Below are 111,463 nucleotides of genomic sequence, written 5' to 3' on the forward strand. Positions count from 1 at the left end.
CAACAAGGCGAGCACGGCGGTACGGGCGACCCACCGGCCCTCGGGGATCGTCGTCGTGGTCGACACCGAGCGGCAGTCGAGCCTCAACCGCCGCATCGCCATGCGGCTGTTGCGACAGCGCATCGAGCACGGCGACGAGACGACGGGGCGCGCCGCGACCAGCGCCCGCCGGCGCATCCACGACGAGCTCGTTCGCGGCGACCCCACCCGTACCGAACGTCCGGAAACTCCGAAGCAGGACCCGGTTTCACGGGAGCAGACGCGCCGGCGACCGCGGTAGTCCACCTGGCCATGCCCTGCGGCGGAAGGAGAGTCGCACCCGACAGCATGAGAATCGCCAGGGCGAAAGCACGCATTGGCCAGCCTGGCTGCATGTCGAGTGCGGTGACCGCTCAGGACCTTCAGGCGTGGACGGCGGGCCCGGGCGAGAGGTTCGCGCGGGTGGCGGGCCGCTCGGGGCGGGTCGGGCCGCGGCGACGGGTGCCGGCCTGCCTGTTCGGCCTCCTGGCGCCGGTCGAACGCGAGAACCGCCGGCAACCGGCCGGCAGGTGGACGTCGCCCATGCTCACGACGTCACCGACCGTTTCGATGGCCGTCCGGCGTGGCCGTGACAGCCGGCGTCCGGTGTGAGCGAGTGAACACCACCACGTTCGCCCCGGGGCCGGTCAGACGCCGCCAGCCAAGGCGTTCGTAGAGCCTGATCGCGTCATGCGCCTTCGGCGCCGTCAGCAGCCAGCAGCCGGTCGCGCCCTCGCAGAGCAGGTCGAGGATGCGGGCCGCCAGGCGTTGTCCACGGGCGTGGGGGCTCACCGCGAGCTCATCGACCTCCAGCGCCCCGACCAGACGCGTTTCCACCTGGTCGCCGAGCTGGACGCGCACCCGGTCGTAGGCGCGGCCCGCGGGAAAGGGGCTTTGCGTCGGCCATGCCGTACCGAATCCCGCGGGTTCGCCGTCCCGGCCGGCGAGCACCGCCGCGAAGCCCGGGCGGCGTGCGTCCGTGGCCAGGCGCCTGGCGAAGTCGGCCGTGCCGTGTCCGTCCTCATACCAGGGTGGGCCGTTGAACGAGACGCGGTAGATCTCGATCAGTTCGGCGGCGCGGACGAGCGTCTCTTCGCCGGTGAGCCGCTCCAGCCTCACGCGGTCACCTGCACTTTGCCGATGCCCAACGTGGTCGTGCCCGGCAGCATCCCCGACTCGAACACCGCCCCCAGCAGAGGCCGGTTCAGGTCGGCCAGCCGCTCGGCCCCCGCCTCGCCGAGTGCCCGCCACGGCCCCGCCGCCAGTTCGTCCGTGAGGCGCTCGACCTGGTGGCGCAGCGCTCGCCCCGCCGGGGTCGCCAGGCCGTCGGCGTCGACGAGGCCCCGGCCGGCCAGTCGTTCACGCGCGGCGGCCCACTCCTCGGAACTCCACCCGCGTCCCGCGAAGTGGTCGACCGGCGCGGCTCCCACGGAGGCGAAGGAGACCAGCGCCTCGCACGCGTCCAGCCCGGCGGCCTGCAATGCCGTCAGATGTCCGTCACCGCGGTGTTCGCGCAGGACCGTGTACGCCTGCCAGAGGGCCAAATGCGGCTCTCGCGGCCAGGGCAGTTCGAGATTGGCCGCGGCCAGCGGCCGGTGGGCGACCTGGATGCTCTCCGCTGCCCTGACCGCGAGCTCCGCCGCCTCCGTCACGTCGACGTGGTCGCCGAGGAGGGCGCGAAGTGTCCGGTCCATCGCTCGCGACCGCGCTTCGAGCACCTGCCCGGGGATCGCCACGACCCAGATCGCCGGCACATACTCGGCGATCATCATGGGGCTGAAGCTGTAGCAGGCGGCGGCGACCACCCTCGGTCCCGCGGCGCCGAGCGGCGCCATGCGCCAGGCGAAGTAGCTCGGCCAGCGCGATCCGATGTCATGGCCGAGCCTCGCCGCCTCTTCGAGAGCCTCGGGGCTGAAATAGAGCGTCGCGTGCACCGGCTCGATCTGGTGCCACATCTGCCGTGCGAGTCGTTCGAACATGGCCAAACCCTCACTGTCTACATAAGGTATGACAGTGACGATAGATTCATGGCGCATCACTGGTCAATCCGAAATAGACAGTTATGTTGGAAGCAGGGTCGAGCTGGCGGTCCTGCTGGTGAACTGCCTCACCGCCACATCGGCGCATGGCCGTGACGTCACGCCGCCGCGATCCGGTGACGAACGGCTCGCCGCGATCACCACCCGGCTGGTCGCCGCCGGTCGCCCGCCCTCCATGCTCACCGCCGCGGACGCCGACCGGCTGGCCGGGATCGCCGCCGACCTGCGCCCGGCTTTCGGTGCCGGTGAGCGCGTCCTCGAGGCCGCCGCGCGGCTCAACAACCTGCTGGTACGGCACGGCGCCGTGCCGAACCTGCACGGCGACTCGGACCGGCCCCTCGTTCTCGCCTTCCACCGGGCCGATGCGAGCCTCGTGGACGCGTGGGCCGCGGACACGGGAACCGCGCTGGCCATGGTCATCGGTGTCGGCCAGGCGGCCCGGCTCGGCGCCTGCCAGGCCGGCGGATGCCGTCTGGTCTTCTTCGACACCACACGTAATGCCTCGCGCCGCTTCTGCGATCTGTCATGCCAGAACCGCGCCAAGGCCAGCGCCTATCGGGCCAGGCGGCGAGCGTGAGACCCACGGGTGAGCCGTTCCGCGCCGGGGCCCGGGACGATCACCTCTGAACCGTTTTCACCCTGACGTGGCTGCTCGAGACGGCCATGGGGCGCCAGTCGCGCGTCCGGTCCCCGGGGTGGCGGAGGCAGCCCCTGACGGGGACGGCTCACTCCGGGTGTCTCCCGCGGGAGAAGACAGGCGCCGCGCCCGCGGCTACGGTCTCGCCGGAGCCTCAGACCGCGTAGACGGGTGCGAGGTCGACGAATATGCGGTAGTCCGAGATCAGACCGTCGTCGCGGGTGCGCCAGATCGACACGGCCACGACGCCGGCGTCCTTGCCGTCGAGCCGCCGGTAGGTCACCTCGGTCTCGGCGATGATGTCGGCGTCCACCTGCCAGTTCCTGACGATCCGGTGCTGCAGGCCGCCGATGGTGGAGAAGAACGCCCGCAACCCGGCGGCGATGGCCTCACGTCCCGCCATCGGCTCGGCGTTGCCGAACACCAGTGTGGCGTCCTCGGCCAGCAACCGCACGAACTCGTCGGGGTCGAACGAGTCGACCACCTGGAAAACGCGTCGCACCACGTCGTCGTTCATGCCGATCCTTCCCCGCGCAACCGGGATCACTGGTCGGGACGATACGGGGCGAAGGACGACGCGCAACTATCGCGAAGGTGGGTATCTCATCGCCGAAGGCTCGAAGGTCTCCGAACCGTGACGTCGCGGCAGGACCCGGTGCGGTGGCCATGCCGATGCACCGGGCCGGCCTCAGAGCTCCTTCGGCCGGTCCGCGTCCTGTCCGGAGAGTCCGGGGGACTCGGGGGACGCGGGGGACGCGGGCCGCCCGGAGGACTTCGGGCGCTCGGGAGACGTGGCCCGGTCTGGAGACGTGGCCCGGTCCCGAGGCTCGGGAGCCGCGGGACGGCGGACGTAGACCGGGGTTCCCGTCGGGGTCATGTCGTAGAGCGCCTTGGCGTTGTGGAGCGGCACCCGGATGCAGCCGTGGGACGCGGGATGCCGCGGGACCCGCTCCGAGCCGTGGAAGCCGATTCCCTCGTTGAAATAGATGGTGTAGAACTGGTCGCCCAGCGGCCCGCTGGTCCATCCGGGCGTCCGGAACCAGGCGCGGAAGTCCCCGGTGGGCGTGACGGCGACCCCGCAGTGGCCCTTCTTGCAGTAGTGCTCGCCGTTACCGGTCGAGATGTGGGAGACCAGCGCGGGCTTGCCGCCCTGCCACGCGGTGAGCAGCTGGCGGCGCAGGTCGATCTCCACCCTCGTGGGCTCCCCGTACGACACCAGCGGTTTGAGGCGCGCCGGGCGGGAGAGCGCCCGCCAGGTCCGCGGGTCGATCTCGTCGGTGGGAGGCAGCCCGTTCGCCTTCTGGAAGGCCCACACGGCCGCGCGCAGCGCGGGACGGTACTCGTCGCCGGCCTCTCCCGGCCCGAATCCCAGCCGGTCGAGGCGCCGGTGGACCTGCTGGACCTGGGTCCCCCTGTCGCCGGGGCGAAGGAGGGGAAACCGTGACAGCGGGGTGTGCTCGGCACGAGGCACGGGAGGGCGCTCATGGGGAATGGGCGCGCCGGAATGCCGTGACGACATGACACCGGTGTTCGCGACACCGAATGGCAGGCACGCGGTGAGAACGAGGGTCGAGTTCGCGATCAGGAGGCACGTGATGGTTCTCCGCATTTTTTAAACGCCTATCCACTCTCGGGCGAGATCCGTTAGAAGGAATACGAGTACGTGCGATCCTCTATCGCCGCACGCACCAGACCGACGGCCTCCTGGGCGCATCCCCAGGAGAAGCTGAATCCGGCTCCGCCGTGCGCGAAGTTGTAGACGACCTGTTCTTCGTCGTCCCACTCAAGACAGACGTTCTCGTTCCGGAACGGCCGCAGCCCCGCCCGTACCGGCTCGTCGGGGTCCAGCCTGGCGTGTCGCAGCGCGGGCATGAAGGCCAGGCACCGCTCGTACATCTCCCGTACGGGCCCGTGGTTCTCCAGATTGATCCCGGTGTCCCACTCGTCCTTTTCCGCCAGTCCCCCGAGGACGAGGAGTCTCGGATTGCGCGGCACGATGAAGACGATGTCCTGCTCGTCCTTGTTCTCCTCGTCGTGGGAGACGCAGTGGGCCTCGCGGATCCGGCGCCCGCGAAGCCCGTCGTTGCGGACCCGCACCAGCGCGCCGCGCAGCGGATACATGCCGATGCCGCGGAGCCCGGCGGTGCCGAGGCCGGCGCAGCAGACGATCACCTCGGCGCCGAAGCGGTCGAGGAGCTCGGCCCTGCGCTCGGCCAGCAGCCCCTCGACCCGGTACCGCTCGACCCGCACACCGTGGATCTTGACCTGCCGCATCAGCCACGCCATGTACTGATCGGTGTCGATCATGGGCGCCATGTGCGAGTACGCGTCGACCACGCCGTAGTCGGGACTGACGCCGTTGCGTTCGGCGAGCGACCGGTCGCGGACGAAGCCTCGCACCTTCCCCGCGAGTTCCTGCATCTTGTGGAGATCGTGCGGACTCTCCTCGACGGGGTGTTTGAAATAGAAGTTGGACCTTCGCATGGCCACCCCGGGAACCTTGGCCCGGGCCAGCTTCTCGAACATCTCGTACGAGGTGACGCACCAGTTCTTGGAGCGAGCGAGGGAGATCTGGTCGTGGTGGTAACCGCACACCGCCGGTGGCCACTCCCACAGCGCGCCCGCGACGACCGAGACGATGTCGGGCGCGAATCTCTCCGCGACGACGGTGACGCGAAACCCTTCCCTGGCCAGGCACAGCGCAGTGGTCAACCCGCTTACCCCGGCCCCGATGACAAGTATCTTCTCTGAATTCGCGCGCACCTGGGAACGCCTTCTTTCCGGATCCATCCAGCTCGATCACTTTCCGGCGCGACCGACCGCGGGAGGCCGTCACGACGAACACCGAAACCCCTCCACAGTAAATGGGGACGCCGGTGAATCCCGGAATGGCGGCGAACACGAAACGGGAGAGGACCGGCCGCGGGCCGATGGGAAACCATTACCGACCGGGGAAACAATCTGGATTGAACGGGGAAAAGCCGCACTCTACCTGAATCCTCCGATGACAAACCTTTGGCCACGTGCCAGATTTTCATCACCGATCCACCGATCGACCCGGGCGAATATTGACACCTCCTTAGTCGAGCCCGGGTCGCCAGGGCGGGCCGGCCGGGGTCATGGCGGGCTGAATTGCCTACTTTGCTCTGCGGACTCGCCTATATGCCCTCGGTGGGATTGTTGAGGGCAGGTGGACGTCCGAGTCTCACTTGTTGTAGAACGTGGTGACTGAACGCCGGATGGTGCCGGCACATACCGATGCGCAGGTGTCCTCCGGTACGCGGCGACGCGCGGACGCCTCGCGATCGGCCGGGAGGAAAAAGGTATGACAGCGGGCCCGCGTGCCGACAGGATGGGACGCCATGACCGACACACGCGTTGACCCCGCCTTCATCGCCGACGAGAGCACCATGCTGCACTCCTGGCTGGACTGGCACCGGGAGACCCTGGCCGTGAAATGCGCCGGGCTCTCGGACGAGCAGCTTCGCCTGCGTTCCGCCGAGCCGTCCACGCTCTCCCTGCTGGGTCTGGTCCGCCACATGGCCGAGGTGGAGCGCAACTGGTTCCGCAACATCCTCAACGGCGAGGGCGCCGCCCCGTTCTACTATTCCGACGACGATCCCGACGGCGACTTCGACACCCTGGAGACGAGCACGGCGGAGCAGGCGTTCGCCCGCTGGCGGGGCGAGATCGCGCACGCGCGCGAACTGTCCGCCGGGCTTCCCATGGACACCGTGGGAAAGACGCGACGCCGCGACCATGACGTCTCACTGCGCTGGATCCTCGTCCACATGATCGAGGAGTACGCCCGGCACAACGGCCACGCCGACATCATCCGCCAGCGGATCGACGGGGTCACCGGGGAGTAGCGCCGACCTGCGGGACGCACGCCCCCACCCGCGTGAACAGGCACGAAGAGCAGGCGAATCCCGTGCAGGACGGGCCGATCGCGGCAACGGCCGGATCAGCCCGGGGCGGAGGTCTCCACGAGCGTCTCGGCGATCATCCGGTCGAGGTCGGCCAGGTTCGCCGGGCGGGCGACGGCGGCCTCGGCGAAACGGTCGAGAAGCCGGGCGAAGACCTCGCGGTCCGGCTCGTCCCAGTCGGCCATCAGGCCGTCAAGGTAGGTACGCCGGTGGCGGATCACCACCTCCAGCACGCGACGGCCCCGCTCGCTCAGTACGAGCCGGGCCCGCCTGGCGTCCACGGCCGACTCCTCGCGCTCCACGAACCCCGCGCCGACCGCGTCGTTGACCAGCCTGCTGGCCGTGGAGGGATCGACACCCAGTTGCTCGGCGACGGCGCCCACGGTCACCTCAGGCACGTCCAGGCTCAGCTTGTGCACGGCGTGCACGACCATCACGTTCGACATGTGCACCGCTCGCTGCGGCTCCCCGGCCTTGCGCGCTCGCAGTGGCCGCGACCAGATCCGGCGCAACCGGAACAGGGCCACGTCGATCACCGCTCCAGGCGTTCCCTCGTTCACGGCGTCACCCTAACCCCTGCGGGCGGATGTGCCGTGTCTCCCCACCTCCGACCCCCGGCACGCCACGCGGGCCGTGCCACGTCGGAGGTCGCCACCCGTGGACCCCGTGGCGGGCAGATCGGCGCGTACGGCACGACGGTCCGTACGGGACATCGGGGCGGGGAACGGTCAGCCGGACAGGCGGACCGGGTTGACCAGGTCGGCGTACATCAGCAGGCCCGCCATGATGATCATCAGGAAGGCGATCGCGTAGGTGAGCGGAAGCGCCTTGGCGATGTCGACGTGGCCGGGCGTGGGGCGGCGGGCGACGCGGGCGAAACCGCGCTTGAGCCCCTCCCACAGACCTCCCGCGATGTGGCCGCCGTCCAGGGGAAGCAGCGGGATCAGGTTGAACAGGCCGATCGCCAGGTTGAAGCCCGCCAGCAGGTTGATGAAAACGACGATCTTGTTTTCCAGCGGGATCGCGGCGGCGGCGATCTCACCGCCGATGCGGCTGACGCCGATGACACCGATCGGGCCGTTCCTGTCGCGCTCGTCCCCGGAGAAGGCGGCGTGCCAGACGCCCACCATCTTCTCGGGGAACCTGAGCAGCGAGGCGGCGGTGGCCGAGGTGAGGTCCCCCATGTGCGCGGCCACGGCGCCGAAGCTCTGCTGCTCGATGACGATCTTCGGGCTCACCCCGAGGTATCCGACACCCTTCTCGATCTTGCCGGGCTCGTCCAGCGACTCGCGGTCCTGGGCGATGAGGCTGGCGTTGACGGTCAGATCCTGACCGGCCCGCCTGACGCCGATCGCGATCGGGCCCGCGCCGTGGTCGCGGATGGCCCGCGTCGCGGCGTCCCAGCTCGTGGCGGGTTTGCCCGCCACGGACACGATGACGTCTCCCGGCCTCAGCCCCGCCGCGCTGGCCGGGCTGGGCTTGTCGGCCGCGGTGCACTCGGGGTTCTTCTCGTACTCGGCGGCGGTCTTCACGCACTGCGGGATCGAGGCGATCTCGGTCTTCTGCGTGGGGATGCCGAAGCCCATGAGCACGACGCCGAACAGGACGAACGCCAGCACGAAGTTCATCGCCGGACCGCCGGACATGATGATGACCTTCTGCCACCAGGGCTTGCGGTAGAACACCCGGTTCTCGTCGCCCGGCCGTACCTCCTCCAGGGCGACGTCGCGGGCGTTCTCGATCAGGCCCTGCCAGGGGCCGGTGGAGACCGAGCGCACCTTGCCGGGGGCGTCGGTGGGCCGGGGCGGCAGCATGCCGATCATGCGGATGTAGCCGCCGAGCGGAAGCCACTTGATGCCGTACTCGGTGTCGCCCTTGCGGCGCGACCACATCGTCGGGCCGAACCCGACCATGTACTGGGTGACCTTGACACCGAACAGCTTGGCCGGCACCAGGTGGCCGATCTCGTGCAGCCCGATCGACACCATCAGTCCCACGAGAAAGACGATGACCCCGACCACGGAGAGCCAGCTCACAGGTTCATACCCCCATCGCGGTTTCACCGACAATGCCCCATAAGAGGTTAGCCCAAGTATCCGGCCCCCACGCCGCCGCGAAAAGCGGCGTTCCCGGCCGCTCTCCCGGCCGGGTCTTTCGGGACTCTTTGCCGATTGGACACACTCCGTTGACATTCAGCGATCACACGAACACTCTTTGATGAAGGTGAGGCGGGAGAGAGGAGCGTTTTGATCGGGATCCTGGTTGCCGAACATCTTCCCCTGGTCCGGCGCGGGCTGGTGGCGACGCTGCAGAATGAGAACGACATGAAGGTGGTGGCCGACGTGGCCGCCGGGGAGGACGTGCTTCCCGCCGTGCTGCGGCACGCGCCGGAGACGGCGGTCATCGATCTCGACCTGCCGGACGTCGACGGTCTCACCACCGCGCTCCGGCTGCACGAGGAGGCTCCCGGCTGCCGGGTCCTCCTGCTGTCGCGCGACCCCAGCCCCGGCCAGGTCCGCCGGGCCTTCGCCGCCCACGCGCTCGGGTTCATGAGCCTGGAGGTCGGCCCCGAGCAGCTGGCCCACGGCGTCCGCCAGGTGGCGGCCGGCCGGCGGGCGGTCGACTCCGAGCTCGCGGTGGCGGCCCTGAGGTCGGCGGAGAACCCTCTGACCCGCAGGGAGCTCGACGTGCTCCGGCTGGTCGCGCAGGGGGCCAGGTCCGGCGAGATCGCCGACCAGCTGTTCCTCTCCGTGGGAACGGTCCGCAACCACCTGTCGCGGATCATGTGCAAGACCCAGGCACGCAACCGTCTCGACGCCGTACGCATCGCCGGCGACTCCGGGTGGCTCTGAGCCCTCCTCCCGAATCCCCGGAAGCCGCATCCCGGAGCCGTTCTCGGAAGCCGTTCAGGGGCGCCAGATGAGGATGAGGGCGCAGTCGTCGTTGTGGCCCGACGACATGGAGGCCACCAGGTTGCGGGCACCGTCACGGAACCCCGAGGGCACCAGGCGCTCGGCCTCTCCCAGCAGGCGGTCGAGACCGGCGTCGATGTCGCGCCCCGGCTGCTCGATCAGGCCGTCGGTGTAGAGCATGAGGGCGTCGCCCTTGCGCAGCATCCCCCGGTCGGCCTCGCAGTGCAGGTCGGGCACGACACCGAGGACGACCCCCTTGGCCGCGGAGACCCGCCACGTCCCGGTGCCCGACTCGAACTTGACCACCGGGGGGTGACCGGCCGAGGTGATGACGTACTCGCCCGTCACGAGGTCGAGCCGGAGATGGACCGCCGTGACGAAGCCCTCGGCCTCGCGCTGGCGGTGCAGGTAGGTGTTGCAGGCGGGCAGGAAGTCGGTGACCGAGCCGAGCAGCCCGCCGAAGGTGCCCGACAGCAGCAGCGCCCGGGTGCCCGCGTCGACGCCCTTGCCCGACACGTCGACCAGGGCGAGCTCCAGCGTGTCGTCCTCGCGCATGGAGACCAGGAAGTCGCCGCCGAAGGAGGAGCCTCCTGCCTGCTTGAGAACCACCTTGGAGCCCCACCCCTTGGGCAGCGGGGGCAGGTCGCTCTGGCTCTTGAGACGGTCGCGCAACTCCAGCAACATCACGTCGCCACGCAGACCCTGCACACCGAGCTTGCCCCGGGTGCGGGCCATCAGCGCGGCCAGCACCGCGGTGAAGCCGAAGGTGACCAGCAGGCCGGGACCGATGTGTCCCACCCCGCGCACCACGGCCACGTAGACCAGGGAGACCGCGACCGCGAACAGCAGCTTGACGAGACTGTTCAGCCTCAGCTGGAGCCCCGCCACGAGGGTGACCGGGATCATGAGCGCCGGGGAGAACCACTCCATGGACACCCTGGCGGCCAGCCCGCCGATCAGCAGGGTCAACAGGGTCAGGGTGATGAGCAGGTTCCGGTCGCGCGCCAGGGGGCCGCGCCGCAGGAAGCGCACGACGGGAACGAGAAGAGGGACGCGGACCAGGAACGCGCGGAGCGCCGGAGGGAGCAGCGGCACCGGACGGGAACTCATGATGCGCTCGACTGTATCTGGCCGCCCTCCCTTTGGGCAGCCCACTTGACCAACGCCTTGATCATTAAGCAGGGATATTAGATGGCCGGAACCGTTTGTCCCCTACTACCGTTCGGAAGATGACTCTCAGCCTACGTCCGATCAGCGAAGCCGAATGGTCCGCTTGGAACACCGTGGACGAGGAGGCGTTCGGCGCCGCCACCCCGGAGCACCGGCAGGAGATCTTCAAGCGCAACATCGAGTTCGACCGCTCGCTCGGCGTGTTCGACGGCGACCTGCTCGTGGGCACCACCGCGGTGTACAGCTTCAGCATGACCGTGCCCGGCGGGCCGATCCCGGTCGGCGGCGTCACCGCGGTCGGCGTGCTGCCCTCGCACCGCCGCCGGGGCATCCTCTCCTCGCTGATGACCCGCCAGCTGTCCGACCTCCACGAGCGGGGCGAGGCCGTCGCCGCGCTCTACGCGGCCGAGGCCGCGATCTACGGTCGCTACGGCTACGGCAGGGCCTCGGACTGCGTGGTCTTCCGGATCCCCACGGCGAACGCGGCCTTCACCCGGCAGGCCCCGGCCGATCCCGCCCTGCGGCTGCGCGTCGTCAGGCCCGCGGAGGCCAGGTCCACGTTCGAGAAGATCTACGAGTCGGCGTTCGAGCAGCGTCCGGGACTGTACGCCCGCACGCCCGCCCGCTGGGACACGGTGCTGACCGACCAGGAGTCCGACCAGGGCGGCGCCGGTCCGCTGCGCGCCGTGGTCGCCGAGGACGACGGCGGCCCGCGCGGTTACGCGCTCTTCCGGATCAAGGGCTCCTTCGACGACCACGACCTTCCCGCCGGCGAGCTGCGGCTCAAGGAGCTGTTCGGTCTCGACCCCGCCGCCTACGCGCTGCTCTGGCGGCACGTCCTGGACCGCGACCTGGTCTCGCACGTCCTCGCCCAGAGCAGGCCCTCGGACGACCCGCTGATCCATCTGCTCGCCGAGCCGCGCCAGCTCCACGCGCTCTGGCTGGACGACCTGTGGGTCCGCGTGGTGGACGTCGAGCGGGCCCTTCCCGCCCGCCGCTACAGCGCGCCGGTGGACGTGGTGATGGAGGTCGAGGACACCGTGTGCCCGTGGAACGCGCGCCGCTGGCGGCTGACGGCCGACACCTCCGGCGCCCGCTGCGCGCCCTCCGACGACCCCGCCGACCTGACCCTGCCCGTCTCCGTGCTGGGCGCCGCCTACCTGGGAGGGCGACCGCTGGCGGCGCTGCTGGCGGCGGGGGTGGTACGCGAGTCGCGCGCGGGGGCCCTGCGGGAGCTGTCCACCGCCATGTCGTGGGGTCCCGCCCCCTGGGGCGGGCTGGTCTTCTGACGACTCTTCCGGCCCTCGGACGTTCTGACGCCTCTTCCGGCGACGGCGACGGCGACGGTCGCCACGGCCACTCCGGGCGGCCGGAGCCGTTCAGGCCGGGACCGTTCAGGCCGGAGCCGGTCCGGAGCCGTTCGGGCCGGGGCGGGCCGGAGCGGGTTATGGTGGCCGGCATGGCACTGCAGAGCTTGCAGATCAACGCGATCACCGCGATGCGGGCGCGAGACGTCTCACGCCCGTCACGGGAGCAGCAGGAGGCCGCGGACCGCCGCCCCCTGCGCGACGAGACGCCCCGCAAGGAGCCGGCGCGCCACGGGGCACGCAGGGAGCCGCCGCGCGGGGAGGTTCCGCCCCGCGAGCGCCACCGCTGAGGAAGGTTTACGGCTGAGGGCCCCCGAGGGTCGCCGAGGGCCCCTGAGGGCTACGGCAGCGGCGGGAGCTGGCCGATGGTCTCGTACGAGGTGAGCTGCGCGATCCTGCGGTTGTGCCGCTCGGCCCCGGAGTAGGAGGTGCCGAGGAAGATCTCGACGAACCGGATCGCCTCCTCCGGCTCGTGCATCCGCGAGCCGACGCTGACGACGTTGGCGTTGTTGTGCTCGCGGGCGAGCCTGGCGGTCTCCTCGCTCCAGGCCAGGGCGGCGCGGACGCCGCGCACCTTGTTGGCCGCGATCTGCTCGCCGTTGCCCGAGCCGCCGATGACGACGCCCAGGCTGCCCGGGTCCTTCACGACGCCCTCGGCCGCGCGCAGCACGAACGGCGGGTAGTCGTCCTCCGCGTCGTAGACGAAGGGACCGCAGTCCTCGACCTCGTGGCCGTGCTCCTTCAGCCAGGAGACGACGTGGTTCTTGAGCTCATAGCCGGCATGGTCGGCACCGATGTAGACGCGCACCCGCACAGTTTCGCAGGTGTACGCGGGCGGCTCCACCCGGCCCCCGGATAGAGTAATAGCCATAACGCTTATGGAACCCTTACAGAGAGAGCCCCCGCATGCGTGACATCCGAGTGGTCGGTGACCCTGTCCTGCGCACGCCCGCCGAGCCGATCATCGACTTCGACCGCGACCTGCGGCGCATGATCGACGAGATGTTCGCCGTGATGTACGCCGCGCAGGGCGTCGGCCTGGCCGGTCCGCAGATCGGCGTGTCGAAGCGGATCTTCGTCTACGACTGCAGCAACCGCAAGGGCCACGTGATCAACCCGGAGCTGACCGTGGACGACGACACCGAGGTCCACGACGAGGAGGGCTGCCTGTCCGTCCCCGACCGCGGGACCGGCACCCCGATCTACGCCAGGACGCCCCGGGCCGCGGGGGTCACCGTGAGCGGCCTGGACCGGCTGGGACGGCCGATCCGGATCAGGGCCCGCGGCATGCTGGCGCGCTGCTTCCAGCACGAGACCGACCACCTCGACGGCAGGCTCTACGTGGACAGGCTGGCCAGGGACGCCGCCAGGAAGGTCCTGCTCCAGGCCCCCTGATCCCGGTGACCGCCGAAGCGGCCCCCGCGGTGGTCGTCAGAGCTGGACGGCTTTGATCTCCAGATACTCCTCGAGCCCGAACTCGCCCAGCTCGCGGCCGAGGCCCGACTGCTTGTAGCCGCCGAAGGGCGCCCGCGGGTTGAACTGGCCGCCGTTGACCGCCACCTGGCCGGTGCGCAGCCGCCGGGCGACCGCGACCGCGCGCTGCTCGCTGCCCGCCCACACCGCGCCCGCCAGGCCGTACGGCGTGCCGTTGGCGATGGCGACCGCCTCGTCCTCACCCCGGAGGTAGGGGATGATCGTGAGGACCGGGCCGAAGATCTCCTCCTGCTCGATCACCATCCCCGGTTCCACCCCGGCGAACACCGTGGGCTCGACGTAGAAGCCGCGCGACAGGGGCCGGTCGGTGCCTCCGGCGACCAGCCGGGCGCCTTCCTCCTGACCCCGGTTGATGTAGCGGACGACCCGGTCGCGCTGGGCCGCGGACACGAGGGGGCCGAGCCTGGTCCCCTCGTCGAAGGGGTCGCCGACGGTGTATCTCCCCGTGGCCTCGACGGCGAGGCGGACGGCCTCGTCGTACCGGTCGCGATGGACGATCATGCGGGTCCATGCCGAACAGGTCTGGCCGGAGTTGATGAAGGCGTTGGCCACCGTCGCCTTGACGGCCGTCTCCAGGTCGGCGTCCGGCAGGACCAGGCTGGCGGACTTGCCGCCGAGTTCCAGGGCCACCCGCTTGATCGTCTCGGCCGCGAGCGCGGCCACCCGGCGCCCGGCCCGGGTGGAGCCGGTGAACGACACCATGTCCACCTCGGGATGGGTGGCCAGGGCCTCGCCCACCACCGGGCCGTAGCCGCTGACCATGTTGAAGACCCCGGCGGGCAGCCCGACCTCGTCGAAGATCCCGGCGAGCGCGAAGGCCGCCAGCGGCGCCACCTCGCTGGGCTTCAGCACGACCGTGCAGCCCGCGGCGAGCGCGGCGCCCACCTTGCAGACGACCTGGTGGAGCGGGTAGTTCCAGGGGGTGATGGCGGCGACCACCCCGACCGGCTCCCTGAAGACGCGGGAGTTGCCGACCTGCCCGCCCTCGAAGTCGTAGGTCCCGGCCAGCTGGGCGTACAAGGCCAGCACCCCGGCCGGCATCAGCGTCTGCACCCTCATCGCCAGGCCGTACGGGGCGCCCATGTCCGTGGCGATGATCCTGGCTATCTGGTCGGAGCGCTCTCGTATCAGGTCCGCGGCCGCGGCGAGGATCGCGCCTCGCTCGGCGGGGGCCGTCGCCGACCAGGAGGGGAAGGCCCCGCGTGCGGCGGCCACGGCGGCCTCGACGTCGGCGGGCGCCCCCGCGGGAACCCTGTCGATCAGCTCCTCGGTCGCGGGATTGATCACGTCGATGCTCTCGGCCGACGCGGACGACTGCCAGGCTCCGTTCAGATAAAGGTGACGCATGTCCCTCATCCTGGCGTGCGTGCCGTTGTTATGCGAGGGCGAACCGGGCGCGGCTCCCGTACAACGATCATCGTTGTACGGGAGCACAGCGGGGTCGTACGGGGCTCGGCGACCGGCCGGGCCGCCGGCCGCGGGCGCGCGGGCGGCGGGAGGAGCGGATCAGTCGAAGATCGGCTGCCGGGTCCTGGAGCGCTTGAGCTCGAAGAAACCGTCGGTGCCCGCCACCAGGCGCACGCCGTCCCAGAGTTTGCCCGCCTCCTCGCCCTTGGGGGCCGGTGAGATGACCGGGCCGAAGAAGGCGACACCGTCGACGGAGATCACGGGGGTGCCGACCTCCTGGCCGACCCGGTCGATGCCGTCGTTGTGCGAGGCGCGCACCACCTCGTCGAACTCCGTGGAGTCCATCGCGTCGGCGAACGCGCGGTCCAGCTCCGCGGCCTCCAGGGCCTCCTCGACGGTCTCGCGGAGCGTGTCGAGCTCCTGGAGCCTGCCCTGGTTGTGGAAACGGGTGCCGAGCTCGGTGTAAAGGCGGCCGACCGTCTCGGAGTCGTACTTCTCCTGCACGGCGGCGACCACCCGGACCGGCCCGATGGCCCTGGCGATCATCTCGCGGTAGCTGTCGGGGACCTCCTTGTCCTCGTTCAGCACGTTGAGGCTCATGATGTGCCAGCGCGGCTCGATCGAGCGCACCTTCTCCACCTCCAGCAACCAGCGGGAGGTCATCCAGGCGAACGGACAGAAGGGGTCGAACCAGAGATCCACGGGAGTGCGCTCAGTCATTTTCTTCGGCTTCCTGCTCGTGAGGGTGCTTCGGTAGCGACAACCCGGACGGTGGAGTCCCCTATTCCGCAGGCTTATTAATACCTTGACATGCCTCTTTATTCTCGAATCCGGGTATCAGTCCGCAGGCTGATGCGAAGCGACGGTCCGCGCCCTTACGTGGCAGGATTCAGTCACCCCTTAGCAATGGAGCGGGGGAAGTTGTGAAGAGGGAGCGGTAGTGGCAGGCAATCTGACCCGTGACGAGGCGCGCGAGCGCGCACGGCTGCTCAGCGTGCAGTCCTATGCGGTGGAGCTCGACCTGACCGAGGGTGAGGAGCGCTTCGAGAGCGTCACCACGGTTCGCTTCACCAGCACCCGGCCGGGTGCGGAGACGTTCGTCGATCTGGCCGGCGCCAAGGTGCGCAAGGCCGTCCTCAACGGCGTCGAGCTGGACGTGAGCGGCTACGACCCGGAGGCCGGGCGGCTGCCGCTGCCGGGCCTGGCCGAGACCAACGAGCTGCAGGTGGACGCCGACTGCTCCTACAGCCGAACCGGCGAGGGCCTGCACCGCTTCGTCGATCCGGTCGACAAGAGCGTCTACCTGCACAGCCAGTTCGAGACGGCCGACGCGCACCGGATGTACGCGTGTTTCGACCAGCCCGACCTCAAGGCCTCCTTCGAGCTGACGGTGCTCGCGCCGTCCCACTGGGAGGTCATCTCCAACGCGGCGCCCGACGCGGCCGAGGAGCTGCCGGAGCACCGCGGCAAGCACGGCGCGCTCCAGGCGGCCAAGCGCTGGCACTTCCCGCCCTCCCCGGTGATGTCGACCTACATCACCGCGCTGTGCGCCGGGCCGTACCACAAGGTGACCTCCGAGCACGACGGCATCCCGCTGGGCCTGTACTGCCGGGCCTCGCTCGCCGAGCACCTCGACGCGGACAACCTCTTCGAGGTGACCAGGCAGGGCTTCGACTTCTTCCACAAGGTCTTCGGCGTCCGCTACCCGTTCGGGAAGTACGACCAGCTCTTCGTGCCCGAGTTCAACGCCGGGGCGATGGAGAACGCGGGCTGCGTGACCTTCCTGGAGGACTACGTCTTCCGCTCGCGCGTCACGGACGCGGTGATCGAGCGCCGCGCCGAGACGATCCTGCACGAGATGGCGCACATGTGGTTCGGCGACCTGGTCACCATGCGCTGGTGGGACGACCTGTGGCTGAACGAGTCGTTCGCCACCTACGCCTCGGTGCTCTGCCAGGCCGAGGCCACCCGCTGGGGCCAGGGCGCGTGGACGACCTTCGCCAACGTCGAGAAGGCCTGGGCCTACCGCCAGGACCAGCTGCCCTCGACCCACCCGATCGCCGCCGACATCGTCGACATGCACGCGGTCGAGGTCAACTTCGACGGGATCACGTACGCCAAGGGCGCCTCGGTCCTCAAGCAGCTCGTCGCCTACGTGGGGCTGGACAACTTCCTGGCCGGGGTCCGCGACTACTTCAACGAGCACGCCTGGGGCAACACCACGCTCGCGGACCTGCTCGGCGCGCTGGAGCGCACCTCGGGACGCGACCTGTCGTCCTGGTCGAAGGAGTGGCTGGAGACCTCCTGGGTCAACACGCTGCGCCCGTCGTTCACCGTCGACTCCGAGGGCCGTTTCCTGGAGTTCGACGTGCTCCAGGAGGCCCCGGCCGACTACCCGACGCTGCGCTCGCACCGCGTCGCCATCGGCCTGTACTCCCTGCGGGACGGCGAGCTGGTCCGCGTCAAGCGGGTCGAGCTGGACGTCGTCGGCGCGCGCACCGCGGTTTCCGAGCTCGTCGGCGAGGTCCAGCCGGACCTGGTCCTGATCAACGACGACGACCTGACGTACGCCAAGGTCAGGCTCGACGAGCGGTCGTTGCGGACCGTGACGGAGGGCGGCATCGGCAGGTTCACCGAGTCCCTGCCCCGCGCGCTGTGCTGGTCGGCCGCCTGGGACATGACCCGCGACGCCGAGATGTCCACCCGCGACTACCTCACCCTGGTCGTCTCCAACATCGAGTCGGTCACCGACATCACGGTCGCCCAGACCGTGCTCCGCCAGGCCCGGCTGGCCGTCCAGCAGTACGCCGACCCCGCCTGGCGCGCCCAGGGCCTGGCCCGGCTGGCCTCCGCGCTGCGCGGCCTGGTCACCGCGGCCGCGCCCGGCTCCGACCACCAGCTGGCCTACCTGAACGCGCTGGCGGCCGTGGCCGCCTCCACCGAGGACCTGGCGTTCCTGAAGGGGCTGCTGGACGGCGAGACGGTGCTCGAAGGCCTCACCGTCGACACCGACCTGCGCTGGACGCTGACCGGCGCCCTGGTCTCCGGCGGCCTGCTCGGCGAGGAGGACATCGCCCAGGAGCTGCTGCGCGACGCCACCGCGACCGGCGAGCGCTCCGCCGCGCTCTGCCGCGCCGGGATCCCCACGGCCCAGGGCAAGGCGAACGCCTGGGCCGCGATCACCGAGGGCAGGCTGAGCGGCGCGCTGCTCCGCTCGACGATCGCCGGTTTCATGGACCCGCGCCACCCGGACCTGCTGGAGCCGTACGGGGCGAAGTACTTCGAGGAGATCGGCAGGATCTGGTCGTCCTGGAGCTCCGACAGTGCCCAGAACTTCGCGAACGGCTGCTACCCGGCGCTGAACATCTCCTCCGAGACGGTCGCCAGGACCCAGGACCTCATCTCGTCCACCCAGCCGCCGCACGCCCTCAAGCGCCTGCTGCTCGAAGGTGCCGACAGCATCGGCCGTGCCCTGCGCGCCCAGGCCAAGGACGCCTCGGCGGCCTGAGGCCTGCGCACCCCCGCGAGGCCGGTCCCGGTCGCGAAGAAGCCGGACCGGCCTCGCGGGGGCCCGGGGCGAAGCCTTGGCCGATTCCCGGAAAATACTGGTAGAAATAGTCACCAAGCGGGGAGGCGCCCCGCGTGTCGTTTTGCCTGGGCAACATTTCTGTCGTTCGTGGGTCGTGAGAGGGTAATCACGTGGAATCGGCGCGTGACCTGCTCGTCTCCCTGGCCCGCAGATACGCCTTCGGTGACGTCGGGGCCCTCGCCTCGGGCGTCGTGAAGGACGCCGGCAACATCGAGGCGGCGTGCGAGTTCGGCCAGCGGCTGCTCTCGCTCGACGCGGAGGACTTCGCCGCCGAGGCGCGGGCCGTGCCGAGCGATCTACGGCGGCGGGCGCGGGCCTGCACGATGCCGCAGACGCCCCGCGAGCAGCCGCGAGGCGCGCTGGAGTCGCTGCGGCCCGCGTACGGGCTGCTGCTGGAGGTCATCGCGGTCAGGTGGCACCGCCGCGAGCTGAGTCCCATGGTCGCCGCCCTGCACATCGCCAGCGAGTACCTCCCGCTGCTCGCCTTCGAGCCGGTGCTCGGCAGCGCCGGAGACCCGGCGCGCTGGCCGGAGGGCCTCACCGCGCCGGGCAGCAGGTTCGGGGTGATCGGCGACCGCGACTGCGACCACACGAGGGCCGAGCAGTCGGCCGTGAACCGGACCCTGCGGGTGGCCGGGGAGCCGGCCGAGGGGTGGCGCGCCTACTTCGACCGCCAGCACAGCCAGGTGGCCGGGGCGCTGGCCACCTGCGTCGCCGACTGCCGCAACCCCTGCACCGCGATGGACTGGGTGGACCCGGAGCACCGCGACGACCTCATGCTGCGTTCCCGGGTGGCCCTGGCCTTCGCCGACACCCCGCTGGTGCGATTGCGCCACGCGGCCCCGGTGGGCCACGGGTTCGGCGTGCCCTCCCCCGAGGAGGTCACCGAGGCGTGGGAGCGCAGCCGGACCGCGCTGGCCAAGAACGGCGTGGGCGGCGAGGCGTCCGAGGACGACGGCTTCCCGCTGCCGGGGTTGCCCGCCCTGTTCTCCGCCGTGGCGGGCGTCCCGGTGGCACCCTCGACGCTGCTGACGGACATCAGCACGTACCTGGTGAAGCTTCTCCAGTCCTGATCGGCCGGACCCGGCCCCGAGGCTCAGAGGCTCAGAGCGAGCTGTCGATGAGCAGCGACAGCGCGCAGCAGGTGACGGAGAACGTCATGAGCAGGACGCTCCGGCGGATGTAACGCTGTTTGGCGTCCCCGACGGCGTTGAGCCTCCTGATCTCCAGGACGGCGAGGTCGACCCTGGCCTCGCCGTCGCGGCCGCCCGGAGGCGGTCCCACCCGGTACCCCAGGCGGGGGTCCGGTGCCGGCGGCGGGTCGTCGGCGAATCCCCCGGGGTAGAAGCGGCGCCGCTCCAGGGCCCTGCCCGCGAGCCCGGCGGTACGGCGGTAGAGGGCTCCGGCGAGCACGAGCATTCCCATCAGCCAGAAGAACATGCTCGTCCACCAGAGCCACTCGATCCTGCTGGACAGTTCGCCGGGCCTCCAGTGGCCGTTCAGCAGCCCGACGGCGACGGCACCGGCGGCGGCCCCCGTCGTGAACAGCAGGATGGCCGCCGTCTCGTCCTCCCTGCGGACCTTCCGGCGGGCGTCCGCGAGGGTCGCCTGGACGTAGTCGAGGATCCTGTCCGGTTCCCGTTCCGCCGCGGACCTCCTGCGAGAGCGACCCGGCAGCGCGTCCCACATGATCCTCAGCACGAGCCGATTATCCGGGAAAATCATCCTTGCTCCGCCCGAACGGACCGCCCTGAAGATCATCTACTTGGCGGGGCCGCGGGGTCACCTGCGCCGCGACGCCTGGTCCGCGAGCAGCAGGACCCCGGTGACCAGCCCGCCCACCAGATCGCCCAGGCCGAGCACCGCGGCCATCGACGTCGCGGCCACCCGGCACTCGGCGTCGGGCAGCCACTCCCTGGCCAGCGAACCCGTGACGATCTCCAGTGCCCTCCCCCGCTGGTCCACGAAGACGAGCACGGCTCGGTCCGCGTCTGCGCCCAGCGCGGCGTGCAGCCGTTCGGAGAAGTGGCGGCGCGGCCCGATCGCCGGCCCGAGGTAGGCGGCGAAACGCAGCCCGGTACTCCGCTCCGCGGTGCGCAGGGCCCCGCGGACGTCGTCCCCCTGTGTCGGGGTCAGGGTGAGCATCTCCGTCACCTCGCCTTCGCCAGTCCGGTGATTCACCGATCGGCCGGTTCACCAGGTCGCCGACGCCCCGCCGGTGTGCCGTCCGGGCTCGGAGGTCTCCGCGAGCGCGACCCAGTCGGCCTCCGGCTCCGGGGACCCGGCGGGTCGCCGCCCGGTCAGCACGAGGACGGAGCCGGCGATCCCCCGCTCGCTGCCGAGCGGACCACCCAGCCAGACCGCACCCGCCGAGGTGCTCCTCGCGGCCTTGTCACGCAGCCTGCCGGGCATCGTCACGAGCAGGGCGATGAGCAGGAACAGGCCGCCGGAGACTCCGACGAGAAAGCCGAAGACCTCGATCGCGCTGTCCACACCTCAAAAGTAACCCGGCGCCGACCCCCCCGTCGAGGGCCGCCGGACGGCGGGTCCGCGCTCGCCCCGCGAACCCCCGCGGGCGGCCTCGATCTGCGACGACACGGAGATCGGCGTGCCGTCGGGTGAGGTCTCCCCGCGCCGCGCGGCCGCCGCCGCCCGCTCGGGAGGGTTAAGATCATGAACGTGGTTCACGCCCCGCGCGGCAGGCGGTCATCCGGAGCGAAAAGTTCCTAAGGTACCCGGTTCATAGCAGTGCCAAGCGGATGACGGCGGTCACAAAAGTATGAGATACGCAATACTAGGCACCCCCGAGGACGTCAGCTACCGTGAGTTACGTGGATTCCGGTCAGGTACCAGAAGACGGTAACACTACGTCACCGATTTGGGTCAGCGACCGACAGGCCGAGGACCGGCCGACGTCTCGACCCGCCGCGCCAGCGTCTACGTACGCACCTGTCGAGCGCGCCTCGCTGCGCAGCCTGCTCGACCACCCGAAGTACCGCCACCTGCGCCGACGTGTGATCATCTCGATCGGCGTGGGCGTGCTCGCGGGCGTCCTGCTGGCCAGCTGGCCGCTGGGCCTCAGCGCCGCCGTGGTGGCCGCGATCGTCGACACGGTGCTTCGCGCCCGCTCCAACTCGTCGGTGCCCGCCTGGCGGCGCGCCTCGGTCGCGGAGCGGCGCACGGAGATGCAGCTGAAACGGCTGGAGCGCGGGGGCTACCGCACCCTGCACGCCCGCGCGATCCCCGGCAGCGAGGCCCAGATCGACCATCTGGTCGTGGGCCCCACCGGCGTCTACGCGGTCGACTCCGAGAAGTGGGACAAGCGCCTGCCGGTCCGCGTCCAGTCGCACCGCAAGCTGTTCCACGGCCCGTTCAGCCAGAAGCCCCGCCTCGACGAGGCCCGCTGGGAGGCCTCCCAGGCCGGAGAGCTGATCGGCGCCGAGCTGGGCCGCGAGGTCACGATCGTGCCGTCCCTGGCGATCTACGGCCCGGCCATCCCCTGGAAGGTCCTCAACGTCCGCGAGGTCGACGTGTTCGACGGCAGTCGTGTCCGTAAATGGATCACCAAGCGGGAACGCTCACTCACCGACGCCGAGATCGACAGGATCTTCGAGGCCGCCAAGCAGGTTCTGCCCGCGCGCTATCCGGAGAACTGATCCAGGCCGTCCCGCGAGCCCGTTCTCGACCATCGACCGCGCCTCCCCCGTCGGGACCGACGGGAGTCCGCCCCGCCACGGCGCCCCGGCCAGGCGACTCCCGTCTCCCCTCCCTCCGCCGCCCCCGCGGGCTTCCCGTGCCCGCGGGCACGCCGGAGCCCGTCCCCTCCCGCGCGGGCGATCGAAGGCCTTACCGCGTGGGCGTCGCGGTGTGCGGCGGGTGACCGAGGCCCCTTCGGCGCGGGCGTCGCTCGTCCCGGGTTCGCCGGGCGCGGAGACCTTCGGTAGTGTCGGGGAACACCCTGGGCCTGTCGGGCCCACCGGCCGCCGCCCCGATGCCCACCCCGCACCCCGTCGGCGTTCCGGAACCGTCCCGGACACCAGCGCGGCGCCTCGCCGCCCCCGGCCCCGCCCGCCCCGTCTCGTACGTCGATCATGCTCGTGCGGTGTCGGCGGAACCCGTGGTCACCGGCCGGACGTCTCGCGGCGTGGACAGGCGTCTCATGCACCGGGCGATAGCCGTACCATTTGTAGACACGGTTTCGATGATGGGAGAAGCCTCATGCCCGCCCTCAGGTCTCGTACGGTCACTCACGGCAGGAACATGGCCGGGGCCCGGGCCCTGCTCCGGGCGACGGGCGTAGCAGGCGAGGACTTCGGGAAACCGATCATCGCCGTGGCCAACAGCTTCACCCAGTTCGTCCCCGGGCACGTCCACCTCCGCGAGGTCGGCGACGTCGTCGCGGGCGCGATCCGCGAGGCGGGCGCGATCCCGCGCGAGTTCAACACGATCGCGGTCGACGACGGCATCGCGATGGGCCACGGCGGCATGCTCTACTCGCTGCCCAGCCGGGAGCTGATCGCGGACGCGGTCGAGTACATGGTCAACGCGCACTGCGCCGACGCCCTGATCTGCATCTCCAACTGCGACAAGATCACCCCGGGCATGCTGCTCGCCGCCTTCAGGCTCAACATCCCCACGGTCTTCGTCTCCGGCGGGCCGATGGAGGCGGGCAAGACCCCCAACGGCAAGCTCGACCTGATCGACCCGATGATCGCCGCCGCCAACGACGCCGTCTCCGACGCCGAACTGCTGGAGATGGAGGAGAACGCCTGCCCGACCTGCGGTTCGTGCAGCGGGATGTTCACCGCCAACTCGATGAACTGCCTCGCCGAGGCCATCGGCCTCGCACTGCCGGGCAACGGCACGATCCTGGCCACCCACAAGGCGCGCAGGAAGCTGTTCGAGGACGCCGGCCGCCAGCTGGTGGAGATCACCCGCCGCCACTACGAGCAGGACGACGAGACGGTCCTGCCGCGCGCCATCGCGACCAAGGACGCGTTCGAGAACGCCATGGCGCTGGACGTGGCGATGGGCGGCTCGACCAACACGATCCTGCACATCCTGGCCGCGGCCCGCGAGGCCCGGGTCGACTTCGGGCTGAAGGAGATCAACGAGATCTCGCTGCGGGTGCCCTGCCTGTGCAAGGTCGCCCCCGCCACGGCGAAGTACCACGTCGAGGACGTGCACCGCGCGGGCGGCATCCCGGCGATCCTCGGCGAGCTCGACCGGGCGGGCCTGCTCCACCGCGACGCGTACACCGTCAACGGCGGCACCCTGGGCGACTACCTCGACGGCTGGGACCCCCGGTCGCCGCAGGTGCTGCCCGAGGCGCTGGAGCTGTGGCACGCGGCCCCCGGCAACGTCCGCACCGTCAAGCCCTTCTCCCAGGGCGCCCGGTGGGAGGAGCTGGACCTCGACCGCGCCGAGGGCTGCGTCCGCGACTCCGAGCACGCCTACACCCGCGACGGCGGCCTGGCCGTCCTGTACGGCAACATCGCCACCGAGGGCTGCATCGTCAAGACCGCCGGGGTCGACGAGTCGATCTGGAGGTTCGAGGGCCCGGCCGTGGTCTTCGAGTCGCAGGACGACGCGGTCGAGGGCATCCTGAACAACAGGGTCAAGGCCGGCGACGTCGTGGTGATCCGCTACGAGGGGCCGAAGGGCGGGCCCGGCATGCAGGAGATGCTCTACCCCACCTCGTTCCTCAAGGGCAAGGGGCTGGGCAAGGACTGCGCGCTGGTCACCGACGGCCGCTTCTCCGGCGGCACGAGCGGGCTGTCCATCGGCCACGCCTCCCCCGAGGCGGCCGAGGGCGGCATCATCGCCCTCGTCGAGGACGGCGACCTCGTCGCGATCGACATCCCCGGCCGTTCGATCGAGCTGAAGGTCGCCGAGGAGGAGCTGGCCGCCCGCCGCGAGAGGCTGCTGGCCGACCTGGGCGGCTACCGGCCGCGCGACCGCCAGCGCCAGGTGAGCGCCGCGCTCCAGGCGTACGCCGCGCTCACCACCTCCGCCTCGACCGGCGCCTCGCGCGACCTGTCACAGCTGTCCCGCTGACCTGGGCTTCCTGTCGGGTAGAGATGCCTTACCCGACAGGAAGTTCGAAAAAATGTCGGTGCTCGGACGTATTATCAGGGTATGGCTGATGTCATGAAGCTCACCGCCCCGCTGACGACCGCCGAGATCGCCGCCCTCGCCCTGTCGATGGCGCATCTGGGGTCGGGTCCGCAGGCCAACGCCGCCCGCAGCGGCCTGCGCCACGCCTTCGAGCAGATGGAGCTCGACGACGACATCGTCGCCACCACCCTGGCGACCCTCACCGAGCCGATGTCCGCCCCGACCGCCGACCGAGCCCGCACGATCGCCACCGCCATCACCTCAGGCCTCGTCATCCGCCTCCACTACCAGGACGTCTCCGGGCGGGTCACCGTCCGCGACGTCGACCCGGTGACCTGCATGGTCCACCGCGAATACTGGTATCTCGTCGGGATGTGCCGCCTGCGCGGCGCGATCCGGGCGTTCAGGTTCGACCGGATCATCGCCACCGAGCCCACCTTCATGCCGGCCCGCCCGCACCGGGCCGAGGCGTTCCTGCCCTTCCAGGGCAAGCGCGCCGCCTGACCGGTCGCACGAGGCCGGTCACGGAGCAGGCCCGGAGCGGCCGTGTTCATCCGATCTGTCACCCGGCGGTGCGAGCCGACCCGGGTGGCGGATCCCGGCGGGGAGCCCCTGCCGCGACGGTTCCGGGCCGGGGCTCCGCCGACGGCGGTGCCTAGCCGCAGCAGCCGCCCCCGCAACACCCGCCGCCACCGCCGGAGGGCCGGGGCGCGGCGGCGGAGCCCGCGGAGCCGCCGGTCACGGCGACCGTGGAGAGCAGTTTGACGGTGTCGTCGTGGCCGTCGGGGCAGAGCGCGGGCTCACCGGAGCGGGCCATCGGGCGGGAGATCTCGAAGGTGGACCCGCAGGCGCGGCAGCGGAAGTCGTATCGGGGCATGACCCCAAGGTTACCCAGGTTGCCCGGATCGCTCACGCGAAGGTGATGGAGGCGTAGTCGCTGACCGGCCGGTAGCCGATCGCCTGGTAGATCGAGTTGGACGTGGGATTGGACAGGTCGGTGAAGAGCAGCACCTCGGTGGCGCCCTCGGCACTCACCTTGGCGCTCACCGCGTGCGAGATCGCGGTGCCGTAGCCCTTCCCGCGAAACTCCGGGGGCGTGTAGACCGGGCCGACCCGGGACATCCCGCCGAGAGGCACGGAGGCCCCGGCGAACGCGACGGGTCGCCCGCCCGCCTCCCACACGATGAGCTCCCGCCTGGCGATCCGGCTGGCCACCAGCGCGGTCAGGTCGAGGTAGGCGATGCCTTCCGCCTCGGCCTGGAACTCCTCGCCCCACCGGACCAGGAGATCGAGATCGGCGGGGCCGGCGACGCGGGAGGCCCCGTCCGGGAGGGGTTCCGGGGAGACGAGCGCGTCGAGCCGGTAGAGGCGTTCGGCGCGGCGCCCCGCCTCGGGCCGCCACCAGGAGGCGGCGAACGCCTCGGCCAGCGGGAGCGGCCCGCTCACACCGGAGATCGCCCTCTCCGCCTCGATCAGGTGGGTGGCCAGCTCGGGCACGACGTCCGCGGGGATCTCCGGGAGCAGGAGGAAGTGGGGGGGCGTCTGGATCGCCGTCGCCACGACCTCGCCGTCGCGCTCCAGCCGCCCCAGCAGCGGGTCGTCGCCCCACAGGCCGTTGCGTACGGCACGCAGGACCGTGAGGGGGACGGTGTTGCGAACCGGGTCCCGCAGCAGCCACGGCTCCGCCACGCCCGTGTACGCCTCGACATCGGAGGTGAAGATCCATGTCATGAGGTGATTGTGCCGATCGTGGATCTTCCGCGCCAGCGGATACGGCCTGGCGCGCGGGCATGGCAGGCGTCCGCGGCCGCCGCGGCCGCCTTCGGGAAGGCGGCCGCGGCGGGCCCCGTCATCGGATCCCGGCCCTCAGGCCGCGCTCTCCGCGAGGTAGGGCGCCCACTGGGGGTCGCCGACGATGTGCGCGCCGATCAACCGCCAGTGGACGCCGCGTGGCACCACCGGGGCGACGTTGAGCGTCCACCCCAGTTCCTCCAGCATGCGGTCGGCCTTGCGGTGGTTGCACGTCGTGCACGACGCGACGCAGTTCTCCCACGTGTGGGGGCCGCCTCGCGAGCGCGGGATGACATGGTCGATGGTCTCGGCCCGCTGGCCGCAGTAGGCGCACCGGTAGTCGTCCCGGCGCATCAGCGCGGTTCGGGTCAGCGGGATCCGCGACCGGTAGGGGATCCGGACATATCTCCGAAGCCTGATCACCGAGGGGACGTCGAGCGTGCGGCTCGCCGAGCGGAACACGGCGCCCCGCCCGTCACGGTGCACGACGTCCGCCTTCTCCCTGAGCACGAGCACGACGGCCCGGTGCAGGGAGAGCGTGGTCAGGGGTTCGTAGGTGGCGTTCAAGAGCAGGACCTGGCGCATCAGCGAGCCTCTCCCGCCGCACGACACGTCAATCGGGGGGGCACGCCGATGCGTGCCCCGGCTGGCGGCCCCTCCTGGGGCCCGGGCGCTTCCGTCACGAGGACCTCCGCCGGACGGCCCAGCGGATGCTCACCACGGCACCGTCCTTCACCAAGTTTGGCTGCTGCAACGTAGTTCTCGCCACCCATAAATGACTGGAGAGACACCTGATACGTTTTATGCCCGCATTACCAGTTCTTAACTCCTCCCGCCGCAGATCAGATACGCCCCCCGCGCAATGAGCCCGTCCCGTGGTCCTGACGTCGTAGGGTTCCAGCCATGACGCGACAGCCATACCCTCCAGCCAGCCGTCTCGAGCTCGTCGAGGAGCTCCACGGTGTGCCTGTTCCCGACCCCTACCGATGGCTTGAGGACCCGGACGACCCGGCGACGAAGGACTGGCTGGTGGGGCAGGAGAGACTGCTGGAGACCGGGCTGGACGCCCTTCCCGGACGTGAGGGCTTCAAGGCCCGGATCGCGGAGCTGCTCGGCTCGGGGTCGATCGGCGCGCCGACGTGGCGTGGGGAGCGGCGGTTCTTCATGCGGCGCACCCCCGGGCAGGAGCACGCCGTGCTCTACACCGTGGACCCCGGCGGCGCCGAGCGGGCGCTGCTCGACCCGATGGCGCTGGACCCGACCGGGTTGACCACCCTCGACTCCTGGCAGCCCGACAAGGAGGGCCGCCTGCTCGCCTACCAGGTCTCGGTGGGCGGTGACGAGGAGTCGAGCCTCTACCTGATGGACGTCGCGTACGGCGACCGGATCGAGGGGCCGATCGACCGCTGCCGCTACTCCCCCGTGGCGTGGCTGCCCGGCGGCGAGGCTTTTTACTACGTGCGCAGGCTGCCCGCCACCGAGGTGCCCGAGGGTGAGGAGCAGTACCACCGCCGGGTCTACCTGCACAGGGTCGGCACCTCCACCGAGGAGGACGTCCTGATCTTCGGCGAGGGCCTGGAGAAGACCAACTACTACGGTGTGGCGGTCTCCCTCGACGGCCGCTGGCTGCAGATCTCCGCCTCCAGGGGTACGGCGCCGCGCAACGACCTGTGGGTGGCGGACCTCCAGGCGTCCTCCCACTCCTCGCCCGAACTGGTCGTCGTCCAGGAGGGCGTCGACGCCCAGAGCGCCCTGCACTTCGGCCGTGACGGCCGCCTGTACGTCTTCACCGACCGGGAGGCCCCGCGTGCCCGCGTCTGCGTGACCGACCCGTCCGACCCGCGGTTCGAGAACTGGCGCGACCTGATCCCGCAGGACCACGAGGCCGTGCTGACGGACTTCGCGATCCTCGACGGCCTCGACCGGCCGGTCATGCTCGTCGGCTGGACCCGCCACGCGATCAGTGAGATCTCGGTGCACGACCTGGTCACCGGCGAGCGCGTCGGCGAGGTGCCGACCCCGGGGCTGGGCACCATCGGCGGCATCAGCGAGCGTCCCGAGGGCGGCCACGAGGCCTGGTTCGGCTACACCGACAACACCACGCCGCCGAGCATCCAGCGCTACGACGCCCGCACCGGCGAGACGACGCTCTGGGCCGCCTCCCCCGGCGCCGTCGAGGTGCCCGCCGTCGACACCGAGCAGGTGACCTACCGCTCGGCCGACGGCAGCGAGGTCCACATGCTGGTGATCTCCCTTCCCGGCGCCGAGGGCCCGCGCCCCACCGTCCTGTACGGCTACGGCGGCTTCGGCATCTCGATGACCCCCGGTTACTCCGCGTCCATCCTGAGCTGGGTCGAGGCGGGCGGCACGTACGCCATCGCCCAGCTGCGCGGCGGCGGCGAGCAGGGCGAGGAGTGGCACCGGGCAGGGATGCTCTCCCACAAGCAGAACGTCTTCGACGACCTGCACGCGGCGGCCGAGCACCTCATCGCCACCGGCGTGACCACGTCCTCGCAGCTGGCCATCTCGGGCGGCTCCAACGGCGGCCTGCTGGTCGGCGCGGCCCTGACCCAGCGCCCCGAACTGTACGCCGCGGTGGTCTGCTCGGCGCCGCTGCTCGACATGATCCGCTACGAGCTGTTCGGCCTGGGCGCGACGTGGAACGTCGAGTACGGCTCCGCCGAGAAGCCCGACGAGTTCGCCTGGCTGCACTCCTACTCTCCCTACCACCACGTGCGGGAGGGCGTGTCCTATCCGGCGACGCTGTTCACCGTCTTCCAGTCCGACACCCGGGTCCACCCGCTGCACGCCTGGAAGATGTGCGCCGCCCTGCAGCACGCCCAGGCCTCGGATCGGCCGATCCTGCTCCGCAACGAGGCGGAGGCCGGTCACGGGGCCCGCGCGGTGAGCAAGACCGTCGAGCTCGCCGCCGACCAGCTCACCTTCCTCGCCTACCACACCGGGCTGACCTCCTGAAGGCGCGGCAGGGCACGGGTCGAAGGGCGCGGGTCACGGAGGCACGGGCGCATCCGGGACTCCGCGCGCGCCCCCGGCGGCCGCGACCGCCGGGGGCCGCAGCGGCCGGATTGTCGGGGGCGGCGGCTATGGTCGGGGCGTGAACGACGCGGCGGTGGCCGAGGGCCTGACCTTCACGGAGAGTGACCCCGGGGCCTTTTTGCGGCCCTACGTCACGCACCTGTCGGCCTACACCGAGCGTCACGCCGATCCCACGGTCCAGCGGCGGCCGCCGTTCGCCGGGGTCGTCATGATCTTCGGGTTCGGTACGCCGCTCGCGCTGAGCGGCCCGGAGGGGTCGCGGCTGCTGGCCTCCTTCGCCGGCGGCCTGCACGACACCTATGTCGACACCACCACGGCCGGGATCGCCGAGGGGGTGCAGGTCAACCTCACACCGCTCGGGGCCAGGCGGCTGCTCGGGGTGCCGCTGCGGGAGCTGGCCAACCGGGTGGTCTCCCTGGAGGAGGTGCTCGGCGGCTGGGCCACGGCCACGCTCGAGCGGCTGGCGGAGGCCCCCGGCAGGGCCGCCAGGATCGCCCTGCTGGACGGGGCGCTCAGCGGGCGCATCGGCGAGGCGCCGCCGCCCGACCCCCGCGTCGGCTGGGCGTGGCAGCGCCTGGTCGCCACCCGCGGCACGGTGTCCGTGGCCTCGATAGCCGCCGAGCTGGGGTGGAGCAGCCGGCACCTGGTCTCCCGCTTCCACGACCAGATCGGGCTGGCGCCGAAGGCCGCGGCCAGGGTGCTGCGCTTCGAGCACGCCACCGGCCGCCTGAGGTCCGGCATGTCCCTGGCCGACACCGCCGCCGTCTGCGGCTACTACGACCAGGCCCACATGAACCGCGATTTCAGGATCATGGCGGGCGCCACTCCCCGCGAGCTGGTGCCGTCCCCGCGCGCCATCGGGTGATAAGGTCAGATTTTTCCAAGCCTCGCCGCTCCCGCCGGTGACATCGTGGTGATCACCGCAGGGGAGGAGAGAGCATGCGAACGGTGTATCCGCTGGTCCGTTACCGCGACCCGGGCAAGGCCGTCGGCTGGCTGGTCCAGGCGTTCGGGTTCGAGGTCCACGAGCTCGTCACGACCGCCGACGGGGGCGTCGGCCACGGCGAGCTGATCGTCGGCACTGGAATGATCATGACCGGTACGGGCGAGCCGGGCGGGCCCGGGATCTACGTCGTCGTGGACGACCCCGACGCCCACCACGCCAGGGCCGTCGCGGCCGGGGCGGAGATCACCAGGGAGCCGGCCGACCAGGACTACGGCTCGCACGATTACGCCTGCAGGGATCCGGAGGGCAACGACTGGTACTTCGGAACGTACCGGCCCTGACGGTTTCGAGCGGCGTGCGCGGGTCCGGACCCGCGCACGCCGCTCATGCGAGGAACACGAGCTGCGCGGCGAGGAGGATGTCGAAGACGCCGCACCACTCCGCGTACGAGCGCGACACGACCGCCTTCCTCCTGAGATGGACGAAGTCCCAGAGGCCGTGCAGGAACCAGCCGGCCGCCACCAGATAGCGGCCCAGGTCGGGCTCCGTCACCAGCGCGGCCAGCGCCAGCGCCCCGAACCCGATCATCCCCAGGGCCTGCGCCCGGAAAGCGCCCGAGCGGCGCAGGTCACCGGCGACGCCGCCCCACACCATGACGGCCAGCGCCAGGGCGGCGAACACGACCGGTACGGCGACCACGTCCAGTGCCCGCAGGACCATGTAGAGGACGACGAGGGCGAGGAGCAGCGGCCACGACGCCTCCGGCCGCCGGATCTTGGCCACCAGGAGATAGAGCAGGGCCAGCAGCGGGAGGATCTCGGCGAGCGAGGTGACCTCCCCCGCCGAGGAGCCCGTGGCCAGCCTCGCCGCCGACAGCCCGACGGCGAGGGCGATCGGCCAGTGCCGCAGCACGGCCTTCCAGCGGGAACGGCTCGTCGTGACGCCAGGCCTCGTCGTGACGTCAGACACGGGAGGGACCTCCGTACTCGTCGCGGCGGCGGAGCATCACCAGGAGCATGAGCGGGAGCATCACGACGTGCTCCAGCAGGAGAAGCGCGTCGCCCGAGATCACGCCCGTCCACAGCAGCGGGAGCAGCGCGAGGGCGGGGACGATCATGGATCCGGCCATCTCCAGCGTCGCGGCCCAGCCGTGGCCCCGGTAGCGCATCCAGACGATCATCCCGGCGGACATGTCGACGGCCATCTCCAGGGCGACCACCTCCGGTCGCGCCGGGAACTCCAGGCCCGCGAGCGCCAGGCCGGCGCGCACGGCGGCGCCGAACACCGCCATGCCGGCGACCATCGCCGCGAGCATCTCCAGATAGTGGCGGAAAAAGGGCCACCAGCCGTGGGTAAGGGCGGCTCTCGCTGTCATGTCGCTCCTCCGGGGTACGGGGTTGGGGTATGCGACACCAGACTGCGGGAGGGCAGGAGCCGCCAGTAGTGCCGAAATGGCAGGTCCCCGCGTGGCCATGTCACGAAATCTCGTGACATTTGTCATTAGGGTGCTCCATACCCCCGATGGCGCGGGGGACAATGACCGCGTGCGTGACAGGCCGAGCGAGCGCGGGACGGGACTGAGCGGTTTCCGCCGCTACACGTGGTGGAGCCTCACCGGGAGCATCACGGTCTCCCTGGTGCTCTTCGTCAGGACCTGGGCCATGGACGAGGGCGTGGCCCCCTGGGTCAGGGGCGTCACCGGCCTGGCCCTGACCGTGCTGGTCGTGACCGTCGTCGTGCTGTTCGGCCGCCGGCTGCCGCGCTTACCCGGCGAGGCGCGGGACCGGGCCGGCGCCTCGGGTCCGCACGAGGGGGCCGGCGGGCCGTTGGCAGGCTGGTTGGTGGCGGGGGGCCTGGCGGCGGCCGTGCTGGGCGCGGTCCCGCTCGCCCTGCGCGACGACGGGCTGTGGGCGGTGGCCCCGGCGGTGATGGTGTCGATCACCGCGATGTTCCTGCGGCCGGCGCACCGGCGTACCCTCATCGCCGGCGCGGTGGTCGTCGCGGCGGCGCTCGGCGGGTCCGTGGCCCTCGCCTCGGGGAACGGCGAGTGGCTCCTCGCGGGGGCCTTCCCGGCCGGCATGGTCGCCTCCGTCGCCTGGATGGCGCTGGGCACGCTGTGGGCCTGGGACGTCGCCGACCGGCTGGACCGGGCACGGCTCCTGGCCGCCGAGGTGGCGGTCAAGGACGAGCGGCTGCGGTTCGCCGCGGACCTGCACGACATCCAGGGGCACCACCTGCAGGTGATCGCGCTGAAGAGCGAGCTGGCCGAGAGGCTCGCCGAGGCCGCCCCCGTCCGGGCCGCCGCGGAGATGCGGGAGGTGCGGCGGCTGGCGGCCGACGCGCTCCGCGACACGCGTGCCGTGGTGCAGGGATACCGGCGCACGACTTTGGAGGACGAGATCGCCAACGCCGCGAAGGTGCTGGCCGCCGCCGGCATCGACACGGGCGTGGACCACGGCCGGGCCACCGGGGCGGACACGCTGCCGGAGCCCGCCCGCCACGTCCTCGGCCTGGTGATGCGCGAGGCCACCACCAACGTGCTGCGCCACAGCCGGGCCCGCCGGGCGCACATCGCCTACGACGTCGAGGACGGTCGTGCCCGGCTCCGGGTCGGCAACGACGGCGTCGAGGACGGTCATGCCCGGCTGGAGGGCGAGTGCCCGGCGGGTGAAGGCGCCCGGCCGGAGGGCGACGACGAGGGCGTGACGGGTGACGGTGCCCGGCAGGGGGCCGATGGCGAGGGCGTGACGGGTGGCGGCGCCCGGCAGAGGACCGGTGGCGACGCCGAGCGACCCGGGGCGGGGACGGGCGTCGGCACCGGTCTGCGCTCCCTGGCCGAGCGGCTGGAGCGGGTCGGCGGCACGCTGGGCTGGCGATGTGACGGTGACCGGTTCGAGGTGGTGGCCTCGCTGCCCGCCGACGCGCGCGCGTACCCGGCCGAGGCGGGCGCGCGGTGATCCGGCTGCTGATCGCCGACGACGAGGACCTCATCAGGGGAGCCCTGGCGGCACTGCTCGCGCTGGAGGATGACCTGGACGTCGTCGCCGAGGCGGCCACCACCACGGACGCGGTGCGCCTGACGCGCGAGCGGCGGCCGGACATCGCCGTACTCGACCTGGAGATGCCGCCGGCCGACGGGCTGCGCGCCGCGCAGGCGATCCGCGCCGAGCTGCCCACCCGGATCGTCCTCGTCACCCGGCACGCCCGGCCCGGCGTGCTGCGCCGCGCCCTGGCCGCGGGGGTGAGCGGGTTCGTGCCCAAGACCACGCCCGCCACCCGGCTGGCAGCGATCATCCGCGACGTCGCCGCGGGGCGGCGCTACGTGGACCCGGACATCGCCGCCTCCGCCCTGTCGGAGGACGACTGCCCGCTGTCCGAACGGGAGCTGGAGGTGCTGCGGGCCTCGCGGACGGGCGCCTCGATCAACGAGATCGCGGCGCAGGTCCACCTCGCCCCCGGCACGGTGCGGAACTACCTTTCCGCGGCCATGGCCAAGCTCGGCGCCGGCTCCCGCCACGCCGCCGCGCACCGCGCCTGGGAGGAGGGCTGGATCTGACCGGTATCGGGCAGATCGTGACGGCCGGCCACGACCCACGCGATTCGCATCCCCCGGCCACCGCGCCCCCGCCGTGACGACACTTCCCTAGACGAGGCCGAGGGTGTCGCGGGCCGCGGCCACGGCGGCCTGGCCGAAGCTGACGCCGCCGTCGTTCGGGGGGACGGCGCGGTGGGTCAGGACCCGGAAGCCGCGGAGCCCGAGGGCCGCGACGAGGCCCTCCAGCAGCAACCGGTTCTGGAAGACCCCGCCCGACAGGGCGACCGTGCCGAGGCCGGTGTCGTCGCGGAGCCGTGCGCACACCCGGGCGGTGGCGGCGGCGAGCCCGTTGTGGAAGCGGGCCGAGACGAGCGCCGGAACCGCCCCGGCGCGCGTGTCCTCGACGACCGCCCGCACGAGGTCCGCGGCCTGGATCGTCACGAGTGTCCCCTCGTCGACGGCCCTGGCAGGATAGGCGCCCTTCTCCGCGGGGTCGGCGCACTGTTCCAGGGCGATCGCGGCCTGTCCCTCGTATGTGGCGGTGTCGCGGAGTCCGAGGATCGCCGCCACCGCGTCGAACAGGCGCCCGGCGCTGGAGGTGAGGGGGGAGTTCGTCCCGGCCCTGGCCACCGCGACCACCTCGTCCCAGCGCGAGCCGTGACGGGCCCTGACCGGCAGGTTCCCGGGAAGCGTGTCACCGTACGCCGCGTACAGGTGCGCGGCCGCCATCCGCCAGGGCTGCCTGATCGCCGCGGTGCCGCCGGGCATCGGCACCCGGGCCAGGCACCCTGCGCGGGTGAAGCCCGCCAGGTCCGCCACCAGGAACTCACCGCCCCAGATGGTGGCGTCGGTGCCGTAGCCGAGGCCGTCGAAGGCCACCCCGATGACCGGGCCGGTCTCCCGGTTGTCGGCCAGGCAGGAGGCGATGTGCGCGTGGTGGTGCTGGACCCCGGTCAGGTCCACCGATCCCGGCACCTCCAGGCCGAGGGCGTACTTGGTGGACAGGTATTCGGGGTGGAGGTCGTGGGCGACCAGCCCCGGGGTGATGCCGAGCAGGCGCCGGAGGTGCTCGATCCCCTCGGTGAAGGAGCGCAGCGTCTCGTAGTTCTCCAGGTCGCCGATGTGGTGGGAGAGGAAGGCGTGCCCCTGTCTCGCGAGGCAGAACGTGCTCTTCAGCTCGGCGCCGCAGGCGAGCACGGCCCGCCGGGCGGGCGGTGAGAGCCGCAGGGGCTCCGGGGCGTACCCCCGGGATCTGCGCAGCGGCACCGTCCTCCCCCGCGTGACGAGGAGCACGGAGTCGTCGGCGCGGACGTGGATCGGCCGGTCGTGGGTCAGGAAGGCGTCCGCGATCCCGGCGAGCCGGGAGAGCGCGTCGCCGTCGCGGTAGGCGATGGGCTCGTCGGAGAGGTTCCCGCTGGTGAGCACGTACGGACGGGCGAGTTCGGCGGCGAGCAGGTGGTGGACCGGCGTGTACGGCAGCATGAGGCCGAGGCGGCGGTCGCCCGGCGCGACGGCTCCGGCCACCGCGGCTCCGGGACGGCGGGGCAGTAGCACGATCGGGCGCCGGGAGCCGGTGAGCAGCCGCTCCCCCTCGGCGTCCAGCTCGCACAGCGCCCGCGCGGCACGCAGGTCGGGGACCATGACCGCGAACGGCCTGTCCTCGCGGTGCTTACTGGAGCGGAGGGCCCGGGTGGCCTCCTCGTCGGTGGCGTCGACCGCCAGGTGATACCCGCCGAGCCCCTTGACGGCCAGCACGCCGCCCGCTCGCAGCACCTCCACCGCGGCCGCGATCGGATCGGCACCGCCGCCCGGGCCGGCACCGGGACGACCGGCGTCCGGACCGTGAGCAGGCGAACCCTCGCCGCGAAGGCCGCCGTCGAGAAGGCGAAGGACCGGGCCGCAGGCCGGGCAGCAGATCGGCTGGGCGTGGAACCTGCGGTCCGACGGGTCGAGGTACTCCCTCTCGCACTCCCCGCACATGGCGAACCCGGCCATCGTGGTGGCGGGCCGGTCGTAGGGGACGTCCCGGATGATGGTGAACCTCGGCCCGCAGTTGGTGCAGTTGACGAAGGGGTGGCGGTGACGCCGGTCGGCGGGGTCGAACAGTTCGGCCAGGCAGTCGTCACACGTCGCGACATCGGGTGAGACAAGGGTGAAGCGCCGGGTCCCCCCTCGGCTGGCCACGATACGGAACCCCCGGTCCCCGCACGCCGGTATCGCGGTGGCCGTCACGCGGTGGATCGCCGCCAGCGACGGGGCCTGGTCCCGCAGGTCCTCCCGGAAGCGCGCGACGTCGCCGGGCTTCCCCTCGGCCTCGATGAACACGCCCCGGTCGTCGTTGCCCACCCACCCGGACAGCCCCAGGCGCCGCGCCAAAAAGTGGACGTGGGGGCGGAATCCCACCCCCTGCACGATTCCCTCGACCCGGATCCTGACCCGGATCCGTGCCCGTGCGCGTCCCGTGCCCATCCCGCCATCCTTCCCGCGACAGGCGGGAACACCTCGGGGGCTCGCATGATCTGGACGGGAAGGTTACGTCAATGATCAGAGCTTTGCCGTTGGTTGTCGAGCCGAGGGTGTCGGGCCTGAAAGGGCCAATCGTAATGTGGCGACTACCGTGAAAAATACGGAGCGTCGACATGCCTGGCACACCGAGTAAGCAAACACCATCTCTTTCGCCATCGGCCGTCATACCGGTCACGGAGGCGGCCGTCATCGCGGCCTTCGCACGGCGGGACCACGCCGGGCACGCCCTGGCGGGTGACGTGGAACGCATCGCGTGTGCCGCCCGGGCCATGGCCGCCGGATTCCGCCTCGGCGGCAAGCTGATCGTGTTCGGCGGCACGGGCACGGACGCCGCGCACATCGCGGTCGAGTTCATGCACCCGGTCGTCGTGGGCAAGAGGGCGCTCCCGGCGGTGGCGCTGAGCAACGGCGCCCCGGGAGTCGGCCGGGTGGGCAGAAGGAACGGGGACGGCGCCGGGAGCGATGAGGGCCTCCAAAAAGGCGGGGACTTCCAAAAAGGCGGGGACTTCCAAAAAGGCGGGGACTTCCGGAACGGCGGGGGTGGCGCCGAGGTCTTCGCCCACCAGGTGCGCCACTGGGCGGACGCCGCCGACACGGCCCTGGGGATCTCCCGTGACGGCCGGTGCCCGAGCGTCCTGCGAGGGCTGGAGACCGCCGGGGAACTGGGCCTGCTGACCATCGCCCTGACCGGCGGCGAAGGATGCGGGGACGGGGACGGCATCGCGAATGGTACGGCGAGCGGCGGCCTCCCGGCCGACCGCACCATGACCGGCCGTACCTTGACCGGCCGCCTCCCGGCCGACCACGTCCTGGTCGCCGCGTCCGACGACCCCGCCGTGGTCAAGGAGGTTCACGTCACCGCCTACCACCTGCTGTGGGAGCTGGTCCACGTCTTCCTCGACCGGCTCGGCCCGCCCGCGCGAGGGGCGGACCGGTGAACGGGCCCGAGGACTGCACCGCCGGTGTCTGCGTCACCTGCTCCGACCAGGCGCTGCCGATGAGCGTGGTCAGGCTGCTGGAGGGAGAGCTGGCGATCGTCGACGCGGGCGGGGTCCTCGAAGAGGTGAGCGTGGCGCTGGTCGACCCGGTGGTGGGCGACACCGTCCTCGTCCACGCCGGGGAGGCGATCGCCGTGATCGCGCGCGGGAGCACCGGCGAAGGCGACGGCGACAGCGGGAAGGACGACGATGAGCAGGCCTGACGGAACACCCGCGGAGGTCATGCGCGGCCTCTACCCCTTCCTGTACGACCACGACCACGACCACGACCACGACGGGCGCACCGACCAGACCACTGGCCGGACCACCGGCAGGACCGGCCTCGGGACAGCGGAGATGGAAGCGGAGGCCGTGCGATCGGCTGCGGAGAAGACCGGCGAGATCGTACGGCTGCGCGAGCGGATGGGTGCCGAGTCGGCGGCGGAACTGGCGGCGTGCGCCGAGGAGATGGCCGCGCGGTTCGCCGCGGGCGGGCGGCTGTTCAGCTTCGGCAACGGCGGGAGCAGCACCGACGCCCAGGAGGTCGCCACCGCCTTCCTGCAGCCCTGCGACGGCCCGGCCCTGCCCGCCCTCTGCCTGACCGGCGACGTCGCCGTGGTCACCGCGCTCTCCAACGACGTCGGCTTCGAGGTGGTCTTCGCCAGGCAACTCGCGGCGCTGGGCCGTCCGGGGGACATCGCCGTCGGCCTGTCCACGAGCGGCGGGTCGGCCAACGTCGTCCGGGCGTTCGAGGAGGCGGCCGGCCGGGGCATGCTCACCGTCGGGCTGGCCGGGGGCGGGGGCGGCAGGCTGGCCGAGCTGGCCGAGCGGGGCGTCCTGCACTACCTGTTCGTCGTCCCCTCCTCCTCGGTGCACCGGATCCAGGAGGCGCAGACCACCCTCTACCACGTCCTTCGGGAACTCACCTGGCACGCGCTCGGACCGGCGCCGACACCGCGGGCGCACAGCCCCGGGTGAGGGAGAGCCCGCCCACCCGCGCAGGTCCTCCCCCTTCACGTTCCGCAGACATCCACCAGGAGTGGGAGGCCTCATGACAGCGCCGACGGACGCAGCGAGCAGCAGACCTCAGGAGCGGGAGGAACCCGTCGTCCACATACTGTGGATCAACGCCGGACTGAGCTGCGACGGCGACTCCGTCGCGCTCACCGCGGCGACCCAGCCGAGCATCGAGGACATCGCGCTCGGAGCGCTTCCCGGGCTTCCCAAGGTGGCCGTGCACTGGCCGCTGATCGACTTCGAGTCCGGGCCGATGCAGGGCGCGGACGTCTTCATCGAGTGGTTCTTCAAGGCCAAGCGTGGCGAGCTGGACCCGTTCGTGCTGGTCGTCGAGGGCTCGATCCCGAACGAGGCACTCAAGCAGGAGGGCTACTGGTCCGGGTTCGGCAACAACCCCGAGACCGGCCAGCCCATGACGACCAGCGAGTGGCTGGACCTGCTCGCGCCCAAGGCGACCGCGATCGTGTGCGCGGGCACCTGCTCGGCGTACGGCGGCATCCACGCCATGGCGGGGAACCCGACCGGGGCCATGGGCGTGGCCGACTATCTGGGCTGGGACTGGAAGTCCAAGGCGGGGCTGCCGATCGTCAACGTGCCGGGCTGCCCGGTGCAGCCGGACAACCTCTCCGAGACGCTCCTCTACCTGCTCTACCAGGTCGCCGGGCAGGCACCGATGATCCCGCTGGACGAGGAGCTGCGCCCGACGTGGCTGTTCACCCAGACCGTGCACGAGGGATGCGACCGGGCGGGCTACTACGAGCAGGGCCAGTTCGCCACCGAGTACGGCTCGCCGAAGTGCCTGGTCAAGATCGGTTGCTGGGGGCCGGTCGTCCGGTGCAACGTCCCCAAGCGCGGCTGGATGAACGGGATCGGCGGCTGCCCGAACGTCGGGGGCATCTGCATCGCCTGCACGATGCCGGGCTTCCCCGACAAGTTCATGCCGTTCATGGACGAGCCACCCGGCGCCCACGTCTCCTCGGCGGTGAGCGGCGCGTACGGGACCGTCGTCCGCGCGCTGCGCGGCATCACCCTGCGGACCGTCGACAAGGAACCGAAGTGGCGCCACAAGGGGCGCGAGCTGCTGACCGGCTACAAGGCGCCCTGGAGCTGACATGACGACATCGGAGCAGAACCCCGACCTCGTGGAGATGGCCTGGGACCCCATCACCAGGATCGTCGGGAGTCTCGGCATCTACTGCAAGATCGATTTCAAGAACCGGCGGGTCGCCGAGTGTCACAGCACCTCGTCGATCTTCCGCGGCTACAGCATCTTCATGAAGGGCAAGGACCCGCGCGACGCCCACTTCATCACCAGCCGCATCTGCGGGATCTGCGGCGACAACCACGCGACCTGCTCGGTCTACGCGCAGAACATGGCGTACGGGGTGCGGCCCCCGGCCCTGGGCGAGTGGATCCTCAACCTCGGCGAGGCCGCCGAGTACATGTTCGACCACAACCTCTACCAGGAGAACCTGGTGGGGGTCGACTACTGCGAGAAGATGGTCCGCGAGACCAATCCCGGGGTGCTGGCGATGGCCGAGCGCACCGAGGCGCCGCACGCGGGCGACCACGGTTACCGGACCATCGCCGACATCATGCGCTCGCTGAACCCGCTGGAGGGCGAGTTCTACCGCGAGGCGCTGGCGGTGAGCCGTCTCACCCGCGAGATGTTCTGCCTCATGGAGGGCAGGCACGTCCACCCCTCGACGCTCTACCCGGGCGGGGTGGGCACGGTCGCGACGGTACAGCTGTTCACCGACTACCTGACCCGGCTGATGCGCTACGTGGAGTTCATGAAGCGGGTCGTGCCCATGCACGACGACCTGTTCGACTTCTTCTACCAGGCGCTGCCCGGCTACGAGGAGGTCGGCCGCAGGCGGGTGCTCCTCGGCTGCTGGGGCAGCTTCCAGAACCCCGAGCACTGCGACTTCACCTACCGGAACATGAGCCACTGGGGTCGCGAGATGTACGTCACGCCGGGGGTGATCGTCGACGGCAGGTTGATCACCAACGACCTGGTCGACATCAACCTCGGCATCCGGATCCTGCTGGGCAGCTCCTACTACGACGACTGGAAGGACCAGGAGCCGTTCGTCACCCACGACCCGCTGGGCAACCCGGTCGACATCCGGCATCCGTGGAACCAGCACACCATCCCGCATCCGCAGAAACGTGACTTCAGCGACAAGTACAGCTGGGTCATGTCGCCCCGCTGGTTCGACGGGGAGGACGCGCTCGCGCTCGACACCGGCGGCGGGCCCATCGCCAGGCTCTGGTCGACGGCGCTGTCCGGCAAGGTCGACATCGGCTACGTCAGATCGACCGGCCACAGCGTGCAGATCAACCTGCCGAAGACGGCGCTGAGGCCGGAGAAGACGTTCGAGTGGAAGATCCCCGAGTTCAGGGGGCAGCCGCTGTCCAACGCCCTGGAGCGCAACCGGGCCCGCACCTACTTCCAGGCCTACGCGGCGGCGTGCGCGCTCTACTTCGTCGAGCAGGGCCTGGCCGAGGTGCGGGCGGGCCGCACCCGGACCTGGGAGCCGTTCACGGTTCCCGACGAGGCGATCAGCTGCGGCTTCACCGAGGCCGTGCGGGGCGTGCTCTCCCACCACATGGTGATCAGGAACGGGAAGATCGCCAACTACCACCCGTACCCGCCGACGCCCTGGAACGCCAGCGTCCGCGACGTGCACGGCACGCCGGGACCGTACGAGGACGCGGTGCAGAACACGCCGATCTTCGAGGAGAACCCGCCCGCGGACTTCAAGGGCATCGACATCATGCGCACCGTGCGGAGCTTCGACCCGTGCCTGCCGTGCGGGGTGCACATGTACCTCGGCGGCGGCGAGGAACTTCGCCGGGTGCACACCCCCCACGCCTTCGACGCCACGTGAGCCGACCGTTTCCCGGCACCGGAAGGGGGGCCCGGGCAGATGCCGCAAGCCCATGACGTCCGGGCGACGGGCGATCGCGTCGAGGCGCTGATCGCCGACCTCGGCGCGCTGAGCGACGCCGTGACGCGCGCCAAGGCCGAGGATCTCGTACGGGCCCTCGTCGAGCTGTACGGCGCCGGCCTGGAACGCGTCGTCGAGATCGTCACCGAGGCCGGGGCCGCCGAGGTGCTGGGCCGCATGGTCGGCGACCCGCTCGTGGCCGGGCTGCTGGTCCTGCACGACCTGCACCCGCTGAGCACGGCCGAACGCGTCCGCGACGCGCTGGACACCGTACGCCCCTACCTGGGGTCGCACGAGGGCGGCGTGGAGTTGCTCGGCGTGGACGAGGACGGGATCGTGCGGCTCCGCCTGGAGGGGACCTGCCACGGCTGCCCGTCCTCGCGGCTCACCGTGACCGACGCCATCGAACGGGCCATCGCCCGGGCGGCGCCCGAGGTGTCGCGGGTGGAGGTCGAGGGGGTGAGCGGCGACCGGCCGGGAGTGCTGCAGATCCAGCGCCGCCCGCCCGGCCCGTGCCCGGTGCCCGAGCGGGCGCTGACCTCCGAACCGGGACCGGTACCGGTGTCGGTACCGGTGTCGGAGCCGGCGCCGTGACGGCCACCGGGCTGCGCAGGTTCCGCGAGCCGCCTCGGACGGGCCGGTCCGGCGGGCCGCCGGTGACGCTCTGCGAGCTGTGCGCGGCACCCGCCGGCGAGGACCACGGCCACGTCGTGAACGTCGAGAAGCGGGGGCTGCTGTGCGCCTGCCGGGCCTGCCACCTGCTGTTCACCCGCGACACGACCGGCCGGGCGCGCTACCGGGCCGTCCCGCGACGCTACCTGCACGCCCCGCGATTCCTGCTGGGCGCGGCCGACTGGGACGAGATGCAGATCCCGGTCCGCACGGCCTTCTTCTTCCGCAACTCCGCGACGGATCAGACCGTGGCGTTCTACCCGAGCCCGGCCGGGGCCACCGAGTCGCTGCTGCCGCCGGGGACGTGGGAGCGCGTCCTGGCGGCCAACCCGGCGATGGCCGACGTCCGGCCCGACGTGGAGGCGCTCCTGGTGGACCGCCGCCCCGACGGCGGCTTCGCCTGCCACCTGGTGCCGATCGACGCCTGCTACGAGCTGGTCGGCCTGGTGCGGACGCGCTGGAAGGGCTTCGGCGGCGGCCAGGAGGCGCGGGAGGCCATCGAGGGTTTCTTCGCCGGCCTGCGCGAGCGCAGCCGCACCGTACCGCCCGCCTCCGGTGGTGGCGGTGGTGATGACGGTGGATGAGCTCGCGTTCGACTGCGTGGACGTGCGTGCGGAGGCGTACGCGGCCTTCCCGACCCTGGTCTTCCGGCTGCGCGTCACCGACCCCTCCCCCGGCGGGGTGCACACCATCGCGCTGCGCTGCCAGATCCGGGTCGAGCCCCATCTGCGGCGCTACGGCGACACCGAGGCGGAGCTGCTCGGCGACCTGTTCGGGGACCCGGCCCGATGGGGCGACACGCTGAGACCCCTGCGGTTCGCCGATGTCTCCGTCATGGTCCCGGCGTTCACCGGAAGCACCGAGATCGACGTACCGGTGCCGTGCGGTTACGACCTGGAGGTGGCGGCGGGCCGGTATTTCGCCGCCCTGGACGACGGCGAGATCCCGATGGTCATGCTCTTCAGCGGCACGGTGTTCGCCAGGGCGCGGGACGGCTTCTCGGTGAGCCAGGTGCCGTGGCACCGCGAGGCCCGCTGCCGGTTGCCGGTGGCGGTGTGGCGGGAGCTGATGGACCGCTACTTCCCGGACTCGGGGTGGCTGCGGCTGCGCCGCGACACGCTGCGGGAACTCAGCAGGTTCAAGTCCGGGCGCGCCCTGGCGACCTGGGACGAGACCCTGGAACTACTGCTCAAGGAGACGCGGCGATGAGCGTTCCGATGGACATCGCGCGCCGGGTGGCGGACGCGGTGCTGTACGAGGGCTACCTTCTCTACCCCTACCGCGCCTCGGCGACCAAGAACCAGGTGCGCTGGCAGTTCGGGGTGCTCGTCCCGCCGGGGTTCACCGCGACCGCCGAGCATCCGGCCAGCGTGACCGAATGCCTCCTCGAAGGGGCCGCGTACGCCGTGGCGCACCTGAACCTGCGTTTCCTGCACGTCAGGACGCGCGGCGTCGAGCGTGCCGAGGACGACGGCTACTGGCCGGTCCAGCAGCTGCGGAACGGCCACCGGACCTACCTCACCTTCGACGAGGCGACCGAGCGGGAGGCGGAGGTGACACTCCCCATCGCCGGCCTGCTCGACGCCCCCGAGCGGGTGATCGAGGTACGCGTTCCCGGAGACCGTGTGGTCGAGCCGATCGTGGCGCCGTCCGGGGAGGTGATAGGGCGTCTCGTCTCCGAGCACCTGCCGCTGCGCGCCGCGCTCAGGGTCTCCGCCGAGCTGGTGCCCGGACCGTACGACCTGGTCAAGCTGCGCGCCCGGGTGGAGAACACCGACGACTGGCAACCGCTGGGCGCGCCGCGCGAGCAGGCGCTGCGGCACTCGCTGGTCTCGGCGCACCTGCTCATCGCGGTGACCGCGGGCGCCTTCGTCTCGCTGCTCGACCCGCCGGAATGGGCGCGGCCCGCTGTGGAGACCTGCCGCAACGAGCACACCTGGCCGGTACTCGTGGGCGAGCCAGGCCACCGGGACGTCGTGCTCTCCTCGCCGATCATCCTCTACGACCACCCGGACATCGCGCCGGAGAGCCCCGGCCCCCTGTTCGACTCCACGGAGATCGACGAGATGCTCCACCTGCGCACGCTCACCCTCACCGACGAGGAGACCCTGGAGGCGCGGGAGACCGACCCCCGGGTGACCGAGCTCATCGACATGGTCGGCAGCATGCCGCCCGAACTACTGGAACGGCTCCACGGCGCGATCCGCTCGGTGGAGGCGGCCACTGACCGCACCGACCGCACCGACCGGCAATCCCCCGCGCCCCCGGAGACCGGGAACTCCCCGAGCCACCAGGACGCACCCGTGCCCTGGTGGGATCCGGCGGATGACGCGGCGGTCTCCCCGGAGACCGACAGCGTGACGGTCGCCGGGGTGACCGTCTCCAGGGGCAGCAGGGTCAGGCTGGTGCCCGGCCGGCGGCGCGCCGACGCCCACGACATGTTCCTGGCCGGCAGGACCGCCCACGTCGAGGCGGTGCTCCTCGACCTCGACGGCGCCCACCACCTGGCCGTCACCCTCGACGACGACCCGGGCGCCGACCTGCGCCGGTCGCACGGCCGCTTCCTCTACTTCGCCCCCGACGAGGTCGAGCCGCTCACGGACGGCTCACCGGCGGGCGGTTCCGCCGCCGACGGGGAGGTGGGCGCGTGAGGGTCCTGGTGGCCGGGGTGGGAAACGTCTTCCTCGGCGACGACGGCTTCGGGGTCGCGGTGGTCAGGCGCCTGGCCGGTGCCGACCTGCCCGGCGGGGTCGAGGTCAGGGACTTCGGCATCCGGGCGATCCACCTGGCGTACGAGCTGACCGGCGGACGGTACGACACCACGATCCTGGTCGACGCGATCTCCCGCGACGGCCCGCCCGGCACCCTGTACGTCCTCGAACCGTCGGCGGGCGGCGCGCCGGGATCCTTCGTCGACGCGCACTCGATGACGCCCGAGAGCGTGCTCTCGCTGGTGGGCACGCTCGGCGGCGAGGCCGGTCGCGTCCTGCTCGTCGGCTGCCAGCCCGCCGACACCTCACCGGGCATGGAGCTCAGCCCGCCGGTCGCGGGCGCCGTCGGCATGGCGGCGGACCTGGTCACCGAGCTCGCGGGGCGACAGATCACGACGGCCGTCGGCGCCGCGGTTCACGAGGAGGAACGGACATGCTGAAACGCCTGCTGGCCGGGGCGGTGCTGACCGGGGTCGCCGTACTGGTCTACCAGTCGCTCCCCGACATCAAGCGCTACCTGAGGATGCGGAACATGTAGCGGGCCCGCACCGGAGAACCGGGGATACGCGGCTCGGCGAACCACGCGGACCACGAGCCGAGCCGGGGTGGAACACGACCCGGTGCCCCTGCGGCCGCTCGGGCCGCCCGGACGGCGGGGCCGGGCGGATCGCGTCCGGTCGCACACGCCGGAACGACAGGAATTCCAAGCGCGACGAAAGGGAACGACCATGCACGAGTTCGGGATCGCCGAGGCGATCCTCACCGCCGTGGAGAAGCGGGCGGACGGCAGGCGGGTACGACGGGCGCGAGTGCACGCGGGCGCCCTGCTCCGCGTCACGGAGCCGGGGATCAACCAGGCGTTCTCCTCGATCTCCGAAGGGTCCGTGGCCGAGGACGCCCACGTGGACCTGGTCATCGTCCCGGTGCGGATGACCTGCCGCTCCTGCGGGAGCACGTCCACCTCCGTCGAACCCTTCGCCGTCTGCGCGGGGTGCGGCGACACCGATGTCCACACCGAGGGCGGCGACGACCTCGTCCTCGAATCCATCCAGATGGCGGAGGCCTCTCATGTGCCTGGGAATTCCCGGCGAGATCGTGGAAATCCTGTCGGACCGTCCTGACCTGGCCATGGTCGACGTCTGCGGCGTCAAGCGAGCGATCAACATCGGCCTGCTCGAGGACCGGAGCGTCGGGCCCGGCGACTGGATCCTCATCCACGTCGGGTTCGCGATGTCGAAGATCGACGAGGGGGAGGCCAGGGCCGCGCTCGACTTCCTCGAAAGCATCGGCCAGGCGTACGAGGACGAGATCGCGGCCCTCCGAGAATCCATGATCGAAGAGGGGTGAGGGCTGATGCGTTTCGTCGACGAGTACCGCGACGCCGGGAAGGCCCGGATGCTCGCCACGCGGATCGCCGCGCTGTGCGAGCCCGGCCGCGACTACAAGTTCATGGAGGTGTGCGGCGGGCACACTCACACGATCTACAAGCACGGCCTGGAGGACTACCTGCCCGAGGCCGTCACCCTGGTGCACGGTCCCGGCTGTCCCGTCTGCGTCATCCCCATGGGACGGGTGGACGACGCCATCCACATCGCCGAGCAGCCGGACGTGATCATGACGTCGTTCGGCGACATGATGCGGGTGCCCGGCGGGAACGGCTCGTTCCTCGACGCCAAGGCGCGGGGAGCCGACATCCGGATGGTGTACTCCCCGCTGGACGCCCTGAAGATCGCCAGGAGGAACCCCGGCAGGCAGGTGGTCTTCATGGCCATCGGGTTCGAGACCACCGCGCCCTCGACGGCGATGACGGTCCTGCGCGCCGAGGCCGAGGGGATCGAGAACTTCTCGGTCTTCTGCAACCACGTGACGATCATCCCCGCCATCAAGGCGATCCTGGACTCTCCCGACCTGCGCCTGGACGGGTTCATCGGGCCGGGCCACGTCTCCACCGTGATCGGCTGCCGGCCGTACGGGTTCGTCGCGCGCGGCTACGGCAAGCCCATGGTGGTGGCCGGTTTCGAGCCGCTGGACGTGCTGCACACGGTCTACCGCATCCTCGTACAGCTGTCCGAGGGCCGTTCCGAGGTGGAGAACCAGTACTCCCGGGTGGTCCCGTGGGACGGCAACCCCAAGGCCCTGAGCGTCATCGGCCAGGTGATGGAGCTACGGCCGTACTTCGAATGGCGGGGACTGGGCTTCATCTCGCAGTCGGCGCTCAGGATCGCGGAGCGGTACGCCGCCTTCGACGCCGAACGGATCTTCCGGATTCCGGGCGGGCGGGTGGCCGACCCGAAGGCGTGCCAGTGCGGCGAGGTGCTCAAGGGAGTGCTCAAACCCTGGGAGTGCAAGGTGTTCGGCACCGCGTGCACCCCGGAGACGCCGATCGGCACGTGCATGGTGTCGTCCGAGGGCGCCTGCGCGGCGTACTACGACTTCGGCCGGTTCTCGCGCGAGCGCGTCAAGGAGGCGACCCGGAGGTGAACGGCGGGGAAGACGGCACCGGACGGGGCGGGGAGCACGGCGTGCGGGAGATGGATCCGCCGGGACCACGCGGCGGGGAGCGGCAGGCATCGGGCCTGAGGGAAGACGCACACGACCATGACCAGGTCCTGGACCTGAGGGAAAGTGCACGCGACCGGGAGCGGCAGGTGCTGGACCGGATCGAGCGGGTGCGGCGGCGCGGGGCGCGCGTGCGGGAGGACCGCATCACCCTGGCGCACGGCGCGGGCGGCAAGGCCACGCACACCCTGATCGAGGCGGTGTTCCTGGAGTCGTTCCGCAACCCGATGCTGGCGCCTCTGGAGGACGGCGCGGTCGCCGACGGGCTCGCCTTCACCACGGACTCGTTCGTGGTCACGCCACTGTTCTTCCCGGGCGGCGACATCGGCGACCTCGCGGTCAACGGCACCGTCAACGACCTGGCCATGTGCGGGGCCCGCCCCCGCTACCTCTCGGCCGGATTCATCCTCGAAGAGGGCTTCCCCGTCGCCGACCTGCGGCGCATCGCCGCCTCGATGGCCGAGGCGGCACGGGCGGCGGGCGTGTGGATCGTCACCGGCGACACCAAGGTCGTGGAGCGGGGCAAGGCGGACGGCTGTTACGTCACCACCTCCGGCATCGGGACGCTCGACCGGCCCGTCCGGCTGAGCGCCGCGTCCGTACGGCCGGGAGACGCGGTCATCGTGTCGGGACCGATCGGTGAGCACGGGATCACCATCATGCTCGCCCGCGGGGAACTCGACATCGAGGCCGAGCTGTGCTCCGACACCGCCGCGCTCAACACCCTCGTCGACGTGCTGCTGGACGCCTGCGGCGGCGGTGCGGACGCAGGCGACGGCAACGGCGCGGTGCGCTGCCTGCGCGACGCGACCCGGGGCGGGGTGGCGACGATCGTCAACGAGATGGCGGAGGCCTCGCGGGTCGCCGTCGTCCTCGACGAGGACGCGGTGCCGGTCCGTCCCGCCGTACGGGGGGCGTGCGAGCTGCTGGGGATCGACCCGCTCTACGTCGCCTGCGAGGGGCGGATGGTCGCGGTGGTCGCCGGGGATTCCGCCGACGCGGCTCTGGCCGCCCTCCGCTCCCACCCGCTCGGCTCCGAGGCGGCGATCATCGGGCGGATCAACGACGACCCGCCGGGACTGGTCCTGCTCAGGACCTCCTTCGGCGGCACCCGCATCGTCGACCTGCTGGTCGGCGACCCGCTACCGAGAATCTGCTGACCACCGAACGAATCCAGAGGTGCCGGACATGAACGACAAACGCGAACCCAAGCACAAGGGCCGGAACGACAAGGGCAAGAAGGCGCAGCACGGCTACTCCCGCGACGTGGGCCACGCGAGCGAGGAGGTCGTGCGGTCGGGCGACCTGGCCTTCGGGCCCCCTCCGGACGACAAGGGACCGCCCCGCGTGGTGTCCGGCGCGGAGCGCGAGGGCGTCCCCTCCACCGACACCCAGGCCCGGTCCCCCCTCGGCGTCGGCACCAGCGAGAACCGCGGCGCCGAGAGGATCGCCTCCCGGAGGAAGGAACGGGGCCGCGAGAAGGTCGGCACCGACGAGCGGGGACGCCCCTACGGCGTCTCCCACCCCGAGGACGTCACCGGCGTCAGCCCGCGGAAACCCGGCCGGCGCCCAGGGTGATCGGTCACCGCGCCGGCGGGAAAGCCCGTCGTCTCGTCGCCGTCGGGCAGGACACGCCGCCCGGTCACCGCGCTAGCGGGGAAAGACGATCGTCTTGTGGCCGTCGAGCAGGACGCGCTGCTGGGTGTGCCAGCGGACGGCGCGCGCCAGGGCCTGGCACTCGACGTCGCGGCCGATGGCGGCGAGGTCCTCCGCGGAGTGGGTGTGGTTGACCCGGGCGACCTCCTGCTCGATGATCGGGCCCTCGTCGAGGTCGGCGGTCACGTAGTGCGCGGTCGCGCCGATCAGCTTCACGCCACGGGAGTGCGCCTGGTGATAGGGCTTGGCACCCTTGAACGACGGCAGGAACGAGTGGTGAATGTTGATCACGTTGCCCGCGAGCTTCACACAGAGGTCTTCCGACAGCACCTGCATGTAGCGGGCGAGCACCACCAGATCGGCCCGGTAGTGGTCGACCAGGGTCAGGATCTCCGCCTCCTGCCTGGGCTTGGTCTCGGCGGTGACCGGCAGGTGGTGGTAGTCGATGCCGTACGACTGGGTCAGCGGTCGCAGGTCCGGGTGGTTGGAGACGACCGCGACGATCTCGATGTCGAGCAGGCCCGAGCGCATCCGGTAGAGCAGGTCGTTCAGGCAGTGGCCGAACTTGCTGACCATCACCAGCACGCGCGGCTTGATGGAGACCTCACGCAGCTTGAAATCCATGCCGAACTCGGGGGCGAGCGCGGCGAAGGCCTCGCGCAGCTCCTCGTCGGGCAGCGAGGAGGCGAACTGCACCCGCATGAAGAACCGCTCGGACACGACGTCACCGAACTGCTGACTCTCGATGATGTTGCATCCCCGCCCGGCCAGGAGACCGGAGACCGCGGCCACCACTCCGGGACGGTCCGGACAGGACAGCGTCAACACAAACTCGGCCCTGGAAGTCATGCCTTCACCCTTGAGCTTGAGAGGTCGAATCGTACGATGCTTCCACCTGACGTCGGCAGAGTACAGCGAATCCCGCCGCCACACCCGGCGGTCCGGTAGGTGGCGGGCAGGAGGCGCCGAGACCACCGGAAACGCGAAACCGGCGGACGTGGCGGCGGTGGTAGCGTCCCTGGCCTATGGACGACCCTCAGCCGAACGACCGGCCCGCGGCCCGGGTGATCTGTGTGGACGGGTCCGGCCAGGTGCTTCTCATGCACTGGCGCGACCCCGTCGGGGGCCAGACCCTGTGGGAGCCGCCGGGTGGCGGGATCGACCCGGGCGAGACCCCCCTCGACGCCGCGCGGCGCGAACTCGCCGAGGAGACGGGCCTGCCGGGCGAGGCGGTGCTGGACCGGTGGGTGCCGGTGCGCCGGGAGTTCCACTGGCTCGGCGTCCACTACGCCAAGACCGAGCGGTTCTATCTGGCCAGGTTCGGGGACACCCCCGAGGTGGGCCCGGGGTCGTTGACCGCCGAGGAGAACATCACCTACCTGGGCTCCGGCTGGTTCTCACCGGCGGAGATGGCCGAGCTCCCCGGCTTCCTGGAGCCACCGGACCTGCCGGAGGTCGTCTCCCGGATCATCCGGCTGGGGTGAACCGGAGCCACCGGAGACGGCCGGGACCGAATGGGCAGGGGTGGAAACCCGCGCGGCCCTCGATCTCGCGGATCGAGGGCCGCGACCGTCAGAGCCGATTCTTCCGGTCGGGAAGAATCTCATCCCTTGTGGATGACGCTGGCGACGCCACCGAGCCTGGACACGCCGGTTTTGTGAACAATGATCTTTTTCATCGCACTCACCAGAGAATAGTGGTAGGTACGAAAAACAATTATTCGCGCATCTACGAAATAGGCAACACTTAGCAGTAAAACAACCTAAAATTCAGATCATTGAGTTAAAGAGGACATAGCGGCTACTAGGTCTTTTTCTCCATAAATCACCACACATCCCCCTCGTTCTTCCCGGCGGATCTCGCGCCATCCGAACTTGCGGTAGAGCTCCATCGCCGCGAGCTGATTCAGAGTGGTGTCACCACGAAGGCGTGCGTAGCCGAGTTCGACGGCCCGCGCCTCCAGCGCGAGGACCATCTGGGCGCCGAAACCGCGACGTTGGAACTCCGGGTGGACCCGCATGCGGCACATCTCGGCGGTCTGGTCGTCGACGCGGCGGAGACCGCCCATCGTGACGACGCGCCCGGCGGGCATCTCCCCCACCAGGAACTCACCCCGGTCGGCGAGGTAGATCTCGTGGATCCTCGGAAAGTCGTCCTCGTAGTAGACGCCGTCCCCCGGCGCGAGACCGACCTGGGCCAGGCATATCTGGTGGAGCGCCCAGACGGACTCGAGGTCGGACCAGCGATAACGCCGAAGCCTTGGCTTCAACTGCCACTCCTGTCGGCCACCGGATCATCCGTCGACGCGCCGCGGCTGCGCAGCGACTCCATGTAGGTCTTGAGCTTGGGATGGCCGGGTGCCTTCACCTCGACCTGCTTGCCCACCTCGTGGGCGCGCTGCATGAGGATGTCGGGCCGGCAGGCCTCGTCGAGACCCGAGACCGTACGCTGTGCGATCTCCAGCGCCTCGTCCACGTCACCCTCAAGGATCTTGCACTGGGCCCGGTCGAACTTGATGAAGGTCGGATCGAGCCAGTCGGTCGGGCCGTACTTGGTGAGCGCCTGTTCCAGGATGAGGTCGGCCTCCATCGCCTGCCCGAGCTTGACCAGCGCGTCTCCCTGGTGGAAGTAGAGCTGACGCTCGGTGTAGCCGAAGGTCGAGTCGTCCTGGTCCGCGGCGGTCATCTGGGAGAAAGCCGCCCTCGCCCTCGACAGTGCCCGCTTCGCCTGGTCGACCACGTCCTTCTTGCCCGAGCCCGACATCATCGCCAGCGCGCGGGCCTCGACCACCGGGGCCATCGCCTGGGCCGCGCAGGGCGTCTGCCCGGCCAGGTCACGGCTCTTCTTGGCGAGGTTGAGAGCCTCGCGCGGATCGCCGTAGTAGAGCGGGACCAGAGCCTCCCTGGCCGTGACCCACGCCCTCAGCGCCCGGTCGCCGGTCTCGTCCGCCGCGGTCCTGCCGGTCCTGAAGAAGGACCGGGCGAGCCGGTGGTCACCGAGATTGACCATGATCATGCCACTCAGACCGGCGAGCTGCGCCGCCATGCGGCACAACCGTTCCTGCAGGTCGACCGGCTGGCGCCGCTCCATGGCCTTGCGCACCGCGCCGAATTCGAGCATCACGTCGCACAGCAGCCTGAGCGGGGCGGTGTTCATGTACTGGCGGCCGAAGCCGATGGTGGATTCCTCCCACTGATCGAGCATCGCGGGCGAGACGGTGGCCGAGACCAGCGTGTCGTCCATCCTCCTGCGCATGCTCTCCACCGATCCGAGCACCTGTCCGTCCAGCGCGATGCCGCTGCCGGCCAGGAGCTGTAAGAGCGTCCTGCGTAGCACGTTCTCGTCCTCCTCACCCCCGTCCGCGGAATGATCGACGCCGATCGGCTGGATCAGCAGCTCACGCGGACCAGGGGACGTGTCGGGTCTTCCATCCTGGAGATCACCTCGGACGACACCGGGCATCTTGTGGCCGTGGCCACAGATGCACGGGCCGTCGTACCCGAGGGAGGCGGGTTCGACCCGGTAGGCGGAGCACAGGTAGTGCAGGTATTCGGGACCGGGCCGCTTCAGCCCGCTCTCGTACGCGGACAGGAGCGTCTCACCGATGCCGGGAGCCGACTTGCCGTCGCGTTCGAACAGCGCCCGTATCTGTTCGATGACATCCGCGAGAGCGACGCCATGCGCGAGGCGGTGACCTTTAATCCGAGTGGTCCCGAATTGCGAACTACACTTATCGTAGATTTCCTCAGCTATCTGCGCCGAGGACTTCCCGGCGGCCAGGCCACGGGCCCGGACCTGCCGCGCTAACTCTGTCTCCCTGTGCTGCCTGCCGGACATACCGGCCCCTCTCTCGTGGCCAGCTGGGCTGGCTGGCACACTGGTCCCGACCGGTCCTCTCTCCCTTGACTCAGTGTGATCTTTCCGTCGCACTGCGCCTACCGAGAATGATGGACCACGTTTGACTCATCCGGAACACACTAATAAAGCTACTGGCTAAGAATCGTCCCCCGAGGGACTGTTTCTTTCAACCTACTTGGGACATCGCCCACCCTGAACTGGGTTTTCCCCGAATTGACCCGTAGGGCCACCGTGAGTCATCTTTGGCGAGCAGCACCGTAAGCGTGATCGAACGAACACGATTCGGTGCCGGCAAGCCGAGACCACGAGGAGGGACGAGGTGGGTGAGGACGATTTCCGGCACCTTGAGCGGCTGGTGACGGAGCTTGACTGCCGCGGGCTGCACGCCCGTGTGGTGCGGACCCACTCGGGCCGTGCGTTCGTGCGTGTGATCAATCCGAAGGCGACCAGCCTGGCGGAGAACGTCACCTGCCGGGCACAGGCCGCCCCCAGCCATCGGGATTGGTATTACTGGTGGTCCTGGGGTGAACGAATGCACACGGTGGAAGATCCCGCCGGTGCCGCGACCAAGGTCGCACGCGTACTCGCCGCGGTAGGAGAGTGAGGTGAGCGGCACAACGGGCCTTCACCCGCCCGATGTGCCGCGCCTGCCGCGGCTCGACGGAGTCGGCGGGGTGACCGGTGCGGAGCGTCCTCGGACGCTGGGCACCCCGCCGGCTCCGAATCGTCCGGCCGACACGCGCGAACTCCCACCTGCGGAAACTTCGAAAACGCGGCCGGAACGCGGAGGCTCCCGCGAGCCGAAGCCCACGAACTGCTGTAAAGCACAGGCTGCCGTCCGGTATCTCGTCCGGGCGGTGACCGGAGGGATCCCTTTCGGGAACGGTACGGGACACGCTTCCGGGTGCGTGTCCCGTCCGGGCCGCCCGTCACCGGGGCATCCGGGTCCGCCCCCGCGGCCCTAGACCAGGATGTCCCCGTCTTCCCCGGCGTGATGTGACGGAGGCCGGTTCGATCGGCAATATGGGTGGGTCGCATGACTCATCCGGTCCGCCGGTCGATCCGATCCGAGAGGGATCCACTCCGTGTTCCTGCTTTCCCCCACGCCCGCCCCCACCCCCAGCGCCACCCCGACCTCAGATGCGGGAGTCGTCGTCGAGAACCTTCTCGACGCGAGCGCGGGCTTAACACGGGGATGCGGGGACGGCGGGGGAGTAGTCTGCGACTTCGTGAAGATGCTCGTGCCCGCGGCCGTCGACTGGGTGGCCCCCGTGATCGCGGGCCTGATCGCCATCACGCTGGTCGTGGTCATCGCGCTGATCCTGCGCAACGTGGCGCACCGGCTGATCGGCCGGGTGGTGCGCAGGGCGTCCACCGAGCGCGCGTCCCTGGCGGGGCGGCTGCGCGGCAGGGAGACGGTCACCCCCGAGGGCCTCGACGCGATCGTGGCCGAGCGGCGCAGGCAGCGGGCGGAGACCATCGGCTCGGTGCTCAGGCACATCGCCTCGATCATCATCCTGGGCACCGCCGTGCTGACCGTCCTCGAACGCCTCTCCGTCCCCATCGCCCCCCTGCTGACCAGCGTCGGCATCCTGGGCGTGGCGATCGGCTTCGGCGCCCAGGAGCTCGTCAAGGACTTCATCGCCGGCATGTTCATGCTCCTGGAGGACCAGTACGGCGTGGGTGACGTGATCGACGCGGGCGCCGCGGTCGGCACCGTGGAGGCGGTCACCCTGCGCATCACCCGCCTGCGCGACGCCGACGGCCGGGTCTGGTACATCCGCAACGGCACGATCACCCGGGTCGGCAACGAGTCGCAGGGCTGGTCACGTGCCACGGTCGATGTGCCGGTGGCCTACGCCTCCGAGATCCCGGTGGTCCGCGACCTGCTCAAGGAGGTCGCCGACGAGATGTGGAACGAGCCCGCCTTCCGCGACTCGATCATCGTCGAGGAGCCGCAGGTCTGGGGCATCGAGCAGATCTCCGACACCGCCATCATCTTCCGGGTCAGCGCCAAGACCATCCCCTCCCGGCAGGCGGAGGTCGCCCGCGAGCTGCGCCTTCGCATCAAGTCCGCCCTCGACCGGGCCGACATCACGATCGCCGCCTGACGTCAATTAGGCTGGAGACGTGTCCGCTACCCCCGAGGAACCCCAGTCCTTCTACGACGCCGTCGGCGGCGAGGAGGCCTTCAGGCGTCTGGTGCACCACTTCTACCAGGGGGTGGCGGCCGACCCGGTCCTTCTGCCGCTCTACCCCGAGGACGACCTCGAAGGCGCCGAGGAACGGCTCCGCCTGTTCCTCATCCAATACTGGGGCGGTCCCAACACCTACAGCACGCAGCGCGGCCACCCCCGGTTGAGGATGCGGCACAATCCGTTCGTCATCCGCTCGGCCGAGCGCGACGCGTGGCTCCGGCGCATGCACGACGCGGTGGTCTCCCTGGAGCTCCCCGACGACCTGGAAAAGCGTCTCTGGGACTATCTCGTGTACGCGGCGCACAGCATGGTCAACGCCCCCGACGCGTGAATCACCGCGTGGCCGGGGTTCCCGGCGCGGACCACCGCATGATCAGGGTCCCCGACGCATGAGCCACCGCATGGTCGGAGCCTCTGACGCGCGGACCACCGCATGGTCGACGCCCCCGGCGCACGAACACCGCATGGTCGGGGGTCGCGACGCATAAACACCGCGGAGCGGGGGCAATCCATGCACATGGAAACCCCCTGGTGGCGTGACGCCGTCGTCTACGAGATCTACGTTCGCAGCTTCGCCGACGCCTCCGGAGACGGCGTCGGCGATCTGCCCGGCATCAGGCAGCGCCTGCCGTACCTCGCCGAACTCGGCGTGGACGCGATCTGGCTGACCCCCTTCTACCGCTCCCCCATGGCCGACGGCGGCTACGACGTGGCCGACTACCGCGACGTCGACCCGCTCTTCGGCACGCTCGCCGACTTCGACGAGCTCGTCTCCGAGGCGCACCGGCTCGGGTTGCGGGTGATCGTCGACATCGTTCCGAACCACAGCTCCTCCGCCCACGAGTGGTTCCAGGCCGCGCTGCGGGGCGAGGGACGCGACCGCTACATCTTCCGCGACGGCGGGGACCTGCCGCCCAACAACTGGCAGTCGACCTTCAGCGGCCCGGCCTGGAGCAAGACACCCGACGGGCAGTGGTATCTCCACCTCTTCGCCCCGGAGCAGCCCGACTTCAACTGGCGCAACCCCGAGGTGCACTCCGAGTTCCTGGACGTGCTGCGGTTCTGGCTCGACCGGGGAGTGGACGGGTTCAGGATCGACGTGGCGATGGGCCTGTACAAGTCCGAAGGGCTGCCGGACACCCCTCCGGAGGGACAGGCGTTCAAGGCCGTGTCGCCGATCTGGGGGCAGCCGGAGGTGCACGAGATCTACCGCGACTGGCGCAAGGTGCTCGACTCCTACGAGGGCGAGCGGATGGCGATCGGCGAAGTCTGGACCGACTCCGCCGAGGATCTCGCACTGTACGTCCGCCCCGACGAGCTGCACCAGAGCTTCAACTTCGCCTGGCTGGAGGCGCCCTGGTCGGGGCCCGCGTTCAAGAAGGTCATCGATGACACGCTGGCCGCCGTGACCGCTCCCACCTGGGTGCTCTCCAACCACGACGTGGTCCGCCACGTGACCCGGTACGGCAACGGCCTGACCAACTCCACGACGGGCCTCTCCCGTGCCCGGGCGGCCCTGCTCGCCATGCTCGCCCTACCTGGCTCGGCATATCTCTACCAGGGGGAGGAACTAGGCCTCCCCGAGGTGAAGGATCTTCCCCCGGAGGCCCGCCAGGATCCCATCTTCACCCGTTCCAAGGGAGAGCTGCCCGGCCGTGACGGCTGCCGGGTCCCCCTCCCCTGGTCCGGCGTGGCCGAGCCCTACGGCTTCTCGCCCGAGGGGACACGGCCCTGGCTGCCCCAGCCGGTCGAGTGGGTCGTGCTCTCCGCCGAGCGTCAGGCGAACGATCCGGGCTCGACGCTGAGCTTCTACCAGGAGGCCCTGAGCGCCCGCCGCGAGCTGCGCGGCACGCTGCCCGACGAGATCACCTGGCTGGACGCCCCCGAGGACGCCCTCATCTTCAGCCGAGGCCCCCTGACCTGTGTCATCAACTGCGGTTCCGAACCGGTGCAACTGCCGCCGCACGACCGCGTCCTGATCGGCAGCGCCCCGGTGGACGGTCACCTGCTCCTGCCGGACACCGCGGCCTGGCTGTACACCCCCGACGCCTGAGGCTCCCGGCGCGCGGCCGTCGCCCGTGACGGGCGACGGCCGCGCACCGGACAGACGAGCACGCCACGGACGTGCAGCGGGGGTGGCGGGCCGCTCCGTGAGGAGGAACGGCGGGCACTCCAGGGGCGGGCGGCGCACACCTCCGGCCCTCGCCCTGCTCCCTGTTCCCCGTCCTGAGGCCTCAGACCTCAGGCTTCGGCGAACCTGCCCAGATAGGCGAGCTCATCCTGGTTCAACCGCCGGGGGGAGGCGCTCGCCACGTCGTAGGCCACGAGCACCGAGCGGGCCTTGACGAAGATCTCCTCATCGTCGCGGATCTCGTACGCGAGGGTGAACCGCACCGGCCGGATCTCCGTCACCCACGACTCCACCCGGACCGGATCGGGGCGAAAGGTGAGGGGACGTAGATAGTCGACCTCGTGCCGGGCGATCACGAGCCCCTTGAACGGCTCGTTGCCCTCGCGGTGAGGGTCGACATGGAACAGCGCAAGCCGCGCGTCCTCCAGATAATCGAGAAACCGCACGTTGTTGACGTGTCCCAGCGAGTCGATGTCGGCGAACCTGACGGACCTGGGGAACACATGCCGATGGCCACGGCCGACGCCGCCCACGATGCTCTGTCCAAACACACCCGAAACCGTAGCGAGCCCCCGGTGCCCGCCGTACGGCGGGGCATCGGGGGCTCGTCGGAAGCGCGGCCTGTCACGACCGGACCACACCGGGCCCGGGCCACACCCGTCGCGGGCGGGCCCCTGTCAGGTGCGGCGCCCCGGACCGGAGACCAGAGCGGTCTCCGGGACCGGGATCAGTCGCGGGTGAGCTTGCGGTAGGTGACGCGGTGCGGCCGGGCCGCGTCGGCACCCAGGCGCTCGATCTTGTTCTTCTCGTAGTCGGCGTAGTTGCCCTCGAACCAGAACCAGTTCGAGCCCTCTTCCCAGGCGAGGATGTGGGTGGCGATGCGGTCGAGGAACCACCGGTCGTGCGAGGTGATGACCGCGCAGCCGGGGAACTCCAGCAACGCGTTCTCCAGGCTGGAGAGCGTCTCGGTGTCGAGGTCGTTGGTGGGCTCGTCGAGCAGCAGCACGTTGCCGCCCTGCTTGAGGGTGAGCGCCAGGTTGAGCCGGTTGCGCTCTCCGCCGGACAGGATGCCCGCCTTCTTCTGCTGGTCCGGGCCCTTGAACCCGAACGCGGCGATGTAGGCGCGGGACGGCATCTCGACCTGGCCGACCTTGATGTAGTCGAGCCCGTCGGAGACGACCTCCCAGACGTTCTTGGACGGGTCGATCCCGCCCCTGCTCTGGTCGGCGTAGGAGATCTTGACGGTGTCGCCGATGACGATCTCGCCGCTGTCGGGCGTCTCGCTGCCGGTGATCATCCGGAACAGGGTCGTCTTTCCGACGCCGTTCGGGCCGATGATGCCGACGATGCCGTTGCGCGGGAGGTCGAAGGAGAGGCTCTCCATCAGGACCCGCTCCTCGAAGCCCTTGGTGAGCTTCTCGGACCGGATGACCGTGGTTCCCAGGCGCGGGCCCGGCGGGATCTGGATCTCCTCGAAGTCGAGCTTGCGGTGCTTGTCGGCCTCGGCGGCCATCTCCTCGTAGCGCTGGAGACGCGCCCGGCTCTTGGTCTGGCGGGCCCTGGCGTTGGAGCGGACCCACTCCAGCTCCTCTTCCAGGCGCTTCTTGCGCTTGGCGTCTTTTTGGCCCTCAAGCTTGAGCCGCGCCGCCTTGGCCTCCAGGTAGGTGGAGTAGTTGCCCTCGTAGGGATGGCAGCGGCCCCGGTCGAGCTCCAGGATCCAGTTGGCCACGTTGTCCAGGAAGTAGCGGTCGTGGGTGACGGCCAGGACGGTGCCCGGGTATTTCTCCAGGTGCGACTCGAGCCACTGGACACTCTCGGCGTCGAGGTGGTTGGTGGGCTCGTCGAGCAGCAGCAGATCGGGCTGCTCCAGAAGCAGCTTGCAGAGGGCGACCCGGCGGCGCTCACCACCGGAGAGCTGGGTGACCTCGGCGTCCGGCGGGGGACAGCGGAGGGCGTCCATCGCCTGCTCCAGCTGGCTGTCGAGATCCCAGCCGTTGCGGTGGTCGAGGGCGTCCTGGAGCTTGCCCATCTCGTCGAGGAGCTCGTCGCTGTAGTCGGTGGCCATCAGCTCGGCGATCTCGTTGAAGCGGTCGAGCATCGCCTTGGTCTCGGCGACACCCTCTTCGACGTTGCCGAGGACGGTCTTGGATTCGTTGAGGGGGGGCTCCTGCTGAAGCATGCCGACGGTGAAGCCGGGCATGAGCCGGGCGTCGCCGTTGGACGGCTGCTCCAGGCCCGCCATCATCTTCAGCAGCGTCGACTTTCCGGTGCCGTTGGGACCCAGGACACCGATCTTGGCGCCCGGCAGGAACGACAGCGTCACGTCGTCAAGGACGACCTTGTCGCCGTGCGCCTTGCGCACGCGCTGCAGTGTGTAGATGTACTCCGGCATGCCTTTAGTTTAGGGCCTGGGGAGTTCAGCTAGGGGCGGCCTCGGACAGGGTCCGGGAGTTCAGCCGGGAGTGGCGTCGGATCCTGGCCGGCGGGCCGGGGGCACGACGGTGGCGGGCAGGCAGATCTGGTCGCGGCCGAGCTCCTTCGCACGGTAAAGAGCGAGGTCGGCGGCGGCGAGCAGCTCGATCAGGTCGTCTCCGTGCACACTCATGATCGCGACACCGACCGAGATGGTCACGGTGATCATGTTCTCGTCGGCGGGAACCGCCATCCGTCCCACCCGGGAACGCAGCCGCTCGGCGACCCTGCGGGCCTCGGTCACGTCGGCCCTGGGCAGCAGGACGACGAACTCCTCGCCGCCGAACCGGCCCACCACGTCGTAGTCGCGCAGCTGGCTGCGGATGGTGTCGGCCACCCCGACGAGCACCTGATCGCCGATCAGGTGGCCGTAGGTGTCGTTGACCCTCTTGAAATGGTCGATGTCGACGATCAGCAACGCGAGCGTCTCCCCCGTGCGACGCGCCCTGACGATCTCGGTGTCGGCCTCCCGCTGCCAGGCCGCGGCGTTCAGCAGACCTGTCTTGAGATCGGTGCGGGCCGCCGCCTGGAGCTGGGCGTGCAGCAGGCTGCGCTGCAGCAGCACCACCGGCGGCAGCGCCAGGACCAGCAGGGCCAGGTTGAGCCCGCAGGTGATGGAGACGAGGACGCCGAGACAGAGCTCGACGACGTCGAGGAGCAGGCTCTCCCGGTTCCACAGGACCTCCCGCCAGCGACTGTCGGGGTCGGCGGTGTGCGCGGCGACGGCGATCAGCGCGGTGTTGATCACCGTGAACAGGACCGCGCAGCCGATGGCCACCACGATCGGTCCTCCCTCACCCCTGGTCAGCGCGTTCAGGTCGCCGACCGCGGCGTGGAAGAGCAGGGAGGCCGCGCATCCGGCCAGGCCGATCGCCGCGGAGCTGACGACCCGCCGGTAGACCACCGTCGCGCGCACCCGCTTCTGCAGCAGGAACTGGAGCGGGATGGGCGCCAGGAGCGCGTAGAGGGGCGGGAGGAGCAGCGCGGCGGGCAGCCACCAGGCGGAAAGCAGATCACGGTAGACGCCCGCGGGCATGCCGAGTCTCCGGGTCGCCTCGATGCACACGGCTCCGCACACCATCAGCGCGGTGAAGGTCAGCACATCGGACCAGCGAAAAACACCGGATATCGAGAAAAACACGATCGCGACGAGATCCAGCACCACCAGCCCGCAGAGGTAGCCGACCAGCGGGCGACGCTGCCCCAGCAGGGGCCACCGATCGACCAAGGGTGTCATGCCGTCGCGCGGTTTGACCGAGGTGTGGCTGGGAGCCGCCATGTCGTCCCCCTCTCCGACTAACGATGTGTAACACAATAGTTGCGGAGTGTGCGACGCGCGATGGTAACCGCTACCTTTGGCAGAGTGAGTCAGCCCACCGGTTGACCCACGACTTGGAAACCGCTCGCTCGCGAGCGGGCCGTGTGGGAAAGGAGCAAGCCATGCTGCGGGGCGTGACCTGGACCTAACAGGTGTCTCGGCATCTGACACGGGCAAGACCATCGGCCGGTTATCTCGGCGTCGCCGCGCTGTCGCGGCGAGACACCGACCGCGTCCGGCCGATGCCCCCTCACTCCGCCCGCACCAGGCCCCCTCACCACGAGGCCTCTGCTCCGTCAGACGCGCTTTCCAGGCAGAACCCTCACCCCCGTTCTCCCGCCTCTCCCCGTTCCTCTCCTCCGCCTCTCCTGCTCCTCACCTCCGTCTCTTCCTCTCCTCCGCCTCGCCTCCTTCCGGTCCTTCCCGCCCTCCTCCGGTTCGTGGTCATCCGCCCCCGCTCGGCTCCCCGCTCGAACCGACATAACCCCTACCCGAACCGGTATCGCCCCTGTCCGGGCCGACGCTCAGCCCTTCGTACGGGCCCGCGCTCACCCTCTGGTCCCGACCCTGCCGGCATCGGCCTCTCGCTCGTTTCGGCTTCACCTCGGACGCTTCCCACACCGGTGCTCCGGGCTTGAACACCGGTCCACTGGGAGGCCCGCGGCCCGGGCCTGCCGGCGGCCGGGCCCCCCAGTGGAAAGTGGCTCAGGCCGCCACGCTCTCCCGCGTCGGCCAGGGCGTCTCATCGCTCGCATCCGGGCGGATCCTCATCGCACCCGGCACACCCCCGGCCGTCTCCTCCCCCGTGCCCGGGCTTCTCCTGCCCCCCGCGTCCTGCCGCCTCGTCGGTGTGCCCTTCCCCGCCCTCCCTCGCCTCGCCACGGTCTCTCCCTCCACCGGCTCCTTCCCTGCGGGCTCGTGATCCGCCCCGCGTGGTGGAACCCCGGCGGCCTCTCCGGGATCGGCACCTTCCCGGCGGTCGACGGCGTCTCGGGGCTCGACGACGTCTCCGGGATGGGTGATGCCCCCGAGATGGGTGATGTCCCCGGACATCGCACCATCTCCGGCCGCCTCGCCGCCCAGCGTGATCTCCATCTCGCGCGGCGTGGACGTCTCGTCGTCGAGGCCGGTCTTCGGGTCGCCGAAGCCGGCCTTCGGCAGGGACAGGGCACCGACGGCCCCGGCCGCGACAGGGGCGCCACCGCTCATCGCCCAGTCGGAGGTCTCCCTGTCGAGCTCGATCCGCTCCGCGCTGCCGAGAGCCGCGACCGGCCCGCCGCGCTGCGGCTTGGTGAAACTCCCGAGCCCCCAGCGCAGGTCGTGACCGAGCGAGTTGGCCTCCACCTCGGGCATGAACCGGCGCTCCCCCTCGTGGGCGAACTCGCGGATCCGCAGGCGTCCCTGGACCACTACCGGCTGGCCCAGATGGACCGACTGCGCGACGTTGTCGGCCAGCCCGCGAAAGCAGCGGACGCCGAAGTAGGTCGTCTCACCATTGCGCCACTGCTGGTTCTCACGATCGAAGTAACGGCTCGTTGAGGCGATCTTGAGCGAGGTCACCCGGGAACCGTCGGGGAAGGTGTGCTGGCGCGGCGGGGCCGCGACGTTACCGGTCAGCGTGACGTAGATGTCGTTCATCGTGCCTCCCATGAGAGCCGGCTGAGTGCCGGCGGCATGAGGACACGATGGCCCGGCCCACCCCCCGCACGGATTACCGAATCGCGCTCTGTGGACAAGCCCGGGACGCCTGCGAAAACTGTGGACGACCCGGCTTCAACCACCCCTGAGTGAGACCCACCCCTGCGCGGAGCTCACCTCTGTACGGGGCGTCACCCCTGCGCGGAGCTCACCTCTGTACGGGGCGTCACCCCTGTGCGAGGAGAAGAAGGGCGGATCAACCGCGCAGGCCTCGCATGGCTGAATAGAACTCGTTATAGCGGGTCAGCTCCCGCTCCACCGGCTCGATCACCATGCTCTCGGCGACACCGGCGACCCTGCGGCGCATCTCGCGCTCCAGCGCGTCACGCTCGTTGCCCGCGCCGAGCACGACGAAGTTGCGGCTGGCCATCGCGGTGAGCAGGCCGAGCCCCAGGACGGAGAAGATCATCAATCCGACCCACGGCAGCGAGGCGGCGTCGCCGAACACCTCCAACCCCTCCGGCGGGCTCCCTGCGCCGAACACGCCGTAGGTGAGAGCCGTACCGACCCAGGCCAGGCCCGCGACGAAGAGCAGGACCAGGAAGTACTGCCAGGCCAGGAGCAACCGCCACCAGCCGGGAACCCTGTCCAGCCGCGGCGCGACCTCCGACAGCTCCTCGGAGAGCACCTCCGGCAGCTGCGAGGAGCGGGAACGCGCGGCGTCCCTGATCCCGTTCTGCCACGCCTCGTGCATGCCCGAGCTCAGGCCGTCGGTGAGCGCCTGGACTGCGGTCTCCACCTCGGCGGGCTGCGCGCTCACCGAACCGCCGGTCAGGCCGTGGATCTCGTCTCGCAGATCGCCCAGACGCAGGCTGTTCAACGGGTCGGGACGGAGCTTGGCGGCCCAGCGGGTGTAGGGCCAGCCGACCCACTCGCCGGACCTCGCGGCGTACACGTTCTCCATCGCCTCGCCGACCGCGGGAACGCCGACCGCGTCGCAGAGGGCGTCGGTGAGCCCGATCCTGCGGGCGTCGTCGATGGAGGAGGGTGGAGCGGACGCGCCGTCGACGGGCATGATCTTCGTGAGACGGAGCGTCAGCCGGCCGAGGTCGGCCTCCAGCCGCTGGGTCGCGGCCCTGCGCCTGGAAACGGTCTCGGCGAGGACGCCCTTGAGGTTGTCGACGCCCCGGCCCGTGATCGCCGAGGTGGTGACGATCACGGGGTCCTCGACCCCCTCGCGGCGGAGCAGGCCGTCCAGATCCGCGACGCACTCGGCCAGCTCCTCCCGGTCGAGCCGGTCGGCCTGGTTGAGCACGAAGATCGTCACTGCCTCGTGCCCGGCCAGATCGGTCACGTAGCGCCGGTGCGTGGAGGCGTCGGCGTACTTCTGCGGGTCGAGCACCCACACGACGAGGTCGGCGACCTGGATCAGCCGGTCGGCCTCGGTGTCGGTCAGCGCCCGGATGGAGTCGTGGTCGGGCAGGTCGAGCAGGATCAGCCCGTGGAGCTGGCTCTCGCCCCGGTCCAGGGCGCTGGCCCGCGCGAAGCGGTGCCGCCACTGGATCTGCAACCAGTCGAGCAGCGGGCCGGCGCCGTCCAGACCCCAGACACAGGCGTGCGTACGGGCCGTGGTCGGGCGGCGTACCCCCGTCGGCGACAGCTCCAGGCCGGAGATCGAGTTGAACAGTGTCGACTTGCCGCTGCCCGTACCCCCCGCGAGCGCGACCACGGTGTGGTCGGAGGAGAGCTTGAGCCTGTCACCGGCGCGCAGCAGCAGCTGACCCGAGTCGGCGAGGAGCTTGGGCTCGACCTTGCCCGGCCCCAGCTCCACGATCCGAGCCAGCGCGGCGAGCCTGCTGCCGAGACCCTGGCGTGACTGGGTGGTGCCAACACTCATCGGGCGACCTCAAGGTTGTACGTTGCCTGGTAAAGGCGGGTGGCGGCGGATTCGTCAGGTATGCCCGCACCGTCGAGAGTCTGGGTGTAACGCGCCATCTCGTCGTCGAAGAGCATGCCGATCCGGGCTCGGAGATCGCTCCGGGCCTTCACGCCGATGTTGCGCAGCGACTCCGCGCCGAGCAGCGCGTGCACCAGCCGTTGCGGTAGCGCCCCGGTGCCGTTCTGCGCGTCCGAGGAGCCGTAACCGAGCAGCCCGATGGTCAGGATCAGCGACAGGGACTCGACGTCGAACGAGATCACCCTGGCCACCGACCGCTTGGTCACCCCCTCGGTGCGTATCAGCTCGATGATGTGCTCCTGCCAGGCCGCGATGGTCCGGCCGGTCCTGCGCAGGAGCTCGTCGGACGCGCGGCCGAGACCGGGTGCCGACGCCAGGGCCTCCTGCGCGCCCGGACGGTTCAGCCAGCGCGAGGCGGCCTCCTCCGCGGCCCGGTGCGCCGCCGAGACGACCACCGACTCCAGCCCCGCCCGCAGCGCGGACTTCAGGGCGCTGAGCCGCTCAGGCGCCTGCTGGCTCGCCTTGCCGCCGAAACGACTCGGTCTGCGCAGGTGGAGGGTACGCATGAGGTCGCCGGACCCGGCGAAGTCCTGCCAGCGGGCGAGCACCTCGCCCCGGAGCAGCGAACCGTCGCCGGTGCTCTTGTCGATCTCGGCCAGCGCGCGGGCGTAGGCGCCGTCCACGTCACCGCGGAGGTCCCTGCGGAAGGCGACCTGGACCTCCAGTTGCTTGGCCAGCGCGGGGACACGGGTGCGGAAACTGTTCAGTACTCCGTCCAGGGTCGCCCGTACGGCCTGCGCGCGGCGCCGGTCGTCGACCGACAGCTCGGTCAGCCAGAGACGCAGCTCGCTCACCTCGTGATCGGGAAGCATCCCGTCGGTGACCTTGCTCTCGTTGATGACGAACCGGTCGACCTCGCCGAGACCGTACTCGGTGAGCATCCTGACGAAGTGCTTGCTGATCACTTCTTGGGACCTGGGCGGAACCCGGGAGAGCACGATGGCCAGGCGGGCTCCGCGCTCCTTGGCCAGGCGGAGCAGTCGCCAGGCCGGGGCGTCGGCGTACCGGGCGGCGGTGGTGACGAAGATCCACAGATCGGCCGCGTCGAGCATGCGGTGGGCGATCTCGTGGTGCTCCTCGACGACCGAGTCGATGTCCGGCGTGTCGAGCAGTGCCACGCCGGGAGGGAGGCGCTCGGTGGAGACGAGCACGAGGCCTCCGGAGGCGCCCTCGGGGTCGGGCTCGCTGAGCCGCCGGAGGCTGCCGAGCAGGTCACCCTCGGCGAACCACTCGTGGTCGTCGGGGTGGCAGGCCAGAACGGGCGTTCCGGTCGTCGGGCGGCGCACGCCGGTCGCGCTGACCTTGGCGTTGGCCAGGGTGTTGAGGAGCGTGGACTTGCCCGCGCCGGTGGAGCCCGCGACCACGACGAGGGCGGGCGCGGTGCTCGTGTGGACGCGAGGGATCACGTAGTCGTCGAGCTGGGCCAGGATCTCGCTCTGGACCCGCCTGGCCTCGTCCGCGCCGGGGAGGTCCAGGCCGAAGCTGAGGTCGGTGACACCGGTGCGTACGGCGGTGAGCGCGCTGCTCAGCGCCTCGGAGACGGCCTCGGGAAGGGGGGTCTCCCGCGTCCGGCCGCCCGGCGACCCCGCGTCCTTCCCGTCCGGGGCCTCGTCGTCCTCGCCACCGATCCTCTCGTTGTCGGCCTCCGTGCCGCCGTCGGTGGTTCCGGTCTCGTCCCGGACCTCGTCACCGGCCGCGTCGTCGCCCTCGTCCTCGTCCCGCGCCTCGTCGGCGCTCTCGGAGGAGCCGGCGGGCTCGGCCTCACTCGCGGTCTGGCGGCCGATGGCCCCGGTGCCGTCGGTACCGGCATCGCGGCGGACCTCACCGCCGCGCTCGGCCTCGTCGTCGATACCGGCGGGGCCGGCGTCGTGCCCGGCCTCGGCGCCGGTCCGGCCGGTCCGCGAAGCGTTGTCACCGGCCTGCGGGGCCGCGTCACCGGTCTCAGCGTCAACGGCCTCGGCGCCGCGGCGGGACCTGCCGTCGTCGATCTCAGCGGGCCCGTCCTCGTCCTGGGAGGCGAGAAAGCCACCGCTGTCGCTTCGGGCGCCCTCGGCACCGGACCGGGAAGCGTCGTCGGCCCGCGAGGTGTCGCCGGTCCTGCCGCCCTCTCCGGCGATCAGGGGCCGCCGCCCGGCCTCGCCCTCGACCTGGCCGGTGCCCGGCGTGCTGCCGCCGCTCTCCGCGCCGTCCTCGGACTCGTCGCGTCGCTCCTGCGGGGTCGTGCCGAGGACGACGATCTCATCCCGCTCCTCCCCGGTCCTGCTCGCGCGAAGGGGCGGGGCGCCTTCGGCCTGGGACCGCTCGTCCTCGCCGCCGGGGCCGCCGCTCTCGAACCGGGGGGAGAGACCCTCGTCGGCCGTACGGGAGGCGTCGATGCCTTCTCTGGAGGCGGGACTCGGGGCCTCCCGAGGAGCGGGGCTCGGGGTGTCGCTTCCGGCGGTGCCGGGCGGGGGGAAGGCGGGGCCACCGGTACGAGGGGCACTCGGCGGGACAGGGGCGCCCGGGCGGAAAAGAGCACCGGGCGCGGCCCCGGCGGTGTCACCACCTTGGGGAGCGTTCGGAGAGGCAGGAGCCCCCGGGCGGAAGGCCGCACCGGGGGTGGCCGGGGAGGCAGGAGCACCGGGAGCACCGGAGGAGGGCATGGCGGGGCCACCGGTGCGAGGAACGCTCGGCGGGACAGGGGCACCCGGGCGGAAAAGCGCGCCGGGGGCGGTGCCCTCGCGTGAGGCGCCCGGAGAATCCCCCGCGGGAGCACCCTGTCCTCGGGAAACGCCCGGAGGAGCCGTGGGGGCGCCTCCTCGAGAAGCACCCGGCGAGGCCGGGACACCGTGAGAGGCGGGGGCGCCGTGAGAGGTGCCGGGGCCGGAGACGACACCGGGCGAGGCGGGCGCATCTCCACGGGAGACGTCCGGCGGGACGGGGGCACCTCCGCGCGAGGCGCTCGGCGAGGCGGGCGCACCCCCGCGGGCACCCGGGGAGGTGGGAGTGCCCTGACCGGGGGCCGCACCGGGCGAAGCGGGCACACCCCCGCGCGAAGCGGGCGCACCCCTGCCGGGTGCCGCGGCGGGGCCGCCCCGTGAGGGGCTCGCCGGACGACCGCCCTGGGCGCGTGGGGAGGTGGGGTTGGGAGCCGCTTCACGGGAGGTGGTGATGGCTTCGATCTTGGCCTGGGCAGCGGCGGCGGCGGCGCGGAAGGCCTCCATCGCCTCCTCGGGGGCGGGCGGGGAGGCAGGGTCGCTCGCCCCGGTCTGGGGCGCGGAACCGGCGGAACCACCTGGCCGGCCTGGCCCGGCGGGGCCCGCCGTTCTGCCCGCGGGCGTGGCGGGACCGGTCACGCCACCCGGGACCGCGGGCCCCGCCGCCCGGCCCCGAGGCGCGGCGGGAGCGGCCGTCCCAGGCTGGGGCACGGGGGACTGTCCGCGCGCGCGGATGGAGGCCGCGTCGTCGTCGGCGCGGATGGCGCCGAAGGTCACCGTCTGCTCGCCGGGGGATTCCTTGTCATCCGACGAGGTGTCGTCGGGTGGCTCCTGGGGGGTGCCGGCAAGGCGAGGGTCACGGCCACCACCCGAGTGGGGGGGCCTGTTGGACGCCGATTTCACGGTACTCGCTCCGCTCGAACCATCTCGACCTCCTGGCCGACCTTCACGACATCGCCGACGATCACGATCGCAGGTGGCCGAATCCCGGCCGCGCTCACGCGCTCCGCCACGGTGGATAGCGTGGCGTAAAGAGCGCGTTGGGTCGGAAGAGTACCGTCCTGTACCACCATTACGGGAGTTTCCGGCGAACGTCCGTCATGGATCAGCGTTTCGGCGATCACTTCGATCCGTTCGACCGCCATCATAAGCACCAGCGTGCCGCCGGATCTGGCCAAATTGGGCCAGTCGACGGTGGATCTCTCGTCGCCCGGCGGAACATGTACGGAGATCACGTGGAATTCCTGGCTCACCCCGCGATGTGTCACGGGCACGTTGACGGCGGCGGGCACCGCGACCGGGCTGGTGATGCCGGGAACCACGATGACCGGGATGCCCTCGCGGGCGCAGGCGAGCATCTCCTCGCCGCCGCGGCCGAAGACGAACGGGTCGCCCCCCTTGAGCCGGACCACGAACTTGCCCTGCCTGGCGTGCTCGACCAGCAGCTCGTTGATCCTCTCCTGGGCCATGTAGCGGCCATAGGGGATCTTCGCGGCGTCGATCAGCTCGACGTCCGGGGAGAGCTCGTCGAGCAGGGCCTGCGGGGCGAGGCGGTCGGCGACGACCACGTCGGCCTGGGCCAGCAGTTGCCGCCCGCGGACCGTGATCAGGCCGGGGTCGCCGGGCCCGCCGCCGACCAGGGCGACACCCACCGGCTTGGTGCGGTTGCGCCTGGCGTCGACCGTACCGTCCCTGAGGGCTCCGACGACGGCGTCCCTGATCCCGGCGGCGCGGCGGGGATCGCCTCCCGCGGTGATCGCCACGCTGATCTCGTCCACCTTGCCGCTGGCCGGGGTCCAGGCCGCCGAGGCGTCCTTGTCGTCGGCGCGTACGCACCAGATCCGCTTGGCCTCGGCCTCCGCGGCCACCGCGGCGTTCACCGCGCGGTCGTTCGTGCAGGCCTGCACCAGCCAGGCCCCGTCGACGTCGCCGACCTGGTAGCGCCTGGTCTCCCAGGTCACCCGGCCTGTCGCGATGAGGTCGTCGAGGGCGTGCGTGACGCTCGTCGAGACGATGGTGACCAGGGCGCCCGCGTCGAGCAGCGCCGGCACCCGCCGCTGGGCGACGCGTCCTCCACCCACGACGAGCACTCGCCGCCCGGAGAGGCGCAGGCCAAGCAGGTAGGGCGACATGGCGACAGATCTCCCGTTCGCGAGGAATTGTGAAGCATGGCGTGCTAAGAGGTAAACCTACCGGCTAACAGTGCTCTCTTCGCTGCTCCCGTGTTAACAGCTGTCAAGAAAGAGTTGACCGCTGTCAACCCCTCGACTCAAGACTTCCGTAGATCAGGCTTCCTTGTCCGTCACACCGGCTGAATCGAAGGTCGCGACCTCGTGCATCACCCTGACCGCCGCACAGACGAGAGGGTGGGCGAGCAGGCCGCCGGTGCCCTCGCCGAGCCGGAGTTCCAGCTCGACCAGAGGACGCAGCCCGAGGTGGTCCAGGGCGACCGCGTGGCCGGGCTCGGCCGAACGGTGTCCCGCCACGCAGTGGTCGACGACGTCGGGGGCCAGCGCCGCCGCCGCCAGCGCCGCCGCCCCCGCGATGACACCGTCCAGGATGACCGGTACGCGAAGAGCGGCCCCGGCGAGGACGAACCCGGCGATCGCCGCGTGCTCCAGGCCGCCGACCGCGGCCAGCGTCTCCAGGGCGGGCACCCCGGAGACCGGGGTGAGAGTCCCGGAGGCGCCGTCCCACTCGGGCTCCAGGCCGTTCACCCGGAGGGCCTCGCGGACCACCTCGACCTTGCGCGCCAGGGTCTCGTCGTCGACACCGGTGCCCCTGCCGGTCACGACGGCCGCGTCGTGACCGGTGAACGCGCAGATCAGCGCGGCCGAGGCGGTGGTGTTGGCGATGCCCATGTCCCCGGTGACCAGGCAGCGGGCACCCCCCTCGACAAGGTCGCGGGCCACGGCCATCCCGGCCTCCAGGGCCGCGATCGCCTGCTCCGGGGTCATCGCCGGCCCCCTGGACAGGTCGGCCGTGCCGTACGCGACCTTGCTGATCGTCAGGCCGGGCGCGGGGTCGAGGTCGGCGGCCACGCCCACGTCGACGACCGTCACCGAGGCGCCGACCTGGGCCGCGAAGGCGTTGGCCACGGCACCGCCCGCGAGGAAGTTGCCGACCATCTGCAGGGTGACCTCCCGTGGCCACGGGGTCACGCCCCTGGCGTGGACTCCGTGGTCCGCGGCGAAGATCGCCAGAGCCGCGGGAACCGGGAGCGGGGGCGGGCTGACCGCCGCGGCTCCGGCCAGCCGTACCGCCACGTCCTCCAGGGCGCCCAGCGCGCCACGGGGCTTGGTCAGGCGGTCCTGGTGGGCGCGGGCCTCGGCGACGGCCGCCGGATCCGCGGGGCGGATCGCCGCGATGGTCTCCTCAAGGGTGGTCATGTGATCAGTCTCCCTTGAGAAGCGACTTTTCGGAAAAAGCGCGAAAAGACCGCACAGGGCCACCGGGGGCATCCGGTATCGGCCCCGCCCGACCCATGGAGGGGATCACCAGGCGATACCGCTGAGCGCCTCCTCGTAACGCTCGATGACCACGTCGGCCAGGCCCTCGCAGTCTCCGATGACGTCGGCGCAGCGGACGTCCAGGTTCGAGTGGCCGGCGGCGTAGGCCATGGCCTGCGCCCAGACGCGGTCGAGCAGGCCACCGGCGAACAGCAGGTAGGGGACGACGATCACGCGCTTGGCGCCGAGGCGGCGGCAGCGCTCGATGCCGCCGGGGACGCCGGGCGGGGTGAGGGAGACGAAGGCCGTCTCCACGGTCATGTACTCGTGGGCGTGGGTCTCCCAGAAAAGGCGCGAGACCCGGTGCACGTCGGCGTTCGTCTCGGGACTGGTGGAGCCGTCGCCGACCAGCACCACGGCGGTCTCGCCGATCTCGATGTGCTCGGGCTCCTCGTCGAGCGCCCCGGCGGCGGCCGGGACCAGCCGGAGGCTGGCGACCTCGGCGGCCGCGTCGGCCAGACGCTCGGCGAGCAGCGCGAGGATGCGGGGGTCGGAGCCCAGGGGGCGGCCGTAGTCGCAGGTCAGCATGGGGTGCCTCTCCTGCTCGCGAGCCATCGCGGCGGGGATGTCCGCGCCGAGCCACACGTCGCCGGTGAGACTCATCGGCTGGGCCACCAGCCGGTGGTGCCCGCGCGCGACCAGGGAGGCGACCGAGTCGCTGAGGCGCGGCCTGGCCCTGGCGATGTAGCCGCCGGAGACGTCCGCGGCCGTCTGGTCCAGGCGACAGCGGAGTCGATGAATGAACCTACCGAATTCAGCAGATCCATTGTCGTCGTGCGAGCCCTGCCCGATGAGCAGCAGCGGCGGTTTCATGGAAACAGGACTCCAATGACCTTGACCTGGGGTTACGCAGTGGCGACTCGCGACAATATCCGATGACGGCACCACATGGACAGGTAACGGATCGGTAAATTCTGTCTTTTCTCGCGCGGGTGTGACGGGCCGCGAGGATCGGGCCGATGGCGGCGGGCGATGCTCCCTCACCGGCCGGGCCATCCGGATCACACGCCATGGCACGGTAGCCAGGCTCGCGGGAGACGTCCAGCACGGCCACGCCGCTGTTTCACGCCCCGCGCACCCTGCCCGGCCCGTTCACCTCTCCCGACCAGGCAGGTCTTCCATCGCGCCGCCCGCGACGCGAAAATCCGGCGTGTGTCAGGACAGATCCGTTCTGAGCATTCCGAACACCACGATGTCGCGCGGTCCGTCCTCCCCCAGCTCGGCGGCGCGCAGCACGCCCTCCCTGACGAAACCGGACTTCTCCGCGACCCGGAGGGAGGCCGTGTTGGCCAGGTCGGCGCGAAGCTCGATCCTGCGCATCTCGGTCGTCTCGAACACCCAGCGCGCCACGCCGAGCAGGGCCTCGGTGGCGTAGCCCCGGCCCCGGTGTAGTGGGTGCACCCCGTATCCGACCTCGGTGGTCCCGGCGCCCCAGAGGGTCCTGAAAAGGCTGATCGCCCCCACGACCAGTTCCTCGGCCTCCATGGCCAGGTGCACGCCCTGGCCGGAACGGCCCAGCTCGTGCACACCGTGGGAGAGCCACTGAGAGACACCCGACGGATGACCGGGCGCGCCGGGCGGCAGGAACCTGGCACGCGCCTTGATCACCGAGCGGACGCGGGCGGCGTCGGCGGGCCGGAAGGGCCGGATCACGAGCCGGCCGGTCAGAATCGGCGGATCGGGTGTGAAGGCGGTCACGCGCCCTCCTTGCCGGGGGCCGGGGGATGTGTGGCCCCAACCTCATCCCAGCGGCCCCGCCCGCGCAAGCGACGCCTGAGCTCAGCGGACGATGACGACCTCCAGCGTGCGCGGACCGTGCACGCCCTCCACCCGGTTCAGCTCGATGTCGCTGGTCGCGGAGGGGCCGCTGATCCAGGTCAGCGGCCTGGAGGGGTCGAGCCTGCCGACGGCCTCCGGGACACCGGCCACGATCTGCCCGGCCCGTACGACGCACAGGTGGTAGTCCGGGACCAGGGTCAGCGCCCGCCGGCCCTGCCCGGGCCCGGCGTCCAGCACGATGGTGCCGGTCTCCGCGATGGCGACCGCGCACCCGGTGACGACCCCGTCCACCCCGTCCAGCTCGGCCGCGCTCAGCGGGGGGTCGTCGGTGACCGGGTCGTCCGGAACCCACTCCGGTGGCAGGCCGTCCGGGACGACCGGCCGGGTGGCGCCCCGGCGGGCCAGCGCCGCCGCGATCGTCGCGGCCACCTCGGCCGCCTCGACCACGTGCACGACGGCCCGGTAGTCGGCCACGCGCTCGGCGAGCAACTCCACCACGCGCTCCGGATCGGCCGGCGGTGACGTGCGGTAGGCCCGGGTGATCTCGACGTCGGGGGCTCCGGCCACGGCGGAGCGGATCCTCGACAGGATCCGCTCCCTGCTGCCCGTGCCGGAGGAGACGCCGCCCGTGTCGGCGGAGACGCCACCCGCACCGGACGAGCGTCCGGGTCCGGGCGCCGGGGTGGCCGCTCCGGCGGTCATCGGGCACCTCCGTCGGTACGGTTCCACCAGTCGCGGAAGGACTCGGCGGGGATGTCGGGAATGTCGCGAGTATCGGTCCAGGCCGACAGCGGTCCCGGCAGGCGCCCGGGAACGAACCTGCGCAGGCGGCCGCCGAGCCGCTGGGCGCGCGCCAGCCGCGCGGGACGGTCGAACACCCACCCGGCGGCACGCATGCCCATGCGCTCGGCACGCGCGTGGCGGACCTTGCCGCGTAGGTGGACCAGGACCTCGGGGATGTCGATCGCGACCGGGCAGGCGTCGAAGCAGGCGCCGCAGAGGGTCGAGGCGTACGGCAGCGACGCGTCCAGCTCCGAGGCGGTCCCGCGCAGCTGCGGGGTGAGGATGGCGCCGATCGGGCCCGGGTAGACCGAGCCGTACGCGTGGCCTCCGGCGCGCTCGTAGACCGGGCAGACGTTGAGGCAGGCGGAACAGCGGATGCAGCGCAGCGCCTGGCGGCCGACCTCGTCGGCCAGCACGTTCGTGCGGCCGTTGTCGAGCAGCACCAGGTGGAACTCCTGGCCCTCGACCGCGCCCGTCCAGGTGGACGTGTAGGGGTTCATCCGCTCGCCGGTGGAGCTCCTGGGCAGCAGCTGGAGGAAGACCTCCAGGTCCCGCCAGCTCGGCAGCAGCTTCTCGATGCCGACCACGCTGATCAGCGTCTCGGGCAGGGTGAGGCACATCCGCCCGTTGCCCTCGGACTCCAGCACCACCAGCGTGCCGGTCTCGGCGATCATGAAGTTGGCGCCGGAGATCGCGACCCTGGTCGACAGGAAGCGCTCGCGCAGGTGGAGCCTGGCGGCCTCGGCGAGGGCGCGGGGCTCGTCGGTCAGGTCCTCGGGCGCCGCGCGGCCCCAGTCGGCCATCTTGTCCTGGAAGATCTCGCGGATCTCCGAGCGGTTGCGGTGGATCGCCGGGACCAGGATGTGCGAGGGCCAGTCGTCCCCGAGCTGGACGATCAGCTCGGCCAGGTCGGTCTCGTACGCGGTGATGCCCTCCTCCAGGAGAGCCTCGTTGAGACCGATCTCCTGGGTGGCCATCGACTTGACCTTGACCACGCTGGTCTCGCCGGTGGCCTTGACCAGGCCGGCGACGATCCTGTTGGCCTCCTCGGCGTCGGCCGCCCAGTGGACGTGACCGCCCGCCGCGGTGACGGCCTCCTCCATCCGGAGGAGGTAGCGCTCCAGATTGCGCAGGGTGTGGTCCTTGATCTCCTTGCCCGCCCGGCGGAGCTCGGCCCAGTCGGGCAGCTCGCCGACCGCGGAGGCCCGCTTGCCGCGGATCGTGTGGGTGGCCTTGCGGAGGTTGTATCTGAGCTGTGAGTCCTGCACGGCGGCGGCGGCGTTCACCGGGAAGGCGGGCATGCCCAGGAAGGTGCCGCTCATCGGGTGGCCTCCGTGGCGGCGAGGATCTCGGCGAGATGCATGATCCGCACGCCGGTGCGCTGGCGCTTCAGGGTGCCGCCGATGTGCATCAGGCAGGAGTTGTCGGCGGCGCACAGCACCTCGGCGCCGGTGGTCGCGACGTTGTGCACCTTGTCGGCGCACATGGCCGCGGAGATCGCCGGGTTCTTCACCGCGAAGGTGCCGCCGAAGCCGCAGCACTCGTCGGCTCCGGGGAGCGGGACCAGCTCCAGCCCCCTGACCTGCTCCAGCAGCCGGGTGGGCCGGTCGCCCACCCGGAGGATGCGCATCGAGTGGCACGTCGGGTGGTAGGTCACCCGGTGCGGGAAGTAGGCGCCGACGTCGGTGACACCGAGGACGTCGACGAGGAACTCGGAGAGGTCATGGACCTTGGGCGCCATCTCGGCCACCTCGGCGGCGAAGGAATCCGACGCCTCTCCGGCCGCGGCGGCCTCAGTGGTCCCGGTGGTCCCGGTGGTCCTGGTGATCAGGCCCCCCGGGGTCCCGGACCCGGCCATGGCGGGGGTGGTGGAAGTGCGGGCGAGCCGCGGGTACTGCTCGCGGACCATCGCGGCGCACGATCCCGACGGCGCGACGACCGCGTCGTACCCGGCGAAGACGTCCACGAAGTGCCGCGCGAGCCGCCTGCCCTCCTCGGGGTATCCCGTGTTGACGTGCATCTGGCCGCAGCAGGTCTGCGCGCGCGGGAACTCGACATCACATCCGAGGCGGCGCAGCAGCGTGACGACCGCCCGCCCGGTGCCGGGAAACAGTGTGTCGTTCACGCAGGTGATGAAGAGGGCGACGCGCACGGCACTCCTTCCGTTCAATGGTCCGACCACAGTATGGTCTGACCACATTCCCCCACAAGAGGAGGTCCTCTTGAGCGGTTGGCAGCCGGTCCGGCGCACCCGGGCGTTCGAGGACGTGATCGCCCAGATCGAGCGGCGCATCGCGGGTGACGGGCTCCGGGTCGGGGACCGCCTGCCCGGCGAGCGTCAGCTCGCCGAGCAGCTGCGGGTGAGCCGGTCGTCGGTACGCGAGGCGATGCGGGTGCTGGAGACCCTGGGGGTGGTGTCGTCCCAGGTCGGACGGGGTCCGGACGCGGGGGCCTTCCTCATCTCCAGGCCCGCCGAGGCCCTGAGCGACCTGCTGAGGCTCCACCTCGGGTTGTCGAACCTGTCACTGGAGGAGGTCGTCGACGCCCGGCTGATGATCGAGAAGTGGTCGGCCGCGCACGCCGCCGCCCACGGGGCCGACCTTTCCGCCCTCACCGCCGCGCTGGAGCGCATGGACGCCACGACGACGGCCGAGGAGTTCGTCGAGCACGACACGGCCTTCCACGTGGCCATCGCCGAGGCGTCGGGCAACAGGCTGACCACCGCCATGATGCTCTCCCTGCGCGACTCGCTCCGCCGCTACGCGGTCGAGGCGGTCGAGCGCCTCGGCGGCACGGCCGGGCTCATGGCCGACCACCGCCGGATCCACCGGGCCATCGCCACCGGGGACGCGGCGGAGGCCTCGGCCGCCGTCGAGGACCACCTGCGGCGGGCCTACCCCGGCATCTCACGTCCCCCAGGGGCTGAGGACGACGAGGGGCTTGAAGGGCAGCAGGGGCGGAGTGACCGAGTCGGCTGAGCGGCAGGTGGCGCCCGAGCAGGAGACCAGGGCGTCGAGCTGCCGGTTGAACTCGGCGATCACGGGGAGCGGCGTCTCGGCGGCGAGGTTGCGGAGCTGGTAGGGATCCCTGAGGAGGTCGTAGATCTGGTACTCGCCGGTGGAGTAGCGGACGAAGGTGTGCTGGGCGGTCCGCATCCCCTGGTACGCCGGGACCGGGGTCTGGCGGGCCGAGCTCGGGCTGGTCGGGCGGTAGAACTCCAGCAGCACGTTCTGGCGCCACGAGGGGGGCCTCTCGCCCCGCAGCAGCGGCAGCAGGGAGCGGCCCTCGGCGAAGTCGGGGAGCGTGGCCCCGGCGAGCTGGGCGAACGTCGGGGCCAGGTCGATGCTCGCGGCCATGTCCCCGACGACGCGGCCCGCCTGCACGCCGGGTCCCCTGACCAGCAGCGGCACCTTGATCGCCTCGTCGAAGGGCGTGGTCTTGCCATGGGGAAGCCGGTGCTGGCCCAGGTGGAACCCGTTATCGGAAGCGAAAAAGATATACGTTTCATCCAGCTTGCCGGAGGCCCTGAGAGACTCGACGAGGGTGCCCACCATGTCGTCCACGCCGAGCATCGCCCGGAGCCGGTCCCGGTAGTGCCGGTCGATTCTGCGGATCTTCGAGGCGTCGAGCGGCGGGAGCGACCTGAGCCAGAGCGGCTCGGCGCTGACGTCGGGCTGGTTGAAGGACGGGGTGCGCGGGGCCACCACCCCGGCGAAGGCGGCCTGGTGCCGGGGGGCGTAGTTGGCCGGGTTGTGCGGGGCGACCGGGGCGAGGTAGAGGAAGAACGGATCCTGGCCGGGCTGGGAGACGAACGCCCCCGCCTTCGCGCTGAGCACGTCGGTCAGGTAGTCCTGCGGCGCGAAGCCGTAGTCGCGCAGCATGCCGTTCTCGTTGAGCGTGTAGCCGTACTCCTCGTACAGCCTGCGCACCGGCACGTCCCACTCGTCCCAGCCCGGAGGCACGTGGGTGGCGGAGGTGGCGCCGCCGGGATAGTGGTTGAGGTACTTGCCCATCAGTCCGGTGCGGTATCCGGCCGACTTCATCCACGTCGCGATGTTGGAGCGTTCCAGGCCTGACGTGTAGTACTTGGTGAAGCCCCCCTCGGGGGCGGTGTTGGTCAGCACGCCGTGGCTGTGCACGTACTGGCACCGCATGATCGACGCACGAGAGGGGCAGCACCAGGAGTTGGGCACGAAGAACCTGTCGAAGCTGGTGCCGCCCTGGGCGAGCAGGCTCCAGATATTGGGAAATTTCTGCAGATCACCCGCGTCCAGGTCGTCGACGAGGATCAGCACGACGTTGGGCCGTCCCGCCGCGTGCGCCACGGCCGGGATCGTTCCGATCGCGGCGAGGGCGAGGAGCGAGATCAGGGAGAGGAGTTTGCGAGCGGCATTGAGCACATGTGCACGCTTCCCGGAAGACCGAATTTCGACACCTCACACTCGACCGACCAATGTAGAACGTGTTCTAATTGCGGAGCCCGTCCGGCGTCACGTCGCGAGGAGACCCCCGTGAGCACCGACCTGAAGCTCGGCCTGAACCTCGGCTACTGGCAACGGAACGCCGACGACGCCACCGAACTCGTCCAGACCGCCGAACGGCTGGGGTACGAGTCCGTCTGGACCGCGGAAGCCTACGGTAGCGACGCCTTCACCCCTCTGGCCTGGTACGGCGCGCGGACGTCCCGCATCAAACTGGGCACATCCGTGGTGCAGATCTCCGCGAGAACCCCGGCGGCGACCGCGATGACCGCGATGACGCTCGATCATCTCACCGGCGGGCGGCTGCTGCTCGGCATCGGCGCGTCGGGGCCCCAGGTCGTCGAGGGGTGGTACGGGACGCCGTTCCCCAAGCCGCTCGCCCGCACCCGCGAGTACGTCGAGATCATGCGCAAGGTGTGGCGCCGCGAGGAGCCGGTGACGAGCGACGGCGAGCACTACCCCCTCCCCTACCCGGGAGGCGCGAACCTCGGCAAGCCGCTGAAACTGATCACCCGCCCGCTGCGCGCGGAGATCCCCCTCTACCTCGGCGCCGAGGGCCCGAAGAACGTCGCGCTCGCCGCCGAGATCGCCGACGGCTGGCTGCCGCTGTTCGTGTTCCCCGAGAAGATCGAGCGGATGTACGGCCCCTCGCTCGCCGGAGCCGGCCCCGGCTTCGACATCGCCGCGATGGTGATGACCGTGATCACCGATGACGTCAGGGCGGCGCTGGACGGGGTGAAGATGATGCTGACCCTCTACATCGGCGGCATGGGGGCCAAGAGCCGCAACTTCCACGCCGACATCATCGGCAGGATGGGCTACGCCGAGGCCGCCGAGGAGATCCAGGCCCTCTACCTGGCCGGACGCAGGGACGAGGCGTTCAACGCGATTCCCGACGAGCTGGCCGACGGCATCTCCCTGGTCGGCCCGGTGGGCCGCATCCGCGAACGCCTGCAGCTGTGGCGCGAGAGCCCGGTGAGCACCCTCCTGGTCATGGGCCCCCGCGACGAGGCGTCCCTGAAGACCGTCAGGGACCTGGTCCTGGGCTGACCCCTCCCGGCCGGGCCGGCGGGGACGGACGTCGCCGGCGAACCCCCCGCCGCACACCTCCGCCCTCGCCCGGGCGGCGGGCATCGCGGAGGACGCCGTCCGCCTACCGGCCCGTACCGGTAAAAGGACATGGAAACGCGGCGGACGACCCACTGCAATGGATCTTGCTCCCAGGCGCCCCGATCACGGGAAGTCCTCGCACGGCCGACCGCCGCGCTCGATCAACGGCCCTGGGCAGTGTCCAAGCAACCGGCTGTCAGTCATGACATGTCCGGAAATCGGGTGTGCAGAAAAATTACAGGTGAGGAATACCGTGCACGAAAACGAGCTTGGCCGGCGCAGTCTGATCGCCGGTGGACTCGCCGCCATCGCGACCACCACCGCGGCGTCCCCCGCCCTCGCGGATCCGAGGGTCACCGGTGTCGCCACCGACGCGGCCCGGACGGTGACCGAGAGACTGCGCGGCTACACACTTCCGCTCAGCGCTCGCGGCGTGGCCAACCTCGCGTCGGCTCCGCCGTGGCACTACGCGGGCGACGCCATCGGAGTGGAGTTCTGGACCTCTCCCGAGGCGGCCGAGGCGGCCCTGCCCACCGGGCTGAAGCCTGACCCCTCCTCCTCCGGCCATGGGTACGCCCTGTTCATCGACTGGCAGTTCTCCGGCGAGAACCAGGAGTACCTCGACCCGGTGCGCAGCCAGTACAGCGAGTTCCTGGTGCTCCTCGACGCCCGCTGGCAGGACACCTCCGTCGCGTGGTGCCCCTTCATCTACGTCGACAACGACTCGTCGCTGGCCAGGGGCTGGGTCCAGGGTTTCCCCAAGAAGATGGGCGCGATCCACCAGACCAGGGCCTTCGCGGTGGACGGCCGTGCCACGCCGGTCGTGGGTCCCGGCGGCAGGTTCGCCGCCAGCATGTCGGCCGCCGGGCGCCGGCTGGCCGAGGCGCAGATCACCCTGGGGAAGACCTCTCCCACATTTCCCGCACTGAGCCGTCCCATCGTCAACCTGCGGCATTTCCCCCGTCTCACCGCGGGCCAGTACGACAACCCCGCCGTCCACGAACTGACCTTGTCCGTCCTGGACAACGTCAAGATCGCCAACACCTGGGTCGGCGACGGCGACCTCACCTTCCTTCCCGCCCCCGGCGAGGAGCTCGCTGACCTCAAGCCCCTCCGCACCGGCGCGGGATTCCGCGGCTCACTGTCGTACACCGTCACCGACCTGCGGATTCTCAACAGCCAGACCGGCTGATCCCGGTCGCCGGATCCCCCGTGGCGCGGGCGAGCGGCGTGCCGGATCCAGCCGATCAGGTCGAGGCCGGTCAGGGCGCGAGGGCACGTGCCCTGACCGGCCTCACCAGGTACGCGCGGCTCAGCCGGGACGGATCGACCGATCGCCCGCCTTGGTTTCGGCGGAGTCGGCCGAAAGGATGATTCGCCGCCGTTCACCGGTACATCGGCCGGATGCCCGATCCGGGCCCGCTCGCGGGCTGGCACAATCCATGAGGTGACGATTCGGGTGCTCATCGCCGACGACCAGGAGCTGGTACGGACCGGGTTCCAGATGATTCTGGACGCCCAGGAGGACATGGAGGTCCTGGCGACGGCCGCGAACGGGGCCGAGGCCGTCGAGCTGGCGCGGAGGCTGCGGCCGGACGTGTGCCTGCTCGACATCCGGATGCCCAAGCTGGACGGCCTGGAGGCCACCCGCATCCTCGCGGGGCCGGGGGTGCAGGACCCGATGAAGGTGGTCATCGTCACCACCTTCGACCTCGACGAGTACGTCTACGGGGCGCTGCGCGCCGGGGCGACCGGTTTCCTGCTCAAGGACAGCGGGCCGACGCTGCTCATCGAGGCGATCCGGGCCGCGGCGGCCGGGGACGCGCTGGTGTCGCCGTCGGTGACCGTACGCCTGCTCGAACACCTGTCCCACCCTCGGACCGGTGCCGCCCGGCCGCCCAGCGAGCCCCTCACCGAGCGCGAGCTGGACGTCGTGCGCCTGGTGGCCAGGGGGCGGACCAACCAGGAGGTGGCCGCCGAGCTGTTCGTCTCGCTGTCGACCGTGAAGACGCACCTGGGGAGCATCCACACGAAGCTGGGTGCCAGGAACCGGGTGGAGACCGCCGCGTGGGCGTGGGAGTCCGGCATCGTCGGCTGAGCGGGTCGTTTGGGCTGATTAGCGGGAGAGCTGACGGGATAGAAAGAGGGCAGGTCCTCGGCGCATGGCGGGGGGAGATATACATGCGCTCTATCCCATCTCTACAGAAAAGGTCGGCTTCGGCCGTCTACGTCGCTCTCACCGCACTGGTGATCGCGATCGCCGGCCTGGCGGTGTTCGAGCAGGCCCGTGGCCGGCGCCTCGTCCTGGAGATAGCCGAGCTCGGCGGCGACCCCCACGCCCCCGGCGCCGACGCGGTCTTCGGCGCGGTCACCGTCTTCGCCATCCTGATCATGTTCTTCGCCGCGACCGCGATCGCCGCCGTCGCCGCGTACCTGAACTGGCTGCTCCGCGCCCGGCAGGGCGCCGGCCTGCCCGCGGTGGCACCGGTCCTGGTGAGCTGGTTCGTGCCGGTGGTCAACCTGGTCGCGCCCGCCGTGCTGGTCGACCGGCTGTGGTGGGCCTCCCGTCCGCCGCTGGACCGCCGCCTCCGCTGGACGGCGCTGCTCACCGCCTGGTGGCTGAGCTGGCTCTTCGCGCTCGCCCTGGTGCTGGCCCGGCTGTGGCCGGGGGCGTCCCAGGGGGGCACGAACCTGACCGGCCTCGGGCCGACCGAGCTGATCGCCGTCGCGGTCGCCTCCCTGCTGTGCGCGGCGACCGTGCGTCAGATCACCGGGATCCAGGCCGCGGGTGCCAGGCACCGGCGGCAGGCCGACGCGGAGCACCACCTCCCGCCGCCTCCGGCGGAGGCGGTCCCGCACCTGCTCGTGAGGAGCTCCCCGCCCCCCGCGCCCGCCGCCCCGGAGGCTTCCTCGCCGGAGACGTCGGAGCAGGACCGGCCCCAGGAGGTCCACCCCGCCGGGCAGTGAACGAGGGCCGTCCACCCGGCGGAAGGCGGGCCGGTGCGGGACGGGGCGCCGACCACATGTCTCCATCGGCATGTCACCGTCGGCGGAAACGTGTCCGGGCGGGGCGCCGGTCCCACGTCCTCACCGGCGAGCGGCGCGTCCGGGCGGAGCGTCAGTCCCATGCCCTGATCAGCAACCAGCCCTCGCCCGCGGTGTCGAACCGGAGCTCGTAGGTGCCGGCCTGATCACCCGTGACGGCCTCGGCCCGCCAGAACCGGCGCTCGCCGGGATCGCTGTCGGAGATCTTCCACCACTCGCGCGCGACGACCCAGTGGTCGAGGACCCGGCGGACGGTGTAGAGGCGGTCGCGCCAGACGAACTGGACGGGCTGCCCGTCGCGGATCCACACCTCGATGGGGTCGCCGTAAAGTCTGCTCAAGACGCCTCTCCCGCGGCTTTCGAACGAGCACCCGGGGGAAGGCGGGCCTGGCGTATCGAACATACGTTCTCACGGCGCCGGGCGCAAGTCGCCCATCTGCCGTACGAGCGGGTTGGCGTCCACCGAGTTGCGGATGCTGAAGGTCACGCTGCCCGCGCGGTAGCGGTCGTCGGACCACTCGACGGGCCGTCCCTCATGGGTGGTGGTGACCCGCCGCTGGCGCAGCAGCGGGCTGCCCCTGCGCACGGCCAGCAGCCTGGCGTCCTGGACACCCGCGGCCACCGCGTCGATGAGGTGCTCGCCGTACGCGAAGACGAGGCCGACGCTGTCGTACAGCGCCTGGGTGACCGACTCGCAGCCCGGCTCGATGCGCTCGACGGCCGGAGCGATCCACCCGGCGTAGACCGTGCGCTCCAGCATCACCGGCTCGCCCTCCAGGGAGCGCAGCCGCAGCACGGAGAGCACCGGATCACCGGGCTGGAGCGCCAGCCGTACGGCCTCGGTGGCACCCGCGCCCCGGCGACGCTGCTGCAGCACCTGCCCGCTGACCCGGTAGCCCATCGCCCGCGCCCACTGGGCGAAGCTGTGCAGCTCGGCGAAGCTCTGGCTGCGCTCGCGGCCGAGCACGATGCGCCTGGCCCCCTGCCGGGACCCGACCAGGCCCTCGGTGGCGAGCACGGCGACCGCCTGGCGGATCGTGCCGCGCGAGGCGGCGAAGCGGGTGGCCAGTTCGGCCTCGGAGGGCAGCTGGGCGCCCACGGGGTGCTCGCCTCGCATGATCGCGTCGCGCAGTTCCTCCGCGATGCCCATGTATCGGGCCGTCATGCCCGCACCCCTTCCTGACGGCCCGCGAGCGCCCACGCCCTCGCGAACACCCGCGCCGCCTCCGGGAAACCCGCGAGCACCCGCGCCTCTTCCTGACGGCCCGCGAGCACCCGCGTCCCCGTGAGAACCCGCGCCCTCTCCGGACGGCCCGCGAGCGCCCACGCTCGCTCCGGCGCGCCCGCGAACTCCAGGGCGCCTCTCCACGCATCCGCGAACATCCGGTGACCGCGCAATCTCGCCTCGCCTCTCAAGCCGCCCTCCCGCTCCCGGCCCGGCGCGCGTCGGCGGGATCCCTCGCTGCGCGCACCTGGCGGCCGGCTCAGCCCCACCCTAAACAAGGGTCAACGGCTCACACAGCCCCGGTTCACGCATTTCACCGCCGTACTTCGCCCGTTCACCAAACAGCAACTGATTCACGACAGAGGAGGTCTAGCTTGTTTGTACAAGTTCGTCTACTTTCGTGAAATATTGCGCGACACCCCCTTGGGAGACACCGTGATCGCATCCCGAGTTCGCTTTGCAGGCCTGGCGGCCTTCCTCCTGGTCGGCGCCGCCGCGTGCGGAGCCGCCCCCGGTACGACGGCACCGTCCGCGGGCGCCTCCGGCGGAGGTTCCGCGGCCGGAGTGGACGCCAGAACCGCCACCTCCGCCGCCGACTTCGGCGGGCTGGACAAGCTCGTCGAGGCCGCCAAGAAGGAGGGCAAGCTCCACGTCATCGCCCTCCCGCCCGACTGGGCCAACTACGGAAAGATCATCGAGACCTTCAAGGCGAAGTACGGCATCGAGATCGAGAGCGAGACCCCCGACGCCGCCAGCGCCGACGAGATCAACGCGGTGAAGACCCGCAAGGGCCAGGACCGCGCCCCCGACGTGCTCGACCTCGGCCAGTCCTTCGCGATCAGCGGCGCCGCCGAGGGCCTGTTCGCGCCGTACAAGGTCCAGACCTGGGACAAGATCCCCGAGAACCAGAAGGAGCCCAGCGGCCTCTGGTTCAACGACTACGGCGGCTACGTCTCCATCGGCTGCGACGCCAAGAAGATCGCCAAGTGCCCGGAGACCTACGCCGACCTGCTCAAGCCCGAGTACAAGGGCAAGGTCGCCCTGAACGGCAACCCCACCAAGTCGGGCTCGGCGTTCGCGGGCGTGTACGCGGCGGCCCTCGCCAACGGCGGCTCCTTCGACGACATCCAGCCCGGCCTGGACTTCTTCAAGAAGCTGAAGGACACCGGGAACTTCAACCCCGTCGAGACCACCCCGGCCACCATCGAGAAGGGCGAGACCCAGATCAGCATCGACTGGGACTACAACAACGCCGCCTACGCCCCCAAGATGGCCGAGAAGGGCCTCGACTGGAAGACCGTCATCCCCAGCGACGGCAAGTACTTCCAGCTCTACGCCCAGGCCATCAACAAGGACGCCCCGCACCCGGCCGCCGCGCGCCTGTGGCAGGAGTTCCTCTACAGCCCCGAGGGCCAGAACCTCTACCTCGGCGGTTTCGCCCGCCCGGTGCTGCTGCCCGCGATGAAGGCCGACGGCACGGTCGACGCCGCCGCCGAGGCGAACCTCCCGCCGGTCGAGGGTGAGCCCACCTTCCCGACGGAGGAGCAGGTCAACAAGGCCAAGGAGGTCCTGGCCGGAGGCTGGGGCGCCGCGGTCTCGGGATGACCGTCCCCGCCGTCACGGCCGCCGCCCCGCGCGGCGGCCGTCCCCGATCCAAGAACTGGCTGGGAGCCCTGCCGCTGCTGGTCGTGACGGCGGTGGCGTTCGGGATCCCGGCGCTCACGCTGCTGGTCGGCGCGTTCACCGTCAAGGACCCGGCGACCAAGGTGTCCTCCCTCGGCACCGCCAACCTGTCCAGGAGCCTCCAGGGGCCCTACCTGAACGCCCTGCTCAGCAGCGTCCAGCTGTCGGCCGTGGTGGCGGTCGCCGCCGCGGTCGCCGGGACGTTCCTGGCCCAGGCGGTGCTGACCTCCCGGTTCACCGCGCTGCGCGAGGCCGTGCTGACCTTCTCCGGCGTGCTGTCCAACTTCGGCGGCGTGCCGCTCGCGTTCATCTGGATCGCCACCCTGGGCAACTCGGGGGTGATCACCACCGCGCTGGGCCTCGGCCCTGGGGTGCTGTACAACTTCTGGGGCCTGGCCCTGGTCTACATGTACTTCTCGGTGCCGCTGATGGTGCTCGTCGTGACCCCGGCGCTGGACGGCCTGCGCCCGCAGTGGCGGGAGGCGGCGCAGAACAACGGCGCCACCACCTGGCAGTTCTGGCGCTACGTCGGCATCCCGGTGCTGACCCCGGCCCTGCTCGGCGGCGTCGTCCTGCTGTTCGGCGGCGCGTTCGCCGCCTACGCCACCGCCTACGCCATGGTGGGCAGCACGGTCCCGCTGGTCACCCTGCAGATCGCCGAGGCCCTCACCGGGGACGTCCTCATCGGGTACGAGAACGTCGCGCTCGCGCTGAGCCTCGACATGATCGTCATCGCGCTGCTGGTGATGGCGGTCTACCTGCCGCTGCAGAAGAGGAGCTCCCGATGGTTGCGGTAGCCACCCTGCCCGACGTCACCCCGGGCCCCGCCGCCACCGCCCGCCCCGGGCAGCGCCGGGCCTGGCGGGGGATCGTGCTGGTCGTCGCGGCGATCTACTTCGTCGTGCCGATGGCGGTGTCCTTCTGGTTCACCGTCTACTCGGAGGGGCAGGGCTTCTCGCTCGCCGCCTACGGGCGGATCCTGTCGGCGCCCGGCTTCCTGCCCAGCCTGCTGCTCTCCCTCGCGCTCGCCGCCTGCACCATCGTCGCGGTGCTGTTGCTCACCCTCCCGGCGATGCTGGCCGTGCGGCTCGGCGCGCCCCGGCTGCGGCTGGTGCTGGAGCTGATCTCCACGCTCCCGCTGGTCGTACCCCCGATCACCTACGTGGTCGGCATCAGCACGGCACTGCGCGAGGGCGTCGACGCGCTGGCCGCCACACCGTTCTGGGCGACGCTGATCGCCGTCCAGGACGAGAGGTTCCCGTTCGTCCTCGTGCTCGCGTACGTGATGCTGACGCTGCCGTTCGCCTACCGGTCGCTGGACGCCGGGCTGCGCGCGATCGACGTGCGGACGCTGGTGGAGGCGGCCCGCAACCTGGGCGCCTCGTGGCCGTACGTGCTGTTCCGGGTGATCATCCCCAACATCCGCTCCTCCATCGCCAGCGCCTCGTTCCTCACCCTCGCGCTGGTGCTCGGCGAGTACACCATCGCGGCCCTGCTCGGCTACGAGACGTTCCCGGTCTGGATCGTGACCATCTCCGGGAACGACGGGCAGCTCTCCGTGGCCCTGTCGATCATCAGCCTGCTCCTCATCTGGCTGCTGCTGCTCACCCTCTCGGGTGCGGGAAGGAAACGTCGATGACCGTCGAGTTCCGGGGGCTGCGCCGCGCGTTCGGCCGTACGGTGGCCCTGGACGGCCTGGACCTCACCGTCGAACAGGGCGAGCTGATGGCCCTGCTCGGCCCTTCCGGCTGCGGGAAGACCACGGCGCTGCGCTGCGTCGCCGGTTTCGAGCACCCCGACGCCGGAGCGGTGCTCGTGGACGGCAAGGACATCACCCGGGTCCCCGCCAACCGGCGGGACGCGGGCATGGTCTTCCAGTCCTACAGCCTGTTCCCCAACCTCAACGCCAGGGACAACGTGGCCTTCGGGCTGCGGGTGCGCAAGGTGCCGACCGCCAAACGGCACGCGCGGGCGGACGAGCTGCTGGAGCTGGTCGGCCTGCCGACGCACGCCCAGCGCTACCCGCACGAGCTGTCCGGCGGCCAGCAGCAGCGCGTCGCCCTGGCCAGGGCGCTGGCGCTGGAGCCTCGCGTGCTGCTGCTCGACGAGCCGCTGTCCGCGCTGGACGCCAAGGTCCGTGTCTCGCTGCGCGAGGAGATCCGGCGGCTCCAGCTCGAGCTGGGCATCACCACCATCTTCGTCACCCACGACCAGGAGGAGGCCCTGTCGGTCGCCGACAAGGTCGCGGTGCTGCGCGCCGGGCGGCTGGAGCAGTGCGGCCCGCCGGCCGAGGTCTACGACCGGCCCGCCACCCCGTTCGTGGCGGAGTTCGTCGGCGCGATGAACCACGTTCCCGGCCGCCTGTCCGGCCAGGAGGTCACCGTCATGGGCAAGCTCATGCCGGTGGACGGCCCGCTGCCGTCCTCGCCCGACGTCGACGTGCTGGTACGCCCCGAGGCGGTGCTGGTCACCCCCTCGCCCGACGGGAACGCCACGATCGTGGCGTCGTCCTTCCGCGGCTCCACCGCGCGGCTGCGGGTGCGGGTGGGCGAGCTGGAGGTCCTCAGCGACGTGCCGGGACACGACGCGGTACGCCTGGCGCCGGGCACGCGGGTGGACGTCGCCCTCGTGCAGCGGCCCGTGCTCGTCGCCGCGCGCACCACCCCCGCGCCCGTTCTCACCTCCGGAAACCCCGCGGAGTCCCCGGAGTCCCCGGAGTCCCCGGAGTCCCCGGAGTCCCCGGAGTCCCCGGAGTCCCCGAAGGCGGCCGAGTCGGAGGACGTCGCGGGTGTCGGGTGAGCTCGGAGCCGTCCTGTTCGACATGGACGGCACGCTCGTGGACACCGAGGGGATGTGGTGGCAGGCGTGCGTGGAGGTCGCCGCCGAGCTGGACCTGGAGCTGACGGAGGCCGACGCCGGCCACGTCCTCGGCCGCCTGGTCGAGGACGCGGCCGGCTACCTCGCGCGCCGCGCTCCCGCACCGCCCGGTGCGGAGCGGCCCGGGGTCGAACGGGCCGGTGCGGAGCGGGACAGGGTCGAACGGGTCGGGGCGCGGCTCACCGAGGCCTTCGCCGAGCGGGTCTCCGGCGGGGTGACACCGCTGCCCGGCGCGATCCGGCTGCTGGACGACCTGGGGTCGGAAGGCGTGCCCACGGCCCTGGTCAGCGCCTCGCCGCGACTCATCGTCGACATGGTGCTGCACACCGTCGGGGCGGAGCGGTTCGCCCTGGTCGTGGCCGCCGAGGACACCGCGCGCGGCAAGCCGCTGCCCGACCCGTACCTGCGGGCGGCCTCCGGGCTGGGCCTCGACCCCGCCGACTGCGTGGCCGTGGAGGACAGTCCCACCGGGCTCGCGGCGGCCCGCGCGGCCGGGTGCCGGGTGGTGTCGGTCTCCGGCGATCCGGTGGCGGAGGACGTGCTGAGCGTGGACAGTCTGGAAAAAGTGGACCTGCCGCTGTTGCGACTGCTGGCGAGCGGCAAGAGATCGATAGGCTGAGCCACTCATGTGACGGCGTATGCGGTTAGGTACAAAGGTGAACAACCTCAGTCCCGACGAACCCCTGCAGATAGGCCGGTACCGCGTGCTCAGCAGGCTGGGCCGGGGCGGGATGGGCACGGTCTATCTTGGCGAGTCCCCTGACGGGCAGCAGGTCGCCATCAAGGTCATCAATCCGGAGTACAGCCAGCACGAACGGTTCCGGATGCGCTTTCGCAGGGAGGCCGACGCGGCGCAGCGGGTCCGCAGGTTCTGCACGGCCGCGGTCATCGAGGCGGCGCTCGACGACGACCAGCTCTACGTCGTCACCGAGTACGTCACCGGGCCCAACCTCGAGGAGGCCGTCGACTCCGGCGGCCCGCTCCGCGGCTCCAGTCTCGACGCGCTCGCCGTCGGGGTGGCGACCGCGCTGACCGCCATCCACGGCGCCGGAGTGGTGCACCGCGACCTCAAGCCGTCCAACGTGCTGCTCTCCCCCGTCGGCCCCCGCGTCATCGACTTCGGCATCGCCCGCGCGCTGGACACCCTCAGCGGGATGACCGGGACCGGTGAGATCCTCGGTACCCCCCGCTACATGGCGCCCGAGGTGCTGCGCGGCGAGCCGGTCTCGGCCGCCTGCGACGTGTTCTCGTGGGGCTGCCTGATGGCCTTCGCCGCGAGCGGGCGGGCACCGTTCGGCGGCGAGGCGCTGCCCGCGGTGCTGTACCAGGTGCTCAACACCGAGCCGTCCCTGGAGGGCATGGAGCCCGCGCTGCGCGAGCTGGTCACCTACGCGCTGACCAAGGACCCGCGGAACCGGCCCACCTCACAGCAGCTCCTCGACCACCTGGTGGGCCGCTCCGCCGCGCCCGAGCAGGCCGCCCACTCGATCCAGGCCTCCTGGCAGGAACCTCAGGGGCCGCCCGGCGGCGCCCCCTGGACCGGAACCGGAACCGCCGGGCCGCCCACCCCCGGCTCCGTCAGCGGACCCGCGGGGCAGAACTCCGTTCCCGGCCGAGGGCACGCGGGTCACGCGGGTCACGCGGCCGATCCCGACTGGAGCCACACCGCACCGTCCGCGCGAGGGGGCCACACGGTCTCCGGCGCCTCGCAGGCGGGGCCCGGCCATGTCGCGCCCGGCGCCTTCCACGACGGTCCCGGCCACACCCTCCCCGAGCGGCCGCGGGACGACACCGGGTCCTTCCTCTCGCGAGGCGGGACGGCCGGGCGGCGGAAACTGGTGGTCGGGGTGGCCGTGGCGGCCCTGATGGTGGCGGCCGGAGGGCTCGGCCTGCGCCTCGCGCTCGCTCCCGGCGGCCCGCCGGAGAACCTCGCCCTGCTCTACCAGGACGACTTCACCCAGAGCGGCACCGGCTGGAGCGGCGGCACCTACAGCCCGATGACCGGCACGTACGGCTACGCCCCCGAGGGCTACTACGCCGTCGACGTCAGCGGGTACTCCCCCGTGAGGCGGGAGCAGGCCCCGATCCCCTTCGTGTCCGCTCCACCGGCCACCCCCGATCCCACGGCCAGCCCCACGCCGGTCACACCGAGCCGGATCCTGCTCGGCTCCGACATCACGATCCGCTCCGGCACCACCGGGATGGGCGAGTACGGGCTGTTCTGCCGGGGCGAGGACGACAACAAGGCGACACGGTACGAGTTCCTGCTCGACACCACGGGCAACGCCCGCATCCGCAAGACCGTGAAGAGCGCCGGGGGCGAGCTCACCAAACCCGCCAAGGTCGACCTGCCCAAGGGCGAGGCCATCCGGCTCACGGCCGAGTGCACCGGCGTCGAGGGGGGCGTGCAGCTCACCATGTGGGTCAACGACGAGCAGACCCAGTCGTTCCTCGACACCAACCCGCTGCCCAACGGGCTGGTCGGCGTGATCGCCAGGGTGGGCGAGAACAGCGACGCCGTCCTGCGGACCGCGTTCGACAACTTCACCCTGCACGGTCCGGCCATCACCCGGCAGCCCTGACCGGATGACCGCGACGACGAGTGATCCGCACAACAATGGGGACGATCGAGACATTCGACTGACCTAAGGAGTTCAGCACGATGCGCGCCATAGTCGTCTCCGCCACCGGCGGACCCGAGGTTCTCACCTACACCGAGGACCACCCGGACCCCCGGCTGGACCCGGGCGACGTCCTGGTCGACGTCGCCGCCTCCGGCGTGAACTTCATCGACGTCTACCACCGGATCGGCCGCTACCCGCTCTCACTGCCCTTCGTCCCCGGGGAGGAGGGCGCGGGCACCGTCGCCGCGGTCGGTGAGGACGTCCGTGACGTCGCCGTCGGCGACACCGTGGCCTGGGCCAACGTGCCGGGCAGTTACGCCTCCAGGGCCACGGTGCCCGCCTCCAAGCTGCTCACCGTGCCCGAGGGGGTCGCCGCCGAGGTCGCGGCGGCCGTCACCCTCCAGGGGCTGACCGCGCACTACCTGACGCACTCCACGTACGAGGTGAAGGCGGGGGACGACGTCCTGGTGCACGCCGCCGCCGGGGGCATGGGCCTGCTGCTCACCCAGATCGCCAAGCTGCGCGGCGCCCGGGTGATCGGCACGGTCTCCACCGAGGAGAAGGAGATCCTGGCCCGCCAGGCGGGCGCCGACGAGGTGTTCCGCTACAAGGGCTTCGCCGACGCCGTCCGCGACCTGACCGGCTCCGGCGTGCACGTCGTCTACGACGGCGTGGGCGCGGCCACCTTCGACGAGAGCGTCGCCTCGCTGCGACCGCGCGGCATGATGGCGCTGTACGGCCAGGCCAGCGGCCCAGTCCCGCCGCTCGACCCGCAGCTCCTCGCCAGGAACGGCTCCCTCTTCCTGACCCGCCCGACCCTGGGCACCTACATCGCCACCCGGGACGAGCTCACCTGGCGCGCCTCCGACCTCTACGGCTGGGTGGCCGCGGGTCAGCTGCGGGTGCACATCTCCGAGCGCTACCCGCTCGCCGAGGCCGCCCGCGCGCACGAGGACCTCGAAGCCCGCCGTACGACCGGCAAGGTGCTTCTGATCCCGTAACGCCAGGGCGAACGGGCGCGGCCGGTGGGCACGGCGAACGGGCGGACCGGCCAGGTCGGCGCGGCGGGTGGGCGGGCCGGCCAGGTCAGTGCAGCGGGTGGGCGGGCCAGTCCAGGAGGCGGGCGCCCAGGACCGCCGTCTCCAGGGTGAAACGCTGGGTGGAGTCATCCGGTGAGAACCCGGTGAGGCGGCGGATCCGCTCCAGCCGGTAGGTCACCGCCCGGGTGCTGACGCCGAGCCTGCGCGCGGCGGCGGTCTGGTTGCCCTGGGAGGCGAAGACGGCCTCCAGCGTGGCGAGCAGCGGCTCGGGACCGCCCCGCGCCTCCAGCAGCGGGCTGAGCACGCTCGTCACCAGGTCCTCGATGGCCGCGCGGTCCCGCAGCAGCACAGGGAACACCAGCAGGTCCGCGGCCTTGAGCACGGGGGCGCGCAGCCCCAGCCGGTCACCGAGCTCGATGGCGTTGGCGCCCTCCCGGTAGGAGGTGACCACCCCGCCGGGGCCCCGGTGCGCCCGGCCGAGCCCGACCCGCCAGCCGGGCGCGAACGCCTGGCGCACGTGGTGGGTGAACTCGCCGTTCGCGACGGCGAGGCTGCCCGGCGCGACGCACACGAGCATCCCGTCGCGGACCGCGACCAGCACATTGTGCGAGCCGAACCGGGCGACCAGCGCGTCCTCGATCCGCCGGGCCGTCCCCTCGGCCTCCCCCGCGAGCCCGCCGTCCCCCGGAGCGGCGGCCGGGGCGGCCGTGGCGACTCCGGCTCCCGCGACTCCGGCGGCTCCGGCGGCTCCGGCGGCGGGACGCGCGACGGCGACCACGTACGTCTCGGCCAGGCGGAGCCCGAAGTGCTCGGCCCGCTCGGCGAGCCTGTCGGCGCGGCCCTCGAGCAGGTCGTCGACGAACTCCCTGCGCGCCGCCTCCTCCTGGCGCAGCGCCGACCGCTGGGCGTTCTCGTACCCCTCCATCAGGGCGGAGACCGTACGCCGCAGGGCAGGGAGCGGGGTGGGGCTCACCGACTCGGCCATGGCCAGCGCGGCCTCGACCAGGGCCCGCACGGACGCGCCCCGCTCGGCGGCCAGCGCACCGGCTGCGCGGCAGTCGTCGAGCTCGGCGCGGCCGGGCAGCCTGCCGGTGGCGGCCGCCTCCCGTAACATCCGGAGATGGCCGCCGAGCAGCTCGTCCATCAGACTCCCACGTCACGCCTGTCGAAGGCCGGCATCGCGATCAGGACCAGCGCGACGGTCGCCCCGGCCAGCACGAGATAGTCCCACGCCGGGAATCCCAGCTGGATCGGCCGTCCGTCGAGGTAGTAGTGGAACGGCGAGATCCAGCGTAGCCAGGACACCCCGTCCACGTTCTTGCCCATGGTCTCGACCACGTATCCGGCCACGGCGACCACCCCGACCACCGCCAGGGCGACCCCCCGGCGCCCCGTCGCGGCGCCGACCGTCAGGCAGAGCGTGCCGAAGAAGAGGGCGAGCAGGAAGACGCCGGCGTGACCGGCGAGGACCCTGTCGGCGGGGACGCCCATGTCGACGGCCGTCACCAGGCCCAGCACCACGAGGAAGGTGACCGCCGCCACGCCGAGCAGCGCGAGGGCCAGGGCGGCGAAGCGCTCCAGGACCAGCCGCCTGCGGTCGATGGGAAGGGTCAGGACCAGTTCCAGCGTGCCCGACTCCTCGGGCTGGGCAATCGCCCGATTGCCGATCACCGCCGCGCACATGATGAACAGCAGCGGCCCGAACAGCTGGTAGACCAGCGTCTGCAAGTAGCCGGAGCCGCTGGTGAAGCCGCCCTCCAGACCGCCCATGAGGTCGCGCATGGCCCCGGGGAACTTGGTCAGCGCCACGTTCCCGTAGAGGTCGGGGTTGCTCTGGATGGTCGGGTAGTAGGCCAGGTACATCGCGAAGAACGCGCTGATCCCGACGGTCCAGCCGAGCAGCGGCCTGCGGTAGTCACGCAGGCTCTTCGACACCAGCGTGGGCATCGCGCGCCTCCCCTTCTTCTTCGTTCTGGCTGTAGTAGGTGAGGAAGATCTCCTCCAGGTCGGGCTGGGCGCTGACCATGTGCACCACGGTGAACCTCGCCGCCGCCTTGATCAGCGCGTCCGGGCGGCCGTCGATGGTGCAGCGCAGCCCGGCCCCCTCCATCCGCAGGTCCCGCACGCCGGGCAGGTTCTCGAACGCCTCCCGGGGCACCGGGGCGTCGAAGTGGAACTCCACCCGGCGCACCGCCTTCTCCCTGAGCGCGGAGACGTCCTCCACCGCGACGAGCCTGCCGCCGCGCACGATGCCGACCCGGTCGGAGACGTCCTCGGTCTCGGCCAGCACGTGGGAGGACATCAGCACGGTACGGCCCGAGGCGCGGACCTCCCGGATCATCGCCAGGAACTCCTGCTGCACCAGCGGGTCCAGGCCGCTGGTCGGCTCGTCGAGGATCAGGAACTCCGGCTCGTGCATGAAGGCCTGGATGAGCCCGACCTTCTGCCTGTTGCCCTTGGAGAGCTTGCCCATGGGCACCGACAGGTCGGCCTCCAGCCGCTCGGCCAGCTCCTCGATGCGCCCCTTGGGCACGCCGTCGCGCACCGCGCCGAGGAAGGCCAGGAACTCCCCCGCCTTTTCTCTGCCCTCCAGGGCCAGTTCGCCGGGCAGGTAACCGATCCGGCTCCGCACGCCCGCCTCGCGGGGATCCCTGCCGAGGACCGTCATCCGGCCCCTGGTGGGGCGGATGACGTCCAGGAGCAGCCTGAGCGTCGTCGTCTTTCCCGCGCCGTTCGGGCCGAGATACCCGAACACCTCCCCGGGCCGGATCTCCAGGTCGAGATCCTCAAGCCCCCGGCGCGCGCCGTAGAACTTGGTGAGCCCCTCGGTCTCCACTACCGCTGTCATGCGTCAGATCGTGCCCGCTCGGCACCGCCGGGGTCATGACCGGACCCGGACAGCTGACCGCCCCTTCGTTGCGCGGATCCGGAACCCGCCCGGCGGCGCCGCGCTCGGCCGCGGGGCTATGGTGAGCCCATGAGCCTGGACACTGCCTTCGTACTGGGTGGCGGGGGCGTCCTCGGCGCCCACGAGGTGGGCATGCTGCGGGCGCTCGACGAGGCGGGCATCAAGCCCGACGTGATCATCGGCACGTCCGTGGGCGCCCTGAACGGCGTCGTGCTCGCCGCCGCCCCCGGTGACGCGGTCGCGCGCCTGACCACGCTGTGGGGTTCGGAGATCGTCCGTACGGCGTTCGCGGGGTCCTGGGTGACCCGGCTGTCCACCCTCGCCAGGAGCGGCACCCACCTGCACTCCTCCGAGCCGCTGCGCGACCTGCTGGCCCGGACGCTGCCGGTCTCCCGCATCGAGGATCTGTCCGTGCCGTTCCAGTGCGTGGCCGCCTCCGTCGAGCGCGCCGCCGCGCACTGGTTCACCGAGGGCCCCCTGGTCGACGCGGTCCTCGCCTCCTGCGCCGTCCCCGGGTTGCTGCCGCCCGTCCGCGTCGGCGACGGCCACTACCTCGACGGCGGGCTGGTGCACAGCATCCCGGTCGGCCGGGCCGTCGCGCTCGGCGCCCGGCGGGTCTACGTGCTGCACGTGGGCAGGATCGAGCGTCCCCTGGTCGTGCCCCGGCGCCCGTGGGAGGTCGGCATGACCGCCTTCGAGATCGCCCGGCGGCACCGCTTCACCGAGGAGATGGCCACCCTGCCGGACGACATCGAGGTCCATGTCATGCCGTCCGGGGGCGAGTCCCGTCCAGGAATAGACCTCTCTCAGCTGCGTTACCGGGATTCATCGCATATATCTGAATACATCGACCGCGCGTACCGGGCCTCGTCCGACTACCTGGTCCGGCAGGCGTCCTCCTGAGCCGCTCCACGCCACCGTCCGCATCAGTACCGATATAAACCAAGCCGCGTCATATGTCCATATCGGGGTAGGCCCACATCGGGGGTACTCATGAGGAGGTACGTCCGGATCATCGCCTCCTGAGTCACGCCGGCCCCGCACGCGCACCACGACCGCACATCCACACAGGCAGGAGCCGCTCGTGCTGCCTCCTCGCATCATCCGCCGCCTGGTCCTGGCCCCGCTCGTCATCGTGCTCACCGTCGTCGCGGTGCTCACGCTCCCGATCTGGCTGCTGGTGGTGGCCGCGGCCTCGCTGCGCCTGCCGCCCCCGCAGCGGCGCGGCACCCGGCTGGTCTGGTTCGCGCTGGCGTGGCTGACGCTGGAGTCGATGGCGCTGTGCGCCTGCCTGTGGCTGTGGGTGGCGAACGGCCTGGGCGGCCGGCTCAACCGCGACGAGTACCAGGAGCGGCACTACGAGCTGATCCAGTGGTTCCTTTCCAAGATCTACGAGGCCGCGGTGCGGATCTTCCGCCTGAGCGTCGAGGTCGACGAGCCGCCGCCGACCTCCGACGAGATCTCCCGCCGCCTCACCCGCCCCGTCATCGTCCTGTCCCGCCACGCGGGCCCCGGCGACTCGTTCCTGCTCGTCCACCACCTTCTCGCCCGCTACGGCCGGCGCCCGAGGATCGTGATGAAGGCGGCCCTGCAGTTCGACCCCTCGCTGGACGTGGTGATCAACCGCCTTCCCAACGCCTTCGTCCACCGCGAGGTCGCCGAGAGCGGCATCATTGGCGAGATCCGCCGCCTGTCCTCCGACATGGACGCCGACGACGCCCTGGTGATCTTCCCGGAGGGCGGCAACTTCACCCCGAAGCGCCGCTGGCGGGCCATCCTGCGGCTGGAGCAGAAGGGCCTGTCGGAGGAGGCCGCGCGGGCCCGCAGGCTGCGGCACCTGATGCCCCCCCGCCCCAACGGGGCCATCGCCGCCATCGAGGCCTGCCCCGAGGCGGACGTGGTCTTCGTCGCGCACACCGGTCTCGACGACCTGGTCACCTTCGGGGACATCTGGACCCGCCTCCCGCTCAGCGCCCAGATCAAGGCCAAGTGGTGGCGGGTCCAGGCCGCCGACGTACCGCGCGACCGTGAGGACCAGATCCGCTGGCTCTTCGACCAGTGGGAGGAGATCGACACCTGGATCACCGCGAACCAGCCGGCTCCCGCCCCCGCGGCCTGACCACGGCCGGCGGGACTACCAGTCCTGGGAGAGGCCCGACATGCGGCGGAGGTATTCGTCCTCGTCGATCTCACCGGCCGCGTAGCGGCGCTTGAGGATCTCCCGGGGACTTTCGGCGATGGACCTGCGCGCCGCGGAGGCGCGGACCGCCATGGTCACACCGACAACCACCACCGCGATCACCGCGACGACGAAGAGCAACATCAGGATGCGGGACATGGTCGGCCTCCCATACCCCCATCGGACCTGGCGGGGGAATTTCGAGTTTACCCGGCAGAGGGACCTTCTCTTTTTCCCCGGCCGAAGTGATGTGCCCGCCTTCGATCCTCAGGGGAACAGTGCGGGAGACCACTCCCCCGGCCTGCGGAGGGAGCACCGGCTCGACCGGCGGGGAAGGCACCGGCTCGACCGGCGAGGAAAGTACCGGCTCACCCGGCCGCGGGAACACCGGCCGAGAAGTCCGGAGCCTCGCGCGAAGCCCCGCCGGGTGGCAGCGACGGCAGTCCCCGAGGTGCCCCGCCCTCCAGCAGCCGGAGCAGGGCGCCGGTGTCGACGTTCCGCTCGATCAGGTCACCGAGCGCGTCCAGCCTCTCCTCCCGCAGGGCGGCGAACGACACGTCCGGTGCCGGGGTGAAGTCACGCCCGGAGACGGCGGCCACCTCGGCGAGGAAGGCCCGGCGGAAGCCGTCGTTCTCCAGGGCGCCGTGCCAGGTGGTCCCCCACACCGAGCCGTCCCGGCAACCGTCCAGGAAGGGCTCGCCGCCGTCGGCCGTCACCACGCCGTGGTGGATCTCGTACGCGGCGACCGGGTGGCCGTACGCGGTGCCGGCCGGACGGCCCAGCGTCTTGTCCGCGGCGAACTCCACCGACGCGGGCAGCAGCCCCAGCCCCTCGACCAGGCCCGCTCCCGACTCGACGTCGTCGCGGATGGTCCTGGCGAGCATCTGGTAGCCGCCGCAGATGCCCAGCACCGCCCGGCCCGGCAGGGCCGCGGCCAGGCCGGTGGCGCGGAGCCACGCCAGGTCGGAGACCGTGGCCCGGGAACCGGGCAGCACCACCAGGTCGGCGTCGTCCAGCTCGCCGGGGGAGGTCACGAACCGGACCGCCACCCCGGGCTCCGAGGCCAGCGCGTCCACGTCGGTGAAGTTGGAGATCCGCGGCAGCCGCACCACCGCCACCCGCAGGGTCTGCCTGCCGTACGGGGCGCGCGCTCCGATCGCGGGCCGGTTGTCCAGGGCCAGGGAGTCCTCGACGTCCAGCCAGAGGCCGTCCAGCCAGGGCAGTACCCCGTACACCTCGCGGCCGGTCAGCTCCCTGATCATGTCCAGCCCCGGTTCGAGGAGCTCGGGCGCCCCCCGGAACTTGTTGATCACGAACCCGGCGACCAGCGCCTGGTCGGCGGGTTCCAGCAGCGCCACCGTCCCGTACAGCGCGGCGAAGACCCCGCCCCTGTCGATGTCGCCGACCACGACGACCGGCAGGTTCGCGGCACGGGCCAGGCCCATGTTGGCGATGTCCCCCCTGCGCAGGTTGATCTCCGCCGGGCTGCCCGCCCCCTCGCAGACCACCACGTCGTACGCGCCCCGCAACCGCTCCAGCGCGTCCACCGCGACCTGGCGGAGCCGCTCCTTGACGTCCCAGTACTCCATCGCGTCGACCTCGGCCATCGGCCTGCCCATCACCACGACCTGGCTGCGCCGGTCGCTGCCCGGCTTGAGCAGGATCGGGTTCATGTCCGCGCTGGGCTCCAGCCCGCACGCGGCGGCCTGCATCGCCTGGGCCCGGCCGATCTCGGCGCCGTCGGCGGTGACGAAGGAGTTGAGCGACATGTTCTGCGCCTTGTACGGCGCGACCCTCACCCCCTGCCGGGCCAGCCAGCGGCAGATCCCGGCGGTGACGACGCTCTTGCCCGCGTCGGAGGTCGTCCCCGCGACCAGCAGCGCCCCTTTAGCCCCTTTCGCCCCCTTCACGCCTTCGCCCCGGCCCGAGGAGCGGCGAACCCTGCACGACGCACGGCACCGCGACGACCCGTGACACCGGGACGGCAGGTGGCATCAGGACAGATCGGAACCGCGGGCGGTTCTCCGGGGGAATCAACCATCATGGCGACCAGCATGCCGCGCCCGCGCCCGCGCCGCCCACCCGGACTCCCGAACAGGCCCTTTCGCCCTCCGGCCGTGTCCTTCCGGTACGCCTGATCCCCTCCGTGGCCCCTTCACGGCCCCTTCACGGCCCCTTCTCCTCGGCCGCCTACCGGCGCCGCAGGACGGCCAGGACCGCCAGGGCCGCGGCCCCGAGGCCCACCGCCCGCGCGAGCCGTACCGACCTGCGGATGTCCGCGACCGAGGGCTCGGGCCCGTCGCCCATCTCCGGCCGGTGCTCCACGCGGGTGCCGTACACGTTGACCCCGCCCAGCGTGAGGTCCAGCGCCCCCGCGAAGGCGGCCTCGCAGCGGCCCGCGTTGGGACTGGGGTGGCGGTGACCGTCCCTGCGCAGCACCGCCACCGCGCGCAGCGCCGAACCCCCCACCAGGGGGGCGCCGAGCGCGGCGAGCAGTCCGGTGATCCGGGCGGGCACGAAGTTGGCGGCGTCGTCGAGGCGGGCCGCCGCCCAGCCGAAGCGCTCGTAGCGCGCGTTCCGGTGGCCGACCATCGCGTCCAGCGTGTTGACGGCCCGGTACGCGAGCAGGCCGGGCACCCCGGCCACCGCCCCCCAGAACAGCGGCGCCACCACCGCGTCCGAGGTGTTCTCCGCGATCGACTCGACGGTGGCCCTGGCGAGCCCGGCCTCCCCCAGCCCGGACGGGTCGCGCCCGCACAGGTGCGACAGCCGCCCCCGCGCCCCCGCGAGATCACCGTCCTCCAGGAGCCCGGCCATCGCCGCGCCCTCGCGGCCCAGCGTCGTACCGCCGATGACCGCCCACGTCGCCGCCGCGCTCAACGCGGCCCGCACCACCGGGTTGCGCGACCGGGTCGCGGCGTGGCCGAGCAGCGCCACCGGGACGACGCACAGGGCCACGTGGAGGACGCCCCGGGCCCGGCCGTCTCCGTAGACCCGCCTCTCCACCCCGGCGGCGGCGGTACCGAACAGCGCGACCGGATGCCCGCGCCGGGGGTCGGCGAGCACGGCGTCGATCACGACCCCGGCGAGCATCCCCACCCCCTCGGCCACCCCCGGCCGCCTTCCCCTCACCCTGATCTCCGGCCGCCTAAACGAGATGCTCATGGAGCTCATCCTGGTGGGTCTCCAGCCACACGCGGGCCCGCCGGATGCGCTCCCCCGCCCCGCCCGCCCACATCCGGGCCCATCCGCCGCCCTCGCCCTGCGCCTCGGCCTTGGTCCGCATCGCGTGGTACGAGCGGTCGAAGCGGAGCCGGGCGAGATCCAGCAGGCGGCGGCGGTCGCGGGGCGTCAGGCCGTACTCGTCGCAGAACAGCCGGAGCCGGGGACCGACGTCGAGGCGGCGCTGGAGCGGCTCCAGATCGACGGGATCGGCGATCGGCGCCCAGTGGCGCAGCGTGGTGACCACGTCGAACAGCCGGGTCGTCGGCCGGGCCATGTCGAAGTCGATCAGCGCGGCGGGCAGCCCGTCGCGGAAGATCACATTGTCGAGGTTGACGTCGCAGTGCCCGATCAGTTGCGGTGCCGCGTCGTCGTTGGACCCGGCCTCCCAGACGGCCCCTCGCGGCGGGACGAAACCCTCCGCCGCGTCGTGGAAACCGCGCAGCAACCGCGCCAGCGCGGCCAGCGACTCCCCGGTGAGCGCGAACGAGGGCAGCGGCCTGGCCGCGGACTCGCCCTCCACATAGCTCAGGATCTCCCTGCCCCGCTCGTCGACTCCCAGCGCCCGGGGAGCACCCTCGAACCCGGAGCGCTCCAGATGGCGCAGGAGCGCGTGCACCGACCCCGTGGAGGCCCTGCTGGGCCGCCGGACGGTGTCCCCGACCCGCACCACCCCGTCGGTGACATCACCGCCCAGAAGGGGGATCTCCTCTTGGACCGTGGTGACGAACATGGCATACGAGCCTAGACCGCCTCGCCTCTTCGAGAGAACGATTCGGGCAGACCGCTCCCACCGGACGGACAGCCCCGAAGGACTTCAGGCCCTTCCGAACGCCCGATCCTCGCCCTTCCGAACGCCCGATCCTCGCCCTTCCGAACACCTGCCCCCGCCCCCGCCGCGCCCGGCGGAAGAACTCGCAGGTCAGACGCACAGAGGAGTCCCTCGCCGTTCCGGCTCCCCCCTTTCGAACGGCCCTCACCCACCTGAGCCGAAGCGGGTGAGCGGTCACTCTCCCCGCAGAGCGGGTGATCCACAGAGTGATCCTCACGACACCGGCCCAAAACCGTTACGTGGGCACTCCCCGGATCATGCACAATTGAGCGGGAGCACCCTTAGCTCAGCTGGATAGAGCATCGGACTTCTAATCCGACGGTCGCAGGTTCGAATCCTGCAGGGTGCGCTGCCAAGACCAGGTCATCCACGCGCTGACCTGGTCTTTTGCTTGTCCGGGACCCAACCCCCTCATGCAGCCGCAGGCGGCCGAAAGCAGCCGTATGCCACCGGTCGCGGAACATACGCGGAATACCCGAGGCCCCGTTTCCCCAGGTGAGCCCGAGGGTTCCGGAGCCTCGAGGGGCGATTCCGGGGCCGGAACGACGAAGGACCCCGAGGTGTCCCGGGGTCCTTCATGGAGCATGATCCGTGCCATGTGACGAGCGCTGCCAAAATTCTTTGGTTCGCCACCTCGCGCTGGCCGTCGATGCACTTGGCGTAGACCCTGAGCATCACGTCCACCCCGTGACCGGCCCTCTCCGCGGCTTCCGGCGCGTGCACCCCGGCGTTGAGCCAGAGGGAGACCGCCGCGTGCCACAGGTCGTACGCCTGCCCGCCAGAGGGGAGGCGACCTGATCGGGGGTGAAGGCGTACGTCCGAGCCTCCTTCCAGACCTTGGCGTACGCCGACCCGGAGATCAGCCCGCCCGCACGGGTCCGGAAGAGCCTGCCATCGGCGGTGACGCCGTGACGGTCGATGTGATCACGCAGAATGGCCACCAGCTCCGGCGGGATCGGCACCGGCCGCGTCTCCTTCTCGTCGCGGTGCTTGAGACCACCCTCGCCGTGGGTCTCCCGAGTCGGTGAACCGCTTGTTGCTCTGCGGCTTGGTCTTCTCCAGGGTGAGCAGTCCTCAGCCGGACGCCGGAAGGTGACAGTCCTTCTTGCGGAGCCCCGCCGCCTCCCCCGGACGCAGGCCACCGAAGTACATGCAGGCGAAGAGCGCCGCGAGCATCCCCCCCCCGCGACCGGTCCACGTAGGTCACCGCGGTCAGCAACTCACGGGCCTGAGCCGGATTGACCACCGAACGCCGATCGATCTCACCGCCGGACTTCGCCTTGCGGAGCTTGACCGTGTACAGCGGATTCGCCGGAAGCTCCTCCATCTCCACCGCGTACTCCAGCACGTGATGAAAGACCGCCCGCTTGCGACGGTAGGTCAAGCGGCGGCGCGCCGCGCCGCCGTACCCGGCCCTCTGCCGCCCGCCGACCGGGCGTGCGGCGTGGGCGCCGGTCCCGGTCAGCGGCGCCCCGGGCCGTCCACCGACCCGCGCGCCCGCCGTATCCAAGGCTCTCGCCGCCCGCCGGCCCGCCGCCGCTCCGCTTCCTGGGCATGCATATGATCAGCCTGTCGACAGGAGCAGGCCGTGATTCACTATCCGTTCGCGATCTTCCTTCTTCTCGTACTTGTATCAGCGGTCGTCATCCCCATGGTGATAGCCATCGCGCTTATCCGGCTCTTTCGAAGCTGACGCCTCCGGCGGGGGATTCCGCTCCGGGATGATCGAGACTGCCGATCGCGGAGCCGTAGCCGGCTGAGGTGAGGCCGGATCTTCCCGTCTGCCACGTCCCAGGCAAGCCCAACAGCTCGACTTCTCCGGATCAAGGCCGTCTGTGACCGTCGGCATCCCATGGCCGAGGAACGTCCACCGGCCGGCGTACACGCGAAGACGGCCTTGACCCTCCGTCCCCGAGCTGTTGCCCCTCTGGGGTGGGACGAGGCAGACGGGAAGATCCGGCGGGCGGGGCGTGCGCAGGTGCGCAATCCATGCCACTCTGCGCCTATGCTCACCGTCCGCCAGCTCCTCGACTACCTCACCGGTTTACCCGATGAAACCCCCGTTGTGATCGACGTCAATGCCGGGGACTGGTACCTCCGTGTGGAGGAGGTCAATGTCACCACCGCCCAAGACGCCACAGCGGGCGGAGACCCCCACGAAGGCACCGAGGTTGAGATCTTTTGGGAGCCCGGCCAACACGGCTGGACCGTGAACGGCCCTTCCAAAACGCTCTTCACCCTGGATGACGTAGAGAAGCTGATCGTCGAGCGTGACGCGCTCCGCCGACAACTGAAAGAACTTCGCTCGTCGGGCCATTAGCAGGCCATTAACCAGGGTGACGAGGGGTCAACCACGGTCACTCACGACCGGCCGAACGCCCAGCTCAGCCGCTCTACAAGGCGTGATCGATGCACTTCCCAAGCTGACAGCGCGGGTTCGATTCCTGTCACCCGCTCCACCCTTGTAAGACCAGGTCAGCCAAGCACTTTCGGTAGAAGCGTGAACGCCGGCACATGTCGAGGTCGGATCAAAGTGAAGTCACGTCGGTCCAGCGTCGCGATCTGAGTAATATTCAGGCGTTCTGCGATGGCGACCACGGACACGTCAGCCGGGTCGAGTCGAGCATCTCGGTAGGTGCGGACGAGCCCTGCCATTCGTCGCACATCGGCTGGCACCAGATCGACCAGTTCAAACTCCTCAACCGCCAGATCGAGAAACTGCGCATGCACGCGAGGTCCCATGTGCCTGTTGATGGTCCACCCCGCCTCGATCAAGTAGTCGAGGGCAGCAGGAGCGGCCCCTCCAACTTTTCGAGAAGACGCACGCATGAGGCATGGTGCTTATCATCTCGATCAACGACAGCGATCAAGGGGCCAGTGTCCAGGAGCGTGGAAGTCACGTTGACCGATTGAACCGCTCCGCCAGCAGATCTTCGACCCGTTCCGACAGATCCCCTTCACCGGAGGCCCCGATCCCCGCGATCGACAACCGCCGACGCCGAACCGGCTCATCGGTCTCTTCGTCCACGGTCTCAGCCAACTCCGGATCCGTCTTCACCAGACGCAGCAGACGACGCGCCTGGTCCGGAGAAAGCCGATCGACCAGATGGTGGAGCTCCTCGTGCGCGTGCCCGGCAGTCATACCTCTGAGTCTACGTAAGCGTCTGCGCTTACCCCAGCCCAACCGCCGTATCAGCGGTGTCTTGACATCGAGACTTCGTGCCAGATGCGTGCCAGAACGAGTGGGGAACCACGGTCACTCACGGGGAGTCACGGGGACTCGGCCCACTCTGACCTGCACCCCTGTTTTCCCAACTCAGGGCAGCAAGGTCAGTAGATGCTTCCCAAGCTGATAGCGCGTGATTGATTCTGGCGTCTCTGCTTCAGCGCTTCGTCCAACTCGACCGGAACTTTATATCCGTCTTGTCCGTCATCATCGCCAAAAGGGGAAACAGGCGGTGCCGATCGATCATGTATTGGCCTCATACCAGCCGAAGGGCGACGCATTTTGATCAACCTGGCCCCGCGCGTCCGAGCACTCGCCGGACGCGCCACGACGCTCCTCTCCTACGGCTACCCCGCAGAGAACAGGACGATGTACGGCGTGGCGGTCTTGGACGGGGACGGGCTGGTCCTGTTCTACTCGCCGGGGGCCGGATCCCGGCATGAGCTGGAGGAATTCGCCGCCGACCAGGGGCTGATCTTCGAGTTCCGGCGATACGGAACCTCCGCGGAGGCGAGGGTCGCCTTGGCCCGTCGCGCCCCGGGCTGGAAGGGGCTTGCCCCCACGGACCCGCCTGCTTCCCATGAGAGCCCACGCATGCACCTACTCGAGCCCGTGAACCAATTCCGCTACATCAAGATGATCATCAATATGTGGTCCGATATGCGAGCCCGTCGTGCCCATGCCCGGCTGAATCGACCTCACAGATCAGGCGGTCATGAACTCTCGCGTCTGGACGGCCGGGCCTGTCACCTCTTCGCCGAGCACGGTCAGACGGCGCTGGAGTCGGAGGATGGCCTGCGTCTGATTCCCCAGGCCGATCTGTTGCTGTGCTACACATCCGAGTCGGACGTGCATGGCTTGATGGTGTTCGGCGAGCCCGGTCAGCCCTTGGTGCACCTACCCGGACGGTGGAATACAGAGGATACGCAGCGCTTCGCCGGACGGAACATCCTGGGGTTCGAAGCACGCAGATTGCCACACGAGGAATACCTGGCCTTGACGGGTCGGGTCCAGGACGCGGTTCCTTGAGTGACCTGCACTGCGAACGGATCGTCTGCTACGTGCCCGTCGGGAGAAGACTCTCACGCGGAACCACAGAGGGCGCAATCAACAGCATGACCAATGCCGCAACAAGTGTCGACACATCACCAAGGTACCCAGTCGGCCGCGCGGTATATGCACGGGATGATCTTCGGCGGTCGAGCTCGGGAAAGATGCTGCCGCTCTGGTGAGAGGCCTGTCTCCGCTGGGAACGTGGCCCTCTTGAAAACCGCTAGCTGGGAGGTAGCGCTCTGACCATGTTCGATCGCCGGCAAGGTCAGACGTGATCTGTTACACGCCGAGGCCGTGTCTCGTGTACCGAGGATCGGGAAGCCCGAACTCCATGCCGTTCTCGTCGAGGGCGTTGTAGATCGTCATTCTGCCGTCCGGGAAGACGAAACTGACGGCTACCATCCCCTTGGCTATGTCCTCACCGTCCCATTCGAGAAGCTCCACAGCGCGCAGTCTCTGCCCTGCCAGCGCGGCCAGCTCACCTGGCGCATCTCTTCGCCAGGCCAATCGGAATCCCTGTCCGGCCCAACTCAAGGGCTGTGCCGGATCGACGATGTTCCACGTGATCGAGATCTCATCGAACTTGTGGTGAACGACCTCGACCTGTTCACCCTCGAAGTCCAACAGGACCAGGCCGTCGCAGAACCAGGCGCTCTCGTCGAGATCCCACACCAGCAAGGCGCGGGTCAGTCGCCGCCCCTTCAGCAGGGCCAGTCTCCGGCCGTGAGCGGCGAAGATCGCCGAACGCCCCCGCAGCCACACCGGCTTGTAACCGGCGATCCCGAAATCGAACACCTGGCGATGATGCCAGGAATCGGCAGCAGGCAGCCACGTCTTTTGAGCAGCCCTTTTCCGAGTGAACACGGCTCATAGGCTGGGTGGAGATAGCGGGTGATCCGACAGAGGGGCATGAGAATGCGCATCACGAACCGGTTCGTGCCGGGGCGGCCCCCATACCCGCCGGGCGCCGAAGAGGCTCTTGCTCATGTCATTCATCGGGCCTTCACCGACATCCGTCACATGGTCCGCTACCGCAAGCCGCTCTGGCTGGACAGCGATGACCCCGGGCCCGAATCAACCGCCTACCTCCAGAAGATCCATATGCTGTCGGACCTCGGTGACCAACTGCCGTCGTGCCTGGCCGCCATGGTCCGCCGGCCCCGATCTCCTGAGAAGATCACATGGAACCTGACCTATACCTGGAGGACCGCCGGCCCGGACAAGCGCCGATGGCTGCGAGAGGCTTTCGCCCAAGTCGGCTACGACCATCGCCATCTGTTCCCTGACCGCGGAGACCATGACACGTACGACCAGGCGTCACGACTCGGGAAGTGGATCCGAACGGCCCGAATCGCTGCAGAGGTCGAGCTGACCGCCTGCGGGTACGACAGGAAGGTGTGGGAGGAAGACGACTGGCACAGGCTGGAGGAGATCCCCGGCCCGGACGGCCCACGTCCTCATGTCATTTTCACGTTTTCCGCCCGCCCCAGACTTGCACGTTGGTTGAGGAAGTCCTCACTGATCGTCGCTGTAGACGTTGAGACGGATCAGGCGACCCTGCTACCTGAAGATCCGGAACATGTGCGGAATGAACTCATCCGCCCTTGACCCATGAGGTGGAAGAGCGCAGATCACGACACCACCCGGTGGACGAGCCGCACTCCACTTCTAATCCGACGGTCGCAGGTTCGAATCCTGCAGGGTGCGCTGCCGAGACCAGTTCATCCACGCGCTGACCTGGTCTTTCGCTTGCCAAGGGGACACACCCCTCAGGCAGCCGCAGGTGTGCCGTTGAGGAACATTCCCGAATTGTTCTCATGAAAATCAAGCGGCGGCGTGCCGCGCCGTACCCAGCCCTCCGCCGCCCGCCGTCCAGGCGTGCGGCGTGGGCGCCGATTCCGGCCGGCGGCGCCCTGGGCCGTCCACCGACCCGCGCACCCGCCATACCTGACCCACTCGCCGGCCACCGGCCCGCCGCCCACAGTGACGACATGGCCGAGAGCACACCACCTTCAGACAGTCGCTACTCCGAACTCGGCAGGCTCATCGAAGAAGAGCGCTACATGGCCCTTGAGCTTCGAGAAATCCGCGCCGAGATCGCAGGCCTCGTACAGCAGCTCCTCCCCCACCACTCGCGCACCGACAAGATCGACGAAGTCGTGCAGGCCAGCGGATACAGCCGACATCTGATCGATGTCCTCCGCTACGAAGACCACCCCTGGCACCGCCCAACCTCCTAGCGGCAGAGTCGACAGGAACAGCCTCCGGTGGGGGCACCTCGACTCCGGGATGATCGACGTTGCAACGCGAGACCGTAAGCAGTTTCCGAATGTTCCTGCTCCCCGGCACTACGGAAGGGAGTAGATCTGGCCGGTCTGGGCGCCTTCGATCGAGCGGACGTAAGCCGCGGCGACATCTTTGAGGTCCACCGGCGGGAAGCCGGGAAAGTAGGCCCCGTACTTGTCGAGATCCTCGGTGAAGACCGTCGGGGAGACGGCATTGATCCGCTGGGGGGCGATTTCGATGGCGGCCGCCCGCACGAACGCCTCCACCGCGCCGTTGGCCAGGGACGCGGCACTGCCCGTGACGACGGGCTCACGAGCCAGCACTCCGCTGATCAGGGTGAAGGACCCGCGCTCGGAGACGTGAGGAACACCCTGACGCACCAGCTCGATCTGGCTGAGCACCTTGCCGTCGAACGCCGCCCGGTAGTCCTTTGGCGTCATCTCGACGAACGGCTTCCAGGGGACGTCGCCGGCAGCGCTGACCACGGCCTCGACCGCATCCGCCTTTGCGTACAGAGCCGTGATCTGAGTGGGGTCGGAGATGTCGTGGCGGAGGTCACCACTGCTTCGGCCGACGGTGAGCACATCGTGGTCACGCCCGAGCAGGGTCTCGCGCAAGACGGTGCCGAGTGTGCCGCCGGCGCCGATGAGGAGGATCTTCATGGCGACAACGTTACGGCGGTACGGAACCGGTAGTGAAATGCTCTTCAGGCGGCATTTATGCTCGGCGATTATGAATGTGGAACTGCGGCACCTCCGGGCCTTGGTGGCGATCGGAGACGAGGGCACCATCACCGGTGCCGCGCTCGCTCTCCACATGAGCCAGCCCGCGCTCTCACGCACGTTGGAGCAGTTGGAGAGCCGTCTGGGTACCCGGCTGGTGGAGCGCACCACTCGCAGCCTCGCGCTCACCGAAGCCGGGAGGCGACTGTGGGAGCACGCCCACCGCATTCTCGACCAGGTGGACACCGCGCTGGCCGAGGCGGTCGCCGGGACGCGGTCGCGCTCCATCCGGGTGGCCTTCGCCTGGTCCGCGCTGGGCAGCCACACGGTTCCCCTCCTTCGCGCCTGGCGTGACCGCCACCCCGACACACCCGTGCACATCCGGCGCGTGGACGACCCCGAGACGGCCGTGCGGCGAGGCGAGGCCGACATGGCCTTCCTGCGCGCCGAGCCCACCCCGGATCCCAGCCTGGCGAGCTGTTCTCTCATTCGCGAGCAGCGGATGGCGGCCGTGTCCGAGGAGGACCCGCTCGCCCGGCGCTCGGCCGTGCGCCTGGCCGATCTCGCGGGCCGGCCCGTGGTCCTGTGCTCGACCGCCTCGACCACGCGCGCCGACCTGTGGCCCGACACCCAGCGGCCCCCGACCTTCCAGGTGCCGGGCGTGGACGAATGGCTCACCACCATCGCCACCGGGGAGGCCGTCGGGGTGACCACCGCGGGCATCGGCTACAACCACCCTCACCCGGGCATCCGCTACCTGCCCCTGTCCGATGCCGCCCCGGTGACGGTGTATCTGGTGTGGCCGAGCAGGCCCTCTCATCCCGCGACCGAGGCCTTCCGCCTGCTGGTGCAACGGCAGCTGGCGTCCTAGCAGCGGCATGCCCGGCGGGACCGTGGCGGCAAGAACCCCTCAGCCGGTGTCCGCGACGGGCGTGCACGGCTGCACGGGGGTGTCCGCCTGGGCCAGCCACGTGCCGAGTCGCCAGGGCACCTGTGCGTTCGGGTTGTCGCGGAACTCCATCACGAGCGTCTCGCCCGGCCTGATGTGCTCGGGGGAGATCCGGATCGTCCGTACGGAGGTCACCGTGGCGGCCTTGAGCGAACGCGATTCGTTCACGAGTGAACGCAACTCGTCCGGTCCCGTGGTGGGCGGCCCGTCGTAGCTCGGATCCACACCGGCGAACCGAGGAGCCACGCACCGCGTGCCCGCGGCCAGGAACGTCACGTCCGCCTTGATGCCGGCCGCGCCCAGCTTGGCCTGCAGCCCTTCGGGGTCGCGTAGCTCGTTGACGGTCACCGTGAGCGTGCCGTCCGAGCTCTTGGCCAGCGCGTAGGCGGGAGTGTCGTTTCCGATGATCAGCGGTATGACCGCGACCGCCGCCGCGACACCGGCCGCGACCAGCAGCCGGGGGGCGGTGACGAAGCGCCGCCGGGGGTGCATCCCGTCGAGGAGCCGTCGCCGCGCTCCGGCGAGCTCCTCCGGGGTGGCCGGCGGAATGGTCTCCCACATGGCCTTCAGTGTGTCCATCGTCATTCTCCTCGTTCTTCCTGGTTCAGGGCTTGGCGGATCTGGAGACGGGCTCGGTTGAGCCGCGAGGCGACGGTGCCCGGTGGGATGGCGAGCGCGTCGGCGACCTCCTGGTAGCTCAGTTCGGCCCAGGCGACGAGCAGCAGCACGTCACGATCGGCTCGTTTGAGTTCCAGCAGGGCCCGTGCCAGCGGCCGGTTGACGGCCAGGGTGTTGACTCCGTCCTCCACTTGGAGGCCGGGTATCTCCGCCGGATGCACGCCGCTGCGGATGTACGCGCGGTAGAGGTTCGTCTCGGTGCGCCGCCGCTTGCCGATCACGTTGGAGGCGATGCCGTACAGCCACGGGCGGGCGTCGGAGCGGCCCCGGTCATAATCGCTCCGGCGTTGGAAGGCGGCCAGAAAGGTGTCCGCCACGACGTCCTCCGCCTCGCTGGGGCCCAGTCGCCTGGTCACGTAGCGGTGCAGGAGCGGCGCGTGCCGGTCGAACAGGACGGCGAAGATCTCGGGCTCGTTCAGCGACCTCTCGATGAGGGTCGCGTCATCGACCTCGATGGCTTCGCGGGGGATTGTCATACATGTTGGCCTTTCCTGGCGTATGAGGTCACCTGTAGTTACCGCGCCGGGCCGAAATCCTTCATCGGGCAATCACCGCGCCCCGGGGACGCGGCCGACGCGGACCACACGAGGAACGATCTTCGTCGCGCCCGCCCGGCGAATGACGCTCTCCCCCGACGACGGCCCTTCCGGTGCCGAAGCCGCCGAGCAGGTCTTGAACGGCCAGGTCGTCGACGGCGCGGGAAGCGCCACCAGAAGTATGACGATGGTCACTATCAGCTGACTTTTCATGAAACGGACTCGCCAGTCCGGTACCGTTCATCACTAAACGGACCATTGAGTCCGTTTCCACGTCGATTCGCCACGCAGAAGGAAGTTCGAGTGATGAACCATTCGCGTATCAGCGAAGCCCTCCGGGAACTGGTCTTCGAGCCCAGGCTTGAGCTGGACGAGGCCCTGGACAAGTACTACGCCCCCGGCTACGTCCACCGCAGTGACGGGACGTCCCTCGACCGCGTCGAGTTCGCCGAGATGGTGGCCGGCACCCGGAGCCGGATAGCCGGCGGCACGGTGACCGTGCTCGACGAGCTCCGGGACGGTCCCACCTATGCCGAGCGGCATGTCTTCGAGATCACCATGGTGGACGGTTCCACTCTCCGGCGGGAGGTCTTCGTCTTCGGCTCCTTCGCCGAGGACGGCCGCTTCCAGCACCTCAGCGAGACGGGGTTCTCCGTAAGCCCGGACGAGACCCGCCGACCGGCCTGACGAGACCTGAAGAGAGTGGAGAAGGACATGCCCCGTCTCGCGGATCCCGATCCGAAGAACATCCCGGACGACGTACGCGAATTCCTCGCCGTCCTGCCGCCGGACCCGCTGGTCAGGATGCTGACCCACTCGGCCGGCACCGTGAAGCCGTTCATCCGGCTCGCGAAGGCACAGTTCAGCTCGCTGGAGCTGCCGGCCCGCTCGCGGGAGATCGTGATCCTGACCGTGGCCGAGTACGCCGGGTGCGAGTTCGTCGCGGCCCAGCACCGGCCGATGTCGGAGGCGGCCGGTGTCGACGAGCGCACCAGGCGGCTCATTCGCGGCAGGGAACTCGACAGTCCCGAGCTGTCGACCTCCGACCGGGCCCTCATCCGGTTCACCGCCGAGGTGGTTCGGCGGCCCACCGTGTCCGACGAGCTCTTCGACCAGGCCCGGCGGTTCCTCACCGAGCGCGAGATCGTGGAGGTTCTCCAGGTCGCCGGCTACTACTGGTCGTTCAGCCGGGTCTGCACCGTGCTCGAGGTCGAGATCACCAAGGTGTACGGCGCCGGCGAACCGGTGCTCACCGGCGGATCCGACACCGCCAGGCTCGGCCCGGCGGGTGTCCCGGGTGAGCACGGCGAC

113 protein-coding genes and 1 tRNA gene (1 of these 114 cut by a window edge) are annotated in these 111,463 nt (G+C 70.7%); 61 read left to right on the plus strand and 53 right to left on the minus strand.

The features are described 5' to 3' along the window. A partial coding sequence (locus ACTOQ3_RS00005) for a peptide chain release factor family protein (RefSeq protein ID WP_440081240.1) occupies positions 1–280 on the plus strand: 280 nt, incomplete at its 5' end. Positions 281–573: 293 nt separating this feature from the next. On the opposite strand, the gene ACTOQ3_RS00010 is transcribed toward ACTOQ3_RS00005, so the two are convergent. Then, the gene (locus ACTOQ3_RS00010; protein ID WP_440081241.1) at positions 574–1,137 is read right to left on the minus strand and encodes an N-acetyltransferase family protein; all 564 of its coding nucleotides are present in this window, start codon (positions 1,135–1,137) and stop codon (positions 574–576) included. Beyond that, positions 1,134–1,997: an SCO6745 family protein gene (locus ACTOQ3_RS00015; protein WP_440081242.1), complete on the minus strand. Its 864-nt coding sequence runs from the start codon at positions 1,995–1,997 to the stop codon at positions 1,134–1,136. The genes ACTOQ3_RS00010 and ACTOQ3_RS00015 overlap by 4 nt, the downstream gene beginning before the upstream one ends. A 34-nt stretch (positions 1,998–2,031) precedes the next feature. On the opposite strand from ACTOQ3_RS00015, the gene ACTOQ3_RS00020 reads away from it, so the two are divergent. Continuing rightward, positions 2,032–2,634, plus strand: a complete 603-nt coding sequence (locus ACTOQ3_RS00020) for a CGNR zinc finger domain-containing protein (protein ID WP_440081243.1) — start codon at positions 2,032–2,034, stop codon at positions 2,632–2,634. 214 nt (positions 2,635–2,848) lie between these two features. On the opposite strand, the gene ACTOQ3_RS00025 is transcribed toward ACTOQ3_RS00020, so the two are convergent. The 3 genes from ACTOQ3_RS00025 to ACTOQ3_RS00035 form a co-directional block, all read right to left on the minus strand. Beyond that, complete coding sequence (locus ACTOQ3_RS00025; protein ID WP_440081244.1) at positions 2,849–3,211, minus strand: nuclear transport factor 2 family protein; 363 nt, start codon at positions 3,209–3,211, stop codon at positions 2,849–2,851. A gap of 171 nt (positions 3,212–3,382) precedes the next feature. Continuing rightward, on the minus strand, positions 3,383–4,165 hold the full coding sequence (locus tag ACTOQ3_RS00030; RefSeq protein ID WP_440081245.1) for a L,D-transpeptidase family protein: 783 nt from the start codon (positions 4,163–4,165) through the stop codon (positions 3,383–3,385). 173 nt (positions 4,166–4,338) lie between these two features. Next, on the minus strand, positions 4,339–5,484 hold the full coding sequence (locus ACTOQ3_RS00035) for an FAD-dependent oxidoreductase (RefSeq protein ID WP_440081246.1): 1,146 nt from the start codon (positions 5,482–5,484) through the stop codon (positions 4,339–4,341). A gap of 572 nt (positions 5,485–6,056) precedes the next feature. Between ACTOQ3_RS00035 and ACTOQ3_RS00040 the strand changes: the two genes are divergently transcribed. Further along, complete coding sequence (locus ACTOQ3_RS00040; RefSeq protein WP_440081247.1) at positions 6,057–6,563, plus strand: DinB family protein; 507 nt, start codon at positions 6,057–6,059, stop codon at positions 6,561–6,563. 95 nt (positions 6,564–6,658) lie between these two features. On the opposite strand, the gene ACTOQ3_RS00045 is transcribed toward ACTOQ3_RS00040, so the two are convergent. Both ACTOQ3_RS00045 and ACTOQ3_RS00050 read right to left on the minus strand, forming a co-directional pair. Beyond that, a complete protein-coding gene (locus ACTOQ3_RS00045; protein WP_440081248.1) occupies positions 6,659–7,180 on the minus strand; it encodes a MarR family winged helix-turn-helix transcriptional regulator in 522 nt (173 codons plus the stop codon). 168 nt (positions 7,181–7,348) lie between these two features. Then, positions 7,349–8,656, minus strand: coding sequence for a M50 family metallopeptidase (locus ACTOQ3_RS00050; RefSeq protein WP_440081249.1), 1,308 nt, complete (start codon positions 8,654–8,656; stop codon positions 7,349–7,351). 210 nt (positions 8,657–8,866) lie between these two features. Between ACTOQ3_RS00050 and ACTOQ3_RS00055 the strand changes: the two genes are divergently transcribed. Continuing rightward, positions 8,867–9,472 (plus strand): response regulator transcription factor, encoded by a 606-nt coding sequence (locus ACTOQ3_RS00055; RefSeq protein ID WP_440081250.1) that lies wholly within the window; start codon positions 8,867–8,869, stop codon positions 9,470–9,472. A 54-nt stretch (positions 9,473–9,526) separates the two neighbouring features. Here ACTOQ3_RS00055 and ACTOQ3_RS00060 read toward each other — a convergent pair whose 3' ends face one another. Continuing rightward, positions 9,527–10,642 (minus strand): PP2C family protein-serine/threonine phosphatase, encoded by a 1,116-nt coding sequence (locus ACTOQ3_RS00060; RefSeq protein WP_440081251.1) that lies wholly within the window; start codon positions 10,640–10,642, stop codon positions 9,527–9,529. Positions 10,643–10,761: 119 nt separating this feature from the next. Here ACTOQ3_RS00060 and ACTOQ3_RS00065 point away from each other — a divergent pair, with 119 nt between their 5' ends. Continuing rightward, positions 10,762–11,991, plus strand: coding sequence for a GNAT family N-acetyltransferase (locus ACTOQ3_RS00065; protein WP_440081252.1), 1,230 nt, complete (start codon positions 10,762–10,764; stop codon positions 11,989–11,991). A gap of 170 nt (positions 11,992–12,161) precedes the next feature. Beyond that, complete coding sequence (locus ACTOQ3_RS00070) at positions 12,162–12,359, plus strand: hypothetical protein (RefSeq protein WP_440081253.1); 198 nt, start codon at positions 12,162–12,164, stop codon at positions 12,357–12,359. 50 nt (positions 12,360–12,409) lie between these two features. On the opposite strand, the gene ACTOQ3_RS00075 is transcribed toward ACTOQ3_RS00070, so the two are convergent. Continuing rightward, the gene (locus ACTOQ3_RS00075) at positions 12,410–12,877 is read right to left on the minus strand and encodes a ribose-5-phosphate isomerase (RefSeq protein WP_440081254.1); all 468 of its coding nucleotides are present in this window, start codon (positions 12,875–12,877) and stop codon (positions 12,410–12,412) included. Positions 12,878–12,975: 98 nt separating this feature from the next. Here ACTOQ3_RS00075 and def point away from each other — a divergent pair, with 98 nt between their 5' ends. After that, positions 12,976–13,464, plus strand: coding sequence for a peptide deformylase (def, locus tag ACTOQ3_RS00080; RefSeq protein ID WP_440081255.1), 489 nt, complete (start codon positions 12,976–12,978; stop codon positions 13,462–13,464). Positions 13,465–13,500: 36 nt separating this feature from the next. On the opposite strand, the gene ACTOQ3_RS00085 is transcribed toward def, so the two are convergent. Beyond that, entirely contained in the window at positions 13,501–14,910 is a 1,410-nt protein-coding gene (locus ACTOQ3_RS00085; protein ID WP_440081256.1) for an aldehyde dehydrogenase family protein, read from the minus strand. Between the two features lie 159 nt (positions 14,911–15,069). Continuing rightward, positions 15,070–15,690, minus strand: a complete 621-nt coding sequence (locus ACTOQ3_RS00090; protein ID WP_440081257.1) for a DsbA family protein — start codon at positions 15,688–15,690, stop codon at positions 15,070–15,072. Positions 15,691–15,910: 220 nt separating this feature from the next. Between ACTOQ3_RS00090 and pepN the strand changes: the two genes are divergently transcribed. Further along, positions 15,911–18,478, plus strand: coding sequence for an aminopeptidase N (gene pepN, locus ACTOQ3_RS00095; protein ID WP_440081258.1), 2,568 nt, complete (start codon positions 15,911–15,913; stop codon positions 18,476–18,478). 191 nt (positions 18,479–18,669) lie between these two features. Continuing rightward, on the plus strand, positions 18,670–19,632 hold the full coding sequence (locus tag ACTOQ3_RS00100) for a hypothetical protein (protein WP_440081259.1): 963 nt from the start codon (positions 18,670–18,672) through the stop codon (positions 19,630–19,632). Between the two features lie 31 nt (positions 19,633–19,663). Here the strand turns inward: ACTOQ3_RS00100 and ACTOQ3_RS00105 are convergent, their stop codons facing one another. The 3 genes from ACTOQ3_RS00105 to ACTOQ3_RS00115 form a co-directional block, all read right to left on the minus strand. Continuing rightward, on the minus strand, positions 19,664–20,260 hold the full coding sequence (locus tag ACTOQ3_RS00105) for a hypothetical protein (RefSeq protein ID WP_440081260.1): 597 nt from the start codon (positions 20,258–20,260) through the stop codon (positions 19,664–19,666). A gap of 81 nt (positions 20,261–20,341) precedes the next feature. Next, positions 20,342–20,704: a DUF5130 family protein gene (locus ACTOQ3_RS00110; RefSeq protein WP_440081261.1), complete on the minus strand. Its 363-nt coding sequence runs from the start codon at positions 20,702–20,704 to the stop codon at positions 20,342–20,344. 48 nt (positions 20,705–20,752) lie between these two features. Next, on the minus strand, positions 20,753–21,052 hold the full coding sequence (locus ACTOQ3_RS00115; RefSeq protein ID WP_440081262.1) for a hypothetical protein: 300 nt from the start codon (positions 21,050–21,052) through the stop codon (positions 20,753–20,755). Positions 21,053–21,573: 521 nt separating this feature from the next. Here ACTOQ3_RS00115 and ACTOQ3_RS00120 point away from each other — a divergent pair. The 3 genes from ACTOQ3_RS00120 (at position 21,574) to ACTOQ3_RS00130 (ending at position 25,180) form a co-directional block, all read left to right on the plus strand. Next, positions 21,574–22,215: a nuclease-related domain-containing protein gene (locus tag ACTOQ3_RS00120; protein ID WP_440081263.1), complete on the plus strand. Its 642-nt coding sequence runs from the start codon at positions 21,574–21,576 to the stop codon at positions 22,213–22,215. Between the two features lie 562 nt (positions 22,216–22,777). Next, on the plus strand, positions 22,778–24,616 hold the full coding sequence (gene ilvD, locus ACTOQ3_RS00125) for a dihydroxy-acid dehydratase (RefSeq protein ID WP_440081264.1): 1,839 nt from the start codon (positions 22,778–22,780) through the stop codon (positions 24,614–24,616). A gap of 81 nt (positions 24,617–24,697) precedes the next feature. Then, the gene (locus ACTOQ3_RS00130; protein ID WP_386161303.1) at positions 24,698–25,180 is read left to right on the plus strand and encodes a helix-turn-helix transcriptional regulator; all 483 of its coding nucleotides are present in this window, start codon (positions 24,698–24,700) and stop codon (positions 25,178–25,180) included. Positions 25,181–25,331: 151 nt separating this feature from the next. On the opposite strand, the gene ACTOQ3_RS00135 is transcribed toward ACTOQ3_RS00130, so the two are convergent. The 3 genes from ACTOQ3_RS00135 to ACTOQ3_RS00145 all read right to left on the minus strand — a co-directional run bounded on the left by ACTOQ3_RS00135 (position 25,332) and on the right by ACTOQ3_RS00145 (position 27,052). After that, the gene (locus ACTOQ3_RS00135; protein WP_440081265.1) at positions 25,332–25,553 is read right to left on the minus strand and encodes an FmdB family zinc ribbon protein; all 222 of its coding nucleotides are present in this window, start codon (positions 25,551–25,553) and stop codon (positions 25,332–25,334) included. 32 nt (positions 25,554–25,585) lie between these two features. Beyond that, entirely contained in the window at positions 25,586–26,407 is an 822-nt protein-coding gene (locus ACTOQ3_RS00140; RefSeq protein ID WP_440081266.1) for a GNAT family N-acetyltransferase, read from the minus strand. 135 nt (positions 26,408–26,542) lie between these two features. Continuing rightward, on the minus strand, positions 26,543–27,052 hold the full coding sequence (locus tag ACTOQ3_RS00145) for an HNH endonuclease (RefSeq protein ID WP_329084484.1): 510 nt from the start codon (positions 27,050–27,052) through the stop codon (positions 26,543–26,545). A gap of 318 nt (positions 27,053–27,370) precedes the next feature. On the opposite strand from ACTOQ3_RS00145, the gene ACTOQ3_RS00150 reads away from it, so the two are divergent. The 3 genes from ACTOQ3_RS00150 (at position 27,371) to ACTOQ3_RS00160 (ending at position 30,811) form a co-directional block, all read left to right on the plus strand. Then, complete coding sequence (locus ACTOQ3_RS00150; protein ID WP_440081267.1) at positions 27,371–29,443, plus strand: prolyl oligopeptidase family serine peptidase; 2,073 nt, start codon at positions 27,371–27,373, stop codon at positions 29,441–29,443. A gap of 139 nt (positions 29,444–29,582) precedes the next feature. Beyond that, entirely contained in the window at positions 29,583–30,389 is an 807-nt protein-coding gene (locus ACTOQ3_RS00155; protein ID WP_440081268.1) for a helix-turn-helix domain-containing protein, read from the plus strand. A gap of 74 nt (positions 30,390–30,463) precedes the next feature. Further along, on the plus strand, positions 30,464–30,811 hold the full coding sequence (locus tag ACTOQ3_RS00160) for a VOC family protein (protein WP_440081269.1): 348 nt from the start codon (positions 30,464–30,466) through the stop codon (positions 30,809–30,811). 43 nt (positions 30,812–30,854) lie between these two features. Here ACTOQ3_RS00160 and ACTOQ3_RS00165 read toward each other — a convergent pair whose 3' ends face one another. Beyond that, entirely contained in the window at positions 30,855–31,439 is a 585-nt protein-coding gene (locus tag ACTOQ3_RS00165; RefSeq protein WP_440081270.1) for a hypothetical protein, read from the minus strand. After that, positions 31,432–31,845, minus strand: coding sequence for a hypothetical protein (locus ACTOQ3_RS00170; RefSeq protein WP_440081271.1), 414 nt, complete (start codon positions 31,843–31,845; stop codon positions 31,432–31,434). Before ACTOQ3_RS00170 ends, ACTOQ3_RS00165 begins: the two co-directional genes overlap by 8 nt. Positions 31,846–32,014: 169 nt before the next feature. Here ACTOQ3_RS00170 and ACTOQ3_RS00175 point away from each other — a divergent pair, with 169 nt between their 5' ends. Beyond that, entirely contained in the window at positions 32,015–33,427 is a 1,413-nt protein-coding gene (locus ACTOQ3_RS00175) for a sensor histidine kinase (RefSeq protein ID WP_440081272.1), read from the plus strand. Next, entirely contained in the window at positions 33,424–34,026 is a 603-nt protein-coding gene (locus ACTOQ3_RS00180; protein WP_440081273.1) for a response regulator transcription factor, read from the plus strand. The genes ACTOQ3_RS00175 and ACTOQ3_RS00180 overlap by 4 nt, the downstream gene beginning before the upstream one ends. A gap of 87 nt (positions 34,027–34,113) precedes the next feature. Here ACTOQ3_RS00180 and hypF read toward each other — a convergent pair whose 3' ends face one another. Beyond that, a complete protein-coding gene (gene hypF / locus ACTOQ3_RS00185; RefSeq protein ID WP_440081274.1) occupies positions 34,114–36,474 on the minus strand; it encodes a carbamoyltransferase HypF in 2,361 nt (786 codons plus the stop codon). A 170-nt stretch (positions 36,475–36,644) separates the two neighbouring features. Between hypF and ACTOQ3_RS00190 the strand changes: the two genes are divergently transcribed. The 16 genes from ACTOQ3_RS00190 (at position 36,645) to ACTOQ3_RS00265 (ending at position 48,999) form a co-directional block, all read left to right on the plus strand. Beyond that, positions 36,645–37,469: a phosphoheptose isomerase gene (locus ACTOQ3_RS00190; RefSeq protein WP_440081275.1), complete on the plus strand. Its 825-nt coding sequence runs from the start codon at positions 36,645–36,647 to the stop codon at positions 37,467–37,469. Next, positions 37,466–37,732, plus strand: a complete 267-nt coding sequence (locus ACTOQ3_RS00195; RefSeq protein ID WP_440081276.1) for a HypC/HybG/HupF family hydrogenase formation chaperone — start codon at positions 37,466–37,468, stop codon at positions 37,730–37,732. The genes ACTOQ3_RS00190 and ACTOQ3_RS00195 overlap by 4 nt, the downstream gene beginning before the upstream one ends. Continuing rightward, positions 37,719–38,486, plus strand: coding sequence for a D-sedoheptulose-7-phosphate isomerase (locus ACTOQ3_RS00200; protein ID WP_440081277.1), 768 nt, complete (start codon positions 37,719–37,721; stop codon positions 38,484–38,486). The genes ACTOQ3_RS00195 and ACTOQ3_RS00200 overlap by 14 nt, the downstream gene beginning before the upstream one ends. A gap of 73 nt (positions 38,487–38,559) precedes the next feature. Further along, positions 38,560–39,636 carry a hydrogenase expression protein HypE gene (locus ACTOQ3_RS00205; protein WP_440081278.1) on the plus strand — a complete coding sequence of 359 codons (1,077 nt, stop codon included), beginning with the start codon at positions 38,560–38,562 and terminating at the stop codon, positions 39,634–39,636. 1 nt (position 39,637) lies between these two features. Continuing rightward, positions 39,638–41,419: a nickel-dependent hydrogenase large subunit gene (locus ACTOQ3_RS00210; RefSeq protein ID WP_440081279.1), complete on the plus strand. Its 1,782-nt coding sequence runs from the start codon at positions 39,638–39,640 to the stop codon at positions 41,417–41,419. Positions 41,420–41,458: 39 nt separating this feature from the next. After that, entirely contained in the window at positions 41,459–42,073 is a 615-nt protein-coding gene (locus ACTOQ3_RS00215; RefSeq protein ID WP_440081280.1) for a NifU family protein, read from the plus strand. Beyond that, positions 42,070–42,735 (plus strand): DUF5947 family protein, encoded by a 666-nt coding sequence (locus ACTOQ3_RS00220; protein WP_440081281.1) that lies wholly within the window; start codon positions 42,070–42,072, stop codon positions 42,733–42,735. Before ACTOQ3_RS00215 ends, ACTOQ3_RS00220 begins: the two co-directional genes overlap by 4 nt. Next, the gene (locus ACTOQ3_RS00225) at positions 42,728–43,360 is read left to right on the plus strand and encodes a DUF6084 family protein (protein ID WP_440081282.1); all 633 of its coding nucleotides are present in this window, start codon (positions 42,728–42,730) and stop codon (positions 43,358–43,360) included. The genes ACTOQ3_RS00220 and ACTOQ3_RS00225 overlap by 8 nt, the downstream gene beginning before the upstream one ends. Further along, positions 43,357–44,802 (plus strand): hypothetical protein, encoded by a 1,446-nt coding sequence (locus ACTOQ3_RS00230; RefSeq protein WP_440081283.1) that lies wholly within the window; start codon positions 43,357–43,359, stop codon positions 44,800–44,802. The genes ACTOQ3_RS00225 and ACTOQ3_RS00230 overlap by 4 nt, the downstream gene beginning before the upstream one ends. Next, the gene (locus ACTOQ3_RS00235) at positions 44,799–45,302 is read left to right on the plus strand and encodes a hydrogenase maturation protease (protein WP_440081284.1); all 504 of its coding nucleotides are present in this window, start codon (positions 44,799–44,801) and stop codon (positions 45,300–45,302) included. The genes ACTOQ3_RS00230 and ACTOQ3_RS00235 overlap by 4 nt, the downstream gene beginning before the upstream one ends. Continuing rightward, positions 45,296–45,400: a DUF6893 family small protein gene (locus tag ACTOQ3_RS00240; protein ID WP_440081285.1), complete on the plus strand. Its 105-nt coding sequence runs from the start codon at positions 45,296–45,298 to the stop codon at positions 45,398–45,400. The genes ACTOQ3_RS00235 and ACTOQ3_RS00240 overlap by 7 nt, the downstream gene beginning before the upstream one ends. Before the next feature lie 190 nt (positions 45,401–45,590). Further along, the gene (locus tag ACTOQ3_RS00245) at positions 45,591–45,983 is read left to right on the plus strand and encodes a hydrogenase maturation nickel metallochaperone HypA/HybF (protein ID WP_440081286.1); all 393 of its coding nucleotides are present in this window, start codon (positions 45,591–45,593) and stop codon (positions 45,981–45,983) included. Further along, on the plus strand, positions 45,958–46,209 hold the full coding sequence (locus ACTOQ3_RS00250; RefSeq protein WP_440081287.1) for a HypC/HybG/HupF family hydrogenase formation chaperone: 252 nt from the start codon (positions 45,958–45,960) through the stop codon (positions 46,207–46,209). Before ACTOQ3_RS00245 ends, ACTOQ3_RS00250 begins: the two co-directional genes overlap by 26 nt. A gap of 6 nt (positions 46,210–46,215) precedes the next feature. Beyond that, entirely contained in the window at positions 46,216–47,343 is a 1,128-nt protein-coding gene (gene hypD / locus ACTOQ3_RS00255; RefSeq protein ID WP_440081288.1) for a hydrogenase formation protein HypD, read from the plus strand. Continuing rightward, entirely contained in the window at positions 47,340–48,581 is a 1,242-nt protein-coding gene (gene hypE, locus ACTOQ3_RS00260; protein WP_440081289.1) for a hydrogenase expression/formation protein HypE, read from the plus strand. Before hypD ends, hypE begins: the two co-directional genes overlap by 4 nt. A gap of 28 nt (positions 48,582–48,609) precedes the next feature. After that, positions 48,610–48,999 carry a hypothetical protein gene (locus ACTOQ3_RS00265; protein WP_440081290.1) on the plus strand — a complete coding sequence of 130 codons (390 nt, stop codon included), beginning with the start codon at positions 48,610–48,612 and terminating at the stop codon, positions 48,997–48,999. Between the two features lie 72 nt (positions 49,000–49,071). Here the strand turns inward: ACTOQ3_RS00265 and purU are convergent, their stop codons facing one another. Next, positions 49,072–49,926 (minus strand): formyltetrahydrofolate deformylase, encoded by an 855-nt coding sequence (gene purU, locus ACTOQ3_RS00270; RefSeq protein ID WP_440081291.1) that lies wholly within the window; start codon positions 49,924–49,926, stop codon positions 49,072–49,074. Positions 49,927–50,102: 176 nt separating this feature from the next. Here purU and ACTOQ3_RS00275 point away from each other — a divergent pair, with 176 nt between their 5' ends. Next, positions 50,103–50,561: an NUDIX hydrolase gene (locus ACTOQ3_RS00275; RefSeq protein ID WP_440081292.1), complete on the plus strand. Its 459-nt coding sequence runs from the start codon at positions 50,103–50,105 to the stop codon at positions 50,559–50,561. A gap of 290 nt (positions 50,562–50,851) precedes the next feature. Here the strand turns inward: ACTOQ3_RS00275 and ACTOQ3_RS00280 are convergent, their stop codons facing one another. Both ACTOQ3_RS00280 and ACTOQ3_RS00285 read right to left on the minus strand, forming a co-directional pair. Then, the gene (locus tag ACTOQ3_RS00280; protein ID WP_440081293.1) at positions 50,852–51,346 is read right to left on the minus strand and encodes a GNAT family N-acetyltransferase; all 495 of its coding nucleotides are present in this window, start codon (positions 51,344–51,346) and stop codon (positions 50,852–50,854) included. Then, a complete protein-coding gene (locus ACTOQ3_RS00285; RefSeq protein ID WP_440081294.1) occupies positions 51,343–52,413 on the minus strand; it encodes an XRE family transcriptional regulator in 1,071 nt (356 codons plus the stop codon). Before ACTOQ3_RS00285 ends, ACTOQ3_RS00280 begins: the two co-directional genes overlap by 4 nt. A gap of 30 nt (positions 52,414–52,443) precedes the next feature. Between ACTOQ3_RS00285 and ACTOQ3_RS00290 the strand changes: the two genes are divergently transcribed. From ACTOQ3_RS00290 to ACTOQ3_RS00310, 5 genes are all read left to right on the plus strand, one after another. Continuing rightward, on the plus strand, positions 52,444–52,884 hold the full coding sequence (locus ACTOQ3_RS00290; protein WP_440081295.1) for a hypothetical protein: 441 nt from the start codon (positions 52,444–52,446) through the stop codon (positions 52,882–52,884). A gap of 370 nt (positions 52,885–53,254) precedes the next feature. Continuing rightward, complete coding sequence (locus ACTOQ3_RS00295; RefSeq protein WP_326643182.1) at positions 53,255–53,539, plus strand: hypothetical protein; 285 nt, start codon at positions 53,255–53,257, stop codon at positions 53,537–53,539. 481 nt (positions 53,540–54,020) lie between these two features. Further along, the gene (locus ACTOQ3_RS00300; protein ID WP_440081296.1) at positions 54,021–55,046 is read left to right on the plus strand and encodes a mechanosensitive ion channel family protein; all 1,026 of its coding nucleotides are present in this window, start codon (positions 54,021–54,023) and stop codon (positions 55,044–55,046) included. Between the two features lie 19 nt (positions 55,047–55,065). Next, on the plus strand, positions 55,066–55,464 hold the full coding sequence (locus ACTOQ3_RS00305; protein ID WP_440081297.1) for a globin: 399 nt from the start codon (positions 55,066–55,068) through the stop codon (positions 55,462–55,464). A 180-nt stretch (positions 55,465–55,644) separates the two neighbouring features. Then, the gene (locus ACTOQ3_RS00310) at positions 55,645–57,186 is read left to right on the plus strand and encodes a glycoside hydrolase family 13 protein (protein WP_440081298.1); all 1,542 of its coding nucleotides are present in this window, start codon (positions 55,645–55,647) and stop codon (positions 57,184–57,186) included. A gap of 188 nt (positions 57,187–57,374) precedes the next feature. On the opposite strand, the gene ACTOQ3_RS00315 is transcribed toward ACTOQ3_RS00310, so the two are convergent. From ACTOQ3_RS00315 to ACTOQ3_RS00375, 13 genes are all read right to left on the minus strand, one after another. Then, the gene (locus ACTOQ3_RS00315) at positions 57,375–57,815 is read right to left on the minus strand and encodes an acyl-CoA thioesterase (protein WP_440081299.1); all 441 of its coding nucleotides are present in this window, start codon (positions 57,813–57,815) and stop codon (positions 57,375–57,377) included. A 176-nt stretch (positions 57,816–57,991) separates the two neighbouring features. Beyond that, the gene (ettA, locus tag ACTOQ3_RS00320; RefSeq protein ID WP_440081300.1) at positions 57,992–59,656 is read right to left on the minus strand and encodes an energy-dependent translational throttle protein EttA; all 1,665 of its coding nucleotides are present in this window, start codon (positions 59,654–59,656) and stop codon (positions 57,992–57,994) included. Positions 59,657–59,716: 60 nt separating this feature from the next. After that, positions 59,717–61,015, minus strand: a complete 1,299-nt coding sequence (locus ACTOQ3_RS00325) for a GGDEF domain-containing protein (protein ID WP_440081301.1) — start codon at positions 61,013–61,015, stop codon at positions 59,717–59,719. Positions 61,016–61,759: 744 nt separating this feature from the next. Beyond that, on the minus strand, positions 61,760–62,692 hold the full coding sequence (locus ACTOQ3_RS00330) for a single-stranded DNA-binding protein (protein WP_440081302.1): 933 nt from the start codon (positions 62,690–62,692) through the stop codon (positions 61,760–61,762). Positions 62,693–62,948: 256 nt separating this feature from the next. Continuing rightward, positions 62,949–64,589: a GTP-binding protein gene (locus ACTOQ3_RS00335; RefSeq protein WP_440081303.1), complete on the minus strand. Its 1,641-nt coding sequence runs from the start codon at positions 64,587–64,589 to the stop codon at positions 62,949–62,951. After that, positions 64,586–67,351, minus strand: a complete 2,766-nt coding sequence (locus ACTOQ3_RS00340) for a GTPase (RefSeq protein ID WP_440081304.1) — start codon at positions 67,349–67,351, stop codon at positions 64,586–64,588. Before ACTOQ3_RS00340 ends, ACTOQ3_RS00335 begins: the two co-directional genes overlap by 4 nt. Positions 67,352–68,304: 953 nt before the next feature. After that, on the minus strand, positions 68,305–69,537 hold the full coding sequence (gene cobA, locus ACTOQ3_RS00345; RefSeq protein WP_440081305.1) for a uroporphyrinogen-III C-methyltransferase: 1,233 nt from the start codon (positions 69,535–69,537) through the stop codon (positions 68,305–68,307). A gap of 153 nt (positions 69,538–69,690) precedes the next feature. Beyond that, entirely contained in the window at positions 69,691–70,794 is a 1,104-nt protein-coding gene (gene cobT / locus ACTOQ3_RS00350; protein ID WP_440081306.1) for a nicotinate-nucleotide--dimethylbenzimidazole phosphoribosyltransferase, read from the minus strand. 105 nt (positions 70,795–70,899) lie between these two features. Then, a complete protein-coding gene (locus tag ACTOQ3_RS00355; protein ID WP_440065891.1) occupies positions 70,900–71,727 on the minus strand; it encodes a sirohydrochlorin chelatase in 828 nt (275 codons plus the stop codon). A 342-nt stretch (positions 71,728–72,069) separates the two neighbouring features. Further along, on the minus strand, positions 72,070–72,612 hold the full coding sequence (locus tag ACTOQ3_RS00360; protein WP_440081307.1) for a GNAT family N-acetyltransferase: 543 nt from the start codon (positions 72,610–72,612) through the stop codon (positions 72,070–72,072). Positions 72,613–72,693: 81 nt separating this feature from the next. Further along, the gene (locus ACTOQ3_RS00365; protein ID WP_440081308.1) at positions 72,694–73,395 is read right to left on the minus strand and encodes a LutC/YkgG family protein; all 702 of its coding nucleotides are present in this window, start codon (positions 73,393–73,395) and stop codon (positions 72,694–72,696) included. Continuing rightward, positions 73,392–74,798 (minus strand): lactate utilization protein B, encoded by a 1,407-nt coding sequence (locus ACTOQ3_RS00370; RefSeq protein ID WP_440081309.1) that lies wholly within the window; start codon positions 74,796–74,798, stop codon positions 73,392–73,394. Before ACTOQ3_RS00370 ends, ACTOQ3_RS00365 begins: the two co-directional genes overlap by 4 nt. Further along, a complete protein-coding gene (locus tag ACTOQ3_RS00375) occupies positions 74,795–75,628 on the minus strand; it encodes a (Fe-S)-binding protein (protein ID WP_440081310.1) in 834 nt (277 codons plus the stop codon). The genes ACTOQ3_RS00370 and ACTOQ3_RS00375 overlap by 4 nt, the downstream gene beginning before the upstream one ends. A gap of 70 nt (positions 75,629–75,698) precedes the next feature. Between ACTOQ3_RS00375 and ACTOQ3_RS00380 the strand changes: the two genes are divergently transcribed. Continuing rightward, complete coding sequence (locus ACTOQ3_RS00380; protein ID WP_440081311.1) at positions 75,699–76,454, plus strand: FadR/GntR family transcriptional regulator; 756 nt, start codon at positions 75,699–75,701, stop codon at positions 76,452–76,454. Here ACTOQ3_RS00380 and ACTOQ3_RS00385 read toward each other — a convergent pair. Then, positions 76,383–77,876 carry a sulfatase family protein gene (locus ACTOQ3_RS00385; RefSeq protein ID WP_440081312.1) on the minus strand — a complete coding sequence of 498 codons (1,494 nt, stop codon included), beginning with the start codon at positions 77,874–77,876 and terminating at the stop codon, positions 76,383–76,385. The two genes, ACTOQ3_RS00380 and ACTOQ3_RS00385, sit on opposite strands and share 72 nt — an antisense overlap. Before the next feature lie 111 nt (positions 77,877–77,987). On the opposite strand from ACTOQ3_RS00385, the gene ACTOQ3_RS00390 reads away from it, so the two are divergent. The 4 genes from ACTOQ3_RS00390 (at position 77,988) to ACTOQ3_RS00405 (ending at position 82,034) form a co-directional block, all read left to right on the plus strand. Then, positions 77,988–79,007 carry an LLM class F420-dependent oxidoreductase gene (locus ACTOQ3_RS00390; RefSeq protein ID WP_440081313.1) on the plus strand — a complete coding sequence of 340 codons (1,020 nt, stop codon included), beginning with the start codon at positions 77,988–77,990 and terminating at the stop codon, positions 79,005–79,007. Between the two features lie 313 nt (positions 79,008–79,320). Next, complete coding sequence (locus tag ACTOQ3_RS00395) at positions 79,321–80,259, plus strand: acetoacetate decarboxylase family protein (RefSeq protein WP_440081314.1); 939 nt, start codon at positions 79,321–79,323, stop codon at positions 80,257–80,259. A 255-nt stretch (positions 80,260–80,514) separates the two neighbouring features. Beyond that, on the plus strand, positions 80,515–81,165 hold the full coding sequence (locus ACTOQ3_RS00400; RefSeq protein ID WP_362837154.1) for a response regulator transcription factor: 651 nt from the start codon (positions 80,515–80,517) through the stop codon (positions 81,163–81,165). An 83-nt stretch (positions 81,166–81,248) separates the two neighbouring features. Next, on the plus strand, positions 81,249–82,034 hold the full coding sequence (locus tag ACTOQ3_RS00405) for a DUF4328 domain-containing protein (protein ID WP_440081315.1): 786 nt from the start codon (positions 81,249–81,251) through the stop codon (positions 82,032–82,034). A 151-nt stretch (positions 82,035–82,185) separates the two neighbouring features. On the opposite strand, the gene ACTOQ3_RS00410 is transcribed toward ACTOQ3_RS00405, so the two are convergent. The 3 genes from ACTOQ3_RS00410 to ACTOQ3_RS00420 form a co-directional block, all read right to left on the minus strand. Beyond that, the gene (locus ACTOQ3_RS00410) at positions 82,186–82,452 is read right to left on the minus strand and encodes a DUF6504 family protein (protein WP_440081316.1); all 267 of its coding nucleotides are present in this window, start codon (positions 82,450–82,452) and stop codon (positions 82,186–82,188) included. Between the two features lie 69 nt (positions 82,453–82,521). Further along, the gene (locus ACTOQ3_RS00415; RefSeq protein WP_440065877.1) at positions 82,522–83,277 is read right to left on the minus strand and encodes a GntR family transcriptional regulator; all 756 of its coding nucleotides are present in this window, start codon (positions 83,275–83,277) and stop codon (positions 82,522–82,524) included. Continuing rightward, positions 83,274–83,495 (minus strand): hypothetical protein, encoded by a 222-nt coding sequence (locus ACTOQ3_RS00420; protein ID WP_440081317.1) that lies wholly within the window; start codon positions 83,493–83,495, stop codon positions 83,274–83,276. The genes ACTOQ3_RS00415 and ACTOQ3_RS00420 overlap by 4 nt, the downstream gene beginning before the upstream one ends. Before the next feature lie 277 nt (positions 83,496–83,772). Here ACTOQ3_RS00420 and ACTOQ3_RS00425 point away from each other — a divergent pair, with 277 nt between their 5' ends. From ACTOQ3_RS00425 to ACTOQ3_RS00455, 7 genes are all read left to right on the plus strand, one after another. Further along, entirely contained in the window at positions 83,773–84,942 is a 1,170-nt protein-coding gene (locus tag ACTOQ3_RS00425) for an ABC transporter substrate-binding protein (RefSeq protein WP_440081318.1), read from the plus strand. Beyond that, positions 84,939–85,817: an ABC transporter permease gene (locus tag ACTOQ3_RS00430; RefSeq protein WP_440081319.1), complete on the plus strand. Its 879-nt coding sequence runs from the start codon at positions 84,939–84,941 to the stop codon at positions 85,815–85,817. The genes ACTOQ3_RS00425 and ACTOQ3_RS00430 overlap by 4 nt, the downstream gene beginning before the upstream one ends. Next, positions 85,805–86,659 carry an ABC transporter permease gene (locus ACTOQ3_RS00435; RefSeq protein ID WP_440081320.1) on the plus strand — a complete coding sequence of 285 codons (855 nt, stop codon included), beginning with the start codon at positions 85,805–85,807 and terminating at the stop codon, positions 86,657–86,659. Before ACTOQ3_RS00430 ends, ACTOQ3_RS00435 begins: the two co-directional genes overlap by 13 nt. Further along, positions 86,656–87,819 (plus strand): ABC transporter ATP-binding protein, encoded by a 1,164-nt coding sequence (locus ACTOQ3_RS00440; RefSeq protein WP_440081321.1) that lies wholly within the window; start codon positions 86,656–86,658, stop codon positions 87,817–87,819. The genes ACTOQ3_RS00435 and ACTOQ3_RS00440 overlap by 4 nt, the downstream gene beginning before the upstream one ends. Then, positions 87,809–88,516 (plus strand): HAD family hydrolase, encoded by a 708-nt coding sequence (locus ACTOQ3_RS00445; RefSeq protein ID WP_440081322.1) that lies wholly within the window; start codon positions 87,809–87,811, stop codon positions 88,514–88,516. Before ACTOQ3_RS00440 ends, ACTOQ3_RS00445 begins: the two co-directional genes overlap by 11 nt. A gap of 37 nt (positions 88,517–88,553) precedes the next feature. Next, on the plus strand, positions 88,554–90,479 hold the full coding sequence (locus ACTOQ3_RS00450; protein ID WP_440081323.1) for a serine/threonine protein kinase: 1,926 nt from the start codon (positions 88,554–88,556) through the stop codon (positions 90,477–90,479). A gap of 80 nt (positions 90,480–90,559) precedes the next feature. After that, entirely contained in the window at positions 90,560–91,522 is a 963-nt protein-coding gene (locus ACTOQ3_RS00455; RefSeq protein WP_440081324.1) for a quinone oxidoreductase family protein, read from the plus strand. A gap of 85 nt (positions 91,523–91,607) precedes the next feature. Here ACTOQ3_RS00455 and ACTOQ3_RS00460 read toward each other — a convergent pair whose 3' ends face one another. Genes ACTOQ3_RS00460 through ACTOQ3_RS00470 form a run of 3 tightly spaced genes read right to left on the minus strand, consistent with a single transcriptional unit; the run spans position 91,608 to position 94,409 of the window. Beyond that, positions 91,608–92,705, minus strand: a complete 1,098-nt coding sequence (locus tag ACTOQ3_RS00460; RefSeq protein ID WP_440081325.1) for a PucR family transcriptional regulator — start codon at positions 92,703–92,705, stop codon at positions 91,608–91,610. Next, positions 92,705–93,508: an ABC transporter permease subunit gene (locus ACTOQ3_RS00465; RefSeq protein ID WP_440081326.1), complete on the minus strand. Its 804-nt coding sequence runs from the start codon at positions 93,506–93,508 to the stop codon at positions 92,705–92,707. The genes ACTOQ3_RS00460 and ACTOQ3_RS00465 overlap by 1 nt, the downstream gene beginning before the upstream one ends. After that, the gene (locus ACTOQ3_RS00470; RefSeq protein WP_440081327.1) at positions 93,477–94,409 is read right to left on the minus strand and encodes an ABC transporter ATP-binding protein; all 933 of its coding nucleotides are present in this window, start codon (positions 94,407–94,409) and stop codon (positions 93,477–93,479) included. Before ACTOQ3_RS00470 ends, ACTOQ3_RS00465 begins: the two co-directional genes overlap by 32 nt. A gap of 129 nt (positions 94,410–94,538) precedes the next feature. Between ACTOQ3_RS00470 and ACTOQ3_RS00475 the strand changes: the two genes are divergently transcribed. Both ACTOQ3_RS00475 and ACTOQ3_RS00480 read left to right on the plus strand, forming a co-directional pair. After that, positions 94,539–95,372 (plus strand): patatin-like phospholipase family protein, encoded by an 834-nt coding sequence (locus ACTOQ3_RS00475; protein ID WP_440081328.1) that lies wholly within the window; start codon positions 94,539–94,541, stop codon positions 95,370–95,372. Positions 95,373–95,553: 181 nt separating this feature from the next. Then, complete coding sequence (locus ACTOQ3_RS00480) at positions 95,554–96,588, plus strand: 1-acyl-sn-glycerol-3-phosphate acyltransferase (RefSeq protein ID WP_440081329.1); 1,035 nt, start codon at positions 95,554–95,556, stop codon at positions 96,586–96,588. Between the two features lie 15 nt (positions 96,589–96,603). Here ACTOQ3_RS00480 and ACTOQ3_RS00485 read toward each other — a convergent pair whose 3' ends face one another. The 4 genes from ACTOQ3_RS00485 to ACTOQ3_RS00500 all read right to left on the minus strand — a co-directional run bounded on the left by ACTOQ3_RS00485 (position 96,604) and on the right by ACTOQ3_RS00500 (position 100,603). Next, a complete protein-coding gene (locus ACTOQ3_RS00485) occupies positions 96,604–96,807 on the minus strand; it encodes an SHOCT domain-containing protein (protein WP_440081330.1) in 204 nt (67 codons plus the stop codon). A gap of 209 nt (positions 96,808–97,016) precedes the next feature. Continuing rightward, entirely contained in the window at positions 97,017–98,558 is a 1,542-nt protein-coding gene (locus ACTOQ3_RS00490; RefSeq protein WP_440081331.1) for a cobyric acid synthase, read from the minus strand. A 280-nt stretch (positions 98,559–98,838) separates the two neighbouring features. Further along, positions 98,839–99,813, minus strand: a complete 975-nt coding sequence (locus tag ACTOQ3_RS00495) for a cobalamin biosynthesis protein (protein WP_440081332.1) — start codon at positions 99,811–99,813, stop codon at positions 98,839–98,841. Continuing rightward, a complete protein-coding gene (locus tag ACTOQ3_RS00500; protein ID WP_440081333.1) occupies positions 99,797–100,603 on the minus strand; it encodes a phosphotransferase enzyme family protein in 807 nt (268 codons plus the stop codon). Before ACTOQ3_RS00500 ends, ACTOQ3_RS00495 begins: the two co-directional genes overlap by 17 nt. Before the next feature lie 374 nt (positions 100,604–100,977). Here ACTOQ3_RS00500 and ACTOQ3_RS00505 point away from each other — a divergent pair. Together ACTOQ3_RS00505 and ACTOQ3_RS00510 are read left to right on the plus strand one after the other, a co-directional pair. Continuing rightward, a tRNA-Arg gene (locus ACTOQ3_RS00505) sits at positions 100,978–101,051 on the plus strand. A gap of 1,656 nt (positions 101,052–102,707) precedes the next feature. Further along, a complete protein-coding gene (locus ACTOQ3_RS00510) occupies positions 102,708–103,022 on the plus strand; it encodes a hypothetical protein (protein WP_440081334.1) in 315 nt (104 codons plus the stop codon). Between the two features lie 155 nt (positions 103,023–103,177). Here ACTOQ3_RS00510 and ACTOQ3_RS00515 read toward each other — a convergent pair whose 3' ends face one another. Together ACTOQ3_RS00515 and ACTOQ3_RS00520 are read right to left on the minus strand one after the other, a co-directional pair. Beyond that, entirely contained in the window at positions 103,178–103,531 is a 354-nt protein-coding gene (locus ACTOQ3_RS00515; protein ID WP_440081335.1) for a PIN domain-containing protein, read from the minus strand. 67 nt (positions 103,532–103,598) lie between these two features. Next, a complete protein-coding gene (locus tag ACTOQ3_RS00520; protein WP_089211966.1) occupies positions 103,599–103,844 on the minus strand; it encodes a hypothetical protein in 246 nt (81 codons plus the stop codon). A 366-nt stretch (positions 103,845–104,210) separates the two neighbouring features. On the opposite strand from ACTOQ3_RS00520, the gene ACTOQ3_RS00525 reads away from it, so the two are divergent. Next, the gene (locus tag ACTOQ3_RS00525; RefSeq protein ID WP_440081336.1) at positions 104,211–104,957 is read left to right on the plus strand and encodes a hypothetical protein; all 747 of its coding nucleotides are present in this window, start codon (positions 104,211–104,213) and stop codon (positions 104,955–104,957) included. Between the two features lie 303 nt (positions 104,958–105,260). Here ACTOQ3_RS00525 and ACTOQ3_RS00530 read toward each other — a convergent pair whose 3' ends face one another. Then, on the minus strand, positions 105,261–105,776 hold the full coding sequence (locus ACTOQ3_RS00530) for a hypothetical protein (RefSeq protein WP_440081337.1): 516 nt from the start codon (positions 105,774–105,776) through the stop codon (positions 105,261–105,263). Positions 105,777–105,896: 120 nt separating this feature from the next. Here ACTOQ3_RS00530 and ACTOQ3_RS00535 point away from each other — a divergent pair, with 120 nt between their 5' ends. Beyond that, complete coding sequence (locus ACTOQ3_RS00535; protein ID WP_440081338.1) at positions 105,897–106,589, plus strand: hypothetical protein; 693 nt, start codon at positions 105,897–105,899, stop codon at positions 106,587–106,589. Positions 106,590–106,972: 383 nt separating this feature from the next. Beyond that, entirely contained in the window at positions 106,973–107,221 is a 249-nt protein-coding gene (locus ACTOQ3_RS00540) for a hypothetical protein (RefSeq protein ID WP_440081339.1), read from the plus strand. Positions 107,222–107,329: 108 nt separating this feature from the next. Here the strand turns inward: ACTOQ3_RS00540 and ACTOQ3_RS00545 are convergent, their stop codons facing one another. Continuing rightward, complete coding sequence (locus ACTOQ3_RS00545; RefSeq protein ID WP_440081340.1) at positions 107,330–107,929, minus strand: short chain dehydrogenase; 600 nt, start codon at positions 107,927–107,929, stop codon at positions 107,330–107,332. Positions 107,930–107,999: 70 nt separating this feature from the next. Here ACTOQ3_RS00545 and ACTOQ3_RS00550 point away from each other — a divergent pair, with 70 nt between their 5' ends. Further along, positions 108,000–108,860: a LysR family transcriptional regulator gene (locus ACTOQ3_RS00550; protein ID WP_440081341.1), complete on the plus strand. Its 861-nt coding sequence runs from the start codon at positions 108,000–108,002 to the stop codon at positions 108,858–108,860. 39 nt (positions 108,861–108,899) lie between these two features. Here the strand turns inward: ACTOQ3_RS00550 and ACTOQ3_RS00555 are convergent, their stop codons facing one another. Together ACTOQ3_RS00555 and ACTOQ3_RS00560 are read right to left on the minus strand one after the other, a co-directional pair. Continuing rightward, the gene (locus tag ACTOQ3_RS00555) at positions 108,900–109,517 is read right to left on the minus strand and encodes a hypothetical protein (protein ID WP_440081342.1); all 618 of its coding nucleotides are present in this window, start codon (positions 109,515–109,517) and stop codon (positions 108,900–108,902) included. Between the two features lie 2 nt (positions 109,518–109,519). Beyond that, positions 109,520–110,092, minus strand: coding sequence for an RNA polymerase sigma factor (locus ACTOQ3_RS00560; protein ID WP_440065857.1), 573 nt, complete (start codon positions 110,090–110,092; stop codon positions 109,520–109,522). A gap of 366 nt (positions 110,093–110,458) precedes the next feature. On the opposite strand from ACTOQ3_RS00560, the gene ACTOQ3_RS00565 reads away from it, so the two are divergent. Next, positions 110,459–110,839, plus strand: coding sequence for a hypothetical protein (locus ACTOQ3_RS00565; protein WP_440081343.1), 381 nt, complete (start codon positions 110,459–110,461; stop codon positions 110,837–110,839). Between the two features lie 27 nt (positions 110,840–110,866). Beyond that, positions 110,867–111,463 carry the 5' portion of a carboxymuconolactone decarboxylase family protein gene (locus tag ACTOQ3_RS00570; protein WP_440081344.1) on the plus strand. It continues 18 nt past the right edge of the window, so the window shows 597 of its 615 coding nt (coding positions 1–597); it begins with the start codon at positions 110,867–110,869; its stop codon lies beyond the right edge, outside the window.

The sequence above is a fragment of the Streptosporangium sp. LJ11 genome (genome assembly GCF_051918945.1).
GTDB lineage: Bacteria > Actinomycetota > Actinomycetes > Streptosporangiales > Streptosporangiaceae > Streptosporangium.

Excerpts from the sequence above, each read along its gene's own strand:
- ettA (WP_440081300.1), bottom strand. The coding sequence starts at position 59,656 with ATGCCGGAGTACATCTACACACTGCAGCGCGTGCGCAAGGCGCACGGC.
- ACTOQ3_RS00240 (WP_440081285.1), top strand. The coding sequence starts at position 45,296 with ATGCTGAAACGCCTGCTGGCCGGGGCGGTGCTGACCGGGGTCGCCGTA.
- ACTOQ3_RS00455 (WP_440081324.1), top strand. The coding sequence starts at position 90,560 with ATGCGCGCCATAGTCGTCTCCGCCACCGGCGGACCCGAGGTTCTCACC.
- ACTOQ3_RS00190 (WP_440081275.1), top strand. The coding sequence starts at position 36,645 with ATGCCTGGCACACCGAGTAAGCAAACACCATCTCTTTCGCCATCGGCC.
- cobA (WP_440081305.1), bottom strand. The coding sequence starts at position 69,537 with ATGTCGCCCTACCTGCTTGGCCTGCGCCTCTCCGGGCGGCGAGTGCTC.
- ACTOQ3_RS00460 (WP_440081325.1), bottom strand. The coding sequence starts at position 92,705 with ATGGACGAGCTGCTCGGCGGCCATCTCCGGATGTTACGGGAGGCGGCC.
- ACTOQ3_RS00325 (WP_440081301.1), bottom strand. The coding sequence starts at position 61,015 with ATGGCGGCTCCCAGCCACACCTCGGTCAAACCGCGCGACGGCATGACA.
- ACTOQ3_RS00060 (WP_440081251.1), bottom strand. The coding sequence starts at position 10,642 with ATGAGTTCCCGTCCGGTGCCGCTGCTCCCTCCGGCGCTCCGCGCGTTC.
- ACTOQ3_RS00545 (WP_440081340.1), bottom strand. The coding sequence starts at position 107,929 with ATGAAGATCCTCCTCATCGGCGCCGGCGGCACACTCGGCACCGTCTTG.
- purU (WP_440081291.1), bottom strand. The coding sequence starts at position 49,926 with ATGACTTCCAGGGCCGAGTTTGTGTTGACGCTGTCCTGTCCGGACCGT.
- ACTOQ3_RS00550 (WP_440081341.1), top strand. The coding sequence starts at position 108,000 with ATGAATGTGGAACTGCGGCACCTCCGGGCCTTGGTGGCGATCGGAGAC.
- ACTOQ3_RS00520 (WP_089211966.1), bottom strand. The coding sequence starts at position 103,844 with ATGACTGCCGGGCACGCGCACGAGGAGCTCCACCATCTGGTCGATCGG.
- ACTOQ3_RS00215 (WP_440081280.1), top strand. The coding sequence starts at position 41,459 with ATGCCGCAAGCCCATGACGTCCGGGCGACGGGCGATCGCGTCGAGGCG.
- ACTOQ3_RS00170 (WP_440081271.1), bottom strand. The coding sequence starts at position 31,845 with ATGACAGCGAGAGCCGCCCTTACCCACGGCTGGTGGCCCTTTTTCCGC.
- ACTOQ3_RS00265 (WP_440081290.1), top strand. The coding sequence starts at position 48,610 with ATGAACGACAAACGCGAACCCAAGCACAAGGGCCGGAACGACAAGGGC.
- ACTOQ3_RS00310 (WP_440081298.1), top strand. The coding sequence starts at position 55,645 with ATGCACATGGAAACCCCCTGGTGGCGTGACGCCGTCGTCTACGAGATC.
- ACTOQ3_RS00370 (WP_440081309.1), bottom strand. The coding sequence starts at position 74,798 with ATGAGCGGCACCTTCCTGGGCATGCCCGCCTTCCCGGTGAACGCCGCC.
- ACTOQ3_RS00330 (WP_440081302.1), bottom strand. The coding sequence starts at position 62,692 with ATGAACGACATCTACGTCACGCTGACCGGTAACGTCGCGGCCCCGCCG.
- ACTOQ3_RS00130 (WP_386161303.1), top strand. The coding sequence starts at position 24,698 with ATGGCTGATGTCATGAAGCTCACCGCCCCGCTGACGACCGCCGAGATC.
- ACTOQ3_RS00040 (WP_440081247.1), top strand. The coding sequence starts at position 6,057 with ATGACCGACACACGCGTTGACCCCGCCTTCATCGCCGACGAGAGCACC.
- ACTOQ3_RS00430 (WP_440081319.1), top strand. The coding sequence starts at position 84,939 with ATGACCGTCCCCGCCGTCACGGCCGCCGCCCCGCGCGGCGGCCGTCCC.
- ACTOQ3_RS00135 (WP_440081265.1), bottom strand. The coding sequence starts at position 25,553 with ATGCCCCGATACGACTTCCGCTGCCGCGCCTGCGGGTCCACCTTCGAG.
- ACTOQ3_RS00555 (WP_440081342.1), bottom strand. The coding sequence starts at position 109,517 with ATGGACACACTGAAGGCCATGTGGGAGACCATTCCGCCGGCCACCCCG.
- ACTOQ3_RS00365 (WP_440081308.1), bottom strand. The coding sequence starts at position 73,395 with ATGACCGCCGGAGCGGCCACCCCGGCGCCCGGACCCGGACGCTCGTCC.
- ACTOQ3_RS00495 (WP_440081332.1), bottom strand. The coding sequence starts at position 99,813 with ATGAGCATCTCGTTTAGGCGGCCGGAGATCAGGGTGAGGGGAAGGCGG.
- ACTOQ3_RS00145 (WP_329084484.1), bottom strand. The coding sequence starts at position 27,052 with ATGCGCCAGGTCCTGCTCTTGAACGCCACCTACGAACCCCTGACCACG.
- ACTOQ3_RS00435 (WP_440081320.1), top strand. The coding sequence starts at position 85,805 with ATGGTTGCGGTAGCCACCCTGCCCGACGTCACCCCGGGCCCCGCCGCC.
- ACTOQ3_RS00150 (WP_440081267.1), top strand. The coding sequence starts at position 27,371 with ATGACGCGACAGCCATACCCTCCAGCCAGCCGTCTCGAGCTCGTCGAG.
- ACTOQ3_RS00110 (WP_440081261.1), bottom strand. The coding sequence starts at position 20,704 with ATGCTCACCCTGACCCCGACACAGGGGGACGACGTCCGCGGGGCCCTG.
- ACTOQ3_RS00230 (WP_440081283.1), top strand. The coding sequence starts at position 43,357 with ATGAGCGTTCCGATGGACATCGCGCGCCGGGTGGCGGACGCGGTGCTG.
- ACTOQ3_RS00405 (WP_440081315.1), top strand. The coding sequence starts at position 81,249 with ATGCGCTCTATCCCATCTCTACAGAAAAGGTCGGCTTCGGCCGTCTAC.
- def (WP_440081255.1), top strand. The coding sequence starts at position 12,976 with ATGCGTGACATCCGAGTGGTCGGTGACCCTGTCCTGCGCACGCCCGCC.
- ACTOQ3_RS00500 (WP_440081333.1), bottom strand. The coding sequence starts at position 100,603 with ATGTTCGTCACCACGGTCCAAGAGGAGATCCCCCTTCTGGGCGGTGAT.
- ACTOQ3_RS00290 (WP_440081295.1), top strand. The coding sequence starts at position 52,444 with ATGATCGACGCCGATCGGCTGGATCAGCAGCTCACGCGGACCAGGGGA.
- cobT (WP_440081306.1), bottom strand. The coding sequence starts at position 70,794 with ATGACCACCCTTGAGGAGACCATCGCGGCGATCCGCCCCGCGGATCCG.
- ACTOQ3_RS00025 (WP_440081244.1), bottom strand. The coding sequence starts at position 3,211 with ATGAACGACGACGTGGTGCGACGCGTTTTCCAGGTGGTCGACTCGTTC.
- ACTOQ3_RS00485 (WP_440081330.1), bottom strand. The coding sequence starts at position 96,807 with ATGTCCCGCATCCTGATGTTGCTCTTCGTCGTCGCGGTGATCGCGGTG.
- ACTOQ3_RS00035 (WP_440081246.1), bottom strand. The coding sequence starts at position 5,484 with ATGGATCCGGAAAGAAGGCGTTCCCAGGTGCGCGCGAATTCAGAGAAG.
- ACTOQ3_RS00540 (WP_440081339.1), top strand. The coding sequence starts at position 106,973 with ATGGCCGAGAGCACACCACCTTCAGACAGTCGCTACTCCGAACTCGGC.
- ACTOQ3_RS00275 (WP_440081292.1), top strand. The coding sequence starts at position 50,103 with ATGGACGACCCTCAGCCGAACGACCGGCCCGCGGCCCGGGTGATCTGT.
- ACTOQ3_RS00340 (WP_440081304.1), bottom strand. The coding sequence starts at position 67,351 with ATGCCCTCCTCCGGTGCTCCCGGTGCTCCTGCCTCCCCGGCCACCCCC.
- ACTOQ3_RS00065 (WP_440081252.1), top strand. The coding sequence starts at position 10,762 with ATGACTCTCAGCCTACGTCCGATCAGCGAAGCCGAATGGTCCGCTTGG.
- ACTOQ3_RS00070 (WP_440081253.1), top strand. The coding sequence starts at position 12,162 with ATGGCACTGCAGAGCTTGCAGATCAACGCGATCACCGCGATGCGGGCG.
- ACTOQ3_RS00140 (WP_440081266.1), bottom strand. The coding sequence starts at position 26,407 with ATGACATGGATCTTCACCTCCGATGTCGAGGCGTACACGGGCGTGGCG.
- ACTOQ3_RS00440 (WP_440081321.1), top strand. The coding sequence starts at position 86,656 with ATGACCGTCGAGTTCCGGGGGCTGCGCCGCGCGTTCGGCCGTACGGTG.
- ACTOQ3_RS00205 (WP_440081278.1), top strand. The coding sequence starts at position 38,560 with ATGACAGCGCCGACGGACGCAGCGAGCAGCAGACCTCAGGAGCGGGAG.
- ACTOQ3_RS00355 (WP_440065891.1), bottom strand. The coding sequence starts at position 71,727 with ATGAAACCGCCGCTGCTGCTCATCGGGCAGGGCTCGCACGACGACAAT.
- hypF (WP_440081274.1), bottom strand. The coding sequence starts at position 36,474 with ATGGGCACGGGACGCGCACGGGCACGGATCCGGGTCAGGATCCGGGTC.
- ACTOQ3_RS00560 (WP_440065857.1), bottom strand. The coding sequence starts at position 110,092 with ATGACAATCCCCCGCGAAGCCATCGAGGTCGATGACGCGACCCTCATC.
- ACTOQ3_RS00515 (WP_440081335.1), bottom strand. The coding sequence starts at position 103,531 with ATGCGTGCGTCTTCTCGAAAAGTTGGAGGGGCCGCTCCTGCTGCCCTC.
- hypD (WP_440081288.1), top strand. The coding sequence starts at position 46,216 with ATGCGTTTCGTCGACGAGTACCGCGACGCCGGGAAGGCCCGGATGCTC.
- ilvD (WP_440081264.1), top strand. The coding sequence starts at position 22,778 with ATGCCCGCCCTCAGGTCTCGTACGGTCACTCACGGCAGGAACATGGCC.
- ACTOQ3_RS00160 (WP_440081269.1), top strand. The coding sequence starts at position 30,464 with ATGCGAACGGTGTATCCGCTGGTCCGTTACCGCGACCCGGGCAAGGCC.
- ACTOQ3_RS00245 (WP_440081286.1), top strand. The coding sequence starts at position 45,591 with ATGCACGAGTTCGGGATCGCCGAGGCGATCCTCACCGCCGTGGAGAAG.
- ACTOQ3_RS00535 (WP_440081338.1), top strand. The coding sequence starts at position 105,897 with ATGCGCATCACGAACCGGTTCGTGCCGGGGCGGCCCCCATACCCGCCG.
- ACTOQ3_RS00565 (WP_440081343.1), top strand. The coding sequence starts at position 110,459 with ATGAACCATTCGCGTATCAGCGAAGCCCTCCGGGAACTGGTCTTCGAG.
- ACTOQ3_RS00510 (WP_440081334.1), top strand. The coding sequence starts at position 102,708 with ATGCTCACCGTCCGCCAGCTCCTCGACTACCTCACCGGTTTACCCGAT.
- ACTOQ3_RS00200 (WP_440081277.1), top strand. The coding sequence starts at position 37,719 with ATGAGCAGGCCTGACGGAACACCCGCGGAGGTCATGCGCGGCCTCTAC.
- ACTOQ3_RS00090 (WP_440081257.1), bottom strand. The coding sequence starts at position 15,690 with ATGACTGAGCGCACTCCCGTGGATCTCTGGTTCGACCCCTTCTGTCCG.
- ACTOQ3_RS00470 (WP_440081327.1), bottom strand. The coding sequence starts at position 94,409 with ATGACAGCGGTAGTGGAGACCGAGGGGCTCACCAAGTTCTACGGCGCG.
- ACTOQ3_RS00465 (WP_440081326.1), bottom strand. The coding sequence starts at position 93,508 with ATGCCCACGCTGGTGTCGAAGAGCCTGCGTGACTACCGCAGGCCGCTG.
- ACTOQ3_RS00475 (WP_440081328.1), top strand. The coding sequence starts at position 94,539 with ATGAGCCTGGACACTGCCTTCGTACTGGGTGGCGGGGGCGTCCTCGGC.
- ACTOQ3_RS00210 (WP_440081279.1), top strand. The coding sequence starts at position 39,638 with ATGACGACATCGGAGCAGAACCCCGACCTCGTGGAGATGGCCTGGGAC.
- ACTOQ3_RS00420 (WP_440081317.1), bottom strand. The coding sequence starts at position 83,495 with ATGTTCGCGGATGCGTGGAGAGGCGCCCTGGAGTTCGCGGGCGCGCCG.
- ACTOQ3_RS00085 (WP_440081256.1), bottom strand. The coding sequence starts at position 14,910 with ATGCGTCACCTTTATCTGAACGGAGCCTGGCAGTCGTCCGCGTCGGCC.
- ACTOQ3_RS00415 (WP_440065877.1), bottom strand. The coding sequence starts at position 83,277 with ATGACGGCCCGATACATGGGCATCGCGGAGGAACTGCGCGACGCGATC.
- ACTOQ3_RS00015 (WP_440081242.1), bottom strand. The coding sequence starts at position 1,997 with ATGTTCGAACGACTCGCACGGCAGATGTGGCACCAGATCGAGCCGGTG.
- ACTOQ3_RS00335 (WP_440081303.1), bottom strand. The coding sequence starts at position 64,589 with ATGAGTGTTGGCACCACCCAGTCACGCCAGGGTCTCGGCAGCAGGCTC.